Origin of the sequence: Paraburkholderia sp. SECH4, from assembly GCF_030511745.1 — a bacterium.
Lineage (GTDB): Bacteria > Pseudomonadota > Gammaproteobacteria > Burkholderiales > Burkholderiaceae > Paraburkholderia > Paraburkholderia madseniana.
Genome location: NZ_JALOCP010000018.1, coordinates 1 through 111328, shown reverse-complemented (window position 1 = coordinate 111328; position 111328 = coordinate 1). Strand labels below are relative to the sequence as shown.

Sequence of the window (111328 nt, the reverse complement as noted above, 5' to 3'; positions counted from 1 at the left end):
GCCGCCGCTGCCCGCATACATGCCGCTCGACGACGCCATTGCGCCGCCCGATGCTCGATACGACGTGCCGCCGTTACCACGCGGCACCGCTGCCGAAGTACCCAACCCGTTCCGCGACAATTCCGTGGACGACTCCGTCGCTGACTCTGGCGTATCCCGAGCGGCGGCAACCGCTGACATCGGACGCGCCGACGACCTGGCCGGCGACGCAGACGGTTCAGTGCCGCTACGGAGGCAATCCGCGGCGTCGGCGTACAACGACGCCACTGGAACCTCGGCGCTCGAGGGGCCGCCTGTGCCGCTGCCTCCGCTTGCGCGCCTGAGCGACGCACCGAAAACGCCGGCAGACGCCAAACTCGCCGCCGACGACAAACCGATTTCGCTTAACTTCCAGCGCGCGGAACTCGGCGCGGTGCTTAACGCGTTCGCCCAGTTCACCGGCCTGAACATCGTCGCGAGCGAGAGAGTGCGTGGCGCCGTATCCCTGCGACTCGACAAGGTGCCGTGGCGCACCGCGTTCGATACCTTGCTCGACGTCAACGGGCTCGCCATGGAGCGCCACGGCAACGTGATCTGGGTCGCGCCGATCGCGGATCTGGCTGCGCGCGAACGGCAGCGTTTCGAAGCGCACGCGAGAGCCGCTGACCTTGAGCCGCTCGCAAGCCGCACGTTCGAGCTGCACTACGCTCGGGCCGAAGACGTGCGGCGCTTGCTGACCGGTGCCGGAAACCAGCGCGTGCTGTCCAAACGCGGTGCCGCGACTGCCGATCCGCGCACCAACCTGTTGTTCGTCACCGATCTCGAAGGACGCCTCGCGCAAATCACGGCGTTGCTTGCGTCCGTCGACCGGCCAACCCGTCAGGTATTGATCGAGGCGCGTATCGTCGAGGGTGAGCATGGTTTTTCGCGCAATCTCGGTGTGCGGCTCTCCATGGCGGCCGCCAACGCCGACGGCACCGCCAGAGGCTTGACGGGCGGCACGGACGGCACCGTGTACGATCTGTCGGCGCGGCCGATTTCCGGGTTCGACGCCGCCACCGCCGGGCTGACCTTGTTCGCAGCCCGGGCGACGCGACTCCTGAACATCGAGCTGAGCGCGCTGGAGGCCGAAGGGCGCGGCGAAATCGTCTCGAGCCCCCGGGTCGTGACGGCGGACCGGATGAAAGCGGTCGTCGAGCAAGGCACCGAATTGCCCTATCAGGCGAAAGTGGGGCAGGGCGTGTCGGGCGTGCAGTTTCGCCGCGCTACGCTCAAACTGGAGGTCGAGCCGCAAATCATGCCGGACGGCAGAGTGGTGCTGGACCTCGACGTCGCCAAGGACAGCGTCGGCGAGCAGACCGACGCCGGGCCCGCGATCAACACCAAACACGTGCAAACGCGCGTCGAAGTCGAAGATGGTGGTACGGTGTCGATCGGCGGAATTTACGCGACCGACAACCGGGACGATGTGACGCGGGTGCCGGTCCTGGGCAAAATACCGGTTTTAGGCGCGCTTTTCCGCCATCGGGCCCATCGGGACCAGCGCAGTGAACTGGCAGTTTTCATCACGCCGCGCGTCGTTCAGACAAATTAGGGGCACGCTGCCGCCGCTTTCCAGCGGCGGCCTGCAGGCTCGACAAGGCAGCCGCTTTGCCAGTAAGCTGCGGCACGAACCATACCGGATTAGCCAGAGGGACACCGTTGCAAGCGCGGGACGCACACGCCAATGTATTTTTTGTAGGGCTCATGGGGGCAGGCAAAACCACCGTGGGCCGGGCCATTGCGCGCCGTCTCGATCGCCCGTTCTTCGATTCCGACCATGAAATCGAGGCGCGTACGGGCGCGCGCATCCCGGTGATCTTCGAACTGGAAGGCGAAGCGGGCTTTCGCGATCGCGAAGCGCACGTGATTTCCGACCTGACCGGGCGCGAAAATATCGTGCTGGCCACAGGCGGCGGCGCGGTGCTGCGGCCGGAAAACCGCGAAGCGCTGCAAAATCGGGGCGTGGTGATCTATTTGCGCGCCAATCCGCACGATCTGTGGCTGCGCACCCGGCGCGACAAGAATCGCCCGCTTTTGCAGACTGAAGACCCCAAAGCGCGCCTCGAGGCGCTCTACGAAGTGCGCGATCCGCTATACCGGGAATGTGCGCACTTCGTGATCGAAACTGGCCGGCCTTCGGTCAACGGACTCGTCAACATGGTTCTGATGCAGCTCGAGATGGCCGGCGTCGCCAAACATCCTGCGTCATAATGGACCGTATGATTACCGTCAATGTCGAACTGGGCGAGCGCGCCTACCCCATCCATATCGGTGCCGATCTCATCGGCCAGACCGCGTTGTTCGCGCCGCATATCGCCGGCAGTTCGGTCACGATCGTCACGAATACCACGGTCGACCCGCTTTACGGCGACAAGCTGCGCGCCGCGCTGGCGCCGCTCGGCAAGCAGGTCTCCACGGTCGTTTTGCCCGACGGCGAAGCGTACAAGAACCTCGAAACCCTGAACCTGATTTTCGACGCGCTGCTGGGCTCGCGCGCCGATCGCAAGACCACGCTGATTGCCTTGGGCGGCGGCGTGATCGGCGACATGACGGGGTTTGCCGCGGCCTGCTACATGCGCGGCGTGCCGTTCATCCAGGTGCCGACTACGTTGTTATCGCAGGTGGATTCGTCGGTGGGCGGCAAGACGGGCATCAACCACCCGCTCGGCAAGAATATGATCGGCGCGTTCTATCAGCCGCAGGCCGTGATCGCCGACATCGGCGCGCTGCGCACGCTGCCGGCGCGCGAACTGGCCGCGGGCGTCGCCGAAGTGATCAAGACCGGCGCGATTGCCGACGCCGGTTTCTTCGGCTGGATCGAAGCGAACATCGAGGCGCTCAATCGCTGCGAGCCCGAAGTGCTGGCCGGGGCGGTCAAGCGCTCGTGTGAGATCAAGGCTTCGGTCGTGGCGCAGGACGAGCGCGAAGGCGGGCTGCGCGCGATTCTCAATTTCGGCCACACGTTCGGCCATGCGATCGAAGCCGGACTCGGCTACGGCGAATGGCTGCACGGCGAGGCGGTCGGCTGCGGGATGGTGATGGCGGCGGACCTGTCCGTGCGCATGGGTTATCTCGACGAAGCGGCGCGCAAGCGTCTGGTCGATGTGATCGTTGCCGCGCATCTACCCACCCGGGCGCCTGCGCTCGGCGAGTCGCGTTATGTCGACCTCATGCGGGTCGACAAGAAGGCGGAAGCCGGCGCGATCAAATTCATTCTGCTGAAGCGTTTCGGTGAGACGCTGATCACCCAGGCGCCCGACGCCGAGGTGCATGCCACGCTGGTCGCCGCCGTCTAAACCGACTCGGCAGAGGCTTAGCAGCAAGGCAACACGCACCAGCGTCACGAGGCGCCGCCCATGTTTCGGAGAATCCGGTGACTGACAGGCGCAGCGACGATGTAAAGCATGACCCCGCAGGCACGCCGGTGAGCGGCGTGCCTTCGCAGGAGGCACTCGAAGCGCATCTCGCGCCGTATGCAGCGCATTCCGCGCAGTCGCGCGGCCGCCACTATCCCGAAGCCGCGCCAAGCGCGCGCACCGAATTCCAGCGCGATCGCGACCGCATTGTCCATTCGACGGCGTTCCGCCGGCTTGAATACAAAACTCAGGTATTCGTGAATCACGAAGGCGATCTGTTTCGCACGCGACTCACGCATAGCCTGGAAGTCGCGCAGATTGCCCGTTCGGTGGCTCGCAACCTGCGCGTCAATGAAGACCTCGTCGAAGCCATTTCGCTTGCGCACGATCTCGGTCATACGCCGTTCGGCCATGCGGGCCAGGATGCGCTGAACGAATGTATGCGCGAGCATGGCGGCTTCGAGCACAACCTGCAAAGCCTCGCGGTGGTCGACGATCTGGAGGAGCACTACGGCGCGTTCAACGGCCTGAATCTCTGCTTCGAAACGCGGGAGGGTATTCTCAAGCACTGCTCGCGTGAGAACGCGCGGCGGCTCGGCGCGCTCGGCGAGCGCTTTCTGGAGGGGCGGCAGCCTTCCATCGAAGCGCAGATCGCCAATGTCGCCGATGAGATTGCGTACAACAACCACGATGTCGACGACGGCTTGCGCTCAGGCTTGCTCACGGTGGAGCAGCTTGCCGAAGTCGAGTTATGGCAGACGCACTACGTGGCGGCGCGTGGCGACTTTCCGCAGATCGAAGGGCGCCGGCTGATTCACGAGACGGTGCGCCGCATCATCAATACGTTAATCGTCGACCTGATCGATACGACCTCGCTCAATCTTGCAAGGCACGCGCCAGTCTCGCTGGACGCAGTGCGCGCCGCACCGCCGCTGGTCGCGCATAGTGAAGCGATCGCCGCGCAGGCGGCGGCGCTCAAGCGGTTTCTGTTCAAAAACCTGTACCGCCACTATCGCGTGATGCGCATGGCCAACAAGGCGCGTCGCGTGGTGGCCGGTCTGTTCGATGCGTTCACCGAAGATTCGCGGCTATTGCCACCCGGTTATCAATCGACGGACGCGTCGCAGCAACCGCGCCTGATCGCCCATTACATCGCGGGCATGACGGATCGATACGCGGTGAAGGAGTATCAGCGGCTGTTCGTGATCGACGACAACTGAACGGGCCCCGCCGACGGGTGTCGGTGCAAGAAGTCCGCCGGCAGGTAAGGCTACCAGTGGGAGTCGGCCCGTCTCGCTGCTCGTTGCAACATCCCGCCTACCGCAGCCGCGACGCGAACAGCGCGCCGGCAATCAGCGCAACGCCGCCGACGATTGCAATTGTCTGCCAAGGGTTTTCATGCACGTAGTCGTCGGCATCGGCAATCGCCACTTCAGCGCGTTCGCGCATGGCTTCACGGGTGTCGTTCAGGCGCTCGCGTGCTGCGCCGAGCTGCTTGTGCAGTTTGCTGCGCAGCGCCACCGCGTCGGCCTGGGTGCCGTCCGCCAAGGTGGATTCGAGTTCCGACATCAGCGTGCGCAGTTCACCTGCGATATCTGCGGCCGCATGGCGGCTACGGCGAGCAATACGCCGCGCACGGCGGCTCGTGGTGGTCCAGGATTCGCCGAGGGCGTCTCGCGTGTTCGGAAGTGTTGTCATGGTCGCTCCGTCGATGAGGATGATAAAAGTCTCCGCATACTCATGCGAAACATGGCGTCACGCAACTTCGATGCCAAAGGCTGCGCGGTGTTCCAGCGAGGTCATCACACACGTGCCGACGGTTGCTGGCGGCAGAAATTGCACTGGAAAGGTCGATCGGTGGTCAAAATTACAACGCATCCGGCATTTACCAAAATAGGTGACAGAGGCATAGAATCAAAAACGCCGTCACGTGTGTGACGGCGTTTGGCCGAGGTGCGGACTGTTCGCGACGGTTCGATCCATGCAGGCACAGCCTGCCTCCCTAGAAGACGTAACCTATCTTCGCGAAAGTAACGATCGGGTTGAGTCTGATTTTTGCCTCGGACGTCACGGTCAGGTTGCCAACCGGAGTCGCAGCGTTCGAGGTCAGTTTCGCGGTTACGCTGAGCGGTATGTATGAGACGGAGAGGCCTGCGAACCAGTGTTTGGTGAACGCATAGTTGAAACCGAGATTAAACACCGGTGCCCAGGAACGATCCGTCGATACCGAGGTCGGACCATGCAGTACGCCTTGTTCAAACGCAGTGTTGGTGATCTTCGCGTCCGTGAACCAGACGTACGTGACGCCGAGCCCGGCATACGGTCGGAACGCCGCGGTGGCGTCGTTGAAGTAGTATTTGAACAGGAGAGCAGGACTCCATTGCTTCGCGGAGCCGAGCGTACCGAATTGCCCGAAGGTGCCTGTGCCTAGCAGGTTGAATTTCGGCGGAATGCCAATTTCGGCTTCCGCGGAGATGTGATCGGTGACAAAGTAGCCTAGGCTTAAGCCGAGGGTGTCGGAGCTGTCGATGCCAGCGCCTGTGCCGGGTACTGAGATGTTGACGGGTGTCCCGCCGACGCTTGTTTCTTTCAAAGGATCGCTACTGTCTTGAGGGGCGAAATGGAACCACCCCGTCGTAGCGTAAAAACTGCCGGCCGATTGCGCGTGAGCTGCCGTCATGCAGGCGAGCGCCGCGATCCCCGTTATGGCCTGTTTTAATTTCATATGTGCTCCTCCAAAAAAGGCCCGCTCATTATGACCACAACGTTTGAAACAAACCATACGCGGCAGTTAGAGCTTTCTCCCTAAGCGCCGGGCGGTTTCTGGCTAAGCCGCGCCGCGCCGAACCCAGCGCCCACGCGGCTTTTCGGACCTTCGGGTATATACCAACGCGACTATTGGATACTCCAGCATGGCACGGCTTGCACGTCTCTATGTCCCTGACCAGCCGCAGCACGTCATCCTCCGTGGACTCGATCAGCAGCCCGCATTTGTCGACGACCAGGACTACGAGCTTTTCATCGACTGCTTAAAAGCGGCTTCACGCGACCATCACTTGTCCATCCACGCGTATGCGTTGATGCCGGGCTCAGTCCAACTGCTCGTCACGCCCACTGAGGAGTCGAGCCTGCCGAAGGCAATGCAGGCGGTGGGGCGCCGCTACGTTGCGCACTTCAACCGGCGTTATGCGCGTCGCGGCACACTGTGGGAGGGCCGCTACCGTGCCACGGTAATCGAAGGGGAGCGGTATTTCCTGCTGGCGAGCCGCGTTGTCGAGATGTCGCCGGTGCGCGCCGGGCTTGTAAGCGCGCCCGAGGACTACCGCTGGTCGAGCTACCGCCATCACATCGGCCTCACGCTCGACAGCCTGATTACCGACCATCCGTTGTACTGGTCGCTCGGCAATACGCCGTTCGAACGACAGCGCGCCTACCGGGAGTTGTGCGAGCAACCGCTCGACGAACGCGAAGCCAGTCAGCTTCAGCAGGCCACCCTGAAAGGCTGGGTTTTGGGCAGCGACACCTACCGCGAATGGGCGGCGCGGGCGGCCAACCGGCGCGTTTCGCCGCTGCCGCGCGGGCGGCCGCGCAAGGTCCGCGAAACGCCGCAGACGCAATAAAGCGTTCCATATCAAAGGGCTGCACCCGAAACGGCATCTTCGCATGCCGTTTTCTTCTGCACCTTTTTGATATGGCACCAATAAAAAATAGCCGCAATGCACCAACTTGATAATTGGTGCTCTAACATCACGTTTTATTTGCTATTCCGTTGATTCGTCGCGTATATTCCGAATTCCGGCACTTTTTGGCACGCGTAGCATTCAAGCGTACTGAGTCGCCGACGCGGTTGCGGTGCGCACTGCGGCAATAGAAAACGGTTTTAACGGCCTGTCCGGCCCCTCACAGACGGTGTCCCCATGAACGACCACCAGCAACCGACTCACCCGGTTCCCGCCGCGCAAGGTCTGTACGACCCGCAAAACGAACATGACGCCTGCGGCGTCGGCTTCGTCGCCCATATCAAGGGCAAGAAAAGCCACGAGATCATCGAGCAGGGCCTGAAGATTCTCGAGAACCTCGACCACCGGGGCGCCGTCGGCGCCGATCCGCTGATGGGCGACGGCGCGGGCATCCTGATCCAGATTCCGGACGGTTTCTATCGTGAGGAAATGGCCAAGCAGGGCGTCGTGCTGCCGCCGAACGGCGAGTACGGCGTGGGCATGGTCTTCCTGCCGAAGGAACATGCATCGCGTCTCGCCTGCGAACAGGAGCTGGAACGCACGGTGAAGGCCGAAGGCCAGGTCGTGCTGGGCTGGCGCGACGTGCCGGTCGACCACACCATGCCGATTTCGCCCACCGTCAAGGCGAGCGAGCCGCTGATCCGCCAGATCTTCATCGGCCGCGGCAAGGACATCATGGTGACCGACGCGCTCGAGCGGAAGCTGTACGTGATCCGCAAGACCGCGAGCCACCGCATCCAGGCGCTCAAGCTCAAGCACGGCAAGGAATACTTCGTGCCGTCGTGCTCGGCGCGCACGGTCGTCTACAAGGGGCTGCTGCTGGCTGGCCAGGTCGGCGTGTATTACCGCGACCTGCAGGACGAGCGCACGGTGTCGGCGCTGGCGCTGGTGCACCAGCGCTTCTCGACCAACACGTTCCCGGCGTGGGAACTGGCTCACCCGTACCGCATGATCGCCCACAACGGCGAAATCAACACGGTGAAGGGCAACGTCAACTGGCTGAACGCCCGTACCGGCGCGATCGCGTCGCACGTGCTCGGCGACGATCTGCCCAAGCTGTGGCCGCTGATCTACCCGGGCCAATCCGACACGGCATCGTTCGACAACTGTCTCGAACTGCTGGTGATGGCCGGCTACCCGCTCGTCCACGCCGTGATGATGATGATCCCGGAAGCGTGGGAACAGCACACGCTGATGGACGACAACCGCCGCGCGTTCTACGAATACCACGCCGCGATGATGGAGCCGTGGGACGGCCCCGCCGCGATCGCCTTCACCGACGGCCGTCAGATCGGCGCCACGCTCGACCGTAACGGCCTGCGTCCGGCGCGCTACATCGTCACCGACGACGACCTGGTCATCATGGCGTCGGAAGCGGGCACGCTGCCTATCCCCGAGTCGAAGATCGTCAAGAAGTGGCGTCTGCAGCCGGGCAAGATGTTCCTGATCGACATGGAACACGGCCGCATCATCGACGACAAGGAACTGAAGGACAACCTCGCCAACGCCAAGCCGTACAAGAGCTGGATCGACGCCGTGCGCATCAAGCTCGACGAAATCGAGCCGAAGGCCGAAGACGTCGTCACGGAACGCCGCGAAGCCGCTGCTTTGCTGGATCGCCAGCAGGCGTTCGGCTACACGCAGGAAGACCTCAAGTTCCTGATGGCGCCGATGGCGCAAGCCGGTGAAGAAGCCGTCGGCTCGATGGGCAACGACTCGCCGCTGGCGGTCATGTCCAACAAGAACAAGACGCTCTATCACTACTTCAAGCAGTTGTTCGCGCAAGTCACGAACCCGCCGATCGACCCGATCCGTGAAAACATGGTGATGTCGCTGGTGTCGTTCGTCGGTCCGAAGCCGAACCTGCTGGACACGAACAACATCAACCCGCCGATGCGTCTCGAAGTGTCGCAGCCGGTGCTCGACTTCAAGGACATCGCCAAGATCCGTGCGATCGATCAGTACACGGGCGGCAAGTTCAGCTCGTACGAACTGAACATCTGCTATCCGGTGGCCTGGGGCAAGGAAGGCATCGAAGCGCGTCTGGCTTCGCTGTGCGCGGAAGCCGTCGATGCGGTCAAGTCCGGCTACAACATGCTGATCGTGTCGGACCGCAAGACCGACCGCGACAATGTGGCGATCCCGGCGCTGCTGGCCACCGCCGCGATCCATACGCACCTCGTCCAGCACGGTCTGCGCACGAGCGCGGGTCTCGTCGTGGAAACCGGCTCGGCGCGTGAAACGCACCACTTCGCGTTGCTCGCGGGCTACGGCGCGGAAGCCGTGCACCCGTACCTCGCGATGGAAACGCTCGGCCAGCTCGCAGCGGGCCTGAAGGGTGACCTGTCGGCGGAAAAGGCGGTCTACAACTTCACGAAGGCGGTCGGCAAGGGCCTGCAGAAGGTCATGTCGAAGATGGGCATTTCGACCTACATGTCGTACACCGGCGCGCAGATTTTCGAAGCTGTGGGTCTGGCTGAAGGCCTTGTGTCGAAGTACTTCAACGGCACCTCGTCGAAGGTCGGCGGGATCGGCCTGTTCGACGTCGCGGAAGAAGCGATCCGTCTGCATCGCGACGCGTTCGGCGACAACCCGGTGCTCGCGAACATGCTCGACGCGGGTGGCGAGTACGCCTATCGCGTGCGCGGCGAAGAACACATGTGGACGCCGGATGCGATCGCCAAGCTCCAACACTCGGCGCGCAGCAATTCGTACCAGACGTACAAGGAATACGCGCATCTGATCAACGATCAGACCAAGCGCCACATGACGTTCCGCGGCCTGTTCGAATTTAAGTTCGATCCGGCCAAGGCGATCCCGCTCGACGAAGTGGAATCGGCGAAGGACATCGTCAAGCGTTTCGCCACCGGCGCCATGTCGCTGGGCTCGATCTCGACCGAAGCCCACGCCACGCTGGCTGTCGCGATGAACCGCATCGGCGGCAAGTCGAACACCGGCGAAGGCGGCGAGGACGTGAACCGTTATCGCAACGAACTGCGCGGCATTCCGATCAAGAACGGCGACACCATGAAGTCGGTGATCGGCGACGAAGTGATCGTCGACATTCCGCTGAAGGACGGCGATTCGCTGCGCTCGAAGATCAAGCAGGTGGCGTCAGGCCGTTTCGGCGTGACGGCGGAATACCTCGCGTCGGCCGATCAGATCCAGATCAAGATGGCGCAAGGCGCGAAGCCGGGCGAAGGCGGTCAGTTGCCGGGCCACAAGGTGTCGGAATACATCGGCAAGCTGCGTTACTCGGTGCCGGGCGTCGGCCTGATTTCGCCGCCGCCGCACCACGACATCTACTCGATCGAAGATCTGGCGCAACTGATTCACGACCTGAAGAACGCCAACTCGGCCGCCAGCGTGTCGGTAAAGCTGGTGTCGGAGTCGGGCGTCGGTACGGTGGCAGCGGGTGTCGCCAAGGCGAAGGCCGATCACGTTGTGATCGCCGGTCATGACGGCGGTACGGGTGCATCGCCGCTGTCGTCGGTGAAGCATGCCGGTACACCGTGGGAACTGGGTCTGGCGGAAACGCAGCAGACGCTGGTGCTGAACCAGCTTCGCGGCCGTATCCGCGTGCAGGCCGACGGTCAGATGAAGACCGGCCGCGACGTCGTGATCGGCGCGCTGCTCGGCGCGGACGAATTCGGCTTCGCGACGGCGCCGCTGGTCGTCGAAGGCTGCATCATGATGCGCAAGTGCCACCTGAACACCTGCCCGGTCGGCGTCGCGACGCAAGATCCGGTGCTGCGTGCGAAGTTCCAGGGCCAGCCGGAACATGTCGTCAACTTCTTCTTCTTCGTTGCGGAAGAGGCGCGCGAAATCATGGCGCAACTGGGCATCCGCAAGTTCGAGGACCTGATCGGTCACGCCGAGTTGCTCGATATGAAGAAGGGCGTCGAACACTGGAAGGCGAAGGGTCTCGACTTCTCGCGCGTGTTCTATCAGCCGCAGGTGTCGGCAGACGTGGCACGCAAGCACGTCGACGTGCAGGACCACGGTCTCGACCGCGCACTGGATCACGTGCTGATCGAGAAGGCCAAGGCCGCCATCGAGAAGGGCGAGCACGTCTCGTTCATCCAGCCGGTGCGCAACGTGAACCGTACGGTCGGCGCGATGCTGTCCGGCACGATCGCGAAGAAGTACGGCCACGACGGCTTGCCTGACGACACGATTCACATCCAGTTGAAGGGCACCGCAGGCCAGAGTTTCGGCGCGTTCCTCGCGAGAGGCGTGACGCTGGATCTGGTTGGCGACGGCAACGACTATGTCGGCAAGGGCCTCTCGGGCGGCCGCATCATCATCCGTCCGACTAACGATTTCCGCGGCAAGTCCGAAGAAAACATCATCTGTGGCAACACGGTGATGTACGGCGCGATCGAAGGCGAAGCGTTCTTCCGCGGCGTCGCCGGCGAGCGTTTCTGCGTGCGTAACTCCGGTGCGACTGCGGTCGTCGAAGGCACGGGCGACCACGGTTGCGAATACATGACGGGCGGCACTGTGATCGTGCTCGGCGAAACGGGCCGTAACTTCGCGGCCGGTATGTCGGGCGGTATCGCTTACGTGTACGACCCGGACAGCACGTTCGCGGGCAAGTGCAACAAGTCGATGGTCGCGCTCGATCCGGTTCTGCAACAGGCTGAACAGGAACGCACGGTCGACAAGGGCTTGTGGCACAGCGGCGCAACCGACGAAGCCCTGCTCAAGGGTCTCATCGAACGTCACTTCCAGTTCACGGGTTCGCCGCGCGCGAAAGCGCTGCTGGAAAACTGGGATGCGTCGCGCCGTCAGTTCGTGAAGGTGTTCCCGACCGAATACAAGCGCGCACTGGGCGAAATGGCTGCGAAGAAGGCGAACAAGGAAGTACTCGCCGCTTAACTGACCCGCCCGCGGCTCGACCCGCAGACGTCACACTTAGCCGTACCCGCCGCGCTCGACGATTCGATTGTTCGACGCGGCGGGTGTAGATCACCTCACCTGATACAGATAGAGAAGAGAACCACATGGGCAAGGCAACCGGTTTTCTCGAGTATGAGCGCCGCCACGAGGCGTACGAAGCTCCGCTCACGCGTGTGAAGCACTACAAGGAATTTGTCGCGGCACTGACCGACGACGAAGCCAAGATTCAAGGCGCACGTTGCATGGACTGCGGCATTCCGTTCTGCAACAACGGCTGCCCGGTGAACAACATCATCCCGGACTTCAACGACCTGGTGTTCCATCAGGACTGGAAGAACGCGATCGAAGTGCTGCACTCGACGAACAACTTCCCCGAGTTCACGGGCCGCATCTGCCCGGCGCCGTGCGAAGCGGCATGTACGCTCGGCATCAACGACGACCCGGTGGGCATCAAGTCGATCGAACACGCGATCATCGACAAAGCGTGGGCCGAAGGTTGGGTCGCGCCGCTGCCGCCGAAGCACAAGACCGGCAAGAAGGTCGCCGTGGTCGGATCAGGCCCCGCCGGTTTGGCCGCCGCGCAGCAACTCGCGCGCGCGGGGCACGATGTCACCGTGTTCGAAAAGAACGACCGGATCGGCGGCTTGCTGCGTTACGGCATTCCTGACTTCAAGCTGGAGAAGTGGCTGATCGACCGCCGCATGCGTCAGATGGAAGCCGAAGGCGTGACGTTCCGCGCCAACGTGTTCGTCGGCAAGGCGGATTCGCTGCCGGAACACATCGGCAACACCGCGAAGGAAACCATCACACCGGCCGAGCTGAAAGAACAGTTCGACGCGGTCGTGATCGCCGGCGGTTCGGAAACGCCGCGCGATCTACCAGTGCCGGGCCGTGAACTGGAAGGCATCCACTACGCAATGGAATTCCTGCCGCAGCAGAACAAGGTCAATGCCGGCGACAAAGTCGCGAACCAGTTGCTCGCCAAGGGCAAGCATGTGGTCGTGATCGGCGGCGGCGATACGGGTTCGGACTGCGTCGGTACGTCGAACCGTCATGGCGCGAAGAGCGTCACGCAATTCGAACTGCTGCCGCAACCGCCGGAAGAGGAAAACAAGCCGCTCGTGTGGCCGTACTGGCCGATCAAGCTGCGCACGTCGTCGTCGCATGACGAGGGCTGCTCGCGCGATTGGGCTGTTGCTACCAAGCGCCTCGAAGGCAAGAACGGCAAGGTCGAGAAGCTGATCGCGGCGCGCGTCGAATGGAAGGACGGCAAGATGCAGGAAGTGCCGAACTCGGAATTCGAAATGAAGGCCGATCTGGTGCTGCTGGCCATGGGCTTCACGCAACCGGTGTCGCCGGTGCTCGAAGCGTTCGGCGTCGATAAGGACAACCGTGGCAACGTGCGCGCGTCGACTGAAGGCGACAAGGCGTATTACACGTCAGTGGACAAGGTCTTCACCGCGGGCGATATGCGTCGTGGCCAGTCGCTCGTAGTGTGGGCGATTCGCGAAGGCCGTCAGTGCGCACGCTCGGTCGATGCGTTCCTGATGGGTCATTCGGAACTGCCGCGCTAACGTCTCCAGCTGGTTTTCGCTCTTCAACGCGGAAACCGGCCACTGCTTGCAGGAAGAGGTGGAGACGACAAAGCCGTAAAAACAAAGCCGGGCACCTGAGAGGGTGACCCGGCTTTTTAATTGCTACTTCCGATAGCGCGCCAACGTCAGCCCTTCCAGATCGATCTCCGGCGTGCGCTGCGTAATCAAATCCGCGACCACCCGGCCCGAGCCCATCGACATTGCCCAGCCCGTCGAGCCGTGCCCGAGATTCAGCCACAGATTCTCCACACCGGACGGGCCGAGTAGCGGCGTGCCATCGGGTGTCATCGGCCGGCGGCCCACCCAGAAATGCGCGGAGGTCGGATTGGCCGCGTGCGGAAACCAGTCCCTGAGCACTTTCATCAGCGTCTGCAAGGCCTGTTCGCGCAAGGTCGTCTGGCGATTGCCGAGCTCCGCGGTGCCGGCCACGCGCAGGTTGTTGCCGAAGCGCGTGATCGCCGTTTTCAGCGACTCGTCCATCAGTGCCGCATGCGGGGCCTTTTCATCGTCGGTGACCGGCAGCGTCGCCGAGTAGCCTTTGACCGGGTAGAGCGGCACCTTCACCCCGAGCGGCGCGAGCAGCGCTGCACTGTCGACGCCCAGCGCCACCACTACCGCATCCGCTTGCAACGTCTCGCTGCCGCGTTCGCTGTCGACATGCACCGCGCGAACCGTACCGCCTCGCACATCGAGCGAGCTCGCCCGTGTATCGAAGCAAAAGCGCACGCCGTTGCGCTCACAGATCGCGCGCAATTCGCGGGTGAAGCGGGCGCAATCGCCGGCTTCGTCGTCGGGGAGGTAGAGACCCGAGAGCGGCGTTTGCCGCGCCCAGCGCAAACCCGGTTCGATCTCAACGCACTGCGCCGCGCTGACTTCACGATGCGCAATGCCCGCGTCGCGCAGTACCGCCAGCGCCGGTTGCGCGAGCTCGACGTCGTACTCGCTGCGGAACAATTGCAGATAGCCCTGGCTGCGGCCATAGTCGAACGGATGTCGGCCACGGAATTCGTGCAGGCACTCGCGGCTGTAATAAGCGATGCGTTGCATGCGCTGCTTGTTGACGCGAAAACGTTCGAGGTCGCATTCACGCAGCCAGCGCGCGATCCAACGCCATTGAGCCGGATCCAGGGTGGGGCGGAAAATCAGCGGTGAGGCCGGCTCGAACAGATACTTGAGGATCTTCGCCGGCATGCCGGGCGCGGCCCACGGCGTCACATAGCCTGGCGCGATCACGCCGGCGTTGCCGAAGCTGGTGGAGAGCGCGACGTCCGGCTCGCGCTCGATCACGGCGACGTCGCAGCCTTGCTGGCGCAGATAAAACGCGGTGGCGACGCCAATGACGCCGCCGCCCAGAACAATCGTTTTCATGGTTGTGTACAGCGATTTTCAGGCGATGGGGCTGGTCGCACCAAGCACTTTACCCTTGGTCTCCGGCAGACACACCGCGGCGACGATCACCAGCAGATAGCCCGAACCGGCGACGATACCCATCGCCTTAACCAGCGTCATGGTTTGCGACAGCGTACCCACCAGGATCGGAAAGAACGAGCCGAGACCGCGGCCCAGGTTGTAGCAGAAGCCCTGCCCCGAGCCGCGGATCGCATTCGGATAGAGCTCCGACAAATACGCGCCGACTCCCGCGAAAATCCCCTGCACGACGATGCCGAGCGGGAAGCCGAGCGCGAGCATCATGCCGTCGGTGATCGGCAGCATCGTGTAGACCATGCCGAGCACGAACGAGCCGATTGCGAACAGCACGAACGACGCGCGCCGGCCGATCTTGTCGCACAGAACCGCTCCGACCATATAGCCGGTGAACGAGCCGACGATCAGCACGATCAGATAGCCGCTGGTGTTGAAGACCGACAGATGCCGCACGGTCTTCAGATAGGTCGGCAGCCAGGTGGTGATCGCGTAATAGCCGCCGAGCATGCCGGTGCACAGCACGCTGCCTAGCAGGGTGGTTTTGAGGTGCGGGAAGGAGAAGATCTGCAGGAAATGCGAGGTATCGAAGCCGCTTTCGCGAGCGCGGCGCGTTTCGAGAAAGATTTCTGGATCGCTGACATTGCGGCGAATGTAGAAGATCCACAGCGCGGGCAGCAGGCCGATCCAGAAGCAGGCGCGCCAGGCGACCTGTTCCGGCAGCAGCGCGAAGAACGCCCAATAGATGATGGCCGCCGCGGCCCAACCGAACGACCAACTGCTCTGCACGGTGCCGACGGCTTTCGCGCGATGCTGAGGTGAACGGATGGTTTCGGCCATCATGATCGTCACGACCGACCATTCGCCGCCGAAGCCGATGCCTTGCAGCGTTCGGGTGGTGAGAAGTTGCCAGAACGAATGGGTGAAACCTGACAGGCAGGTGAAAATCGCGAAGGTGGCGATGGTCCACTGGAGGACACGGACGCGTCCGTAACGGTCGGCCAGAATGCCGGCGAGCCAGCCGCCGATCGCCGACGAAATCAGCGAACTGGTCGCGATCATGCCGGCTTCGCTTTTGGTCATGCCCCAGGTCGCGATCAGCGTCGGGATAAGGAATGAGTAGATCATGAAGTCGAACGCGTCGACTGCGTAGCCGCCGAAGCCAGCGTAGAGGGTGCGGCGTTCGCGCTGGGTCAGTTCGGTGAACCATTGGAGAGAGGGCATGTTTTTTTGTGGTCTCCAGGCGGTTTTCGCCTTCCGGCGGCTTGATCGTGAGTTTTTTGTATTCTAAGGGGATGGGGTGTTGTGCGGCCAGTTGTGGTCAAAAATGGCGGCGGCATAAGAAACTCCATTCCGGTTCCTTACGAACTACTACCATGTAACCCAAAAATTATTTTCCGCCGTTAAACTGCGCCGGCAGCACTCGAGCTGCGAAAGTCCTCCTCACGCCCGCGCTCGTCACCCTTAATGCACGCAACCGCAAAAACCTGCTCGCCATCCCGCCACTCCGCGAGCACGCCTTTGCGGGCTTATCAGTCGCGCCGCACATTCCTGAAATCGTCGGCAAGCGTGTTGCTGCTCTCCGGCATGAGCAGTTCACTGCTGTCGGCTTGCGGGGGCGGAAATCTGGACGCCGATCAGCCGGAAACGCCACGCCTCACCTCGGTGAGTAACTTCCGCGATGTGGCAGGCGCGGCCGCCGGCTATCCCACGGTTGACGGCAAGCAGATGCGCCGCGGCGCCTTTTATCGCGCGAACGCGCTGACCCTTAGCGCCGCCGACACGGCCGCGCTCGACAAACTGGGCATCGCTTCCGTCTACGATCTGCGCACGCCCGGCGAAACCGCGCGTACCGCGGATATCCTGCCCGCCGGTGCGACATCGCAAGCGCTCGACGTGCTGGGTGTCAGCGACTTCGTCGCCCCAACGTTCGACACGGCAGGCGCCGCCGTCGCGTTCATGGAAGCCCAGGCGCGCGCCTATGTCACCGGCGCCGCCCAGCGCGTCGGCTACGGCGAGCTCCTCACGCGACTCGCCAATGGCGCGGGCGCGCAACTGTTTCATTCCAATGCGGGTAAAGATCGCGCCGGCTGGGTCGCGGCTCTCCTGCTCAGCATTGCCAACGTGCCGCTCGACGTCATCATGCAGGACTATCTGCTGAGCAACGTCTATCTGGCTCAGTCGATTGCGGCGCAGACCGCGACGGTACGCGCGCAGGACGGCGACGCGGTCGCCACGATCGAGTCGCCCTTGTTCACTGTCCAGGACAATTATCTGCAGGCGGGGTTCGATCAGGTGCAGGCGAGCTACGGCACGATGGCGAGCTATCTGACACAAGGCCTGGGCCTGTCTCAAGCGACGATCGACACGTTGCACGACCGCCTCGTCGTCTGACTCGCGCTCGCTGCGCCTGGTGTTGCGCGGACTACGCCGGCAGGTATAGACGAAAAAAAAGTCCGCCCCAAATAAGCGGGCGGACAGAGAAGGGCGGCATCGAGGTTGCCGGGGGCGACTATAAGGCCGCAACCATCACAAAAGCCCATCCAGTAAGGGCGTGTAAGTGCCCGTGCTCAACGCCGCTTCACCCTTCTCGATCATCCTTACGCATGTGCCGTTCCAACCGGCAATTCGATCCGTACTTCCAGCCCGCCTTGCGCGTGATTGCGCACATGGCAGCGTCCGCCGCGATCGTGCGCGAGCCGCGCGACAATCGCGAGACCCAGGCCGCAATGACCTTCGCCGCCGCGTGCCGCGTCGAGCCGTACGAACGGTTTCATCGCCGCGGCGATGCGGTCGTCGGGAATGCCTGGGCCGTGGTCGCGCACGCTGATTACCCAATGCCGTTCATCGCGCGCCGTGGCGATATCCACCGGCGGTGAGCCGTGCTCGAGCGCGTTGTCGACAAGGTTCGTGACCAGCCGGTCGAGCAAGGTGCGCGGCAGCGTGAACGACGAACCGGCGCGCAGATCGAGCGTGAAGAGCGGCGTCTCGGTGCTGTCGCTGGCGGAAAACTGTTCCTGCAGGAATTCGTCGACTTCGACCGGCGGCCCTGCGTCGGCGGACTGGCCCGCAAACTCCAGAAACTGCTGGACGATGTTGGTCAGCGAGTCGACGTCGCGGATCAGGCCGGCGCGCTCGTTTTCCGCGACCAGTACGCTCGCACGCAACTTGAGCCGCGTGAGCGGCGCTTTCAGATCGTGCGCGACGCCGGCCAGCATCACCGCCTGGTCGTCTCCGGCTTCGTTCAGGCGCCGCATCATGTCGTTGAAGGAGCCGATCAGATCGCGCAGTTCGCGCGGGCCCTGCACGGTCACGGGTTCCGGCCGGCCGCCTGAACCGAACGCGCGGGCGGCATCGGCCACGCGCGACAGCGGCCGTTGCATCTGCCAGACCGCGAACAGCGACAGAATCAGCGCGGCCAGCAGCATCGAGATGGATTCGACCACGAAGCGCGGGCGCGGCGGCACGTCCACCGGCACGACAACCCAGTTCGATTTGCCGGGGAACAGCACCCATAGCTGCGGCGGGCGCAGGTCGTCGACGGCGATTTGCGTGCCGGGCGGCAGGTTCTCGCGCAAGTGCCGGCTCAGTTCGACCAGTGGACGCTGATCCGGCGTGCGCAGATGGACGCTCGACGGCATGTTCCAGGTGGGCACGAGGTGCACGCGCATGGCGGGCGCGAGCGCGGCGCCCTTCATCGGCTCGCCGTTGATGGCCTGCAGCACGAGCAGAATGCCGCGCGCGAAGCCGTCGATTTCGTGGCGCGGCGGCTGCATCACCACCAGCACGAACCACCCGGCCTGAATCGCGAACAACACCGCTGCCGACAGTAACGCCATTCTGCCGAACAGCGTGTTCAGCGGGTTTCTCATGCGCTTGAGGCAGCCTCGTCGGCGAACGGCGTGCCGTCGGCGTCGGGCACGAATACGTAGCCTTTGCCGCGCACCGTCTGCACATAGCAGGGATTGGACGGGTCGTCTTCGATCACGCGGCGCAGGCGCCAGATCGGCACGTCGAGGCTGCGGTCGCGGAAGGCGAGATTGTCGCGATGCACGAGATCGTGGATCAGCACGCGCGACAGCACCTTGTACGGATTGTTGACGAAAATCTTTAGCAGGGCGAACTCGCTGTCGCGCAGCGGCAGCTTCGAGTCGTCGCGTGACAGCGAGCGGGTGGCGAAGTCGAGTTCGAACGGCCCGAAGCGATACGGCTTGCGGGCTTCCGGCGCGCTCGTAGTGGACGGCCCGCGGCGGCGGAGCACCGTATGGATGCGCGCGAGCAGTTCGCGTGGGTCGAACGGCTTGGTCAGGTAGTCGTCCGCGCCGAGCGAAAGCCCAACGATGCGGTCGGCCACCGTACCGCGCGCCGTCACGAAGATCACCGGAATGTCGTCGCCGGCGGCACGCAGCGCAGTGAGCGCGCGTAAGCCGTCGGTGTTCGGCATCATGATGTCGAGCACGACGACCGACGGCCGTTCACGTTCGAGCCGGCGTTGCAAATGGGTGCCGTCGTGCAGCACTGACGCGTCGAAGCCGTTCGTCTGCAGAAACTTGCAAAGCAGATCGCGCACAACCGGGTCGTCGTCGACGATAAGGACCTGTGGATTCATGGCGAAATTCTAGACTGGCACGCGCGGCGTGCGACCGACTGTTTTCTTACCAATGCTTACCCAAACTCGCGCCGTGCCCGCCGGTCCGGGCGTGAGGCCCGCCAACAAAGGCTCACGGCATATTTCACTGCCGCCACATCTGGCAACGCGTCCGTAATGCGTTGGCCCATTTGCCCATGCGCTGCGCGGCGTGGAAGTCATTTTGCACCGCTGGAATTCCTCCGGGGAAAGAATCTGCGCGCAATTGCTACTGACGGCAAGGGGTCGCAACGGGTCGTAAGAACCGCGGAAAAGCGCGCGTTCCTTCGCGCATCGCCACCGCGTGCGCGGCGAGATGATTCGTCGTGCAGTACGTTGCGCCGCATGTCGAAAACAGCCTAACGCCTTGGGCCCACGGCAGGCGGCGTGAAATCGAAACCTAGCGCCACGCGAGGCTCATCATGACCGTTCATAGCAATCTCAGCTCAACCCGCTTTTCTTCGCTCGCGCCCACGCCGCCAGCGGAAAAACCCGCAGCCCCAAACAACTCGCTGGCCACGCCGCAAGCACGGGAGTCCGCCAGCGAGGCGCTCCCGTCGCTGCCGTCGGGGCTGGTCGGGCATCACGTCAACACGACTGCCTGACGCACCGAGGCCCGTGTGTCGACCCCGAGCATTCCTGACTGTTTCATCCGTGTCGCTGCGTGGTTGACGCTCGGCGCGGCGCTGCTGCCACTTGGCGGCTGCGCCGTCGCCGCGCTGCCGTGCCGGCTGACAGCGGCCACGCTGAAAATCGTTCCGGTCGTCGGCCATGCCGCGGCTACCCCGTTCGACATGTGTTCATCTGCCATCGACTGAATCATGAGACTCAAACGGATTGCCTGCGCGCTGGCGCTGCTGGGCGGCGCGCTCTCGATGCTCGCTGAGGCGCAGCCCGTCGCGCGCGAAGCGAATGCGGCCAGCGCCGCGTCGAAGGCTGCTTCCGCTGACGCACGCCGGCGCTCGCAGGACACGCCGTTCGCGTTTCGCGGCATTGCGCTCGGCATCACGCTCGACGAGTTCCGCGCGGGTTCGACCGTGCGTGCTACGCCGATTGGCAGCGTGCCCGTCTGCGAGACGGACGTGCAGGCGGGCGCGCTCGGCATGCGGTTGAAATCGCGCGAGAGTCTGACGGTCGCCTGCCGCTGGGCGCATCGTGCGGACGATGGCTGGGCGGTGTCGCAAGCCGTCGTCGACGGTGCGCCGGCATTGGAGCATGTGCTGCGCTTTGCGCGTGTCGACGGCCAGAGCGCGCTGCGTCTGTACGAGATTTCCTTCGTGATCGACGAGATCACCGCCGAAGACCTGCGCGACGCGCTCGCGGACCGCTATGGCACGCCGCGTCTGGTGACGCAAAGCGTGTCGTCGTCGGGCGCGATGCCGGTCTACGTGTGGGAAAACGCGGTGAGTTCGATCACGTTGTGTTTTCTGCCGGGCACTCGCAACGGCACGCTCACCTATCTGCTGAAAGGCTCGGACGCATGGGTGAAATCGGTCGTGCGGCAATGGCAGGCGAGCGGCGCCGAGGCGGGGTGATGTGCCGCCTCACCTGTCGCGCTGGTTGTGGGCGCATGCGTGGCTCAGATTGCATCGTTGAACAAAGCATCGGCACCACGACTGCAAAGTCCGTTTTTTACCCGGCCGACCCGGCCAAGGAGCATGCATGACTGCGCTACGTCTCACTGTCGCGCTAGGCGTGGCGGCCTGCCTCGCGGCTTGCGGGAGCGGCCAACAGCCGTCAATCGTCGAAACGCCGATGTCGCCGCCGCTCGCGTCGGCGCCGCTGAACGTCAATACGCAGGGCGCGATCTATCAGGCCGGCGCGCCCTTGCTGCTCTACGAAACACCGCGTGCGCAGCATATCGGCGATGTGCTGACGATCCGCTTGTCGGAATCGTACAGCGGCAACAACAGCGCGACCGCTGCCGCGAGCCGTTCGAGCAGCATCACCGCGACTGCAGCCGATCAGTCGACCAACGCAGCCGCGCGGCTCGCGAGGCTGTTCAACATCGGCTCGGCCAGTACTGACTACAAGGGGCAGGGCAGTCTCACCGACGTCAGCGGCATGACCGGCACGTTGGCCGTGACCGTGATCGGGACGATGTCGACCGGTAATCTGGTGGTGTCGGGCGAGAAGGTGATCGCGATGAGCGGCAACCGCGACCGCTTGCGCCTGTCGGGCATCGTCAATCCGAAGGATATCGAAGCAGGCAACTATGTGGCGTCGAGCAAGGTCGCGAATGCGCGCATCGAGCAGGCCGGCGTGGGGATGGTGTCCGACTCCACCACGATGGGCTGGCTGCAGAGAATGTTTCTGAGCGTGCTGACGTTCTAGCGTCGACGCGGTGTGCGCGAGATGCGAGACACGCCGCGTAGGTTTACCTAAGTCCGAGGCCTGGCGCCGAGGTCTCGCCAGGCAAACATCACGCAAGCGGTGGCGCGTTACGTTCCGCTGCGCCGATTTCACCGTCCGGCACGAACACGTAGCCGCGTCCCCAGACGGTCTGCACATAGCGAGGCTCGGACGGATCCACTTCGATCAGCCGCCGCAAACGCCAGATCGAGACGTCAAGGCTGCGGTTGCGATGCACCTCGCTATTGCCGTGCAGTTTCTCCAGCAACTGCGCGCGCGTGAGTACGCTCATCGCGTGCGTGACGAACACCTTGAGCATCGCGAATTCGCTCGAACGCAGCGCAATCCGCTCACCGTCGCGGCGCAATTCGCGCGCCGGAAAATTCACCTCGAAACGACCGAAACGATAGGGCGCGCGTTGCTCCGGCGCGCTCGGTGCAATCGTGCCGCGGCGGCGCAGGACCGTGCGAATCCGCGCGACCAGCTCGCTCGGTTCGAATGGCTTGCCGAGATAATCGTCGGCGCCGAGTTCGAGGCCGATCACGCGGTCGATCGGATCGGCGCGCGCGGTCAGCAGGATCACAGGAATATCGTCGCCGGCGACGCGCAATGCGCGCAACGCGCTAATGCCGTCGAGCTCCGGCATCATGATGTCGAGCACGACCAGCGCGGGACGCTCGTCCTGCAAGCTGCGCTGCAGCGCCATGCCGTGTTCGAGCGTGGACACCTTGAAGCCACGCCCCAGCAGATATTCGCTGACGAGCTCGCGTACGACGGGGTCGTCGTCGACGACCAGAATGGATTGGTTCATCCAGGTCATCTTAGTGATCCACGCGCGCGGCGCAAAGCGCGAAACGCTTTCGAATCCTTTCTCGCGTAAGAGAAAGCAAGCAGGCCGTGCGCCTAGTTTGCCAGCGACGTCTGGATGGTCTGCATCGGCTGCCGGGCCAGATCGGTCTGATCGACCACCATCTTGTCGATCAGACCATTGAGCTTGGTCGAGGCGGTAGAGAAGCGGTCGGTGTTGAGGCCGCCGGTCTGGTAACGCGCGGTGACGAGAATGCGCCCGTGCTGGATCAGCGTCAGATCGATGATCGACAGATACTGGATCGTTTCGTCGCTGAACGAACGGCGGCCGTAGTCGATCGCGGCGTTGTAGACGAGGCGCGCTTCGCATCCGGCGGGTGAGGTGCCCGGATTGTAGACGTCCGAACGAATACCGCGCCGGTCGAGCGCAAGCTGCAGCGCCGGCACGAAATCGCCGACCGTCACAGTCTGATTCACTTCGATGCAGACGTTATGCACGTTCGCCGGCCGGCCGTTGACGAAGGTCGGCGACGAGTAGTTCGCCGCGATCGCGTAGCCGGCCTGAATCACGGAGCCGGTGGCGTCGGCCGCCGAGATCAGCGTCCACGCGCAGCCGTTCAGACCGAATGCGAGGGTCGCCGAGGCGGCGAGCCACGCACAAGGCCGCCGCAACATGACCCACGCGGCCATTGGGGCCCGCGTGAAAGCGTAAGCGCGCAAGCTCGGCATAGAGGTCATGATGCGGTGCCTGATGGCGGTGAGGAAGTGCGGCGAATGACAACGGGTCTCAGCGGAAAAGCAGCGGAACGTGGCAAAAACGGCCGACGCTCAGCGCGTGACGCGCAGGCGCAGTTCGTTTTGCCCTTGCACGCTGGCCGTCACGTTCACGCGCCGATCTTCGGTGGTCACGATGAAATGCTGACGCGTCGGCGTGTTGACGTCGTGCACGACGTTGGGAAAGCAGGCAGCGATATCGGCGCCGAATTCTTCGAGCGGATCGTTGACGACACCGTCGGCTTGCCAGTGTGCGCGCCAGTGGCAATCGTAGGCGTGCGTGTTGGCGCGGCAGTCGTCCACGGCCGATACGCCCGGCAGTTGCGCGGCAGGTTGCGCGTGCAACTGCTTGAAATCGGGTGCGTCGACGATGTGTTTGAGCGCGGGGCAAACATCCGCCGGCTCATTGGGCTGGGTGGCTTGCGCAGCGTACGCGGCGCTCGTGAGCAGCAGGGCTGCGCCAAGCGCAAGCGCTGCGCGCTGGGTCAAAGGATGGAAGCGGTGATCGAATGACATGTGCGGAGAGTCCAGTAGCAGTGAGGGGCGTGGCGGGCGGCGCATGGTACAGCCCGCACGACTATCGTCGCTGCTGCAGGGGATTTTCAAAGCGCGGAACAGCTTGCCCGCTTCGCAAATGCTTTCGAACTGTTCTCGCGTGTTTCCGGATGTTGCGGCGTGCTGCCTAGCCGAGCGTCAGGCCGCCGTCGATATGGATCACCTGGCCGGTGATGTGACGCGCTTCGTCGGAGAGCAGGAAGGCGATCAGCGCGGCGATATCCGCGGGCTCGGCGACGTGACCGAGCGGTGTCGCTTCGGCGGCGCGAGTCCACACCGATGCATTATCGGCACTTGGGCCGCGATCTTTACGGGTATAGCCGGGCGCCACGCAATTGACCGTCACGCCATGCGGCGCAAGTTCGGCGGCTGCGGTTTTGGCCAGTGACTCGATCGCCGCTTTCGCCGCAGCCGTTGCGGCGAACGGCGCATCCACGCGATAGCGATGCGCGACGAACGAACTGAGCGCGACCACGCGTCCTCGCTTCGAGGTTTCCAGGGCGGGCGTCGCACGCTTGACGAGCGCGGCGAACGCGGCCGGCATGGCGGCGAAGGCGGCGCTGAACACGTCAGCGTCGAGTGCGTTGAGCGTTTGCCGTTGCGCGTGGCCGGCGTTCGCTACCAACTGATCAAGCGCGCCGAAGTTCGCGAGCGTTTGATGAATTACGTGTTCCGCGGCGCCGCGTTCGGCCAGATCGCCGAACACCGTCGCGCAGCGCGCGCCGTTCGCGCTGCAATCGGCGGCGACTTGTGTAAGACGCTGGCGCGCTTCGTCGTCGGCGCCGCGGGCGTGCAGCATCAACGCGGTGCGCGGCGCGGCGATGCGCCGGGCCAGTGCGGCGCCGATGCCGGAGCCCGCGCCGGTGATCAGGACGACCCGATCGAGTTCGGCACCGCTCATGCCGGTCGTGCTGCTCGCGTCACCGGTGCCGCTCATGTCGCTCGCGTTGTTCACGCTGTTCACGCGGCGATCGGTTCGCCCGAGCGCTCGACGTCGAGCGTTTCGCCATGGAACGCCGCCAGCGATTCGCGATGCGCGACACTGACGATCGCCGCCTGCGGCAGTCGCTCGGTGAACAGGTGATAGAGGCGTGCTTCGTTTTCCGAATCGAGCGCGCTGGTTGCTTCGTCGAGGAACAGATAGTCCGGCTTATGCAGCAGCACACGGGCGCCGGCGAGACGTTGTTGTTCGCCCGGCGAGAGAACGCGTGTCCAGTGTCCCGATTCCTGCAGGCGGTCGGCGTATTCCGACAGGTGGCAGGTGACGAGCGCTTCGCGGCATTCTTCGTCGGTGTAGGTGTCAGCAGAGGATGGATAGGTGAGCGCGGCTTTCAGTGTGCCGATCGGCATGTAGCTGACCTGCGGGATGAACATCATGCGCGCGTTGACTGGTGCGTCGATCGAGCCGTCGCCGAACGGCCACAATCCTGCGAGCGCGCGCATCAGCGTGCTCTTGCCCGAGCCGGACGGACCACGAACCAGCCAGCGCGAGCCCGGCGTGATTGCGATATCGCGGATGCGCGACAGCGGGTTGCCGTTCGGCAGCGCAAGCTGAAGGCCGTCTGTGGAGAGCTTGTCTTCGTCGACAAAATGCAGGTTGATGCCGCCATGCGCGGTGGCGGGCGACACTGATTCCTTCAAACGCGGCGCATGCACGACGCGGCTGAATTCACGCAACCGGTTCACGGTAGCGCGCCATTCGACCAGGGTGCCGTAACTGTTGATGAACCACGAAAACGAATCGCTGACGGTACCGAATGCGCTCGAAATCTGCATCAGCACGCCGAACGTGAAAGCGCCCGCGAAGTAACGGGGTGCTGCCACCACCAGCGGAAAGATGATCGCGATCTGGCCGTAGAAGCTCAGCACGAAGGTGAGCCGCTTGGTGTACTTCATCACCTGCCACCAGTTGTCGCGGATGCGGCCAAACAGCGATTGGGTGTTCTTCTTCTCGGTCTCCATACCATCGTAGAAGGCGATCTGCTCGGCGTTTTCACGCAGACGGATCAGGCCGAAACGGAAATCCGCCTCGACTTTCTGCGCCTGGTAATTGATCGACACGAGCGGATGGCCGACCTTCTGGATGATCAGCGAGCCGACCACCGCGTACAGCGCCGCGGCCCACACCATGTAGCCCGGAATCTGTATCGGCATGCCGCCGAGCGAGACGGTCAGCGCACCGGCCAGCGACCACAGGATCGTGATGAACGACACCAGCGTGACGACCGTGGACAGCAGGTCGAGCGTCAGCGAGAGCGTGGTGGTGGCGAACGATTGCAGGTCGTCGCTGATCCGCTGGTCGGGGTTGTCAGCGAGCCGGTCGCGTTCGATACGGTAGAAGGCGCTGTCGTGCAGCCACTCGTTGAGATAGCGCGTGGTCAGCCACTGGCGCCAGCGGAAGCCGAGCATCTGGCGCAGATAGCGGCCGTACACGGCCAGAATGATGAAGCCGAACGCAAGCCCCGAGAACACCATCAGCAGATGCGGGAAGTCGTGGACGTTCTTGGTCTGCAGCGCGTTGTAGAAGTCGGCGCTCCAGCGGTTCAGGCGCACGTTGATCCACACGACGAGCAGATTCATAACGATGATCGCGATGAGCAGCCCCCACGCCGTTTTTCGTTCTTCGGAAACCCAGTAAGGTTTGATCAGGCTCCATGCGGAGACTTTATCGTCCGGCGGCAGCGCGGGGCTGGAAGCGGTATTCGGTGTCATGAGCATCCTGGTGAAGTGCTGGCCCGTGCCGGGCGGGCCCCAGTCGGGCCGGCCCCACGGCGGGTTTGCGGTGCGTGCCCCGGGCGTCGTGCTCGACGAACGCACGTCCGGGTAAGCGCCCGATTCTGGCGCGAAGCCCTTAAGTGAAAATTAATTTCCGCTCAGAGGTCCCGCCTCGATGCCGCTGGCGCTCGGGCGGCGAAGCATGTCACCCGCGCGCCAGCGGCATCCGGTCCTGGCATTGTGCCAGAGCGTTGCAGTCGGCCGTATTGATGAATCGAAAGATAGTGACGGATCAACGGCGTGTGCCCGCAGAGGCCGTTGGTTTGCGGGCGCTGCGCCTTTTATGGTCTAATGACCTTCGACGAAACAGGGGTGCTTTGCCCACAGGCTGCGTGATTTTCATGCAGCGGCGGCGAGGCTGAGAGAGACCCTTTGCACCCGATCCGGGTAATACCGGCGCGGGAAGTTTCCGGAAGCAGCCAGTCTTCCATTCCCCGCCGGGCGGCGTCCGTCATTGGACGTGCTTATTGCCCGGCCGGCCTCACCCGCCGGTTTCGTCCTGGGTACGTGCGTTTCTTTGCCGTACGGAAAGGACTCGATGACCGCCTATTCTTCAGACATGTGTTTTGCTCTTCGCCACGCTTTCGTCGGTTGTGTTCGCGCGCCGTGCTGCTTTAGCGTTGCTTGCCGCTGTGACTCGGAGTGCGCGCGATGAATCGTTCTGCTCAACCCGATTTCGCCGTGCTCGGCGGTGGGCTGTGCGGGCGCCTCGTCGCGTGGCGTCTCGCCGGTGAAGGGCATCGCGTGGCGCTCTATGAGCGCGGCGATGCTGCAGGTACGCAAGCGGCGGCCTGGGTCGCCGCCGCCATGCTGGCGCCGCTGGCCGAAGCCGCCAGTGCTGAACTGCTGATCACCCGTCTCGGCGCGAGTTCGCTCGATTCCTGGCCGCGAGTGCTGGCCGAATTGCCCGAACCAGTGTTCTTCCAGCGCAATGGCACGCTCGTCGTATGGCATCACGCCGACCGCACCGAAGCGCCACTGTTCGAACGCCGGGTGCGCTCGAACGCGCCTGCTGAATTGCTCGACGGTGGCTTCGTGACGCTGGCGGGCGCTCAGGTCGGCGCCGCCGAGCCCGCATTGGCGGGCCGCTTCAACCAGGGCTGGTTGCTGCCGCGCGAAGGCCAACTGGATAACCGTCAGGTGCTGACCGCGCTCGCCGCGGGCCTCGCCCAGCGCGGTGTCGAAACGCACTGGAACACGCCGGTCGACGATCATGCGCTGCCGTCCGCACGCATTACGATCGACTGCCGTGGGTTGGGCGCGAAGTCTGTGCTGCCCACGCTGCGCGGCATTCGCGGCGAAGTTGTACGCGTGCATGCGCCCGGTATCAAGCTGACGCGGCCGGTGCGCCTGCTGCATCCGCGCTACCCGCTGTATATCGCGCCGAAGCAGGACGATCTCTACGTGATTGGCGCCACCGAAGTGGAAGGCGAGGACATGTCGCCGGTCAGCGTGCGCTCGGCGCTCGAGTTGCTGAGCGCTGCGTTTTCCGTGCATCCCGGCTTCGGCGAGGCACGCATCCTCGAACTGAATTCGCAGTGCCGCCCGACTTTGCCGGACCACCGTCCGGCGTTGCTGTGGGATGGCGCGCAGACATTGCGCGTGAACGGCCTGTACCGGCACGGCTACATGATCGTGCCCGAAGTCGCCGACGAAGCCGTGCGCTTCGCCGCGGCGCTGCTCGACGGCCGCATTGGCGACGCCGATGCTTTCGCCGACTGGCAAAGTGCCGCGCGCTGGAGCGAGCTGTTTCAACTGGACTCCACGCGGGAGCCGGCATGAGCGTTGCGCGCCTGCTGGCGAAATAGCCGCGGGATAAACAAGCGCGCGCCGCTGCCCCACTCGATTGAACCGTATTCGAACACCATGGACATTCATATCAATCAAAAGCCGTTGTCGTTGCCCGAAGGCGCGACTGTCGCCGATGCGCTTGCCGCGTTCGGCGCGCGTCCACCATTCGCGGTCGCGCTGAACGGCGATTTCGTCGCACGTACCCAGCATGCGGCGCGCGCGCTGCAGCCGGGCGACAAGCTCGATGTCGTGCAACCCGTGGCCGGCGGTTAAGCCCCGCGCCACGCCTTGCCGGAGACCAGGATTATGCAAATGACTGCCCCCCAAACCGCCGACGCGCTCACGCTCTACGGCCAGACTTTCGCGAGCCGTGTGCTGCTCGGCACCTCGCGCTATCCATCGCTGCAATCGCTGTCCGATTCGATCGACGCGGCGCAGCCCGGCATGGTGACCGTCGCGCTGCGCCGGCAGATGAACGAAGGCGGCGCCGAAGCCGGTTTCTTCGACCTGCTCAAACGCCATGGCGTCCCGCTGCTGCCCAATACCGCCGGCTGCCTGACCGTCGGCGAGGCGGTGACGACCGCGCATATGGCGCGTGAAATCTTCGAAACCGAGTGGATCAAGCTCGAACTGATCGGCGACGACTACACGCTGCAGCCCGACCCGGTCGGCCTGATCGAAGCGGCCACGCAGCTGATCAAGGACGGCTTCAAGGTGCTGCCGTATTGCACCGAAGATCTCGTGATCGGCCGCCGCCTGCTCGATGCGGGCTGCGAGGCGCTGATGCCGTGGGGCGCGCCGATCGGCACCGGCAAGGGCGTGATCAATCCGTACGGCCTGCGCGTCTTGCGCGAGCGCTTGCCCGACGTGCCGCTGATCGTCGATGCCGGCCTCGGCGTGCCGTCGCACGCGGCGCAAGTGATGGAGTGGGGCTTCGACGGCGTGCTGCTGAACACCGCCGTTTCCCAGGCGACGCACCCCGACGCAATGGCGCGCGCCTTCGCGCTGGGCGTCGAAGCGGGCCGCCAGGCTTTTCTGGCGGGGCCGATGGCCGAACGCGAAAGCGCGCACGCGAGCACGCCGGTGGTCGGCATGCCGTTCTGGCATCAAGACGGGAGCGCCGCATGACGCAAACTTTGCCTTTGACTGGCCGCGACCTCTTCTGGCCGCCCGCTGACGAACTCACCGAAGCTGCCGAGCGGATCCGCGCCCGCTTGGGCGAGTGGCCGCCGACCCATGCGCCGTGGCGCATCTGCCTGACCGCGCCGGACGAGCCGAACGGCGGAGACCTGATCATCGTCGCCGACGCGCAGCAGCATGGCGAGCAGGTGGCGCGCTGGCAGGTGCAGGGCGCAGGCGTGATCGTCGCCGCCGAGAACGCGGCGACGTTGCATCTGGGCGGCGAGAAATACAGTCTGGAAGGCCATCTGGCGGAAGACTGGATTCCCGCGCTGGCGGCGTTTCTGGATTGCGGCTTTGATCCGCACGACGCGCTGGTTTTGGCGCTGGCGTGGCGCGACGGCGACGAAACCAAAGCGGAGGACGCATTTCCGGCCGATATCGCGCACTTCCCACGCCTCGCCGGTCTGCCGGCCGCGCCGGCGCAAGCGTTCGCGCGTTGCCCCGACAGGCTCGGGCTGTACCCGGTGCTGCCGACCGCGGAGTGGGTCGAACGGGTGGTGGGTTTTGGCGTGAAAACGGTCCAGTTGCGCCGCAAATCGGCCGAACCTGCCGACGAACTGAAGCGCGAAATCGCCCGCTGTGTCGCCGCGGGCCGTGAGCACGATGCCCAGGTTTTCATCAACGATCACTGGCAAGCCGCGCTGGAAGCGGGCGCCTACGGCGTCCACCTCGGCCAGGAAGACGTGCATACGGCCGATCTGTCGGCACTTGCCACCGCTGGCATCCGCCTCGGTCTGTCGACGCACGGTTTCTACGAGATTCTGAAAGCACTGCATTTCCGGCCAAGCTACATTGCATTGGGCGCGGTGTTTCCGACCACCACCAAGGTCATGCCGACCGCGCCGCAGGGCCTCAAGCGTCTGGTGCGGTATGTACGCCTGCTCGACGGCGTCGTGCCTCTGGTGGCGATCGGCGGAATCGATCTGCAGGTGCTGCCGGACGTGCTGGCGACGGGCGTGGGTTGCGCGGCCGTGGTGCGCGCCGTGACCGAGGCCGCCGACCCGGCTGTCGCTGTTTCTGCGCTGCAACATGCGTTTACGCAATAATCGTCAAGTTCAGTAAAGGGACAGGGCACCTCACGGCAGCATTTCCATGATGGCCCTATAATTCGGCCTTCCGTGTAAAAGGACTGTCAGTTTCGTGTCTTCCTCCCCTGAGACCTTACTCGAGCTGCGCGACGTCGACTTCGGTTATGGCGACCGGCTCGTCCTGTCGAACCTGAATCTGCGCTTCAAGCGCGGCCAGGTCGTTGCGGTTATGGGCGGCTCGGGTTGCGGCAAAACAACGGTGCTGCGTCTGATCGGCGGTCTGGTGCGCGCGCAGCGCGGCCAGATCCTGTTTCATGGCCAGGACATCGGCCAGCAGACGCGCGACGGCCTCTACGCGCTGCGCCGCAAGATGGGCATGCTGTTCCAGTTTGGCGCGTTGTTCACCGATATGTCGGTGTTCGAAAACGTCGCCTTCGCCTTGCGCGAGCACACCGACCTCCCCGAAGAACTGATCCGCGACCTCGTGTTGATGAAGCTCAACGCGGTCGGGTTGCGCGGCGCGCGCGACCTGGCGCCTTCGGAGATTTCGGGCGGTATGGCGCGGCGTGTGGCGCTCGCCCGGGCGATTGCGCTCGACCCCGAGCTGATGATGTACGACGAGCCGTTCGCCGGCCTCGATCCGATCTCGCTCGGCATCACCGCGAACCTGATTCGCGCGTTGAATCAGGCACTTGGCGCGACGTCGATCCTCGTCACGCACGACGTGCCGGAATCGTTCGCGATCGCCGATTACGTCTATTTCCTTGCCAACGGCGGGGTGCATGCCGAAGGCACGCCGGCTGAGCTGCGCGCGTCGACCGATCCTACGGTGCGCCAGTTCATCGACGGCGCGCCGGACGGCCCGTTCAAATTCCACTATCCCAGCAAGACGCCACTCGCGGCGGACTTCGGCATTGGCGGAGGTCAGTCATGATCAGCGCGCTTGGTCGCTCGGTACTCGACGGGCTGGGCACGGCCGGCTACGCCACGCGGTTCTTCTTCCGGCTGCTGCTCGAGTTTTTCCCATTGCTGCGCCGGCCGCGCCTTGTCACGAAGCAGATCCACTTCGTGGGTAATTATTCGCTGGTGATCATCGCCGTGTCGGGGCTGTTCGTCGGCTTCGTGCTCGGCTTGCAGGGTTATTACACGCTGAACCGCTACGGTTCCGAACAGGCGTTGGGCCTGCTGGTCGCGCTTTCGCTGGTGCGCGAACTCGGGCCGGTGGTCACGGCGCTGCTGTTCGCGGGCCGCGCCGGCACGTCGCTCACGGCCGAAATCGGCTTGATGAAGGCGGGCGAGCAATTGACCGCGATGGAAATGATGGCGGTGGACCCGGTCAAGGTCGTCGTCGCGCCGCGCTTGTGGGCGGGCATTATTTCCATGCCGATTCTGGCCGCGATTTTCAGCGCGGTCGGCGTGTTCGGCGGTTATGTGGTGGGTGTGCTGCTGATCGGCGTCGATGCCGGCGCGTTCTGGTCGCAGATGCAAGGCGGCGTCGATGTCTGGCGCGACGTGGGCGCCGGGGTCATCAAGAGCGTGGTGTTCGGCCTCGCGGTGACCTTTGTGGCGCTGTTTCAGGGCTACGAAGCCAAGCCGACGCCGGAAGGCGTGTCGCGCGCCACGACCAAGACGGTCGTGTACGCGTCGCTTGCGGTGCTCGGCCTCGATTTTCTGTTGACCGCACTGATGTTCAGCTAAAACTGCGCTGCACGTTTCCGTTCGGCGGGCGCGCCTCGGTTTGCGCGTCACGGGAGCGGGAGCAGCGTGGCGGATTCACTTTGGGATGACGATGAAAAAGACTGCTCTCGACTTCTGGGTCGGCCTGTTCGTGGTGTTGGGTTTCGTGGCGTTGCTGTTTCTCGCGCTGAAGGCCGGCAACATGAGCTCGTTGTCGTTTCAGGCAACGTACCCGGTCAAGCTCAAGTTCGACAATATCGGCGGACTGAAGGCGCGCGCACCGGTGAAGAGCGCGGGCGTGACGGTCGGCCGGGTTGCCTCGATCGGCTTTGACAGCAATGCGTATCAGGCGGTTGTCACGATCGATATCGACAAGCAATACCCGTTTCCGAAAGACACGTCGGCGAAGATCCTGACCTCGGGTCTGCTCGGCGAGCAATACATCGGGCTCGAACCCGGTGGCGATAGTGAGATGCTTAAAGCGGGTGACACGATCTCGATGACACAATCGGCAATCGTGCTGGAAAACTTGATCGGACAATTCCTGTATAGCAAGGCCGCGGACTCGGGCGCATCCAAGCCGGGCGCGGGTTCGGCCACACCTGCGGCCGCCCCTGCCACGGCACCCGCGTCGGCGGCGCCGACTCTGCCCGCCTCTGGCGCGGCCGGTCAATAAGGAGAATAAAAATGCAGACCCTACGCAAACGAGGCGTGCGCACCGTCCAGATAGCGACCTTCGCGCTCGCGGCCGCTACGCTCGCCGGCTGCTCGACCGTGCAGACGCCGACCAAGGGCGATCCGCTCGAGGGCTTGAACCGCACCATCTTCACCGTCAACGACAAGCTCGATCAGTACGCGCTGAAGCCGGTCGCGAAGGGCTACGTCTTCATCACGCCGCAGCCGGTGCGCGACAGCGTCACCAACTTCTTCTCGAATATCGGCGACGTCTACATCGCGGCGAACAATCTGCTGCAGTTGAAGATCACCGATGGCGTCGAAGACATCATGCGGATCGTGATCAACACGGTGTTCGGCGTTGGCGGTCTGTTCGACGTGGCGACGCTCGCTAAACTGCCCAAGCATGACAACGACCTCGGCCTGACGCTCGGGCACTACGGCGTGCCGCCGGGTCCTTACCTCGTTCTGCCGCTGTTCGGTCCGAGCACGGTGCGCGACGCGGTCGGCTCGATCGGCAACTACTATGTGAATCCGCTCAGCTACATCAATCCGCCAGGCCTGACGTGGGCGCTGTACGGCGTGAACGTGATCAATACGCGTGCGAACCTGCTGAACGCGAGCGATGTACTGGAAGGCGCCGCGCTGGATAAGTACTCGTTCGTGCGTAACGCGTATCTGCAGCGCCGCCAGTATTTGTTGTCGGACGGCAAGCAGTCGCAGTCGCTGCCGAACTACGGCGACGAAGCGCCGCTGCCGAAGTACGACGACGTCGATAGCGGTGCGGCTGCGGCGCCAGCAGGCACGCAGGGTGCTGCCGCGAAAGCATCGGCTGCGTCCGGTGCGGCCGCCGCAACGCCGCCGCAAGCTGCTTCGGCGGCTGGCGCAACCACGGGCGCAACCGGCACGGCGGCTGCGCCTGAAGCCGCCTCCGGCGGCTCCGAAACACCGCCGCTCGACCTGAACGGCGGTCCGGAAACGACGCAGATTCCGGCCGGCCAACTGGTTCCGCCGACGCGTTTCAACTTCCCGTCATTCAAATTGCGTTGATCGTGCGGCCGTAACACCTCGATACGACTCTCGCAGTTTGCGCATGGATTGCTGCTGAACTCGCGTGTTAATGTCGGCTCCAACGGTTGCACTATTTTTAAGGCAAGCAAGGTTCGATATGAAAAAACTATTCCTGATTCCGTTGTTCGCAGCGCTGTTTTCGTTCGCCAGTGCCGGTGCCTCGGCGCAAACGGTGGACTCCAATTCGCCGGACGGCCTGGTCAAGACCGTCACCCAGCAGGTGATCGATGCGATCCACGCCGACAAGTCGATCCAGCAAGGCGACATCACCCACATCACTCAGCTCGTCAACGAAAAGATCCTGCCGTACACCGATTTCCGCCGCACCACGCAACTGGCGATGGGCCGCAACTGGCGCACCGCGACGCCGGAGCAGCAAAACGCCGTCGTCGAGCAGTTCAAGATGCTGCTGATCCGCACGTATTCGGGCGCGTTGGCACAAGTGCGCGACCAGCAGATTCAGTACAAGCCGTTCCGCATGAACCCGGACGACACCGACACGGTGGTGCGCTCGGTGGTGATGAACAACGGCTCGCCGATCGAACTCGACTATCGTCTGTACAAGACGCCGAACGGCTGGCGTGTGTATGACATCAACGTGCTCGGCGCGTGGCTGATCCAGGCGTATCAGCAACAGTTCAGCGAACAGATCCAGCAGAAGGGCGTGGACGGACTGATCCAGTTCCTCACGCAGCGCAATCAGCAACTGGCCGCGGGCAAGCAGTCGTGAGCGAAGTGCTGAACGCCGTCGTCGCAAGCCGCTTCGAAAGCGGCGCGACGCTGACCCACGAGAGCGCGAAAGCCGCGCTCGAGGCGGGTTTGCAGCGCATCGCAGCGGGCGCGACCGGCGTGGATTGCGCGCCGCTCGCGCAATTCGACTCGTCCGCGCTTGCCGTCCTGCTCGCGTGGGAGCGTGCCGCCCAGGCGCGCGGCATCGCGTTCGAGATCGTCAATCTGCCGGCTGGTCTCGCCAGCCTCGCACAAGCCTACGGCGTCGATACCCTGTTATGTCGACCGGAGTTAGCGCTTTAGCGGTTACTCCGGTCCCATGCTGCTTGCAGCGCGCGCGACATTGACGCTCCCCTAGCGTCACTTCCAATCGCCCCGGCCGAGCCGGGGCTGCCGATTTTTGCCCTATAATCAAACGTTTTTCGGGGCATATAACCGGCCCCAATTTCGTCCCTTCCAGCACTTTTGCGCCCCCTCGGGGCTCCTTTAGGCGCCGCGACGCACGCGGCCCACAGTCATGTCAGCCATAGAAATTCGTAACGTCAAGAAGCGCTACAAGGATTTGCAGGCGCTCAAGGGCGTCAGCCTCACGGTGGAAGAAGGCGAGTTCTTCGGACTGCTCGGTCCGAACGGCGCGGGCAAGACAACGCTCATCAGCATACTCGCGGGTCTCGCGCGCGCCGATGAAGGCAGCATTGCGGTGCGCGGCCATGACGTAGTCAGCGATTTTCGCGACGCGCGCCGCGCGCTCGGCGTGGTGCCGCAGGAGCTCGTGTTCGATCCCTTCTTCACGGTGCGCGAAACCTTGCGCATCCAGTCCGGCTACTACGGGCTGCGCAACAACGACGCGTGGATCGACGAGATCATGGCCAATCTCGACCTCACCGAGAAAGCTGACGCCAATATGCGCGCGCTGTCGGGCGGCATGAAGCGCCGCGTACTCGTGGCGCAGGCGCTGGTGCACCGGCCGCCGGTGATCGTGCTGGATGAGCCGACCGCGGGCGTCGACGTCGAGTTGCGTCAAACCTTGTGGAAATTCATCTCGCGCCTGAATCGCGAAGGTCACACGATCGTGCTGACCACGCACTATCTGGAAGAAGCCGAATCGCTGTGCGACCGCATCGCGATGTTGCGGCGCGGCGAGGTCGTCGCGCTCGAGCGCACCAGCACGCTGCTGCAGCGCTTTGCGGGCATGCAGCTGTTCCTGCGTTTTACGCAAGGTGTGTTGCCGGCCGAGTTGCGTCCGCTCGAAGTGGAAAGCGGCGCGGGTAACGGCAATGGCCGGCAGCATCTGCTGCGGCTCGCGAGCTATGACGACGTCGAGCGGATTCTCGCGCAGTGTCGCGCAGCGGGCTGCGCATTCGAAGAAATCGAGGTCCGCAAAGCCGACCTCGAAGATGTGTTCGTTCAGGTGATGAACGGTCCGGAAGTGATCGAGGGGCTGGCATGAGCGGCTTTCGCACGCTGTTTTACAAGGAAATCCTGCGTTTCTGGAAGGTGTCGTTCCAGACCGTGCTGGCGCCGGTCATCACCGCGCTGCTGTATCTGACGATTTTCGGCCACGCGTTGCGCGGTCACGTTCAGGTCTATCCGGGCGTCGAGTACACGAGCTTTCTGATTCCCGGTCTCGTGATGATGAGCGTGCTGCAGAACGCATTTGCGAATAGCTCGTCCTCGCTGATCCAGTCGAAAATCACGGGCAACCTGGTGTTCGTATTGCTGCCGCCGTTGTCGCACTACGAGATGTTCGGCGCGTATGTGCTCGCCGCCGTGGCGCGCGGATTGGCGGTCGGCTTCGGCGTGTTCATCGTGACGATCTGGTTCGTGCCGGTCAGCTTTAGCGCGCCGCTTTACATCATCGCGTTCGCGATTTTCGGCGCGGCGATTCTGGGCACACTCGGTTTGATCGCCGGCATCTGGGCTGAAAAGTTCGATCAGCTTGCTGCATTTCAAAACTTTCTGATTATGCCGCTCACGTTCCTCTCGGGCGTGTTCTACTCGACGCATACGCTGCCACCGGTGTGGCGCGAAGTGTCGCGGCTCAATCCCTTTTTCTACATGATCGACGGCTTTCGCTACGGTTTCTTCGGGATGTCGGATATCAATCCGCTCGTGAGCCTTGCGATCGTTGCCGGTTTCTTTGTGGTGCTGGCCGTGGTGGCGATGCGCATGCTCGCCTCCGGCTACAAACTGCGCCACTGATCAGGAGCATCTCTCATGTTGCCGACTCCCGAACAGGTCAAGCAATACATCGCGGCTGGGCTCGCTTGCCAGCATCTCGAAGTCGAAGGCGACGGTCAGCATTTCTTTGCGACCATCGTTGCCGAGAGCTTCGAAGGCAAGCGTCTGATCCAGCGCCATCAACTCGTGTATGCGGCGCTCGGCGACCGCATGCGCGAAGAAATCCACGCGCTCAGCATGAAGACGCTGACGCCCGCCGAATGGCAGAACGCGTAATCTGGAAATTTAGTGCGAATTACACAAGAAGGGCGCGACGCCGGTAGCGGCGCGTCGAACACAGTCAAAGCGGGCCCGGCTGAAGTCCGGGTCAATCAGGAACTGACAGGCATGGATAAACTCGTCATTGAAGGTGGCTACCCGCTGTCGGGTGAAGTCGTCGTCTCAGGTGCCAAGAACGCGGCGTTGCCGATTCTGTGCGCGAGTCTGCTGAGCGCGGAGCCGGTGCATCTGGAGAACGTGCCCGACTTGCAGGACGTGCGCACGATGCTCAAGCTGCTCGGCCAGATGGGCGTGCAGATCGAGAGCGGCGAGGGCTGCGTGTCGCTGGATGCGTCGAAGGTCGATAACCTCGTCGCGCCGTACGAAATGGTGAAGACCATGCGTGCGTCGATCCTCGTGCTCGGCCCGCTGGTCGCGCGCTTCGGTCACGCTCGCGTGTCGCTGCCGGGCGGCTGCGCAATCGGCGCGCGTCCGGTGGATCAGCACATCAAGGGTCTGCAGGCCATGGGCGCCGAGATCACGATCGAGCACGGCTTCATCGAAGCGCGTGCGAAGCGTCTGAAGGGCGCGCGCATCGTGACCGACATGATCACCGTGACGGGCACCGAAAACCTGCTGATGGCAGCGGTGCTGGCCGAGGGCGAAACGGTCATCGAGAACGCCGCGCGTGAGCCGGAAGTGGGTGACCTCGCGCATCTGCTGGTCGAGATGGGCGCAAAGATCGAAGGTATCGGCACCGACCGTCTGGTGATCCAGGGCGTCGACAAGCTGCATGGCGCAAAGCACACGGTGATTCCGGATCGTATCGAAGCCGGCACGTTCCTGTGCGCGGTCGCGGCTGCCGGTGGCGATGTCACATTGCGTAAGGTGCGTCCGCTGATTCTGGAAGCGGTCACCGAGAAGCTGCGCGAAGCCGGCGTCGCGATCGAAGAGGGCGACGACTGGATGCGTGTGCGCATGGACAAGCGTCCGAGCGCGGTGAGCTTCCGCACGTCCGAATATCCGGCGTTCCCGACCGACATGCAGGCGCAGTTCATGGCGCTCAACACGCTCGCGGACGGCACCTCGCAAGTCGTCGAGACGATCTTCGAGAACCGCTACATGCACGTGCAGGAGTTGAACCGCCTCGGCGCGAACATCACGATCGACGGCAACACCGCGCTCGTGACCGGCGTCGAGAAGCTGTCCGGCGCGAAGGTGATGGCGACCGACCTGCGTGCGTCGGCGAGCCTCGTGATCGCCGCGCTGCGTGCCGAAGGCGAAACGCTGATCGACCGTATCTATCACCTGGATCGCGGTTACGACCGGATGGAAACCAAGCTCAACGCCATCGGCGCCAAGGTGCGCCGTATCTCGGGGAGCCAGGCATGAGTTCGATGCCGCAAACGTCGTCGTCGCCGGCTGTGAGCGCACCGCTCACGCTGGCTTTGTCGAAAGGGCGTATCTTCGAAGAGACGCTGCCGCTGCTCGCCGCAGCCGGCATTGAAGTCGCCGAAGATCCGGAAACCTCACGCAAGCTGATTCTGCCCACTACGGATGCGAATGTGCGCGTGATCATCGTGCGCGCCACGGACGTGCCGACCTACGTCGAATACGGCGCAGCCGACTTCGGCGTGGCCGGCAAGGACGTGCTGCTCGAGCACGGCGGCAGCGGACTGTATCAGCCGGTCGATCTGGATATCGCGCGTTGCCGGATGTCGGTCGCAGTGGCGGCCGGTTTCGACTACGCGAACGCGGTGCGCCAGGGCGCACGTCTGCGCGTGGCGACCAAATATGTGGAAACCGCACGTGAGCATTTTGCCGCCAAGGGCGTGCACGTCGATCTGATCAAGCTGTACGGTTCGATGGAGCTGGCGCCGCTGGTCGGCCTCGCCGATGCGATCGTCGACCTGGTGAGTTCCGGCAATACCTTGCGCGCCAACAATCTTGTCGAGGTGGAAGAGATCATGCAGATTTCGTCGCGCCTCGTTGTGAACCAGGCAGCGCTGAAGCTCAAGCGCGCGGCGCTGCGGCCGATCCTCGACGCGTTCGAACGCGCGTCGAAGGCCGGCGCTGCGGCCTGAAAAGTTTGACTACGCTCGTTTGACCACGCTTTAGCGCGCCTTACCGAAACGGATACCCGTATGTCTATCAAGATTCGCAAACTCGATTCCAGCGCTCCCGACTTCCAGAAGTCGCTGCATGCGGTACTCGCGTTCGAGGCGAGCGAAGACGAAGCAATCGAGCGCTCGGTCGCGCAGATTCTGAACGACGTGAAGGCACGCGGCGACGCCGCGGTGCTCGAGTACACGAGCCGCTTCGACCGCGTCGAGGCGAAGAGCGTCGCGGCGCTCGAGTTGCCGATGTCCGAACTGGAGGCGGCGCTCGAAGGCCTCGAGCCGAAGCGTCGCGCAGCGCTCGAAGCGGCGGCGGCGCGCGTGCGCGGTTACCACGAGAAGCAGAAGATCGAGTGCGGCAGCCATAGCTGGCAGTACACGGAAGCCGACGGCACCGTGCTCGGGCAGAAGGTCACGCCGCTGGATCGCGCGGGTATTTACGTGCCGGGCGGCAAGGCGGCGTATCCGTCGTCGGTGCTGATGAACGCGATTCCGGCGCGCGTGGCCGGTGTGCGCGAAATCGTCATGGTTGTGCCCACGCCGGACGGCGTGAAGAATCCGCTGGTGCTGGCGGCCGCCTTGCTGGGCGGCGTGGATCGTGTGTTCACGATCGGCGGCGCGCAGGCGGTGGGCGCACTGGCATACGGCACGGAAACGGTGCCCGCGGTCGACAAGATCTGCGGCCCCGGCAACGCGTATGTCGCGTCGGCCAAGCGCCGGGTGTTCGGCACGGTCGGCATTGACATGATCGCCGGGCCGTCGGAAATTCTCGTGCTGTGCGACGGCACGACGGACCCGCGCTGGATCGCGATGGACCTGTTCTCGCAAGCCGAGCACGACGAACTCGCGCAATCCATCCTGCTGTGTCCGGACGATGCATTCATCGCCCGCGTACGCGATGCGATCAACGAACTGCTGCCGAGCATGCCGCGCCAGGACGTGATCCGCGCTTCGCTCGAAGGCCGCGGTGCGTTGATCAAGGTGCGCGATATGGCCGAAGCCTGCGCGATCGCCAATGACATCGCGCCGGAACACCTCGAAATCTCCGCGCTGGAACCGCATCAATGGGGCCAACTGATCCGCCATGCCGGCGCGATCTTCCTCGGCCGCTACACCAGTGAAAGCCTCGGCGACTACTGCGCGGGGCCGAATCACGTGCTGCCTACGTCGCGTACCGCACGGTTCTCGTCACCGCTGGGCGTCTACGATTTCTTCAAGCGTTCGAGCGTGATCGAGGTCAGTGCGGAAGGCGCGCAGACGCTTGGCGAGATCGCCGCCGAACTCGCTTACGGCGAAGGCCTGCAGGCGCATGCCCGCAGCGCCGAATACCGGATGCGGCAGAACGGCTAAGCGCGGCTGACCGCGACGAGCCGGAGTACGGAGCAGGCGGGCATCGAACCGATGTCCGCGAACCCTGCCGACGGATTTCGCGCGGTTTCCCGTTAAATAACGACAATACAGACCAACCTGGGGCAGTCCGCAAGCCGCCGATACCCGCCGGCGTCTCCCGCGCGGCCCGGTCCACTGACTTATGACGACACCTCAAGACATCATCCGCCGCGACGTGCTCGCGATGACGAGCTATCCGGTTCCGGACGCCACGGGCTATATCAAGCTCGATGCGATGGAAAATCCGTTTTCGCTGCCTCCGGTGCTCGCCGCCCATCTCGGCGAGCATCTGGCCGGCGTTGCGCTGAACCGTTACCCGGCGCCGCGCCCGGAAGCGCTGATCGAAAAGATCAAGCGCGTGATGGGTGTGCCCGCGGGTTGCGACGTGCTGCTCGGCAACGGCTCGGATGAAATCATCAGCATGGTGTCGGTGGCGTGCGCGAAGCCGGGCGCCAAGGTGCTCGCGCCGATGCCGGGTTTCGTCATGTATCAGATGTCCGCGAAGCTGGCGAATCTGGAATTCATCGGCGTGCCGCTGAAGCCCGATTTCACGCTCGACACCGAAGCGATGCTGGCGGCGATCGCCGAGCATGAACCGGCGGTCATCTATCTGGCCTACCCGAACAACCCGACCGGCACGCTGTACGACGGCGCGGATATGGAGCGCATCATCGCCGCGGCGAACAAAAGCCTGGTGGTGATCGACGAGGCTTATCAGCCGTTCGCGCAGCAAAGCTGGCTGCCGCGCGCCGATGCCTTCGACAACGTCGTCGTGATGCGTACGGTGTCCAAGCTCGGTCTGGCCGGCATCCGCCTGGGTTATCTGGTCGGCAAGCCCGCCTGGCTCACCGAATTCGACAAGGTGCGGCCGCCCTACAACACCAACGTGCTGACGCAGGCCGCCGCCGATTTCCTGCTCGACCACGTCGACGTGCTCGACGCCCAAGCCGAGCAACTGCGTGAAGAACGGACGAAACTCGCGCAAGCCGTCGCCCAATTACCGGGCGCCGAAGTGTTTCCGAGCGCCGGCAACTTCCTGCTGGTGCGGGTGCCTGACGCATCCGTTATGTTCGAAACGCTGCTGGCAGCACGGGTTTTGATCAAAAACGTGAGTAAAATGCATCCATTGCTGGTCAATTGCGTGCGTTTGACCGTGGGTTCACCGGAAGAAAACGCCCAATTGATCGCTGGACTGAAACTCGTGCTGCATTGAACGGCGAGCTGAATGGCCGCGTGAGCGCTTTCCCCTACTGCGAAAAGTGCGCGCGGTCCGCCGTGTTCCCATCCCACACTACTATCGCTTTCTAGCTAGATTCGAGGAATTACCATGCGCCTTGCGGAAGTCGTTCGCAACACAAGCGAAACGCAGATCCGTGTGAAGATCAATCTGGACGGCACCGGTCAGCAGAAGCTGGCCACCGGTGTGCCGTTTCTTGATCACATGCTCGACCAGATCGCACGCCACGGGTTGTTCGATCTCGACATCGAAGCGCATGGCGACCTCGAAATCGACGACCACCACACGGTTGAAGACGTCGGCATCACGCTCGGCCAGGCCGTCGCGAAGGCAATTGGCGACCGCAAGGGCATCCGTCGCTACGGTCATTCTTACGTGCCGCTCGACGAAGCGCTGTCGCGCGTCGTGATCGATTTTTCCGGACGCCCGGGTCTCGAATTCCATGTGCCGTTTACGCGCGCGCGCATCGGCACCTTCGACGTCGATCTCTCCATCGAATTTTTCCGCGGCTTCGTCAATCACGCCGGCGTCACGCTGCACATCGACAACCTGCGTGGCCTGAACGCCCATCATCAGATGGAAACGGTGTTCAAGGCCTTCGGGCGTGCATTGCGTATGGCCGTCGAGATGGACGAACGCGCGGCGGGACAGATTCCGTCGACCAAGGGCAGCCTTTAAGCGCTCATTTACCAGCCTCGTGACCAGGACCGGCTGCGCTTGCCCGCACCCGGTGTGCGATGGATATTCTGAAGTCGTTTATTTCGCTGCTGGCGTTGATCAACCCGGTCGGCGCCATCCCGTTCTTTATGAGCCTGACGGCGCTTCAGAGCGACGTCGAGCGGCGCAGAACCATCCGCATCGCGGCAATTTCGGTGTTCTGCGTGATTGCGGTGACCACGCTGCTCGGGCAGCAGATCATCAGCTTCTTCGGCATTTCGGTCGGGTCGCTCGAAGTGGGCGGCGGGATCATCATGCTGCTGATGGCCATCAACATGCTGAACGCGCAGATCGGCAACAGCCGTTCGACGGAGGAAGAGCGCGATGAGGCCGAGCAGAAGAACAACATCGCGGTTGTACCGCTGGCGATCCCGCTGTTGACCGGTCCGGGCGCGATCAGCACCACGATCATTTATGCGGCCGGCTCGGCGCACTGGTACGACCGGCTGAGCCTGGTCGCGATCGGTGCGGTGCTGGCGGCGATCTGCTTTTTTTCGTTGCGCCTCGCCGAACCGATTGCCCGTTGGGTCGGTCGCACGGGTATCAACATCGGTACGCGGCTCATGGGTTTGATGTTATCGGCGCTGGCGGTGGAATTCATCGTCGATGGATTGAAGGCATTGCTGCCTAACTTGAAATGAAAACTTCGATAGCGATTGTGGATTACGGAATGGGCAACCTGCGCTCGGTTGCCCAGGCGCTACGCAAAGCCGCGCCGGAGGCGGACGTGGCGATCGTCGATCAGCCGGAAGCGATCCGCTCGGCCGACCGCGTGGTGCTGCCCGGCCAGGGCGCCATGCCTGACTGCATGCGCAGTCTGGCCGAATCCGGCCTGCAGGAGGCGGTCATCGAGGCCTCGCGCAGCAAGCCGCTGATGGGCGTGTGCGTCGGCGAGCAGATGCTGTTCGACTGGAGCGCCGAGGGCAATACGCCCGGTCTGGGTCTGTTGCCCGGCAAGGTGCTGCGCTTCGACCTGGAAGGTCAGGTGCAGGACGACGGCTCGCGCTTCAAGGTCCCGCAAATGGGCTGGAACCGCGTGCGCCAGGCGCAGCCGCATCCGTTGTGGGACGGCGTCGCCGATAACGCGTTCTTCTACTTCGTGCACAGCTACTACGTCGTGCCGGACAACGCCGCCCATACCTCGGGCGAAACGGTGTACGGTGTGCCCTTTACCTCGGCGGTGGCGCGGGATAACATCTTCGCGACCCAATTCCACCCGGAAAAGAGCGCCGAAGCGGGGCTGCGCGTGTATCGCAACTTCGTGCACTGGAACCCGTGAGCGCCTTTCTTCATCCTGTTGCCCAACGCCGTTCCGCCATAAGCGGGGTGTTGGCGGTGCGCCACAACCGCAGCAAGACGATTCCGCTCCGTGCGTTCCAATACGGCGCTCCGCAAGGGCGTCGAAAGAGTTGTACTAAACTAGCGAAACGGCGTTATGGCGGGCTGGCTTGTCAGCCGCTGCCGCCGACCTTCAACCACCTCCCAGACAACACCCGATTGCTATGCTGCTGATTCCCGCCATCGACCTGAAAGATGGTCACTGTGTACGCCTCAAACAGGGCGATATGGACCAGGCGACGATATTTTCCGAGGAACCGGCGGCGATGGCCCGGCATTGGGTCGATCGCGGCGCCCGCCGTCTGCACCTCGTCGACCTGAATGGCGCGTTCGCCGGCAAGCCGAAAAACGAAGACGCGATTCGCGCGATCATCGAGGAAGTGGGTGGCGAGATTCCCGTCCAGCTGGGCGGCGGCATCCGCGATCTGAACACGATCGAGCGCTATCTGGACGACGGTTTGTCGTACGTCATCATCGGCACGGCTGCGGTGAAGAATCCCGGCTTCCTGCAGGATGCGTGCACGGCTTTCGGCGGCCACATCATCGTCGGTCTGGATGCGAAAGACGGCAAGGTCGCGACAGACGGCTGGAGCAAGCTGACCGGCCATGAAGTGGCCGATCTGGCGCGCAAGTTCGAGGATTACGGCTGCGAGTCGATCATCTACACCGACATCGGCCGCGACGGCATGCTCCAGGGCATCAACATCGAAGCCACGGTGCGTCTCGCCCGCGCGGTGAAGATTCCGGTGATCGCGAGCGGCGGTTTGTCGAACCTCGCGGACATCGAGTCGCTGTGCGAAGTCGAGGACGAAGGCATCGAAGGCGTGATCTGCGGCCGGGCGATTTACTCGGGCGATCTGGACTTCGCGGCTGCGCAAACCCTCGCGGACCGGCTGCGCGAATCGGACGACGCTTAAGGCTCTGGGTTCGAAGCGTCGCGGTCAGCCCAGAATCGACGCAGCAGCGGACTTTCGGACTTTAAAAGCGGACGCAACGGCGCGTCCCGAAAGCGCGTCAAGCCGCTTGCCGGTGTCTTCGGCACATTTCCGGCTTGCGGCCCGACGCGGCGAGCAGCGCCGGCACAGTGCCGCTCGTGAGGATTCAGGCGAGCGGCCTCATCAGCGGTATTGGCAGAATTGCACGATTATGGCTCTAGCTAAACGCATCATCCCCTGTCTCGACGTCACGGCTGGCCGCGTGGTCAAGGGCGTCAACTTCGTCGAACTGCGCGATGCGGGCGACCCGGTCGAAATCGCGCGCCGTTACGACGAACAGGGCGCCGACGAACTGACCTTCCTCGACATCACCGCCACCTCCGACCAGCGCGATCTGATTCTGCCGATCATCGAAGCGGTCGCCTCCCAGGTGTTCATTCCGCTGACGGTTGGCGGCGGCGTGCGCGCTGTCGAAGACGTGCGGCGGCTGTTGAACGCGGGCGCGGACAAGATCAGCATGAACTCGTCGGCGGTCGCGAATCCGCAACTCGTGCGCGACGCGACGGACAAATACGGCTCGCAATGCATCGTCGTCGCCATCGACGCGAAGCGCGTCTCCGCGGACGGCGAGCCGCCGCGCTGGGAAGTCTTCACGCACGGTGGGCGCAAGGCCACCGGCCTCGAAGCCGTTGAATGGGCGCGCAAGATGGCCGAACTGGGCGCGGGCGAAATCCTGCTGACCAGCATGGACCGCGATGGCACCAAGAGCGGCTTCGATCTCGCGCTCACGCGGGCGGTGTCCGACGCGGTGTCGATTCCGGTGATCGCCTCGGGCGGCGTCGGCTCGCTGCAGCATCTGGCCGACGGCATCAAGAGCGGCCACGCGGACGCAGTGCTGGCCGCCAGCATCTTCCACTACGGCGAACACACCGTGGGCGAGGCCAAGCGCTTCATGGCCGATCAAGGCATTTCGGTGAGGTTGTGACGTGGTGAATCCCTCAGCAGTAGAGTGGCTCGACAAGGTCAGGTGGGACGCGAACGGCCTCGTGCCGGTGATCGCGCAGGAAGCATCGACCAACGACGTGCTGATGTTCGCGTGGATGAACCGCGAAGCTTTGGCGAAAACCGTCGAAACCGGCCGCGCGGTGTATTTTTCGCGCTCGCGCCAGCGCTTGTGGTTCAAGGGTGAAGAGTCCGGCCACGTGCAGCATGTGCATGAAGTGCGGCTCGATTGCGACGAAGACGTCGTGCTGCTGAAGGTCGAGCAGGTGTCGGGCATTGCGTGCCACACCGGCCGCCACTCGTGCTTTTTCCAGAAATTCGAAGGCACGGTTGAAGATGGCGACTGGGTCGCCGTCGATCCCGTGTTGAAAGATCCCGAACACATCTACAAATGACGCAATCCACGCAATCCACCGAATCGGCTTCGTCTACCAAGGACACGCTGCTGCGCCTCGCGGCCATCATCGACAGCCGCAAGGGCGGCGATCCGGACGTCTCGTACGTGTCGCGCCTCTTCCACAAAGGCGATGACGCGATTCTCAAGAAGATCGGCGAAGAGGCCACCGAAGTCGTGCTGGCCGCCAAAGACACCCGTCACGGCGGCGCGCCGAAAGCGCTGGTCGGCGAAGTGGCGGACCTCTGGTTTCACTGCCTCGTGATGCTGTCGCATTTCGACCTGAGCCCGGCTGACGTACTTGCCGAACTTGAGCGCCGCGAAGGCCTGTCGGGCATCGAGGAAAAGGCGCTGCGCAAGAGCCGCGAACGTGAGGAAAACGGCGACTGATTGTCGTCGCCTTGTCGTTACCTTGTCCGCCGCGTCTTGAAGTGGCGAACGTCGGCACCCACATTGCACTGAACGCATCGGATCGCATCCTCGGGAGGACGCAAGCATGGAACAGTCGCAAGGAAATTATCCGCCGCCGGCCTACCGCAACGCGATCGAGCCCGAGCGCGAACGCAGTCTGCGCACGCTCACGCATGTGCTGTACGCGCTGTATGCGGTTCACTGGCTGACGGGTGGTCTGACGATTCTGATCGCGATCATCATCAACTACGTGAAGCGGCCTGATGTAGTGGGCACGCCCTACGAAGCGCATTTCGAGTGGCAGATCCGCTCGTTCTGGATGGCCTTGCTGGGTTATGCGATCGGCGGTGTGCTGCTGTTCGTGGTGATCGGCATTCCGGTTCTGTGGGCCGTCAGCATCTGGATGTTGTACCGTATTATCAAGGGCTGGCTGTATCTGTACGATAACAAGCCGCTCGCGAACCCGCGTGGCTGGTTCTGAGTTGGGTCCGGCTGCGGCCGGGCCGGATATGAGCCGTGCCGCACGACGCTTCGCGCTCTAGCCATACTGTGTCAGGAATACGATGAGCCACGACCCGAACTGCCTTTTCTGCAAGATCGCCGCCGGCGAGATTCCGTCGACCAAAGTCCACGAGGACGAAGAGTTTGTTGCCTTCCGCGACATCCGCCCGGCCGCTGAAACCCATGTACTGGTGATTCCCCGCAAACACGTCGCCACGCTGTCGAATTGCACCGAAAGCGAGGCACCGCTGCTTGGTAGAATGCTAGTTCTGGTGGCGCGTCTGGCCGATCAGTTGGGCGTGGCGTACACCGGTGGCGAAAGCGGTTTTCGCACGGTAATCAATACGGGACCGGGAGGCGGGCAAGAGGTGTATCACCTACATGCGCACATTCTCGCCGGGCCGCGTCCGTGGCAGCGCATGGGCTGACAGGTTGGGCTCGTAAATAACCGCCGGCTGCGAGGCGCGCAGCGAGTTTTGGCCGCTGACAATAGCAGAGCCGTTGTTTTTGCTGCACTGTAACGACGCCGACGCGATCGTCAGGTCAAATGGCACACCGTGTCGCGGGTTGAATCGAAACAGCTCGCGGCAACGTATAGATGGAGCGTACGCGCTTCGATTCACGCCGCAAGGCGCACGAGTTTTGCCGCATCACGTGCGGTGTCGGGGTTAAGGAGAGTAGTCATGGGTTCGTTGAGCATTTGGCATTGGCTGATAGTGTTGTTGATCGTGGCGCTCGTGTTCGGCACGAAGAAGCTGCGCAATATCGGCACCGATCTGGGTGGCGCTGTGAAGGGCTTCAAGGAAGGCATGAAGGAAGCCGAAACGCCCGCAGGCGAAGCGCAGCAGCGCGAACTGCCGCGCAATGGCACGGTAGATGTGGATGCGAAGGAAAAGACGCCGCGTTCCGGCGATTACCGCTAAGCCGCGGCCCAACCGCGTTACTGACGGACACTCCACTTCATGCTGGACCTCGGTCTAACCAAGATGGCGCTGATTGGCGTCGTCGCGCTGGTCGTACTCGGGCCTGAGCGCCTGCCTCGCGTCGCCCGCACGGCCGGCGCGTTGTTCGGCCGCGCGCAGCGGTATATCAACGACGTGAAGGCCGAAGTCACCCGTGAAATCGAACTCGACGAATTGCGTCGCATGAAAACCGAGTTCGAAGCGGCGGCGAGCAACGTCGAAACCAGCGTTCAGGACAATCTGCGCAAGCATGAGACCGAACTGAACGACGCGTGGAATAGCGGCACGTCGGTGTCGCCAAGCATTGCCGGCGGTGCGCTTGAAGATGCCGGCAATTCGCCGTGGCAGACCACCACGCCACCGGCAGGCGCTAAACGCAAGAACTGGCGCGTCAAGCAGACCGCCATGCCCACCTGGTACAAGCGCGCCACCACGCGCCGCACGCGTGTGCAGTCGGGCGCTGCGCGCGTGGCGCGGCATACGCCGGCCAGCATGCGTCGTCCGACGCGGTTCTTCTGATGATCAGAACGACAATCTCTAACCGAGGGCCGGTGTGAGCGACCCCCAGCAAACCCAGGACGAAGGCACTGAAGAGACCTTCATTTCCCACCTCGTTGAATTGCGCGACCGTATCATCCGCGCCGGCCTTGCCGTCATCGTGGTGTTTGTCGGGCTCGTGTATTGGGCACCGGACATTTTCCGGCTGCTGGCGCGGCCCTTGATGCAGAATCTGCCGAAGGACGGCAAGATGATCGTCACCGACGTCACCGGCTCGTTCTTCGTGCCGATGAAGGTGACCATGATGGTCGCCTTTGTGATTGCGCTGCCGGTCGTGCTGTACCAGATCTGGGCATTCGTCGCGCCGGGTTTGTACCAGCATGAGAAGAAGCTGGTCGGGCCGCTGGTGGGCAGCAGCTACACGCTGTTCCTGTGCGGCATGGCGTTCGCGTACTTCGTGGTGTTTCCGACCATCTTCCGCGTGATGGCGCACTACAACGCGCCGCTCGGCGCGGAGATGAACACCGATATCGACAACTACCTGAGCTTCGTGCTGACCATGTTCCTCGCGTTCGGGGTGACGTTCGAAGTGCCGATTGTCGTGGTGCTGTTGGTCCGCATGAACGTGCTGACCATCAAGAAGCTCAAGGAAATCCGTCCGTATGTGGTCGTGGGCGCGTTCGTGATTTCAGCGGTGGTGACGCCGCCGGACGTGTTCTCGCAGCTCATTCTGGCGATTCCGCTGATCGTGCTGTATGAGGCGGGGATCATTGCGGCGCGGTTGATTGTCGGCAAGCAGAAACCCGTGATTGCGGAAGACAGTCCGCCGGGTTGAACGGCAGCACAGAGAGACAAACAAAAAGGGCAGTCCATCACGGACTGCCCTTTTTGTTTTGCGGTGCCCACACCACTGGCCGCTATCTATCGCTTCTCAACCGCCGTCGTCGTCCTGCTGATCGCCGCCGCCGTTATCTTCTGCCGGTTGCTTCGGCGGAGGCGGGCGCTTGCCGATGGTCACGTCCAGATCCATCGCGTGGCTCTTGCGCACCAGGTGAACCTTCGCAGCCGTGCCCGGCTTGATCTGCGCGATGACGTTCAGCAGACGTGTGGTGTCGGTGATCTCCTGGCCGTTCACGCTTACCAGAATGTCACCCGGCTTGATGCCAGCACGGTCGGCCGGCCCGTTCTTCAGCACGCCCGCGACAATCGCGCCCGACTTCTGCTCGAGCCCGAACGATTCGGCGATTTCCGGCGTCACGTCCTGCGGCTCCACGCCGATCCAGCCGCGCGTGACGGAGCCCGTCGTGATGATGCTCTCCAGCACGCTGCGCGCGGTCGAGACAGGAATCGCAAAGCCGATGCCGAGCGAGCCGCCCGAGCGCGAATAGATGGCGGTATTGATGCCGAGCAGATTGCCGTTCACGTCGACCAGCGCACCGCCCGAGTTGCCCGGGTTGATGGCCGCGTCGGTCTGAATGAAGTTTTCGAACGTGTTGATGCCGAGGTGATTGCGCCCGAGCGCGCTGACAATGCCCATGGTCACCGTCTGACCGACGCCGAACGGATTGCCGATCGCCAGCACCACGTCGCCCACACGCGTCTGGTCCATGCGGCCGAGCGTGATGGTGGGCAGGTTGGTCATGTTGACCTTCAGCACGGCCAGATCGGTCTCAGGATCGACGCCGATCACCTTGGCGTTGGTGGTGCGGCCGTCGGCAAGCGCGATTTCGATCTGATCGGCGCCGTCCACGACGTGCTGGTTCGTTAGAATGTAACCTTCCGAACTCACTATCACTCCCGAGCCCAGATTCGACGCGGGTTGTTCCTGCTGCTTGCCTTTGTTCTTGTCACCGAAGAAATAGCGGAACAACGGATCTTTCGCGCGCGGGTCGGGCGGCAGTGAGCCATCCTTGCTGGAGAACACATTGACGACCGCGGGCATGGCTTTTTGCGCGGCGTCTGCATAGGACGCCTGTGCAGGACCCGTGCCGATGCCTGGCGCCACTTCCCGAAGGGCGACGATCGGTTCGGCGAGTTGCTTGCCGAATTGCCCTTGACGCTGGAGCCACTGCGGTTTGAGGGTCGCAATGATGAACATCAGCGCCAACAGCACAGTCACCGCTTGGGCAAAGAACAGCCAAAAGCGTCTAAGCATCTGAAGACTAGAGGTTTATATGGATCGGATCGAACTTGAATTGTACTTGAACAATCTCCTTGAAACCGCGCGCTTCAAGGACTATTGCCCCAATGGATTGCAGGTGGAAGGGCGCCGCAGGATCAATAAGCTCGCGACCGGCGTGACGGCTTCAGTGGCCTTCCTCGAGGCCGCGCTCGACTGGGGTGCGGACGCGGTGCTGGTCCATCACGGCTACTTCTGGCGCAACGAGGCGCCGCAGATCACCGGGCGCAAACACGCGCGCCTGAAGCTGCTGATTGCCAACGACCTGAACCTGTTCGCCTATCACCTGCCGCTGGACGACCATCCCGAGTTCGGCAACAACGCGCAAATCGGCGCGAAGATGGGCTGGATCAGCGACGCGCGCTTCGGCGAGAACGATCTCGGCTGGCTCGCCACGTTGCCGATGCCGATCACGCTCGCGCACTTCACCGCGCAAGTCGAGCAGACGCTCGGCCGCACGCCGCTCGTGTTCGGCGACCCGGATCGCGAATTGCGCCGCGTGGGCTGGTGCACGGGCGCCGCGCAAGGCATGTTCGACGCCGCGATCAATGCCGGCGCTGATGTCTACCTGACCGGCGAAGTGTCGGAGTCGGTGATGCACACCTCGGCGGAAAGCGGCGTGGCGTTCCTCGCGGCCGGCCACCACGCCACCGAACGTTTCGGCGTGCAAGCGGTGGGCAAGCATCTGTCCGAGCAGTTCGATATCGAACACGTGTTTATCGATATCCCGAATCCCGTCTGAATTGAAAATCGGCATTAGAGAAGAAAAAGGCACGAATAACGCAGAGGGCACTTAAAAGGAGGTGCGAAAAAGTTTGCGATCCGTACGGAGAAACCCTGACTTATCAAGGGCTTCGCACGGTTTTTGGCAATGGGGCCTTGTAAATGCCGACTCCATTCGCGCAAACTAGCGGCGGTAGAAGCGACGTGAAGGAAAAATCCAACTCAGAAGTGGGGCGTGTAATGCGAGACAAGGAAGATGAACGCGTCGACGGCGGCCGCCGTACCTGGCTGATAGCGACGACCGTAGCAGGTGGCATTGGAGGCGTTGCCACTGTCGTACCCTTTGTTAGTTCGTTTGCACCATCTGAAAAGGCCAAGGCGGCAGGCGCCCCGGTCGAAGTCGATATCAGTGATCTCAAGCCCGGCGACATGAAGACCGTCGCCTGGCGCGGTAAGCCGGTGTGGATCATCAATCGCACTGACAGGATGCTCGCCGATGTCCAGAAAGCCGATAAGGAAGTAGCGGATCCTCTCACCAAGAATCCTTTTTCGATGCCATTGCCGGAGTACTGCAACAACGAATTCCGTTCACGCACCGACCACAAGAACCTTTTCGTCGCCGTCGCCGTGTGCACCCATCTGGGCTGCACGCCGACGCCGCGCTTCCAGGAGGGCGCGCAGCCCAATCTTCCCGACGACTGGCCAGGCGGCTTCCTGTGCCCTTGCCACGGCTCGACCTATGACATGGCCGGCCGCGTCTTCAAGAACAAACCTGCGCCGCAGAACCTCGACATCCCGCCTTACATGTTCACCTCGGCCACGGGCCTCGTGATCGGCAAGGACGAGAAAGGAGAAGCGTAATGGCGATCGAACACGAAGTAGAGACGACCGGGCTGGTCGGCTGGATCGACCGCCGGTTTCCCATGACGTCCACTTGGAAAAAGCATGTTTCCGAGTACTACGCGCCGAAGAACTTCAACTTCTGGTACTTCTTCGGTTCGCTCGCGCTGCTGGTGCTGGTCAATCAGATCGTCACCGGCATCTTCCTCACGATGAACTACAAGCCCGACGCGACGCTCGCGTTCTCGTCGGTCGAGTACATCATGCGCGAGGTGCCGTGGGGCTGGCTGATCCGCTATATGCACTCCACGGGTGCGTCGATGTTCTTCGTCGTCGTGTATCTGCATATGTTCCGCGGACTGATGTACGGCTCGTACCGCAAGCCGCGCGAACTGGTGTGGATCTTCGGCTGCGCGATCTTCCTGAGCCTGATGGCCGAGGCGTTCTTCGGCTACCTGCTGCCGTGGGGCCAGATGTCGTTCTGGGGCGCGCAGGTGATCGTGAACCTGTTCTCGGCGATTCCGTTCATCGGGCCGGATCTGTCGCTGTGGATTCGTGGCGATTACGTCGTCTCGGACGTCACGCTGAACCGCTTCTTCGCTTTCCACGTGATCGCGATTCCGCTGGTGCTGATCGGGCTGGTGGTCGCGCACCTGGTGGCGCTGCATGAAGTGGGGTCGAACAACCCGGACGGCATCGAGATCAAGGCAAAGAAGGACCCGGACGGCATTCCGCTCGACGGCATCCCGTTCCACCCGTACTACTCGGTGCACGACTTCATGGGCGTGTCGGTGTTCCTGATCATCTTCGCCGCGATCATCTTCTTCGCACCGGAGATGGGTGGGTACTTCCTTGAAGCGAACAACTTCATTCCCGCCAATCCGCTGCAAACGCCGCAGGAAATTGCGCCAGTGTGGTACTTCACGGCGTTCTATGCGATGTTGCGCGCCACCACCGATCCATTCAAGATCGTGCTGATGATCATCGTCGCGCTGCTCGGCCTGTTCGCGCTGGTGCGCGCACGCGGCAAATGGAAGCTCGGCTTGCCGGTGCTCGCGGTTCTGGTGGTTCTGGCCATGGCGTTCACCGAATCGAAATTCTGGGGCGTGGTGGTGATGGGCAGCGCGGTGATCTCGCTGTTCTTCCTGCCGTGGCTCGACCGCTCGCCGGTGAAGTCGATCCGTTACCGGCCGTTTTTTCACAAGGTGTTCTACGGGATCTTCGTGCTCGCTTTCCTGACGTTGGGCTTCCTCGGCACCAAACCGCCGTCGCCCGCCTCGACGTTGATTGCTCAGGTGTGTGCACTGATCTACTTCGCGTTTTTCCTCGGTATGCCGGTCTGGACGCGGCTTGGCACGTTCAAGCAGCCGCCCGAGCGGGTGCGGTTCAAGCCCCACTAATCGCGAGCCCGGAGAACACGAAATGAAAAAACTGCTTTCGACGTGCGCGCTGATCGGCGCGACACTGCTCGCGGTGCTGGCCGGACCGGTGCACGCGGACGAGAATTTCCCTCTCGACCGCGCGCCCGATAACGCGGAGAATTTTGCTTCGTTGCAGCACGGCGCCCAATTGTTTGTAAACTACTGCCTGAATTGCCATAGTGCGAATCTGATGCGCTACAGCCGGCTGACCGATCTCGGCATTACGCCGAGCGCGATCCAGTCGAACCTGCTGTTCACCACGGATAAAATCGGCAACACCATGACCGTGGCGATGCGCCCGGACGACGCGAAAGCGTGGTTCGGCGCGAGTCCGCCGGATTTGTCGGTGGAAGCGCGGGCGCGCGGCAAGGACTGGCTGTACACGTATCTGCGCAGCTTCTATCGCGACAATACGCGGCCGACCGGCTGGAACAATCTGGTGTATGAAAACGTGAGCATGCCTCATGTGCTGTGGCAGCTTCAGGGGCAACGTACCGCGAAGTTCGGTGACGAAACCGACGAAAAAACAGGCGAAACGGTGCACAAATTTGTCGGCTACCAACAGGTCACGCCGGGGACGATGTCGCCGGTAGATTATGATTCTGCTGTGGCCGACCTCGTGTCGTACCTGTCATGGATGTCCGAACCGACGCAGAAAACCCGCAGACAGCTTGGCGTGTGGGTGCTGCTGTTCCTCGGCATTCTGAGCTTTTTCGCCTGGCGACTGAACGCTGCGTACTGGAAACATATCAAATAATCACGCCGTTACCCGGCGTGGGGCCGGCGCCAGGAAAAACCTGTTGAACGGTTTTTCCGCGCGCTGGCCTTTCAGCTTTTTGAGGAAACGTAAACATGATGGTTCTGTATTCCGGCACAACTTGCCCGTTCTCCCAGCGCTGCCGGCTGGTGTTGTTCGAAAAGGGCATGGACTTCGAGATCCGCGACGTCGACCTGTTTAACAAGCCGGAAGACATCGCTGTGATGAATCCGTATGGTCAGGTGCCGATTCTCGTCGAACGGGACCTGATTCTGTACGAATCGAACATCATCAACGAGTACATCGACGAGCGCTTCCCGCACCCGCAACTGATGCCGGCCGATCCGGTTCAGCGCGCCCGCGCCCGTCTGTTCCTGCTGAACTTCGAGAAGGAACTGTTCGTTCACGTCGGCACGCTCGAAAACGAAAAGGGCAAGGCCGCTGAGAAGAATCACGAGAAGGCACGTCTCGCGATTCGCGATCGCCTGACGCAGCTCGCACCGATCTTCCTGAAGAACAAGTACATGCTCGGCGAAGAGTTCTCGATGCTGGACGTCGCGATCGCGCCGTTGCTGTGGCGTCTGGACCACTACGGCATCGAGCTGTCGAAGAACGCTGCACCGCTGATGAAGTACGCGGAGCGCATTTTCAGCCGCCCGGCTTATATCGAAGCGCTGACGCCTTCGGAAAAGGTGATGCGTCGTTGAGTTTGGCTTTGGGGTGAGGGCGCCGCGTCTCGATTGTTTTCCGCGCGCGCCCCAACCCGGTAAGAGGACTGTTGATGCAAGAGATTTCCACCAAGCCTTATCTGCTGCGCGCGCTGTACGAGTGGTGCACGGATAACGGCTACACGCCGCATATTGCGGTCCGGGTCGACAATCAGACGCGCGTGCCGCGGCAGTTCGTGCGCGACAACGAGATCGTGTTGAACATCAGCTTCGAGGCGACCAGCCAGTTGCAGATGGGCAATGAATGGATCGAGTTCAGCGCGCGCTTCTCCGGCAAGTCGCACAAGATCGAAGTGCCGATCGCCAATATTCTCGCGATCTACGCGCGGGAAAACGGGCAGGGCATGGCGTTCCCGGTCGAGTCGGCAGGCGGCGAGGCGCAGGATTCAGGCGCCGATGCGGAACTGGCGGACGAGACCGAAGCACCGGCCGCGCCCGTCAGCGTGGCGCCGCGTGCGGTCGAACCGTCGTCTGCCGCGGATGCCGCCAAAGCGGAAACCGCGACGGACGGCCCGCAGCCTGACGATGATGGATCGAAAGGTGGCGGAAGGGCTCGCCTCAAGATCGTGAAATGAAGTAGAATCACGGCCTCATGCCGGCTTAGCTCATCAGGTAGAGCGCTTGACTTGTAATCATGAGGTGGCGGGTTCGAGTCCTGCAGCCGGCACCAGTAGTGCGAAAGCGGGTTTCTGAATAATTTCAGAAACCCGCTTTTTTATTTGGGGCGGGGATTTCGCAGGCTGGATGAGAGGCGGAAACGGCTCATTTTTGCCAGATCTCATTCACCTTGTCGATTGTGGACATTTTAGTCTACGAATTGCCCGCAGACCGCCGCAAAGGGCGGTGGCATCGGCCTTGTTCAGGCATCCGCCCACAGATACCGCCCCGCGAACCCGACTGGGAGAGGTACTATTCGGGCGTCAGTCGGCATCACGATCAGTCACTCCGGCGGGCAACGCCCCCGAGACGCGAGTTTTCACCGCGTCACTCCCGCAACACAGACCCCACCTTCATCATGACCAGCCCCGCAACCATCACCTGGCCCGAAGCCGACGGCCCCCGCACTGCGCGTTGGCGCTCCGAAGCCGCGGTGCCGCCGCCCAAGCGCGTTGTCGTCGCCGATGACCGCACCACTGCCGACTCTGCCTATCGTCTCGCGTGCGAAGGCACCGCGCTGCTCTGGAACGGCGACTTTCAGAACGCCCGCCAATTGCTGCAGGCGGTCACGCGCCGGCTGGAGCGCAAACCGCGCAAGCACGGCGAAACGCCGATCGACGCGTTCAACCTGCATCGTCAGGCTCAATCGCAACGCGCCCGCACGCTCGGCATGATCCTGATTCCGCTCGACGCTGCGTACGCAATTCCGCTGCGCCGCGCGCCTGAAGTGCAGCAGGCCTGTATCGAAACCTATGGGCCGTCTACCGACGAACCCTCGGTCGTGTCGCTGCGCGAATTGCTCGGTCTGATCGGTGCGCACGAGTGGCGCAAGAAGGGTGTGGAAATTCCCGTGCTGGGTGAGCGCATCCATCCGCACTACGGCGTGTTTTCGCCGGTGCGCGGTGAATATGCGGATCTGGTGGCGCGCACGCCGCTGCCGTCATTGAACAAGGCGTTCGATATCGGCACCGGTACGGGCGTGCTGGCTGCGCTGCTCGCCAAACGCGGTGTGAAGAAAATCGTCGCGACCGACCAGGACCCGCGAGCGCTGGCCTGCGCGCGCGAAAATCTCAAGCGTCTCGGCTACGATCAGCAAGTCGAGGTCGTGCAAGCCGATCTGTTTCCGGAAGGCCGTGCGCCGCTGGTGGTCTGCAATCCGCCGTGGGTGCCGGCGCGGCCCGCCTCACCGATTGAATACGCGATCTACGATTCGGAAAGCCGCATGCTGCTCGGTTTTCTGGACGGGTTGGCGGAGCATTTGTCGCCGGGCGGGGAAGGCTGGCTGATCATGTCGGACTTCGCCGAGCATCTCGGCTTGCGTACGCGCGAGTGGTTGCTTGCCGCCATTGAAAAGGCGGGGCTGACCGTGGTGGGTCGCGAGGATATTCGTCCACGGCACCCGAAGTCGACTGATGAAACCGACGCGCTGCATACGGCGCGCAAGGCTGAAGTGACGTCGCTCTGGCGTCTGAAGGCGCGCTAAACGGTGGCGCTCGAAGGGAGCGCGATGCCGCGTAATGAGGCGCGGCTGAAGAACGGCGTGTCAGACCGGCACGCCGCGCGCCTTGAGATACGCTAATGCGCCGCGTCCGGCCGCGAGGCCACTGGCGAAGCAGGCGGTCAGCAGATAACCGCCGGTTGGCGCTTCCCAGTCGAGCATTTCACCCGCGCAGAACGCGCCGGGCAGATGCTCGATCATCAAATGTTGATCAAGCGCTTCGAAGGGGACGCCGCCTGCGGTGCTGATCGCTTCCGCGATAGGCCGGGCGCGCGTGAGTCGCACCGGCAACGCCTTGATCGCGTGCGCGAGGCCATTCGCATCGGCGAAGCCTTCCTTCGACAGAACCTCATGCAACAAGGCCAGTTTTACGCCTCCGATGCCGACTCTGCCATGCAGGTGAGTCGACATGGAGCGCGACCCACGTGGTCGCGTGACCTCCGCCACGACACGCTCCAACGTCAAGCCTGGCGCCAGGTCCAGCGCGATCGTGACGTCGCCGTCGGCGAGAATCCGCTCCCGGATGGCTGCCGACAGCGCGTAAATCAGACTCCCTTCGAGGCCGGTTTCGGTCAGAAGTATTTCACCTTGTCGATTGTGGACTTTATTGTCTACGTCGGTGAGCGTGATGGCCACGGATTTCACTGGTTGACCGGCGAAACGCTCGCGCAGATAGGGACTCCAGTCCGCATCGAAGCCGCAGTTCGCGGGCCGCAACGGCGTCACCGGCACCTCGCGTGCGCTCAGGAGCGGCACCCAGGCGGCGTCCGATCCGAGCCTCGGCCAGCTTGCGCCACCGAGTGCGAACACCACGGCATCGCAGGTCACGCGTTGCTCGCCGTCGGGTGTTTCGAAGCGCAACGTGTGCGTCGCGGTGTCGCCGTGGCCGTTGTCCCAACCGGTCCACTTGTGGCGCATGTGAAAGCGCACGCCAGCTTCTCTCAACCGATGCAACCACGCTCGCAGCATCGGCGCCGCCTTCATATCGGTCGGAAAAACCCGCCCCGAACTGCCGATGAAAGTTTCGACGCCAAGCTCATGCAGCCAGGCCCGCAAGGCGTCGGGACCGAACAGGCCGAGTAGCGGCGCGATTTGTTCGCGGCGCGCGCCATAGCGGCCAAGAAACGGCTCGAGCGGTTCCGAATGCGTGATGTTCATGCCGCCTTTGCCCGCCATCAGGAATTTGCGGCCGACCGATGGCATCGCGTCGTAGACGTCGACTTGCACGCCGTGCTGGGCGAGCGCCTCGGCGGCCATCAAGCCGGCGGGGCCGCCGCCGATCACGGCGACGCGGGCGGAATCGAAGGAGGATGACATGCGGTCCTGCGGATGAGCGGGGGGCGGCGCGTTGGCCTGATCTGACAATCGGGCGGCGCGAAGGGCGCTATTTTCACACCGCCGGCAACTCAGGGCAAACGGCGCGCGGCGAACGGGTAACGAGCTAACGTGCCAGCGCGAGCCAGCGGCCGAAAAGAGCTGGGTTCGGGCGTGTCGCAATCCCCTGCGCTCACGTTTGCTCCTTCGCTATTCACTCGCGCGAACTATACTTTTCAAACAGCTTCCACTGGACGCAGTCCGCTTCTTTCCCGCGTCACACTACCCCACCGCTCTCATTTCGCCGGGCACGGCCAATGCAGCCGCGTTGCGGCTGGCAACGTGGTCTGCGCGCCCGCTGTTTGTCTGGATGTTTCGACGTTTGATCAGGAGATTGCCATGACTCGCAAATACATCGACTGCCGCGAGTTTCCGAGCGAAATGAATTGCACCGTTGCCCTGTCCGCCGACAGCGAGAGCGAATTGCTCGACGCGGCCGTGCAGCATGCGGTCTCGGTGCACAAACATACGGACTCGCCGGAACTGCGCTCGCAGCTCAAGACGCTCTTTCATGAAGGCACTCCGCCGATCGAGGCGCCGCGAGGGTGATTCGTTGTCCTTTTCCTTTAGGATGAAGGCCTGCTGACCAGCACGAACGGCGGCGCGCCGCTCGTGCTGGTCGCGGCGTTGTCTGGGCGTCCTAACCGGGATATGCCTCATCCACCTTCAGTCCGGCGAGCTTGAAAATCACCCGCAGCGTTTGCGGTTTGATGTCGCGACGCGAGGCGAGCGTCGTCATCACGAAGTCGAGCACTTTCGCGTACTTCAGCATCGTCAGGCACGTCTCCATGTCGACGCTGCCGTCGCGCATGACTTCGGCCAGCCGCAGCATTTCGGTGGAAATGTCGCGTGCCATTTCCAGTTCGAGCTGCTGCTTTTCCGACCACGCAGGGGTGGCGGTGAGCTTCGCCAGCATTTCCTGAAACTTCTGCTCGACGTTTCCGTTGGGTACCGTGTCCATTGCTGCCTCTTCTATTTTCCAGGCGCGCGTCCGTTTGAGATCGCGGCGCGCTGCTGGTTACGTAACGTTCGGTCCGTGTTCCGGGACCGTCCTCCCCACATGCATTCGGTTCGCGTGATCGAAGCCACGGCCGGCAGCTTGTTGTTATGCGCGGCACGGCTTACGCCATCGGGTGAGCCGGCCCGCAAGATGCTTTCAAGCCACATCGGAATACGTCCCGCATATTGCGTTTTGAGCAGGAAGTGTTCCAGGTTTGTGGCATTTCTCGCAGGGTCGACGCGACTCCTCAGGTGAGCGGGCTGCGCTTTGGGTAAACTGGCAGCAACTTTTCCTTTTTTCCGTCATCTGTCGCACGTTCGCGTTGCAATCGATGGCGGTCTCCCACGATGTCCAGCAAAACCCACGAAATCCGTCCGAACCAGTCCGTCGAGTTGTTGAAGGAGCTTCACATCCTCACGCGCGACGGCAAGATGAACCAGGACAGCCGCCGCAAGCTGAAGCAGGTCTACCACCTGTTCCAGTTCATCGAGCCGCTGCTGAAAGACCTCAAGGACCAGCAGGGCGCGGTGACGCTCGTCGACCATGGTGCCGGCAAGTCATACCTAGGTTTTATCCTGTATGACCTTTTCTTCAAGGAGTTTCAGGACTCCGCTGGTGGGGCGTCGCACATTTACGGCATCGAAACACGCGAGGATCTCGTGACGAAATCCGAGGAGCTGGCCGAGCGGCTCGGCTTCAAGGGGATGTCGTTCCTGAATTTGTCGGTGGCGGAGTCTATTACGTCAGACCGATTGCCAGCACAGATCGATATCGTGACGGCGCTGCATGCGTGCAATACCGCGACTGACGACGCGCTCCGGTTTGCGCTGGAAAAGCGTGCGAAGTACATCGTGGTGGTGCCGTGTTGCCAGGCCGAGGTGGCGGGGGTTTTAAGGCAGAACAAGAGTAAATCGCTGGGGAATGCGTTGACCGAGATCTGGCGGCATCCGTTGCATACCCGGGAATTTGGCAGCCAGATTACTAATGTGTTGCGCTGCCTGCAGCTTGAAGCGCATGGCTATCAGGTGAGTGTGACCGAGCTGGTCGGGTGGGAGCATTCCATGAAAAATGAGCTGATTATTGCCCAGTTCAAGGACCTGCCGAGACGGCGGCCAACCGAGAGGCTGAATGAAGTGATGGAGACGCTCGGGATCGAGGAGCTGAAAGAACGGTTCTTTGTCTCGGCCTGATCCGTCCTGCGGCGGTGGCTTTTTCGTAGCCACCGCGCGAATTACTTTTTCATCAATTCATTCCAGCCTTTAAGACCAATTCGCCGAAGCGTCTCCTGATTCCGTTCATAAATAGCTTCTGCATCGGGAAAAGCCTGAACCGCCCGTTCGATACTATCTTCGCGAAGCAGATGCAAAATCGGATAGGGCGCGCGATTCGTATAGTTCTCGATATCGTCGGGCTCGCTGTCTTCAAACTGATAATGCGGGTGAAAACTGGCAATCTGAATAATGCCTTCCAGCCGAAGTTGCTTGATCATTCTTTCGGAAAAAAACAGGCAATCGTTATAGTCGAGAAAATCGCTGAGCGCGCCCGGTATCACCAGAAGCGTGGTATCCACCGCGTCAGGATTCGCCGCGACGAGTGTCTGAATCTCGGTTTCGAGATCGGCTAACACTCCTTCCATATCCACGGCATCGCTCACGGCATAGCGAATCTGCCCCTTCACATGCACGGCTTTGGCGAAGGGGCACAAATTGAGCCCGATCACGGCCTCCGTCAGCCAATGACGAGTGGCGGCGATAACAGCATCATGAGATTCGGCGGGCGACGACATGGCAAGCAGCGAAAGAGGAAAGTGCCATTCTAACGGCGCGCAACGGCACCGATCCGCACGCGGCCACAACAGGACGGCCCAATCCTCACCTCGCTTGCGTCCCGCGGCACGCCGCGGCGATCAACTGCGCCGCCACCTTCGGTGCGGCAAGAATCGGCCCGCAGCCCGGGCCGTAGGTCTGGCTGGCCGCGTACACGCCTTCGATCATCAAACCCAGCCCGTTGGCCAAGGCCACCGGATCGTCGGCGCCTGCCGCGGTTGTCAGTTCCAGAAGCCGCGCCATCAGCCGTTCCTTGTTGCGAAACACGAATTGCCGCGCCGGATGTGTCGTGTCGGAAAACTCCACGGCCACATTCACGAAAGGACAGCCGCGGTAATCGTCAACCGATGCGCGCACCGCCAGGTCGTCGAAATATTGCTGAAGCTGCCTGGCCGGTTCGCCTGGATGCTTGGCAAAGCTTTTCTCCACATAGCCGAAAAACTGCTCGTCCTTGCGCTCCAAATACGCTATCACCAATTCGTCCTTCGACGAAAACTGGCGGTACAAGCTCATCTTGTTCACACCCGCGCGCTCGACCACCGCGTCGACGCCAACCGTTCGCACACCCTCGCGATAGAACAGTTCGTCCGCGGCGCGCAGCAGATGCTGCTGCGCCTCCGGGCCGGCCGTCTGCGTGCCGCGTGCTCGCCGTGCGCCGGTTGGCTTGAGGGTTTCACTATCGGACATGGATGCCACCTGAATTGAATTGATGCCTTGACATGTTACCGACCAGTAACTAACATCGCAACACCATTGTGACAGATCTGTCACAAGTCCTTTACCGAAGCCGTAACAATGCGAGCGGCGCGGCCTGCGGGGCAGGCGTCGATTGGAGAACTGATGAACTGGGCAGCGAGACTGATTGGCGGACGTTTCCACTACGGCTGGTTGACCGTGGCGGTGGTATTTCTGGTGCTGCTGGCGGCGGCGGGCACGCGCGCCACGCCGAGCGTGATGATGGTGCCGCTGGAGCACCAATTCGGCTGGAGCCGTGCGACGATTTCGCTCGCCATCTCCGTGAACATCGCGCTGTACGGCCTGATGGGGCCGTTCGCGGCCGCGGCGATGCAGCGCTTCGGCGTGCGTCCTACTCTGCTGATCGCTCTCGGCACGATGGCGGCGGGTGTGGCGTTGTCGTCGCTGATGACGCATCCGTGGCAGATGGTTCTGATCTGGGGCGTGATGGTCGGCGGCTCGACGGGGGTGGCGGCGCTGTCGCTGTCGGCGACGGTGGTGACGCGCTGGTTCACCACACATCGCGGCCTTGTGATGGGGATTCTCACGGCCAGTTCGGCGACCGGCCAACTGGTGTTCCTGCCGATGCTCGCGGCCATCGCCGAGCACTACGGCTGGCGCCAGGTGGTTTGGGTCGTCGCGGGCGCGGCGGCGGTTGTATTGCCGCTGGTCGCGTTCCTGTTGCCGGAGCGGCCCGCGGACATGAAGTTGCGCCCGTTCGGCGAACCGGCCGACTCGCCGATTTCCAATTCCGTGACCAAGCAGAATCCGTTGGCCATCGCCTTCGGCACGCTCGCCATGGCGAGCAAGACGCGTGATTTCTGGCTGCTGTTCTTCAGCTTCTTTATCTGCGGCGCGAGCACCAACGGTTACGTCGGCACGCACCTGATCGCAATGTGCGGCGACTACGGCATGAGCGAAGTGCAGGGCGCCTCCTTGCTTGCCGCCATGGGCATCTTCGATCTGTTCGGCACGACGCTGTCGGGCTGGCTGTCGGACCGTTTCAATAGCCGCGTGTTGCTGTTCTGGTATTACGGTCTGCGCGGTTTGTCGTTGATGTATCTGCCGCACGCCTTCGGCATCGATTTCTTCGGGCTGCCGTTGTTCGCGGTGTTCTACGGACTCGACTGGATCGCCACTGTGCCGCCCACCGTGCGTCTCGCAACCGATGTCTACGGCAAGGAAGCGGCGCCGGTCGTGTTCGGCTGGGTGGTCGCCGGCCACCAGCTCGGTGCGGCCTTCGCGGCGCTCGGCGCGGGCATGCTGCGCGCGAGCCTCGGCACGTACACGGTGGCGTCGATGATTTCCGGCGGGCTGTGCCTGGTTGCCGCAGTGATCGTGCTGCGGATCAACCGGCCAGCCAAGGTGCCGGAGCCGCAAGCGGCCTAAAGCTGCGGCCCTGTGCACTGCGAACAAAGCGCCCTAGAGCAAACGGCCTCATACGAGGCCGTTTGCCATTGCAGCAGAAGTGAAAACTAAGTGTGCACTTGTTGGAGCGCTAGCGGCTCAGCCCGGTTATGCTATGAAGCCCCGGGCAGCCGCCCGTCGATCATGAATTTCGACCGAGAGAAGCGCATGACCAACAAACCCGCCCCTACCGCAGTTGCTATTCACGAGCTGATTGCAGGTCGCTGGAGCCCGCGCGCCTATTCGAGCGAGCCGGTGAGCCGCGAGGATCTGCATTCGGTGCTCGAAGCGGCACGCTGGGCGCCGTCTTCGTATAACGCGCAACCGTGGCGTTTCCTCGTATTCGACCGTAGCGTCGATGAAGTCTCGTTCAAGCAGGCTTTCGCCACGCTGGTGCCGTTCAACCAGGGTTGGAATGCGTCGGCGCCGGTGCTGATCGCGGTGACCACGCACACGCTCACCAACAAGGGCGAAGTGAACCGTTGCGCGCCGTACGACGCGGGTGCTGCCGCGATGGCGCTGGTGCTGCAGGCACATGCGCTTGGTCTTGCTGCGCATCAGATGAGCGGCTTCGATCCGAACGCGTTCCGCACGGCGTTCAAGCTGCCGCACGACGTCGATGTGATCGCGATCATTTCGCTCGGCCATTACGGCGACGTCGATAAACTCGATCCGGTGCTGCGCGAGCGCGAGAAGTCGGTGCGTCAGCGTTTGCCGCTTGCTGACATCGCTTATGGCGGTGGCTGGAAGAAGGCGTTCTGAGCATCTTGCAGCCTTGGTGGTGAAAAAAACGCGCGGCGCTGACCGCGCGTTTTTTATTCCGGATTGTCAGCGGCGCTCTTAGACAAGTCGTTCGTTTCCCGCCGTCCGAGTCGTTCGAGGCGCGTGCTTCATTCCTCGCCGTCCGCGACGCTCGAAAGCGGCGTGGCGACATTCTCAAGCGACTTGCGCTCCGCATCCACACCCCAGATCGCGACGATCACCGCGGCGGCGAGCATCAGCCCCGAGCCGACCAGATAGCCGAAAAACACTTCGCTACGCTGATGCGTATCGATCAGACGGCCGAAAAACGCCGGGCCGATGATGCCGCCCAGAGCAGTGCCGAACGCGTAGAACACCGCGATCGCCAACGCGCGGATTTCCAGCGGAAATGATTCGCTGACAGTCAGGTACGCCGAACTCGCGGCTGCCGAGGCGAAGAAGAAAACGACCATCCACGCGATCGTCTGCGTCACGACGGTAAGCATGTGCTGCTCGAACAGATAGCCGCTCAGCGTCAGCAGGATGCCGGACAGCGCGTAAGTCGTGGCGATCATCTTGCGTCGCCCGATGACGTCGAAGAGCCGACCGAGTACCAGCGGTCCAAGAAAGTTGCCGAGCGCGAACGGCAACAGATACCAGCCGATATGGTCGCCCGGCACCTGATAGAACTCGGTCAGCACCAGCGCATAGGTGAAAAAGATCGCGTTGTAGAAGAATGCCTGCGCGGTCATCAACGACAGGCCGACCAGCGCGCGCCGTCGGTGCACGTTGAACAGCGTGTGAAACACCTCGCGCAGCGGCGTATGTCCGCGTGCCCGCAGTCTTAGCCGCGTGAGGTCGTCGTCGGCGAGTGCATGGCCTTCGCCTCGAAAGCGCGTTTCGATGCCGTCGACGATCGAATGCGCGTGACGTTCGCCGCCATGCGTCAGCAGCCAGCGCGGACTTTCGGGCACCCAGATGCGCATCGGCAGAATCCCCAGCGCCAGTACCGCGCCGATGAAGAAGCAGGCGCGCCAGCCCCAGTCGCCCGGCAGCAGATTCGGGTCGAGCAGGACCAGCGAACCCGCCGCGCCGAGCCCCGCGCCGACCCAGAAGGTGCCGTTGATGCCGAGATCGGTCCAGCCGCGCACCCGCGCTGGCGTGAATTCCTGGATCGTCGAATTGATCGCCGTATATTCGCCACCGATGCCTGCGCCGGTGAGAAAGCGAAACAGCAGAAAACTGGCGAGATTCCACGAAAAAGCGGTCGCCGCGGTAGCGGCCAGATACAGCGCGAGCGTGATGAAAAACAGCTTGCGACGGCCGAGCCGGTCGGTCAGCCAGCCGAAGCCGAGCGCGCCGAGCACGGCGCCGGCAATGTAGGAGCTGCCGGCGAGGCCCACGTCGGCGTTGGTAAAGCGCAACGATGGGCTAGACTTCAACGCACTTGCGACAGCGCCTGCGAGCGTCACTTCGAGACCGTCGAGCAACCACGTCACGCCCAGCGCGACGACGATCTGCGAGTGAAAGCGTCCCCACGGCAAGCGGTCGAGCCGCGAGGGCAGGTCGGTTTCAATAACGACGGCGTTTTTCTCGTGGACAGCGGCGGTAGGCGGCGCGCTCATTGCTGCAAGTCTCCTGATTATCGAAAATTGGCGGCGTATCCTGTCGAATTCAGCAATTTTTGTTCCGTCGAGCGGACCTTGGTCAGTATTGCGGGCATCCCGGAAAGCGTCAGTTGATGCTGATTGGGCTTTCGTGATACAAAGCCGCTCCCCTTTCTGTCCGCGCCAGCCGTGAGCGGCGATTCCTGCCATGAACTATTGCGCGATTGACTTCGGTACTTCCAATTCGGCCGTGGCCGTCCCTGATGGCGCTGCGCTTAGGCTTGCGCCGGTCGAGGGCGCCTATACGACGCTGCCGACCTCCGTCTTTTTCAACACCGACGAGAACACCCGCGAATTCGGGCGCGCGGCGTTGGCGGCGTACATCGACGGTTTCGACGGCCGTCTGATGCGCTCGATGAAAAGTATTCTCGGCTCGCCGCTCGCCGAGAATTCGACCGATCTCGGCGATGGTTCGGCGATCAAGTACACGGACATCATCGCGATTTTCGTCGACCATCTGAAGCGCTCGGCCGAGAAAAGCACTGGCGGCCCGATCAGCCGCGCCGTGCTGGGCCGTCCCGTGTTCTTCGTCGACGACGATCCGCGCGCGGACCAGATGGCGCAGAAGCAGCTCGAAGCGGCGGCGCGGTCAGTCGGTTTGCGGGAGATTCACTTTCAGTATGAGCCGATCGCGGCTGCGTTCGACTACGAATCGCATCTGACGGAAGAGGGGCTCGTGCTGGTGGCCGACATCGGCGGCGGTACGTCGGACTTTTCGCTGGTGCGGGTGGGGCCGGAGCGGGTGAAGCGCGTCGAACGCAAAGACGACGTGCTGGCCCACCACGGTGTGCATGTTGCGGGCACGGATTTCGACCGCCGTGTCGAACTGGTGACGATCCTGCGCGAACTCGGCTATCAGACGCTCGACCCCGAAGGCCGTGAGATTCCGAGCCGCATTTATTTCGATCTGGCCACCTGGCACCTGATCAACACGGTCTACGCCCCGAAGCGCGTCAGCGAACTCGCGCTCATGCGGCATCTGTTCCTCCAGACCAAACATCACGACCGCCTGATGCGCGTTGTGGAACGCCGCTTGGGCCATGCATTGGCTGCTCACGCGGAAGAAGCGAAGATCGGCGTGGCGGCGGGTGGCGAGACCGTGATCGACCTCGACGAGGTGGAAGACGACCTCCGCCTGGCATTCGACGAAGCACAGCTCATCAAGGCCGGTCAGGACGAGACGCAGCGCATCGTGCAGGCGGCGCGCGATACGGTGCAGGCGGCCGGAGTGGCCCCGCGCGACGTCAACGCGATTTACTTCACGGGTGGCTCGACCGGATTAGCGTTTCTATCGGGCGCATTGGCCGCGGCATTTCCGGATGCCAAAGCGGTATTCGGTGACCGTCTCGCCAGCGTCGCGACAGGTCTCGGTATTCACGCGCGGCGTCTGTTCGGATAACCAAATTGATCAAACGCATACTGCGGAGATAATCGCCGCATACTGTTACGACGAATATAAAAAAAACCCCGCCGAGGCGGGGTTTTTTGCGTCCAGAAGGAAGCGTGCTTGCTTACACCGGCTTGATGTTAGCAGCTTGCTTGCCCTTCGGGCCCGTCTTCACTTCAAACGTAACCTTTTGGTTTTCTTGCAGCGTCTTGAAGCCTTCCGTGCGGATTTCCGAGAAATGCGCGAACAGATCTTCGCCGCCGCCGTCCGGCGTGATGAAGCCAAAGCCCTTTGCGTCATTGAACCACTTGACGGTACCGGTTTCCATATTACTTGTTCCTAAAGATGGTAAATAAGGCCGAAGCCCAATGGGTGCGCATGAAAATCAAGGAAGGGGTAATGGGACCAACCGGAGTACCGTTGATGGGCGAACTACGAAAGACCAATTCACTCGCCGCTTGAAATCCTGCCCGAACATTATACGGCGATTTCGGGCGAAGGTCAACACTCTTGTCCCAACTTTACAAGATTTTGATGGATTGGCGTAGAAGTTGCTTACAAAGCTTGCTATTCGTCCGAGAATTTTGCTAGGGAGAACCCTTAGTTTCGCTGCAACGTGCGGGTGCAACCGTTAAACTACGCGCCGCGCGTCGGTTGCACCTTATTTTGGGCCGTCGCGCACGCATGCGCGTCACCCCGTCCCCAACGCCACAAGCGATGTCACGCGGTGTCGGCATGGTTCAGATGCAATCTGCATGGGACCGGAGTAAGTGCTTAACCACCGGTTCCGGCCGACATAGGAGAAGATGTGAAAAGTTCTATACAACGGAACATCGGACCGGTCGCGCTGTTGCTGACCGGCTTGGGTTCCATCATCGGATCGGGCTGGTTGTTCGGCGCGTGGAAGGCTGCAAAAATTGCCGGGCCGGCTGCCATCTGTGCATGGGTCATCGGCGCGGTGGTGATTCTCGCGATTGCCTTGACCTACGCAGAACTCGGCGCGATGTTCCCGGAGTCCGGCGGCATGGTGCGTTACGCGCGTTATTCGCACGGCGCGCTGGTTGGGTTCATCAGTGCATGGGCCAACTGGATCGCCATTGTCTCGGTGATTCCAATCGAGGCAGAAGCATCCATTCAATATATGAGCACCTGGCCGTATCCATGGGCGCATGCGCTATTCGTGGATGGGTCATTAACGACCAATGGGCTATTGCTGTCCGCGGCCCTCGTGATCATTTACTTCTTGCTGAATTACTGGGGCGTGAAGCTGTTCGCGCGCGCCAATTCGGCGATCACGGTCTTCAAGTTCCTGATTCCGGGTGCGACGATCGCTGGTCTGATGCTGTCGGGTTTCCACAAAGAAAACTTCGGCGAAGTGAGTACCTTTGCGCCGTACGGCTGGTCGGCTGTGCTGACAGCCGTGTCGACGAGCGGCATCGTGTTCGCCTTCAACGGCTTCCAGAGCCCGATCAACCTCGCCGGTGAAGCGCGCAATCCGGCCAGAAGCGTGCCGTTCGCGGTGATCGGCTCGATCCTGCTGGCGCTGGTGATCTACGTGCTGCTGCAGATCGCGTACATCGGCGCGGTGAACCCGGGCGATGTGATGAAGGGCTGGAGCCACTTCAACTTCGCTTCGCCGTTTGCCGAACTGGCCATCGCGCTGAACCTGAACTGGCTGGCTATCCTGCTGTACGTCGACGCGTTCGTCAGCCCGAGCGGTACCGGCACGACTTACATGGCGACCACCACCCGCATGATCTACGCGATGGAGCGCAACAACACGATGCCGAAGATGTTCGGCAACGTGCACCCGTTCTACGGCGTGCCGCGTCAGGCGATGTGGTTCAACCTGCTGGTGTCGTTCATTTTCCTGTTCTTCTTCCGTGGCTGGAGCTCGTTGGCGGCGGTGATCTCGGTCGCGACCGTGATCTCGTACCTGACTGGCCCGATCAGCCTGATGGCGCTGCGCCGCGCGGCGACGGATCTGGAGCGCCCGCTGCACATTCCGGGCATGAAATTCATTGCGCCGTTCGCTTTCGTGTGCGCGTCGCTGATCCTGTATTGGGCGAAGTGGCCGCTGACCGGCGAAATCATTCTGTTGATGGTCGTCGCGCTGCCGGTCTACTTCTATTTCCAGGCGAAGTCGGGTTTTGGCGGTTGGGGGCGTGACCTGAAGGCTGCATGGTGGCTCGTGGCCTACCTGCCGATCATGGCGATTCTGTCGCTGATCGGCAGCAAGGAGTTTGGCGGCCACGGCCTCCTGCCGTACGGCTGGGACATGCTGGTGGTGGCCGTGTTCTCGCTGGTGTTCTACTACTGGGGCGTGAATAGCGGCTACCGTTCGGAATACCTCGAAGAACGTCAGACGCACGACGAAGTGCTTGAAGGCATAGGCGCACACTAAGGTGCTGCGCTGAGCCCTTCGCCGGATCGCCGGACCGCCGGATCGTCATGATTCGGCCCGGTATGAAAAAAGCCCGCCTGAGTTGCTCAGGCGGGCTTTTTTGTTGGCGGCGCTTTGGCCTTGGTTAGACCTTGCTTCGGCGTTACTTAGGCGTTGAATCAGGCGGTGCCGAACACGTAATTCGTCATGGCGAGCGAGCGCTGATAGGTTCCGAGCGACTGAATCGCCAGCGAATAATCGTCGTCCGCCGCACCCAGTGCCGCGAACACGGGCAGCAGATGCTCGTCGGTCGGATGCATCAGCACCGCGTGCGGCGCCTGGCGGCGGTAGTCGAGCAACGCGTCGATGTCGTGCGCGGCGAGCCTGGCCTCGAACCAGTCGGTGAATTCGGCCACGCGCGGATCGGCATCTCCCGGGCGCGCGGAAAAATCCGCAGCGCGCAGGTTGTGCGTGATCTGGCCCGAGCCGATCACCATCACGCCGTCATCTTTCAGCGAGCGCAGCGCGCGACCCACCCGGAAGTGATGGGCGGCGTCCATGTGCGGCTGGATCGACAGTTGCGCGACCGGTATGTCGGCTTCCGGGAACATCAACAGCATCGGCACCCAGGCGCCATGGTCGAGCCCGTGCGGCTGGGCGTCGGCAAGGATGCCGTGTTCGCCGAGCAGCACCGCGGCCCGGCGCGCCATATCGGGCGCGCCGGGAGCCGGGTACTGAATCTCATACAACTGACGCGGGAAGCCGTAGAAATCGTGGATGGTCTCAGGCGCCGTGGACGTGCTCACCACCGGTTGCGCCGTGCCCCAATGGGCCGACAGCATCAGCACGCTCTCAGGGCGCGGCAATTGCGCCGACAGTGCGCCGAATTCGGCGGACGGCAGGGAAGGGTCGATCGGCAGCGTAGGTGCGCCGTGGGAGAGGTAGAGCGACGGTAAGCGATTCATGGCAGCAACGCCGCCGCGGGAATGCGGCGCGGAAGTAGGGTTGCTATCAATATAGGTCTGTACCGGCGTTTGATAAACGGGTAAAAACGGAATTGATTGTGTCGTCGGTGTTGTTAATGGCCATGGAGCGATTGTGGCGCGCCGCTCGTTAGGCCGTGGCAATGCATGGCGCCTGCCTTCGCGCCACGCGCGGCGGCAGTATGTCGCCCTGCGAATTATTCCTGCGTGCCGCGCAAACCTTGCCACGCCGGCGACATGGCCGGCCCCAACGCGAATAGATCCAGCACGCGCGCCACCGTGTGATCGACCATTTCGTCGATCGTCGTGGGTTGGTTATAGAAAGCAGGCAAGGGCGGAAAGATCACGCCACCCATTTCGGTGACAGCCGTCATATTGCGCAGATGCGCGAGGTTTAACGGCGTTTCGCGCACGAGAAGCACGAGCCTGCGGCGCTCTTTGAGCGTGACATCGGCGGCTCGGGTGATCAGGTTGTCGGAAAAACCGTGTGCGACGCTTGCCAGCGTCTTCATCGAGCACGGCGCGATCACCATGCCATCGGTCGCAAACGAGCCGGACGCGATACTTGCGCCGACGTCGCGCACCGAATGGACGACATCCGCGAGCGGATGCACGTCTTCTTTGCTCAACTGGAGTTCGTGCTGGATATTGAGCCACCCAGCGCTCGAAATCAGCAGATGGCTCTCGACGCCGCCCAGCCTGCGCAACGTCTCAAGCAACCGGATGCCGTAGATGGCGCCGGTCGCGCCGGTAATCGCAACGATCAGCCGGCGTGGCGCCGCAGCACGTGTTTCCATGGCTCGCGGCGCCTTATCGGAGGACAACAAAGGTTCGGACAGCGGCTGCTTAGGCCGCGGCGAACAGTTGCTGCAGTTCGCCCGATTCGTACATTTCCATCATGATGTCCGAGCCGCCGACGAATTCGCCCTTCACGTAGAGCTGCGGAATGGTCGGCCAGTTCGAGAACTGCTTGATACCCTGGCGGACTTCGTCGTCTTCGAGCACGTTGACGGTCTTGATTTCGCCGACGCCGCACGCCTTCAGGATCTGGATGGCGCGGCCGGAAAAGCCGCACATCGGGAACTGGGCGGTGCCCTTCATGAAGAGCACGACGTTGTTTTCGTCGACGATTTGCTTGATGCGTTGTTGCGTATCCATGACTGACCTTGCGGTTCCGTTATGTGTAGGGAATAGGCTGAAATGATAGCGGATTTCGGTAAGACCGGCCGAGGGCCGCTTCGCCACCTCGGCGATTAGGGCCATTTATCGAGGTCAGCCGGGCCATCGTCCGCCGCTGATTCGCTCGATGCCGGCGAGATCCTGCTCCGAGCGGACTTGCGTAAAACCCTGCACCGTCAGTAGACCGCGCACGGCTTCCGCCTGATCGTACCCGTGTTCGATCCACAATACGCCGTTGGCGGCCAAACGTGTGGGCGCGCCCGCGACGATCTTGCGGATCGCGCTGAGGCCGTCGGCTTCGTCGGTGAGCGCGCCGCGCGGTTCGAAGCGCAGATCGCCTTCCGACAAATGCGGATCGCCGCTCGCGATATACGGCGGATTGCTGACGATCACGTTAAAGCGCAATGCTGCGTCGAGCGAGCTGTACCAGTCGCTTTGCTGCAAGTCCACGGCGCTACCGGAGCGTTTGGCATCAAGCAGGCGCGCGGCATTACGTCTGGCCACCACCAGTGCTTCGGCGGAACGGTCCAGCGCCCAGACCTGCGCGTCGGGCCGCATCGACGCAATGGCCACGGCAATGGCGCCGGTGCCGGTACCCAGATCGAGCACGCGCGGCCGCGAGACGTTTTCCATCGCCGCCAACGCTGTTTCGACCAGCAATTCGGTTTCGGGACGTGGAATCAGCACGTCCGGCGTCACTTCGAAATCAAGCCCGAAAAATTCGCGCGCGCCGACCAGTTGCGCCACCGGCTCACCGGCGACACGCCGTGCCTCCAGAGCCCGGTATCGTTCGATTACCGGGCCGTCGAGAGCCTCATCGCTGCGCGTAATCAATTGCGTATGCCGCCAGCCGAGCACGTGCGTGAGCAGAATCCGCGCTTCGAGTGACGGCAGTGGCGAGGCGCGCAACAGCGCGGCAGGTGTGACCAGGTCCATTTGCGCTTAGTCCGCGTCGCCCAGCGATGCCAGCAACTCGGCCTGATGCTCGCTGACCAAGGCCGCGATCAATTCGTCGAGATCGCCGTCCATGATTGCGTCGAGGCGATACAGCGTCAGATTGATCCGGTGATCCGTCAGACGCCCTTGCGGAAAGTTGTAGGTGCGGATCCGCTCTGAGCGATCACCCGAGCCAATCAGGCTCTTACGCGTTGCGGCTTCCTTCGCCTGCTGCTCGTGCGACTGCTTGTCCTTGATGCGCGCGGCCAAAACCTTCAGCGCACGGTCCTTGTTCTTGTGCTGCGACCGGTCGTCCTGACATTCGACGACGATGCCCGTCGGCAAATGCGTGACGCGCACGGCCGAGTCCGTCTTGTTGATGTGCTGCCCGCCCGCGCCGGACGCGCGGAACGTGTCGATGCGCAGATCAGCCGGATTGATCTCGACTTCGCCGATTTCGTCCGCTTCCGGCATCACCGCGACCGTGCACGCCGAAGTGTGAATGCGGCCCTGCGTTTCGGTGGCCGGCACGCGTTGCACGCGATGGCCGCCCGACTCGAACTTGAGCTTGGAATAGGCTGCTTCGCCGGCGATCCGCACGATCACTTCCTTGTAGCCGCCGAGGTCCGATTCGCTCGCCGACATCATCTCCACTTGCCAGCGATTGCGCTCGGCAAAGCGCAGGTACATGCGCAGCAAATCGCCCGCGAACAGCGCGGATTCGTCGCCGCCGGTACCGGCGCGGATTTCGAGGAAGATGTTGCGGTCGTCGTTCGGGTCTTTCGGCAGCAGCATTTTCTGCAATTCGGCGCCGAGTTTTTCCATCCGCTCGCGCGCCGCGCGAATTTCTTCTTCCGCGAAGTCGCGCATCGACGCGTCCGCCAGCAGTTCCTGCGCGGTCGCCGCGTCGTTCATCGCCAGGCGCCACAGCGCGTAATGCTCCACAACCGGCCCGAGCTCGGCGTGTTCACGCGTGAGCTTGCGGTATTGGTCGAGATTCGAGGTGATGTCCTCGCGGCTCAACAGGTCGTTCAGTTCGGCCAGCCGGGTAGTGAGCTGGTCGAGCTTGCGTTGCATGCTCGTTTTCATCGGACGGGTATCGGAGCGGACTCCGGCAAAGACGACGACTAGGGGAGTGGGCAGATGCCCTGGTCAGAAGCATGTCGCGGGCCACTCAGTGTGGCGCGGACGGTGCGGCGGTGGCTGTGCCGCTAACGCTCCGTAGAACCGGAGTGTTTGTAGAAACCGCTCATCAATTCGATGAGCGTGTCACGGTTCTCGCTGCTCGCGCGATTGAGCGCGTGCGTGGGGCCGTGGATCAGTTTGTTGGTGAGCGATTGCGACAACGCTTCGAGCACCGCTGCGGGGTCCTCGCCGCGTGCGAGCATTTTCTGCGCGCGCTCGACTTCGGCGCGACGCAGCACGTCGGCCTGTGTATGCATGTGGCGGATCACCGGCACGATGCTGCGTGCGTCGAGCCATTGCATGAAGTTCTGCACACGTGTTTCGATGATCGCCTCGGCCTGCGCGACCGCGGCTTGCCGCGACGCATTGCCTTCGCGCACGATCGCGCCGAGATCGTCGACGGTGTACAGGAACACGTCTTCGAGCTTGCCGACTTCGGGTTCGATATCGCGCGGCACGGCCAGATCGACCATGAAAATCGGCCGGTGACGGCGCGCTTTCACGGCCCGCTCGACGGCGCCCAGCCCGATGATTGGCAAGGTGGACGCGGTGCACGACACGATGATGTCGAACTCATGCATGCGGGCAGGCAGTTCCGAAAGCGGAATGGCCCGGCCGTTGAAGCGTTCAGCGAGGCGGGTGCCGCGCTCAGCCGTGCGATTGGCGACGACGAGTTCGCGTGGCTGCTGTGCCGCGAAGTGCGTAGCGCACAACTCGATCATTTCGCCCGCGCCGATGAACAGCACGCGCTGGTTTGAAATCTTGTCGAAAATCCGCTGTGCGAGCCGCACGGCGGCTGCCGCCATGGAAACCGACTGCGCGCCGATTTCCGTCGTGCTGCGCACTTCTTTCGCAACGGCGAAGGTGCGCTGGAACAACTGGTTCAGATAGGTGCCGAGCGCACCGGCTTCAGACGCCGTGCGTACCGCGTCCTTCATTTGTCCGACGATTTGGGTCTCGCCCAGCACCATCGAATCGAGTCCCGAGGCAACGCGGAACGCGTGACGCACGGCTTCCGACTGCGGCAGCGCGTAGACATGCGGCGCGAGTTCGTCGACGGGGAGGTTGTGGTACTTCGAGAACCACTGGATCGCGGCTTCACGCACGGCCTGGTCGTCGGTCGCGCAGTAGAGTTCGGTGCGGTTACAGGTGGACAGAATCGCAGCTTCCGGCGCCGTGCGGGCGGTGCGGCCAAGCCAGACGCTCTTGAAGGTGTCCAGTGCAGGCTTGATCTGTTCGAGCGGAAACGCTACGCGTTCGCGCAAGGCGACAGGCGCAGTGTGGTGATTGATTCCGATCGTTAGAAGCTGCATATGGGGAGCTATGGTTTAGCTCAATATTATAGCGTTTCCACAATTCTTACATTGTGGATGCGTCACCCGGCCTCCACAATGGCGTCCGGCGGGATGGCGTCGAGTTGGTAGCCATAGCCGTAGAGCGGTGTCAGGCAGTACCCGTGCTCGGGTCGCAACTGCAACTTGGTCCGCACGCGCGATGCATGGGTGTCGACGGTGCGCGACTGTACGTCGCGGCGGCGAGTCCAGACCGTTTCGAGAATATGCGCGCGCGACACCGGCCGTGACAGATTGGAAAACAGCAGCAGCGCAAAGCGGAACTCCTTCGGCGTCAGGGCGACCGTCTGATTACGGAAGCTGACGGCGAACTGCGCCGCGTCGAACGCATAGCCACCGATCGTGTCGCGCCGCCGGTTGGACGGTCGCCGCAGGCCCGCGCGCCGTAGCAGCGCGTCCACTCGGGCCAGCATTTCCGGGCCGCGGACCGGTTTGGTCAGACAGTCGTCGGCACCGGCGTGCAGCACGGCGACAATCTGGCTCTCGCGTGGCTCCGACAGCAGCACGATCACCGGCAAGTTCGGCAGGATCGAGCGGGCGCGCGGAATCAGGTCTTCGGCGCAATGGTCGCCGGCCCAGTTTTCAGTGATGAGAAGATCGAAGAATTCGTCGGCGGCGCGATGAAGAAACGGCGTGCTCGCTGTGAAGTGCTGGCACGCATGGCCGCCGGCAAAGATCAGCCGGCCGACCAGGGTGGCGTGCCGTAGATCCGGCTCGATAAGGGCGATTCGCATGGCACGCTTTCAGCTTGGCAATTACCCGGACTAGGTTTCTCCGTAAGGCTTACAGCTTGCCTAACATCACCCCGACCCCTAAACTCAACCGCTATGCGGAAAGCGCCGTGCTGAACCTCTATAGTTAATGAGACAAAAATGCTATCTGTGTTGGCCTCTTGCGCCCATGAGACGAATCTGAAATTGCGCGAGACCTGGCGCTAATGGGGTGGCCCGGAATCCTGGTGCTGGGCGCGGTGATTGGCCTGGCGGGTTGGTGGCTGCATCCGCTGCGCCGCTCGAGCCGCGCCTTATGGTGGGTGGCGCTCCTGACCGGCGTGCTGGGCGCGGGTGTTGCGCGCATGGCCGGCAACGTGGTTGGTCTCTTTCATGATGGCGATACGCTCGAATGGCCGGTATGTACCGCCGTCGCGCTGATCGCCGTTGCCGTGACGGTCGGCTTGCTTTCCCGTCGATGAATACTTGCAGGTGACTCCGATGAATGCCCGACTCCCCGAAACTTCCTCCATCCCCGAACGGCTCGCGACATTGCGCAATGCGATGGCACGCGAAGGTGTAGCCGCCTATCTGGTGCCGTCCTCAGATCCACATCTTTCCGAATACCTACCTGGGCGCTGGCAAGGCCGGCAGTGGTTGTCGGGCTTCACCGGCTCGGCCGGCACGCTCGTCGTGACCGCCGATTTCGCTGGCGTGTGGACCGACAGCCGCTATTGGGAACAAGCCAACGCACAACTGGCCGGCACCGGCGTTCAGTTGATGAAGATGACCGGCGGCCAGCAGACCGCGCCGCATTTCGAATGGCTTGCGCAGAACGTCGCGACCGGCGATACGGTCGGCGTGGACGGTGCCGTGCTGGGTGTGTCGGCGGCGCGCGCTTTGAGCCAGGCGCTTTCCGCGCACGGCGTGAAGCTGCGCACGGACGTCGATCTGTTCGACGCGATCTGGCCGCAGCGCCCGTCGCTGCCCGTCGCAGCCGTGTTCGAGCATGCCGCGCCGCACGCGAGCGTCGCCCGTTCGGAAAAGCTCGCGCAGATTCGCCGTGCGATGGCGGAAAAGGGCGCGCAGTGGCACTTCATTTCCACGCTCGACGACCTCGCATGGCTTTTGAATCTGCGCGGCGCCGACGTCAGCTATAACCCGGTGTTCGTGGCGCACGCGCTGATTGGTCCGGAAAGCGCGTCGCTCTTCGTCGCCGACGGCAAGGTGCCGCAAGCGCTGGCCGATGCGCTCGCACGCGACGGCATCAGCGTCGAGCCCTACGCGAAGGCGGCAGAAGCGCTGGTCGCGCTGCCGGCCGGCAGCACGCTGCTGATCGACCCGCGCCGCATTACCTATGGCTCGCTGCAGTCGGTGCCGGCCACGGTGAACGTCGTCGAGGCGGTCAATCCGTCCACGTTCTTCAAGTCGCGCAAGACCCAGGCAGAAGCGGAGCATGTGCGCGAGACGATGGAACAGGACGGCGCGGCGCTCGCCGAATTCTTCGCGTGGTTCGAAGGCGCGCTGGGTCGCGAAACGATCACCGAACTGACGATCGACGAGCGCCTGACGGCAGCCCGCGCACGCCGTCCGGGCTTCGTGTCGCTGAGCTTTGCGACGATCGCCGGCTTCAACGCGAACGGTGCGATGCCGCACTACCGCGCGACCAATGAGTCGCATTCGGTGATCGAGGGCAACGGCCTGTTGCTGATCGATTCTGGCGCGCAGTATCTGAGCGGTACGACCGACATCACCCGCGTTGTGCCGGTCGGCACCATCAGCGAGGCACAGCGGCGCGATTTCACGATCGTGCTGAAAGGCACCATGGCGCTGTCGCGCGCGAAATTCCCGCGCGGCGTCCGTTCGCCGATGCTCGACGCGATCGCCCGCGCGCCGATCTGGGAAGCCGGCGCCGATTACGGTCATGGCACCGGTCACGGCGTGGGCTATTTCCTGAACGTGCACGAAGGCCCCCAGGTGATTTCGCACTACGCGCCGGCCGAACCGTGCACCGCGATGGAAGAAGGCATGATCACCTCGGTCGAGCCGGGTATCTACCGGCCGGGCCAGTGGGGCGTGCGGATCGAAAACCTGGTGCTGAACGTGAAGGCGGAGAAAACCGAGTTCGGCGATTTCCTCAAGTTCGAGACGCTGACGCTGTGCCCGATCGATACACGCTGCCTCGACCTGTCGCTGTTGCGTGACGACGAGCGTGCATGGCTCAACGCCTATCACGAGATGGTGCGCACGCGCCTGTTGCCGCATGTGTCGGGCGAGGCCAAGGCGTGGCTCGAGTTGCGTACGCAAGCTATCTGATCTCATCGCCACGACCTTACTGACGGAGCGTGCATGGCCATCAAGGCAGTCGTGTTCGATTTCGGCGGCGTGCTGATCGACTGGAGCCCCGAGTACCTGTATCGCCAGTTGATCCCTGACGAAACGCAGCGCCGCTGGTTTCTGACGCACGTTTGTTCGATGGATTGGGTGATCCGTCAGGACGGTGGTCAGCCGATCGTCGAGGGGACAAACGAGCTGATCGCGAAGTTTCCCGATCACGCGTCACTGATCCGCGCGTTCTACGAACGCTGGCACGAGATGGTGCCCGGTGTGCTGGAAGCGGGCGTGGCGATCATGGAAAAGCTCGAAGCGGTCGATGTGCCGCTCTTCGGGCTGACGAACTGGTCGGCGGAGACGTTTCCGTATGCGTGGGAGCATTTCCCCGTGCTGCGGCGCTTCCGCGACATCGTCGTGTCGGGCCGGGTGAAGCTGGTGAAGCCCGATCCGGCGATCTTCGCGGAAATGCGTCAGCGGATCGAGGCGCAACTGCCGGGCATCCAGCCGGGCGAACTCGTCTTCATTGACGACAATCTGAAAAACGCCGAGGCCGCGACGACACTCGGCTGGCACGGTGTGCATCACACGAGCGCCGCAAAAACGGAAGCAGGACTGCGCGAATTGGGCGTGCCGGTCTAAGCGCGAGATGCCGCGTTCCGGGGATGCCGGTTAAAGCGGCGACGCATGGCGCGTCTTCGCTTTAATGGCACCGCCTGCGTCGGCCCAAGTCTGCCTACTGACCGAGCAGATTTTTCAACGCGTTACCCAATCCTTTCACTGTCTCCCCGGCGCCCTTCGCCAAGCCTTCGACGCTCACGCCCATCGCTTTCGCAAAACCGGCGCCAAGGCGCGTCATCAGACTTTCCTGCACCGAAAACTTCGGGTCGCGCAAATTCCCATCCAGTACGAAATGTAGCGTGATGTCGCCGTTGTGCATCTTGAGTGCGGCGATGGCGGCTTGGGTCGGAATCGACATGAAGGTGTCGAGCGGGTTGTCGCTGTCGGCGAGTTGCAGATGGTGGATCGTCACCGTGCCGGGTGCATGCAGTTGAAAGTTGCGCACCGTCGAGTCGACTGTCAGGTCGACCGTGCCGCCCGTCACTTGCGCCTTCGCGCCGGTTTTTTTCAACAGGTACGGATCCAGCATGACAACATCGACGCCGCGTAATGTGCTGGTGGTCTGCGAATCCTTGCTGGCAATCTTGATCCACCCGCCGAACGAAACGGTGCCAGTATGCGTTGGGCCCTTGATCGAGCCGGTGACGTTGACATTGGTCGGTTCGGTGAGCGCGGGCAGATGCAGGTGATCGACAGTTGCGTTGGCGTTGCTGACCGTCACTTTGAATGCCGGTGGGCCGACCGTCATGTCGTAGAAATGAAAGTTGCCTTGCTCGAAGCTAACGTGATCGACCAGTTTTTCGCGGGAGCCGGGGGGTGCCGCGCCGCCGGCTTCCTCGTCGTTCGAGCCGTTGATCGGGCCGTTGATCGATTGCCGCAGATTCGGCATCAGGCGGATCGCACCGTCCTTGGTTCGCAGCACGGCAATGTCGAAGCCGCGCACCATCACGCTGCGAATATGCATGCGCCGCGCGAGCAGATCGCGGATGTCGGGCGTGATGGTGATTTCGTCGGCACGTAGCGGATCGCCGGCGGGCCAGCCGGGCGGCGCCTTGAGCAGAACGTTGGTGAGATGGACGGAAGTGAGGCCGACCCGGATGCTTTCGGCGCTGCCTAATGGTCCGAGCGCCACAATGATGCGTTCTTTGACTTCGCGCTGCGCGAACTGCAGCGCACCGACCGCGACGACGATCAGCACCAGCAGCAGGCCACCTGCGGCAATCGCCCAGCGCTTGGCCTTCGACATCGCCATGCTTGCCTCCTCGTCGCCGCGCTGGGCGCGGTGTGGGTGTGATCGGCCGGTTTGTGCGCCCGTTGGACGCACAGTTATTTGATAGGGCGGAGTTCCTGCATCCCGCCGGGACGACGTGTATCACCGCCGTGGCACGCAAGGCGTGTGCCCTACCACCTATCCGGCAAACGCACGGTAATTGCGGCGTACAACGATGAGCAAAATGACCGGGCAAATGGCCGGCAAAACGCGCCGACCGGGCGGTCAGCAAAGCGGTCTACAAAACTTCAGCAATAAAAAGACCCGCAAAACAGCCCGCTCATCAACCAACGAGCGGGCCGCCAGCCTAGCGATTTATCGCGCGATCGGCTTGTAACGCAGACGCTTCGGACGTGCAGCTTCTTCACCGAGGCGGGCACGCTTGTCAGCTTCGTATTCCTGGTAGTTGCCGTCGAAGAACGTGATTTGCGAATCGCCTTCGAACGCCAGGATGTGCGTCGCGATCCGGTCGAGGAACCAGCGATCGTGCGAGATCACCATGACGGAGCCGGCGAATTCGAGCAACGCGTCTTCAAGCGCGCGCAGCGTTTCGACGTCCAGGTCGTTCGACGGTTCGTCCAGCAGCAGCACGTTGCCGCCCGCGATCAGCGTTTTCGCCAGATGCAGCCGGCCGCGCTCACCGCCCGACAGATTGCCAACGGTCTTTTGCTGATCGCCGCCCTTGAAGTTGAAGCGGCCGATGTACGCGCGCGAAGGCGTTTCGTACTTGCCGACAGTCAGCACGTCCGCACCACCGGAGATTTCTTCGAACACGGTCTTCGAGCCGTCGAGTGCGTCGCGGCTTTGATCCACGTACGCGAGCTTGACCGTCGGGCCTTGCACGATCTCGCCCGAATCCGGTTGTTCGCGGCCGGTCAGCATGCGGAACAGCGTCGACTTACCGGCGCCGTTCGGCCCGATGATGCCGACGATCGCGCCCGCCGGAATCTTGAAGCTGACGTCGTCGAGCAGCAGACGGTCGCCGTACGATTTTCTGACGTTCTTGAACTCGATCACCTCATTACCCAGGCGGTCGCCGACCGGGATGAAGATTTCCGAGGTCTCGTTGCGCTTCTGGTAGTCCTGGCTGTTCAGTTCCTCGAAGCGGGCGATACGCGCCTTCGACTTTGCCTGACGGCCCTTCGGATTCTGGCGCACCCACTCCAGTTCCTTCTTGATCGCCTTCTGACGCGCCGATTCCGACGACTCTTCCTGCTTCAGGCGCTCTTCCTTCTGGTCGAGCCAACTGCTGTAGTTGCCCTTCCAGGGAATGCCGTGACCGCGGTCGAGTTCGAGAATCCACTCGGCTGCGTTATCGAGGAAGTAGCGATCATGGGTGACGGCGACGACGGTGCCCGGGAAGCGTGTGAGGAACTGTTCGAGCCAGTCGACCGATTCCGCGTCCAGGTGGTTGGTCGGCTCGTCGAGCAGCAGCATGTCCGGCTTTTCGAGCAGCAGCTTGCACAGCGCGACGCGACGCTTTTCGCCGCCCGACAGATGTTCGATCTTCGCGTCCCATGCAGGCAGACGCAGCGCGTCGGCGGCGATTTCGATCTGTTGTTCGGCGCTGCCGTCGGTGGTGGCGAGAATGGCCTCGTACTTCGCCTGCTCGGCGGCGAGCGCGTCGAAGTCGGCGTCCGGCTCAGCGTAGGCTGCGTAGATTTCGTCCAGTTTCTTTTGTGCGCCGAAGACGTCGCCGAGACCTTCCTCGACCGCTTCACGCACCGTCTTGGTCGGATCGAGCTTCGGTTCCTGCGGCAGATAGCCGATGTTCAGGTTCGGCATCGGAGTGGCTTCGCCCTCGATGTCCTTGTCCACACCGGCCATGATGCGGATCAGCGTCGATTTGCCCGAGCCGTTCAGGCCGAGCAAGCCGATCTTCGCGCCGGGGAAGAACGACAGCGAGATGTCTTTCAGGATTTGACGCTTGGGCGGCACGATTTTGCCGACCCGGTTCATGGTGAAGACGTATTGGGCCATTTGCTTGCAATAGACGTTGACGACGCCGGCCGCGTGGGGGCGGGCGGTCGTGGGTGGATGGGTAATGGGTGTTGTAGCCGGGCGGTGCGCCCGGCGCCAGCCGGCGCGGCGTCGAACTCGGCGTCGAACTTCGCGACGCCCCGCGCGCGGGCGGGTTGTGCAGATGGCATTGTACTTCGGGGCGGGGGTGGGGCGGCAGAGGGCACCCCTCGCGACGTCAGTTCGCGCGCCGTCCACTCGCCGGATCGAAGAAATGCAGATGCTGCGCGGGCAGCGAGACTTGCAGCGCTTCGCCAGCCGGGGGGCGGTGCGTGTGCGGCAGCCGCACGGTCACGTCGTGCTTGCCCCAGCGGCCGTGCGCGAGGTTGTCCGCGCCGAGCAGTTCGCAGGAATCGACGGTCAACGTGGCGTTGGATGCGTCCGCTTGACCCGGCGTCATGTGCTCGGGGCGAATGCCGAGCGTCCATTCGCGGCCCTTCGCAACTTCCCGGCCGATCGATGCCACGCCTGTAAGCGGCAGTTTCGGACCGTTGCCAGCCACTTCAAACGTCAAGCCGTCATCCGACACGCGGCCTTCCAGCAGATTCATCCCCGGTGAGCCGATGAAGCTCGCGACGAACACCGTCGCCGGCCGCTCGTAGACCTCGGTCGGCGCGCCGATCTGCTCCGCGTGACCCTTGTTCATCACGATTACGCGTTGCGCCAGCGTCATCGCTTCGATCTGATCGTGGGTGACGTACAGGCTGGTCGTGGCAAGCCGTGCATGCAGGCGCTGGATTTCGAGGCGCATTTGCACGCGCAGGCGTGCATCGAGATTGGACAGCGGCTCATCGAACAGAAACACCGCCGGCTCGCGCACGATCGCGCGGCCCATGGCGACACGTTGTCGTTGCCCGCCGGACAACTCGCGCGGCTTGCGTGCGAGCAGCGGACCAAGCTCGAGAATCTGCGCCGCAGCGTCCACGCGCTTCGCAATCTGCGCGCGATCGACGCCCGCAATCTTCAGCGCGTAGCCCATGTTTTCGGCGACGCTCATATGCGGATACAGCGCGTAGTTCTGGAACACCATCGCGATGTTGCGATCTTTCGGCTCCAGGCGATTGACCACTTTGCCGGAGATCGAGACGGTGCCGTCGGAGATGCCTTCGAGCCCGGCCACCATCCGCAGCAAGGTCGATTTGCCGCAACCCGACGGACCGACCATCACGACGAACTCGCCGTCCGAGACGTCCACATCGATGCCGTGCAACACGAACTGTTTGCCGTCGTAGGTCTTTTTAACGCCTTGCAGAGTCAGTGCAGCCATGCTGTTTTAGCCTTTTCGTTGCTTGCCGCGCGTGCCACGCTTTGCGCGGCGTTCTTTATTTGTCCAACGCCGAAGCTCGCCCAAGCTGCGCGAGTTACTTCTCCGAGTCCACCAGTCCGCGCACGAACCAGCGTTGCATCGTCAGCACGACGGCGAGCGGCGGCAGCATCGCGAGCAGCGTCGCGGTCATCACGAGATGCCATTCGGTTGCGGTATCGCCGGAGGCGATCATGCTTTTGATGCCGACCACGGCCGTGGTCAGCGATTGCTGGCTTGTAATCAGGATCGGCCATAGATACTGATTCCAGCCGTAAATGAACGTGATGACAAAGAGCGCCGCCATGTTCGTTTTTGACAGAGGCAGCACCACGTCCCAGAAGAATCGCATTGCGCCCGCGCCGTCGATACGCGCCGCTTCCATCAGTTCATCGGGCAGCGTCATGAAGAATTGCCTGAACAGGAACGTGGCGGTGGCCGATGCGATCAGCGGCAACGTCAACCCGCTATACGTATTGCTCATATGCATCGACGACACGACTTGCACGGTCGGAAAGATGCGCACTTCGACCGGCAGCATCAGCGTGACGAAGATCAGCCAGAACGACAAATTGCGAAACGGAAAGCGGAAAAACACGATCGCATACGCGGAGATCATCGAGATGGCGATCTTGCCGATCGAAATCACCAGCGCCATGACGAGGCTGTTGAACAGCATGCGGCCGAACGGCGCCGCCGCATTGCCGCTGCCATGCGACCAGACCGTCGAGATGTTCTCGAACAGATGCGTACTCGGCACTAGTGACAGCGGCACGCTGAACACCTCGTACTCGCTCATCGTCGCCGCGCAAAACGCGACGTACACCGGAAACACCACCAGCACGACGCCGAGAATCAGCACCGCATGGCAGAAGAGGTCGAAACCGCGGCGGTTCTCGATCATGAGTATTGAACCCTGCGTTCGATGAAGCGGAATTGCACGACCGTCAACGCGACGACGATCACCATCAGGATGACGGACTGCGCACCCGAGCTGCCGATGTCCAGCCCCTGAAAGCCTTCGGCGAAAATCTTGTAGATCAGCGTGCGGGTGGACTGGGCCGGGCCGCCGCCGGTGGCGGCGTCGATCACCGGGAAGGTGTCGAAGAACGCGTAGGTGATATTGATCACCAGCAGGAAGAAGCTGGTCGGCGAAAGCAGCGGCAGGGCGATGCCGAAGAAGCGCCGCACCGGACCGGCGCCGTCGATGGCCGCCGCTTCGATCAGTGAGCGCGGAATCGCCTGCAAGCCGGCGTAGAAGAACAAAAAGTTATAACTGACCTGCTTCCACACCGAAGCCAGCACCACCAGAAACATCGCCTGGCCCGCATTCAATGCGTGATTCCAAACGATGCCGTACTTGGCGAGCGCATAGGTGACGAGGCCGATGCTCGGATTGAACAGGAACGACCACAACACGGCGGCGATCGCGGGCGCGACCGCATACGGCCAGATCAGCAGGGTCTGATAAGCCTTGGCGCCGCGTGTCACGCGATCCGCGCAGACCGCCAGCAGAAGCGAAATCACCAATCCGAACACGGTGACGAGCGCACAGAAAATCAGCGTCGTATTGAACGACGACAGGTAAAGCGGATCGGCGAACAACTGCTTGAAATTGGCAAGCCCGACAAACTCGCTCGACGTGCCGAACGCGTCCTGACTCTGCGTGGATTGCCACAGCGCTTCGCCTGCCGGCCACAGAAAGAACAGCAGCGTGATCAGGAGTTGCGGCGCGACGAGCAGGTAGGGCAGCACGCTGGTGCCGAAGCTGGAGCGCTTTTCCATCGAAGTTTCCTAGGTTCTGCTGCAACAACAGGTTTCGGTGCGAGCGCACCGAAACCTTGCCGGTTCGTGCTTGGTTAGTTACCGGCTTTCTCGAAGCGGCGCAGCAACTCGTCGCCACGCGACACCGACGAATCGAGCGCTTGTTGCGGCGTCTTCTTGTCCGCCCACACCTGTTCGAGTTCTTCGTCGATCACGGTGCGGATCTGCGGCATGTTGCCCAGACGCAAGCCTTTCGTGTACGGCAGCGGCGGTTTGTTGAGCATCTGCTTGATCGCGGTATCGCTGCCCGGATTCTTCTCGTAGAAGCCTTGCTGCTGGGTCAGCTGATACGCGGCGGTTGTGACCGGCAGATAGCCGGTGTCCTGGTGCCACTTCGCGGCAACCGGCGCCGACGACAGATAAGACATGAATTTCGCCACGCCCTTGTACACCGCCGGATCTTTACCCGACAGCACCCACAGGCTCGCCCCGCCGATGATCGCGTTCTGCGGCGCGCCCTTCACGCTGGCGTCGTACGGCATCATGCCGGTGCCAAAATTAAACTTCGCGTACTTCTTGATTGTGGCAAGCGAGCCCGACGAGTTCGTAATGATCCCGCAGTCACCGCTATAGAACTTCGACACCGGTTCGTCCTTGCGGCCGACGTACGTGAAGGTGCCTTCCTTCTGCATGTTCTGCAGGAACTGGATGTGCGCGACCTGCAGCGGCTTGTTGAATTCGAGCTGCGCGTCGGCGCCGTCGAACCCATTGTTCTTCGACGCGAACGGGGCGCCATGCCAGGCGCTATAGTTTTCGAGCTGAATCCAGCTCTGCCAGCCCGACGAATAACCGCACGCCATGCCCGACGCCTTCAGCTTCTGTGCGTCCACCTGCAATTCGGCCCAGGTTTTCGGCGGCTGATTCGGATCGAGCCCGGCTTTCTTGAACGCGTCCTTGTTGTAGTACAACACTGGCGTCGAGCTGTTGAATGGCATCGAGATCAGTTCGCCGGTCTTGGAGTCGCTGTAATAGCTGGCGATGGTCGGCACGAAGGCCTTTTCGTCGAGCGGTACGCCGGCTTGCTTGAATACTTCCGAGACCGGGATCACGGCTTTCTTCGCCTGCATCATTGTCGCGGTGCCGACTTCGTAGACCTGCAGAATGGCCGGCGCGTTGCCGCTGCGATAAGCCGCGATGCCGGCGGCGAGGGTCTGGTCGTAGCTGCCCTTGAACACCGGTACGATCTTGTAGTCGCTTTGCGACGCGTTGAACGCGTTGGCGATGTCGTTCAGACGCTCACCGAGGGCGGCTTCCATGGCGTGCCAGAACTGGATTTCAGTGGCGGCATGGGCTGCCTGGCTAATGCCGAGGCTCAGCACGGCGGCAACGGAAAGTGAACGGAATAACGGCTTGCAACGCATCGATTTGATCTCCTTTGTCGACCGGAGTTAGCGCTTTAGCGCTTACTCCGGTCCCATGCAATTGATTGCTGACGGAACGGGCGCAGATGGGAATCGCGCGATTCTATTTGTGTTCGATGACAGTCCGGCGTCAGGTGCCTGGCGGAGGCCCGCTTTTTGACAGGCGCCGACTGCCGCAATTTAACATCGGCTGTCACGAAACGGAAACAATGCACGCTTGATCAGCGTGCTTATTAATCAGGATTCCAGATGCAGAGTTCAGTACGATTGGCGGTTTTCGGCTCGATAGCGAGTCTCATCCTGCTCGCGGGATGTGGACTGACGCCCACCACGACGAATAACGGGCCGTCGACGGTGACCTCGTTGCCGAAGATCATCGCGCATCGCGGCGGCACTGGCGACGCGCCCGAAAACACGCTCGAAGCGATTCGGCAGTCGATCGCCCATCGTGCCGACGCTATGTGGCTTACGGTTCAGTTGAGCAAGGACGGCGTGCCGGTGTTGTACCGCCCGGCCGATCTGTCGGCATTGACCGACACGAAAGGGCCGGTGTCCGCATTCACGGCGGCAGAACTCGCGCGTATGAACGCCGGCTGGAATTTCCGCCGTGGCGACGCGTATCGCTACCGTGATCACCCGATTGGTATTCCGACGCTGCGGCAAGCGTTGCAAGCAATTCCGCCCGCCATGCCGATCATCCTCGATATGAAAGCGCTGCCCGCCGCGCCGCAGGCGCTGGCGGTGGCACGTGTGCTGGACGAAGAAAACGCGTGGCCGCGCGTATCGATCTATTCGACGGAAGCGGACTATCAGCAGAGTTTCGCCGTGTATCCACATGCCAGGCTGTTCGAGTCGCGGGACACGACACGGGCGCGGCTCGTGCGCGTGCTGCTCAACCAGGGCTGTGTGGACGCGCCGGCTGAACACACCGCCACGGCGTTCGAATTGCACCGGCAGATGACGGTGGTGGAAAAATTCACGCTTGGCGAGGGACGCTCGGATGTGCAGGCAAGCTTGTGGACGCCCGCGACGGTCGCGTGCTTCCGGCGGAAGCCCGATGTGCGGATCGTCGCGATCGCGGTGAACGACCCGGACGATTATCGGGCGGCGGCGTGTCTGGGGATCGACGCGGTGCTGGTCGATTCGCCGCTGCAGATGGCGGCAGTCAAGGCAAGTATGGCTATGCCGCTGCGATGTGAGGCCCGGCAGGGGGCGCAGAGCAGGCAATAAAAAAGCCCGCATTTCGCGGGCCTTCTTCTTCCATTACGGCGGCGTTCAGCCTTTCGCTGGCCACCGCCTGACGCCGAGGCGAAGCCTCAAACGTTGAACAGGAAGTTCATCACGTCGCCGTCGTGGACGACGTATTCCTTACCTTCCGCACGCATCTTGCCGGCTTCCTTCGCACCTTGTTCACCTTTGTAGGTGATGAAATCGGTGAAGCCGATCGTCTGCGCGCGAATGAAGCCGCGCTCGAAGTCGGTGTGAATCGCGCCTGCTGCCTGCGGTGCCGTGTCGCCGACATGGATCGTCCATGCGCGCACTTCCTTCACGCCGGCCGTGAAGTAGGTTTGCAGGCCCAGCAACTTGAAACCCGCGCGGATCACGCGGTTCAGGCCCGGCTCGTGCATGCCCATATCGGCGAGGAACACTTCCATATCCGCTTCTTCGAGGTCGGCGATTTCCGCTTCGATCGCGGCGCACACCGCAACGACCGGCGCGTTTTCCGCTGCCGCGAACTTCGACACCGCGTCCAGATGCGGGTTGTTCTCGAAACCGCCTTCCTTCACGTTGGCGACGTACATGGTCGGCTTGGCGGTGATCAGGCAGAACGGCTTGAGCGTGGCCTTTTCTTCATCCGACAGGTCGAGCGCGCGGACCGGCTTGGCCTGGTCGAGTTGCGCGCGCACCTTTTCCAGCACGGCGGCGTTCTTGATGGCTTCTTTGTCGTTACCCGACTTGGCGGCCTTCGAATAGCGCGACAGCGCTTTTTCGACGGTCGCGAGGTCGGCCAGCGCCAACTCGGTGTTGATCACTTCGATATCCGACAGCGGATCGACCTTGTTCGCGACGTGGATCACGTTGTCGTCTTCGAAGCAGCGCACCACGTGCGTGATCGCATCGGTTTCGCGGATGTTCGCGAGGAACTGGTTGCCCAGACCTTCACCCTTGCTCGCACCGGCCACGAGACCGGCGATGTCGACGAATTCCACCACGGCCGGCAGGATGCGCTCCGGTTTGACGATTTCGGCGAGGGCCTTCAAACGTGCGTCCGGCACTTCGACAATGCCGACGTTCGGCTCGATCGTGCAGAACGGGTAGTTTTCGGCGGCAATACCCGCCTTGGTCAGCGCGTTGAACAGGGTGGACTTGCCGACGTTAGGCAAGCCGACGATGCCGCATTTGAGGCTCATGGAAATCCTTCAGTGAATCAGTAAGTTGCGTGATGCGCTCAACGCTGTGTGCAGGATTCGGAAAGCCTTCGCGTTTGGCGGGGCGAAGCGAGTGCAGCGGAGCGGGACAAGACACCAGATCGGGGCGTTGCCTCGACGATTCTGGGCGAGTTTTGTCACGGAAAGCGCAATTGTAACCCGTTCGGATGGGGTTCTTGATCTGCCTGCGGTAAAGCGGGGCGCTCGATCCGTCCCCGGCAACCCCCGCGGCTATAATGCGCGGATGAATGCACACCACCAGACCTTTGATGCCGCCGTGATAGGCGGCGGGCTCGTCGGCAAGACCGCGGCGCTGGCGCTGACGCAAGGCGGACTGCGCGTGGCGCTGCTCGCGCAACCCTGTGCGGCGCTGGCCGCCGGCGCCGCCTTCGACTCGCGGGTCTACGCGCTGTCGTCGAGTTCACAGGCTCTGCTGGAGCGATTGCGGGTCTGGCAGGCGCTCGATCTGTCCAGGCTCGGACCCGTCTACGACATGCGCGTCTATGGCGATGCGCATGCTGAACTCCACTTTTCCGCGTTTCAGGCGTCCGTGCCGCAACTGGCGTGGATCGTCGAGTCGTCGGTGATCGAGCGCGCACTGGATGCCGCGCTGCGTTTCCAGCCGAATCTCACCTGGATCGACACGCGTGCGCAGGCGCTCGACTTTACCGCGGATGGCGCGAGCGTCGGTCTCGCCAACGGCAACGTGCTCGAGGCCGATCTGGTGGTCGGCGCCGACGGGGCGCATTCGTGGGTGCGCGCGCAGATTGGCTCGAAAATGGACCGGCGCGACTACAAGCAAACCGGCGTGGTCGCGAATTTCAAGGCCGAAAAGCCGCACAGCGAAACCGCTTACCAATGGTTCAGGGACGGCGAAATCATCGCGCTGCTGCCGATGCCGGACGGCCACGTGTCGCTGGTCTGGTCGGCGCGCACCGAGCATGCCGAGCAACTGCTCGCGCTCGATCCGGCGCAACTCGCGGCTGAAGTCGAGCGCGTGACGGGCGAGCAGTTCGGCGCTTTGGAATGCGTGACGCCCGCGCAAGGCTTCCCGCTCGCGCTGCAAACCGTCGATAAGCTCGTGGCGCCGCACGTCGCGCTGGTTGGCGATGCCGCGCATCTGATTCACCCGTTGGCGGGCCAGGGCATGAACCTCGGTTTGCGCGATGTCGCGGCGCTTGCCGAGACGGTCGCCGGCAAGGAAGCGTTCCGTGATCTCGGCGACATGGTGCTGCTGCGCCGCTACGAGCGTGCCCGCCGCGAAGACATCCGCGCGCTGATGATCGCCACCGACGGCCTGCAAAAGCTCTTCTCGGCGCCCGGTCCGTTTGCCAAGGTATTGCGCAATACCGGCATGGCATTTGTCGGCGCGCAGCCGTTCATCAAGCGCTGGCTGGTGTCGGCCGCGCTGGGGTAAAGCGGTCTACCCGGCATACCCAGCCGGCGAGACGGGTATCATGAACGGATGGACGCCATTCTGGTCAGACCAGAAACGTCCCAAAAAACGCGCCTCACGCGCGATCGAACTCCAGGAATTAAGCATGAAAAAATCCTTCCGCATCGCGGCCGTCGCGCTCGCGATCGCTGCCGTGGCAATCGGCTGCTCCGCGCAGGCCGACCAAGCCACCGACAAGCTCAAAGCCACCCTGCAAACGCGTCTGACCGACGTGACGATCAAGAGCGTGACGAAGTCGCCGGTTGCCGGTCTCTACGAAGTGAATCTCGGCACGCAGATCATCTATAGCGATGCGAATGGCGATTACCTCATGCTCGGCGACATTGTCGACGCGAAGACCCGCAAGAATCTGACCGAAGCGCGTCTGGCGGAGACCAACCGGATCGACTTCGCGAGCCTGCCGTTCGCGAACGCGGTGAAGGTCGTGAAGGGCAACGGCGCGCGCAAGATCGCCGTGTTCTCCGATCCGAACTGCCCGTACTGCAAGCAGCTCGAAACCACGCTCAAGTCGATCGATAACGTCACGGTCTACACCTTCCTGTACCCGGTGCTGTCGCCGGATTCGACCGCCAAGTCGAAGTCGATCTGGTGCTCGACCGACCGCGCGAAGGCGTGGGAATCGTGGATGCAGGATCGTCAGGCGCCCACGGCAGCCGGCACCTGCGACACCGCCGCGATCGACAAGAACCTGGCGCTCGGCCGCGCGATGAACGTCGACGGCACGCCCACGGTGTTCCTCGCCGACGGTCGCCGCCTGCCCGGCGCCGTGCCGGCCGACCGGCTGGACAAGGAAATGTCCGCCGTGCGCTGAGCACGCAGCACCAGTCGAAGAAAGGAGGCGCGCAGTGCGCCTCCTTTCACATCAAGTCCGCACATCCCCGCCTGAAGTCACCTAATCGCCGCCGATGAAGCCGATCCGCTACACCATCGTTCCGAAGCAACCCGCCGCCCACCTGTTCGAAGTCACCGTGACCGTTGCCGATCCCGATCCGGCCGGCCAGCGTTTCATGCTGCCGGTTTGGATTCCGGGCAGCTACATGGTGCGCGAATTCGCGCGCAACATCGTCACGTTGCGGGCTACCAATGACGCCGGCCGCAAGGTGCGTGTCGAAAAGACCGACAAGCACACGTGGCAGGCGGCGCCGGTCAAAGGCGCGCTGACGCTGCGCTACGAGGTGTATGCATGGGATCTGTCGGTGCGCGCTGCGCATCTTGATGACACGACGGGCTTCTTCAACGGCACCAGTGTATTTCTGTCGCCGCTCGGTCACGAGGAGGCGCAGTGCGTGGTCGATATCCAGAAGCCGGAAGGCGCGGCGTATCGCGACTGGCGCGTCGCCACGGCGTTGCCGGAAGCGCGCGGCACGAAGCGCTATGGCTTCGGCGAGTATCGCGCGCAGAACTACGACGAGTTGATCGATCATCCGGTAACGTTGGGCGAATTCGCGCTTGCAACCTTCAAGGCGCACGGTGTGCCGCACGACATCGTGATCGCAGGTCGCGTGATCGGGCTCGATATGGCCCGTCTGTCCGCCGATCTGAAGCGTATCTGCGAAACGCAGATCGCGCTGTTCGAGCCGAAGTCGAAGAAAGCGCCCATGGATCGCTACGTGTTCATGACGCAGGCCGTCACCGATGGCTATGGCGGACTGGAGCATCGCGCCTCGACGGCGTTGATCTGCAACCGGGGCGATCTGCCGGTGGAAGGCCGCGACGCGCCCGCCGAGGGCTACCGAACCTACCTCGGTCTGTGCAGTCACGAATACTTCCACACCTGGAACGTGAAGCGCATCAAGCCGGCCGTGTTCGCGCCGTACGACCTGAGCGTCGAAAACTACACGTCGCTGCTGTGGCTGTTCGAAGGCTTCACTTCTTACTACGACGATCTGATCCTCGTGCGCAGCGGCCTGATCTCGCAAGACGACTATTTCGGCCTGCTCGGCAAGGTAGTCGGTGGCGTGCAGCGTGGCAGCGGCCGTCTGAAGCAGACGGTGGCCGAAAGCTCGTTCGACGCCTGGGTCAAATACTATCGGCAGGATGAAAACGCGCCGAATGCGATCGTCAGCTATTATACCAAGGGCTCGCTCGTCGCGCTTGCGTTCGATCTGACGATTCGTGCGCAGACTAACAACCGCAAATCGCTCGACGACGTGATGCGCCTGCTGTGGCAGCGCTTCGGGCGCGACTTCTACCGCGGCAAGCCCGTCGGTGTCGAAGAAAGCGAGATCGAGGCGATTTTTGCCGAAGCGACCGGTGTGCAACTGGCCGAGTTGTTCGCTGAAGCCGTACACGGCACGCGCGATCTGCCCCTCGATACGCTGCTCGCGCCTTTTGGCGTCACGCTCGCACCCGAGCTCGAGAAGAATGGCAAGCCGTCGCTCGGCGCGCGCATGCGCGGCGGCGCGGATTGCACGCTGGCGGCCGTTCACGACGGCAGCGCGGCGCAAAAGGCCGGCCTCTCGGCAGGCGACGTGCTGATCGCGCTCGACGGTCTGCGCGTAACCGGCTCGAATCTTGATTCGCTACTGTCGCGCTATCTGCCGGGTGCGAAGGTCGAGGTTCACGCCTTCCGCCGCGACGAGCTGCGCACCGCGCAAGTCAAGCTGGACGGGCCTGACGTGGCGCGCTACAAGCTGACCGTCAGCGATAAGCGGCCAGCCGCGCGCAAGGCGCTGGAGCGTTGGCTGGCAAGCTGATCGTAATCCACGCTGTCGCTAATCGAAAGTTCGGGGCGGGGGATTGTTCTACCAGTGCAACAATCCTTCGCTGCCGGATGGCTTTTTCCCGGGTCGGTTAAAAATCACAATGGCTCCACTCGCGCAAAACTGCGCGCCCCTACTGGAGTCAACCATGACCACGATCCTGCAAATTAACTCGGCAGCTCGCTCGCAAGGCGCGAACTCGACGCTTCTCGTCAACGAACTGACCGCAAAGCTGCAACAATCGAATTCGGGCGCGCAAGTCGTCGTCCGTAACCTGCAAGCTGAACCGCTGCCGCACCTGGACGACGCCGTCCTCGGCGCGTTCTTCACGCCGGCTGACCAGCGCACGCCGGAACAAGTCGCGATCGCTGCACGCAGCGAAGCGCTGATCGCCGAACTGCAAGCCGCCGACATCATCGTGATCGGCGCACCGATGTACAACTTCGGCATCTCGTCGCAACTGAAGACGTACTTCGACTTCATCGCACGCGCCGGCATCACGTTCCAGTACACGGCGAACGGTCCGGAAGGTCTCGTGAAGGGTAAGAAGGTTCACGTGGTTTCGGCACGCGGCGGCAAGTATGTCGGCACGCCGAACGACAGCCAAACGCCGTACCTGAAGAGCTTCCTCGGCTTCCTCGGCATGACCGATGTGAACTTCATCTACGCTGAAGGCCTGAACATGGGCCCGGACGCTGCGAGCGCCGCGTTGGCTGGCGCGCGTGAAGCGATCGCTGCTGCGTAAGGTGTGAGGTTTGTCTCGCGCTGCGTGTTCGCGGCGCGGTGGAATGAAAAAACGCCACGGGGTGTGAATGCCGTGGCGTTTTTGTTTTTGTGGCGGTGGTCTTTGGTAGCCGGTGTCGGTGCGCTTCGCGCGACGAGTGTTATGCCAGCATCTGCGCTTCGTCGGGCAAGCGCCAGTCGATCGGTTCGCGGCCGTGCTTCACGAGATATTCGTTGGCCGACGCAAAGTGCCCGCAGCCGAGAAAGCCGCGATGCGCCGACAGCGGCGACGGATGCGGCGCTTCCAGCACGTAATGCGACTTGCCGCCAAGCAGCGCGCGTTTGGCTTGCGCATGCGCACCCCACAGCATGAACACCAGGCCGTCATGACGCATGGCCAGTTCGTGGATCAGCGTGTCGGTGCATTTCTCCCAGCCGCGTTTTGCGTGACTCGCAGCCGAATCGCGCTCGACGGTCAGCACTGTGTTCAACAGCAGCACGCCCTGTTTGGCCCATGTGTCGAGGCAGCCATGACGCGGCGGTTCGTGGCCGAGGCTCGCGGTGATTTCCTTGAAGATGTTGCGTAGCGACGGCGGCGTGCGCACGTTCGGCGCGACTGAAAACGCCAGTCCGTGTGCTTGCGGCGTGCCGCGGTCTTCGCCGTGATACGGGTCCTGCCCGAGGATCACGACTTTGACTTCGTCGGGACTGGTGAGGCGCAGGGCGCGGAAGACGTCGGCGGGATAGACGGTTTTGCCGGCCGCGCGCTCACCGTCGACGAAACGGCACAAGGGCGCGTAGGCGTCGCTTTCGATGAACGGATTGAGGTGTGTGCGCCAAGCCGGGGGCAGGGCGGCGAATTGGGCTTCGAGCGTCGGCGGCGGCGAGCCGGCGGCTGTGCGTGTCGGCTCCGGCTGCGCGGTTGCGCCGGCCGGCGTGGCAGAGGCGTCGCCGAACAACGAGGCTTGCGACGAATTGGAGCGGGTGCGGGAAGCTGAGGTCATGGCGGGGAAGTGTCGCAGCAAATGCGGGCTGGCTCAAGGTGTAGGTGCTGCTCGGGCGCTGTGTACCTCTTGATCACACACGCCGAGGGCTTAAGCCGCCCGCAACTGATACCCGCGTTGTGCCTTGCTAATGTTGTCCGGTGCAAGGCCGGTGACCTGTTTGCCGAGTTCGCTCGCGAGCGTGTTGAGTGCGGCTTCGTCGCCGGATTTCAGTTCGAGTTCGACTTCGGAGATCGGCGCGCGGCGGGTTTCACCGTTCACTTCGGCGAGCACGTCGCCCTGGTCGATCGCGGCTTCGACTTGCGAGCCGTCCAGCGAGACATTCCACAACGTGCGCGTGAAATTCGTGCGGAACAGTTCGATCAACTCCGGCGCCGCCTGACGCAAGGCCTCAGCGGCAGCGGGTTCGTCGCATGCGTGCAGCAAGGCGTCGATTTCGAGTTTCTCGCCCGCCACCGGCATTTCCCACTCGTGCCGGCTATGCAGCCCGTCCTTCGCGTTACCCACGGTCTTGAACGTTTGCAGCCAGCCGTCTGGCGTATGCCGCAGCCGCAGCGCGCTTTTCGACGTAGCCAGCGCAAGCCTGGGCGTATCGAAGTAGATATTCGCCAGCTCGATCGGGCGACCCTCGGCGCCGGTGCGTGCGACGAACCACTGCGTCGCCGCTTTCACCTGGCTCGCCGGTAGTGCCAGCTTGATTTCACGTTCCATGCCCATGACCTGCTCCGCTACGTAGTCTGCGTGTTGAACCTGTGCTTAGAAAAACATCCGCGCAAGTTCCACACCCGGCTCTTCCGCGCGCATGAACGCCTCGCCGACGAGGAACGTATGCACGTCCATCGCCCGCAGACGTTCGACATCCTGACGCGACAGAATGCCCGACTCCGTGACGACGATACGGTCGTCCGGAATCGATTCGAGCATGCCGATGGTCGTCTCGATCGATGTTTCGAAGGTGCGCAGATTGCGGTTGTTGATGCCGATCAGCGGCGTCTTCAACTTCAGCGATTCCATCAGTTCATTGTGGTCATGCACTTCGACCAGCACCGCGAGGCCCAGCGAATGCGCGAGCGCTTCGAGGTCCTGCATCTGCGAGGTTTCCAGCGCGGCAGCGATCAGCAGGATCGCGTCGGCACCCATCGCGCGGGCTTCGACGATCTGGTACGGATCGACGATGAAGTCTTTGCGCAGCACCGGCAAACTGCAGGCGGCGCGCGCCTCTTCGAGATACGCAACGCTACCCTGGAAGAACTGGACGTCGGTGAGCACGGACAAGCAGGCCGCACCGTGTTTTTCATACGAACGCGCGATCTCGGCGGGGACGAAGTTTTCGCGCAGCACGCCTTTCGACGGGCTCGCTTTCTTCACTTCGGAGATCACCGCGGCCAGACCGGCCGCGTGTTTCGCGCGCAATGCACCGACGAAATCGCGGATGTCGCGCGACGATGCTTCGAGGCGCAGCGCTTCGAGCGGCGCGCTCTGTTCAGCCGCGCGGACTTCTTCGCGTTTGACCGCGATGATGCGGTCGAGGATGTCGCTCATGAGGGTCTCGCTACGTAATTACTGCTTGAATTGCTGGGTGAAGCGGATCAGGTCGTCGACTTTCGCCCGTGCCTTGCCGCTCGCGATCGCTTCGCGCGCCAACTGGATGCCGTCCGCAATCGACGCCGCCACGTTCGCCGAATAGAGCGCCGTGCCCGCGTTCAGCGTAACGATTTCACGCGCGACGCCGGGCTTGTTGTCGAGCGCTTCGAGCAACATCACTTTGGATTCGGCCGCGTCGGCCACTTTCAGCGTGCGGTTCGACACCATCTGCATGCCGAAGTCTTCCGGGTGAATTTCGTACTCGTGGATCTGGCCGTCGCGCAGCTCGCCGACTTGCGTCGCCGCGCCGAGCGAGACCTCGTCCATGCCGTCCATACCGTACACCACCAGCACGTGCTTCGCGCCGAGGCGCTGCATCACGCGCACCTGAATACCGACGAGGTCCCCGTGGAACACGCCCATCAGTTGATTAGGCGCGCCGGCCGGATTGGTCAGCGGCCCAAGAATATTGAAGATGGTCCGCACGCCGAGTTCGCGGCGCACCGGCGCGATGTTCTTCATGGCCGGATGATGGTTCGGCGCGAACATGAAGCCCATGCCAGTTTCCGCAATCGACGCCGCCACCTGTTCCGGTTGCAGATCGATGTTCACGCCGAGCGCTTCGAGCACGTCTGCGCTGCCCGACTTGCTCGACACGCCGCGGCCACCGTGCTTCGCGACTTTGGCGCCCGCCGCGGCTGAGACGAACATCGTCGCCGTGGAAATATTGAAGGTGTGCGATCCGTCGCCGCCGGTGCCGACGATATCGACGAAGTTCGAGTTGTCCTGCACCTCTACGTGCCGGGCAAATTCACGCATCACCGTGGCGGCGGCGGTGATTTCGCCGATGGTCTCTTTTTTGACGCGCAAGCCGGTGATGATCGCCGCCGACATCACGGGCGACAGTTCGCCGCGCATGATGAGCCGCATCAGGTGCAGCATTTCGTCGTGGAAAATTTCGCGGTGCTCGATGGTCCGTTGCAGCGCTTCCTGGGGCGTAATCGACATGATTTCGTCTCTCTTTATCAAGCAGTGCGGTGGGCTGTCTTCGACTGCTTCACGAAGTTTTCGAGCAAGGCGTGGCCGTGTTCGGACAGGATCGATTCCGGATGGAACTGCACGCCTTCAACGGCCAGTTCCTTGTGACGCACGCCCATGATTTCGCCGTCCTCAGTCCATGCGGACACTTCGAGGCAATCCGGCAGCGATTCGCGTTCGATCGCGAGCGAGTGATAACGCGTCACGACGAAGTGCTTCGGCAGATCGGCGAATACGCCTTTGCAGTCGGTTTCGATCGTGCTTACCTTGCCGTGCATGATGGTTTGCGCGCGCACCACGCGGCCGCCGAATGCTTCGCCGATCGCCTGATGGCCGAGGCATACGCCGAGAATCGGCGTCTTGCCGGCGAATTCGCGCAGCACGTCGAGGGTGATGCCGGCGTGTTGCGGGTTGCTCGGGCCGGGCGACAGGCAAATGCGCTCCGGGTTGAGCTTGGCAATTTCGTCCAGCGTGATTTCGTCGTTCCGATAGGTGCGCACGTCTTCGCCGAGTTCGCCGAAGTACTGCACCAGGTTGTAGGTGAACGAGTCGTAGTTGTCGATCATAAGCAGCATGGTGTGTCTCCGGTCAGAAGTCGCTATCGAGGCCGTCTTGAACCTGCTCGGCGGCGCGCAAGACAGCGCGCGCCTTGTTCTCGGTCTCTTGCCATTCGGATTCCGGCACCGAATCCGCGACTACACCCGCTGCCGCCTGCACGTACAGATTGCCGTTTGCGATCACGCCGGTGCGGATCGTGATCGCCAGATCCATTTCGCCGGTGAACGACAGATAACCGACAGCGCCGCCGTAGAGGCCACGCTTGACCGGTTCCAGTTCGTCGATCAATTCCATCGCGCGAACCTTCGGCGCGCCGGACAACGTGCCGGCCGGGAAGGTGGCGCGCAGCACGTCGAAATTAGTGGTGCCGGGCTTTAGCTTGCCTTCGACCGAACTCACGATGTGCTGCACGTGCGAGTACTTTTCGATCACCATCTGATCGGTGACGACCACCGAACCGATCTGCGAAATACGGCCCACGTCGTTACGCGCGAGGTCGATCAGCATCACGTGTTCGGCGATTTCCTTCGGATCGTTCAGCAGTTCGGTGGCGAGCTCGGCATCGCGTTCCGGCGTGTTGCCGCGCGGACGGGTGCCGGCGAGCGGCCGGATCGTCACGATGCGATCTTCGCCGCGCTTTTCCTGGCGTACCAGAATTTCCGGCGATGCGCCGACCACGTAGAAGTCGCCGAAGTTGTAGTAGTACATGTACGGCGACGGATTCAGCGAGCGCAGCGCGCGATACAGCGACAGCGGATTGTCGCGGTACGGCTTGATCAGACGCTGGCCGACCTGCACTTGCATCAACTCGCCGGCGGCGATGTATTCCTTCGCCTGGCGCACGGCGGCGAGATAATCGTCTTTGGCGAACTCGCGGTAGGTCTCGGTGCGCACGCTGGCCGACGTGACTGGCGGCTGCACGGTCGTGCGCAAACGCTGACGCAATTCACGCAGACGCTGCTTGGCTTTGGTGTACGCCTCGGGTTGCGTCGGATCGGAGTAAACCACCAGGTAGAGCTTGCCGGCGAGGTTGTCGATCACCGCGACTTCTTCGGTGAGCAGCAACTGAATATCAGGCAGGTTCAGATCGTCTTTCGGTGCGGTGTGCGCGAGCTTTTTCTCGATGTAACGCACTGCGTCATAGCCGAAGTAGCCCGCCAGACCGCCCGCGAAACGCGGCAGACCGGGGCGCTGCGCCACTTTGAAGCGGCCCTGGAATTGCTGGATGAACTCGAGTGGATCGCCCTCGTGCGTTTCGACGACTTTGCCGTCCCGCACCACTTCCGATACGCCGTTGCGGGTGCGCAGCAGCGTGCGCGCCGGCAGTCCGATGAACGAATAGCGGCCGAAGCGTTCGCCGCCCACTACCGATTCCAGCAGGAATGAGTTGGCGCCGTTGCGCTCGCTCTGCGCAAGCTTCAGGTACAGCGAGAGCGGCGTTTCGAGGTCTGCGAGCGCTTCGGCGATTAGCGGAATGCGGTTGAAACCCTCGTTGGCGAGGGACTGGAATTCGAGTTCGGTCATGTTCCGATCCTGTACGTACGTCAGACGGCACTATGCGTCGGACAAAGCGGGGCGTTACGCAGCCGGTCAGGCGTTCGTTCGACGTTTCGACACGATGATACCGACCGGCGCGAGTTTCCCATCGACGCATGCAAGGGGTTTCAGCGCACAGATGTACTTTGCGGGTACACGAACGCCAAATCAACCGATGCAGCGAAACAAGGTGATGGAAAAAACGCGTTAGCGCAGCGAAGTAAAAAACGGTTGCCGAAGACGAGCTTCAGCGTACCTCAGGCGAGGTTAGCGCGACCAGCGACGCCAGGGCCAGGCTCCCCGGTCGATGCTAATCAGACTCCGTTTTTTATTCAGAAACATGAGGATGAGGGACTTTTCAGGTCGTGGAATGGTGCGCTGCGATAGCCTTGGCGGCATCGAGCAGCGAGGCAACTATACCATCGGATTTTATTTCTTGTATAGCTCGGCCGTGGTTGTAGCCGTACGGCAGCGTCAGCGTTGCCATGCCCGCCGCGCGGCCTGCTAGCGCATCGTTTTCCGAATCGCCGATGGCGACCGTGGTTTCCGGTGTGACGCCTAGCTGCGCCGCGGCGGTGATCATCGGCAGCGGATCCGGCTTCTTTTTCGGCAGGCTGTCGCCGCCGAGCACGACGCTGAAATACTGGCTGAGCCCGTATTGCTCCAGCAATTCGACTGCGAAGCGGTGCGGCTTGTTGGTGACGCAGGCGAGTTTGAGGCCGGCGTCGCGCATGGCGCTGAGGCCGGCTTCGACCTCGGGATACAGCCGCGTGTGCACGCCGTTGATCCTGGCGTACTCCTCCTGATAGATCGCGAGCGCCTCGTCGAAACGGTCTTGTGCGTGGTCCGTTTCGAAGCGCTCGGCCAGCACACGGCGAATCAGATTCTCCGAACCCTTGCCGATGTAGCCGACCACTTCCTCGCGCGAGGTTTCCGCCGCATCGAGTTGCGCAAGCATGCCGTTCAGGCCGGCGGTGAAATCGTCTGCGGTATCGATCATCGTGCCGTCGAGGTCGATGATCGCGGCTTGCAGGCGCGGGCCGGTGAAGGTCGGGGCAGGGAACGGAGTTGTCATCTTTAGTACGGGATATCAGTGCTCGATCAGTGCTCGATGTTTGCGAGTGCGGCGCGCATCTTGTCGATCACCGCCTTGTGATCCGGCGCACCGAAGATCGCCGAGCCTGCCACGAACGTGTCCGCGCCAGCCGCCGCGATTTCGGCGATGTTGTCGACCTTCACGCCGCCGTCCACTTCGAGATGAATCTCGCGGCCGGTCTTTTCCTTGTAGGCATCGATCCGCTTGCGCGCTTCGCGCAGTTTGACGAGCGCCTCAGGAATGAACGATTGACCGCCGAAGCCCGGATTCACCGACATGATCAGCACCAGATCGACCTTGTCCATCACGTAGTCCAGATGGTTCAGCGACGTGGCCGGGTTGAACACGAGGCCGGCCTTGCAACCGTGGTCGCGAATCAGCGACAGCGTGCGGTCGATGTGGTCCGAGCCTTCCGGGTGGAAGCTGATCAGGTTCGCGCCGGCCTTGGCGAAGTCCGGCACGATGCGGTCGACCGGGCGCACCATCAGGTGTACGTCAATCGGCACGTCCACGTGCGGGCGGATTGCTTCGCAGACGAGCGGGCCGATTGTCAGGTTCGGCACGTAATGGTTGTCCATTACGTCGAAGTGAATCCAGTCGGCGCCAGCGGCGACAACGTTGCGGACTTCTTCGCCGAGGCGGGCGAAATCGGCGGACAGAATGCTGGGGGCGATGCGGAATTGCGTCATGGCGGGGGCGGATGCAAGCGGGAAAACGCCATTTTACCGGTTTGTACGCTTCGGAACCGGCTTGCGGGCGAGTTGAGGCCGACACCGAAAACGCACGGCAAAAGTGACAAAACGCCTTAACGGCCCTTGGCCAGAGGGATTTGTCCGGTTGCGGGCATGCCCCGCATCAAGCAGAATGCCAAACCATAGGCGCCGCTTCGCCAATGTGCCCGCAAACCATTGGCGTTCGGGGCTTCCCGCGATTTTTCACACTCCGTTTCACCAGACCGGAATCAGGATGAGCCAGTACGAATTCAGCGTCTCGGCGCAGGTGCAGTTTCTGCCCGAAGAGTCGGACCCGGAGCGCCGCCAGTATGCGTTTGCATACACGCTGACCATCCGTAACAGCGGTCAGGTGCCCGCGCAGTTGATTGCGCGTCACTGGGTGATCACCGACAGCGAAAACAATGTGCAGGAAGTGAAAGGCCTGGGCGTGGTCGGGCATCAGCCGCTGCTCAAACCGGGCGAGCACTTCGAATATACGAGTTGGGCCGTGATCGCCACGCCCGTCGGCACTATGCGTGGCGACTATTTCTGCGTGGCGGAGGACGGCGAGCGCTTCGACGCACCCGTACCCGAGTTCATTCTGCGGATGCCGCGTACTTTGCATTGAACCGAGGGCGCGGCTCGCGGTCTTTAAAAAGCTTTACGGCGCAGCTTTACAGGGATTTTTGCTGCTTTTGCTGTTCATCGCTGGCGGCGCGGGCGGCCTTCTTCTTGCCGGACGACGTCCAGACAACGATAAAGACGAGCAGGAAGAGCGCGAGGAGCGATTCCAGCGCGAAGATGAGCATCGGGTATTCGTCGAACAGATCAGACATGGCGGTTTCCATCAAGAACGAACATTGTATGCGTTTTGTCCGCACGGCCGGAGCATGGCTCGGCGCGCTTTCGGTGGCGGTAATGCTGGCTTCCTGCGGCGGCGGCGGCGCAGTCCGGCCTTCGGTTTCGCCGCCCACGGGTGCCGCGATCATACCCGGGCAGATCGCCGCGACGCGGCTGACAGCCGTGGCCTGGCAGCAGGTGCCGGGGTGGCAGGACGATTCGCTGATCGGCGCGACGGCCGCATTGCGGCAAAACTGCCTGAGGCTTGCGCGTCAACCGAACTGGGCCCGTGCATGCGCGGCAGCCTCGCAGATCGACGATCTGGACGTCACCAGTGCGCGGGCATTTTTCGAGGCGTATTTCACGCCGTTCCAGCTAGCCAATAACGACGGCACGCTCGATGGTCTCGTCACCGGCTACTACGAGCCGTTGCTGCGCGGTTCGCGCACGCGGCATGGTGTGTATCAGACGGCGCTGTACCGCTGGCCATCCAGTTATCGCGCGGGTGCACCGCTGCCGGCGCGCGCGCAACTCGAGCGTGCGGGCGTGCTTAACGGCAATGAACTCGTGTGGGTCGACGATCCGATCGAAGCGTTCTTCCTGCAGGTGCAAGGCTCCGGGCGCGTCGTGATGGAAGACGGCAGCGTGATGCGGGTCGGATTTGGCGGCACGAACAATCAACCGTACAAGTCGATTGGGCGGTGGCTGCTTGATCGCGGTGAACTGACGCCGGCGCAGGCGACCATGCAAGGCATCAAGGCATGGGCGCGCGCGAATCCGACGCGGGTTGACGCGCTGCTCGATACCAATCCGCGTTTCGTGTTCTTCCGCGAGATGCCGTCCGGCGAGAGTGCGCCGAGCGGCGGTGCGGATGGGCCGATCGGTGCGTTGGGTGTGCCGTTGACGCCGGAGCGGTCGATCGCGGTGGATCCCACTTCGATTCCGCTCGGGACGCCGGTGTTCTTGCAGACCACGCGTCCGTTGACAAACTCGCCGATGAATCGCCTCGTCTTTGCTCAGGACACGGGTTCCGCGATCAAAGGCGGCGTGCGCGCGGATTACTTCTGGGGCCTCGGCGACGATGCCGGCGATCTGGCCGGCAAGATGAAGCAGGGCGGCCGGATGTGGTTGTTGTTGCCGAATTCGTGAAGGTTTGGCGAAGGGGCGGCGGCGGGTTTCCAGGTTCTTAGTTGAATAGCTGAAAACCGCCGCTTGGCTAATTCGCTTGGCATGTTGCGGTATCTGTTCGCGACAAAGCTTCCAGATACGGACTCTGCCGTTGGCGTTGGTTATCCCAGCGTTCGCTCGTTAGCCACGTGCTGTGCTTTGCTCACCGCACGGTTAATCCCGGTTCACGACCAGCACATTTGATAACGGCGCTGACGCCGATCAGCCCCGCTATCAAGCATCAACCTTCGGCGTTTCGGCGCATTGCTTAAAGCCCCGACTTCCGCTTGTCCACCACCCTCCGTGCTTTGCCCACCGAACGCTCGATCCCATTTACAGCCAGCACGTTTACAACTGCGCTCACACCGATCAACGCCTTGATGTCATAGGTCAACGCCTGCTTCGCCGTGGTCAGTGCAGCAGTATCCGGCGCTGATTCCGGGCACGGCTCGACGTTCAACGTCAATACATCGAGCGGGCCTTCCTTCGTCAGCACGATTTGATAGTGCGGCGCGAGGGCGTGTTGCTTGAGTAGCAATTCTTCGATCTGCGTCGGGAACACGTTGACTCCGCGCACGATCATCATGTCATCCGAGCGGCCCGTGATCTTTTCCATCCGGCGCATGGTGCGTGCGCTGCCCGGCAGGAGGCGGGTCAGATCGCGCGTTCGGTAACGGACGATCGGCAGCGCTTCCTTGGTCAACGAGGTGAATACCAGCTCGCCGAGTTCGCCGTCCGGCAGCACTTCGCCGGTTTCGGGATCGATGATTTCGGGGTAGAAATGGTCTTCCCAGATGGTCGGGCCATCTTTGGTCTCGACGCATTCCGAGGCGACACCAGGTCCCATCACTTCAGACAGACCGTAGATATCCACAGCATCGATGCCCATGCGCTTTTCGATCGCCTGGCGCATGTCATTGGTCCACGGTTCCGCACCGAAGATGCCGAGGCGCAGCGAGCAATTCGCCGGATCGACGCCTTGCCGTTCGAGTTCGTCGGCGATCGACAACATATAGCTCGGCGTCACCATGATGATGTCGGGCCGGAAGTCCTGAATCAGTTGCACCTGCTTTTCAGTCTGACCGCCGCCGAACGGGATCACCGTCAGCCCGGCGCGCTCGGCGCCGTAGTGCGCGCCCAGGCCGCCTGTGAACAGACCGTAGCCGTAACTCACGTGAACCTTGTCGCCGCGCTTCGCGCCCGCGGCACGGATCGAACGTGCGACGAGATTCGCCCACGTATCGATATCGCGCGCCGTGTAGCCAACGACCGTCGGCTTGCCCGTTGTCCCGGACGATGCGTGGATCCGCGAAATCTGTTCCTGCGGCACCGCGAACATGCCGAACGGGTAGCTGTCGCGCAGATCCTTCTTGGTGGTGAACGGGAAGCGCGCCAGGTCCGCGAGAGTCTTCACTTCGCTCGGGTGAACGCCGGCTTCATCGAATTTTTGCCGATACACAGGCGAATTCTCATAAGCGTGGTTCAGCGACCATTTGAGCCGTTCGAGTTGGAGCGCGGCGAGTTCGTCGCGGCTAGCTGTCTCGATGGGATCGAGCGGAAGGGCGGTGGTCATCGAATGTCTCCTTGCTGCCTCAATGCTTGGGTCTGGGGTGCGGTGCGCTTGCGCGCAAAAACCGGGGACTCGCTGCTATCTACTATCTATATGGGTGCTGGCAATCGGTCGCGAACATATCGCGGCTCTGCCGTTCAATCTGCTGTTCAATCGCCGGTAGGAATCAGGTTGCCTTTGATCTGTGCCGATTTGCCGCGAAACATCGCCACGGTCTCCTCTGCGCGATTCGTGACGCGAATATCGTAAATGCCAGTGCGGCCGCTCAGGGTTTGCTCGACCGCTTCGGCAGTCAACACGTCGCCGCCTTTTACCGGCCGCAGGAACTCGATCGAGCAGCCCGCTGCGACGGTGTTGATGTTGTACGTGTTGCACGCGAAAGCGAACGTCGAATCGGCGAGCGTGAAAATCAGGCCACCGTGGCAAATCTGATGGCCGTTGAGGAAGTCGTCGCGCACGGCCATGCGCAGGCGCGCGTATCCTGGGCGCACTTCTACGATTTCGAGGCCGAGCGCCCGGCTGCACGCGTCGTTTTCGTACATGGCGGCCGCGGTTGCGCGAGCGAGTTCGTCGGGTGTCATTTGGGCGGGGTGGTTCGGTTGCGCGGACATATCAGCGACCCTCGAAGCGCGGCGCGCGTTTTTCCACAAACGCCTGCACGCCTTCCGCGTAATCGTGCGAAGCACCGAGTTCGCATTGCAGATCGCGTTCGAGATCGAGCTGCTGATCCAGCGTTTGCGTCGCGCCAGCGCGCATTGCCTGCTTGATCGCAGCGATAGCGCGCGTGGGCTGCTGCGCCAGTTGGGCCGCGAGCTTGCTTGCCGTGGCGGCTAGCTCGGTGTCGTCAACTGCTTGCCAGATCAGCCCCCAGCTTTCGGCTTTCTCCGCGCTCAGTTTGTCGCCAGTGATGGCGAGACCCAAGGCGCGGGCCATGCCGACGCGTTGCGGCAGGAACCACGTGCCGCCCGAGTCCGGCACGAGACCGATCTTCACGAACGCCTGAATGAAGTTGGCCGAACGAGCGGCAAGCACGAGATCGCAAGCCAGTGCGAGATTGGCGCCGGCACCGGCGGCCGTGCCGTTGACCGCGGCAATCACGGGTAACGGCAGTGCTTGCAGGCGGCGAATCAGCGGATTGAAATGCGCATTGATCAGTTCGCCCAGATCGGTCATTGCGCCTGGGGTGAAGTCGAGATCCGCGAGATCCTGCCCCGCGCAGAAGCCGCGGCCCGCGCCGGTCAGCACGAGCGCGCGCGCGCCGGACGCTTCGACCTGGCCGAGTGCGTCGCTCAATTCCTGGTGCATCGCGCGGGTAAAGCTGTTGAGCTTGTCCGGGCGGTTCAGTGTGATGGTCGCTACGCGGCTCGATGTATCGATGTCGAGGCGAATCGCTTCATATGACATTGGGTGTCTCCTCAAAGTCTCTTTGATCGGCGGCGCAATGGGCGAAGCGGCGTTAGTGTTAGAGCCGCTCGATTACCAATGCAATGCCTTGGCCTACACCGATACACATCGTGCAAAGCGCAAAGCGGCCGTTGATTCGTTCCAACTGATAAAGCGCGGTAGTGATCAAACGCGCGCCGGAAGCGCCGAGCGGGTGGCCGAGCGCAATCGCTCCGCCGTTCGGATTGACACGCGGGTCGTCGTCGCGCAGGCCGAGCGTGCGCAAGACCGCCAGTCCCTGCGACGCGAAGGCTTCGTTCAACTCGATCACGTCGAATTGCTCGAGTGTCATGTTCAACTGCTTCAACAGCTTTTGTGTGGCCGGCGCCGGGCCGATGCCCATAATGCGCGGCTCCACGCCCGCCGTTGCCATGCCCACCACGCGTGCGCGGCGACGCAATCCGTATTGATCGGCAGCTTCCTGATTCGCGAGCAGCAGCGCACACGCGCCGTCGTTCACACCCGATGCATTGCCGGCGGTCACGCTGCCGTCGGGACGGACCACGCCCTTGAGCTTGCCCAGACTTTCGAGCGACGTTTCACGCGGATGCTCGTCGAGCGTCACGCGTACGGGGTCGCCTTTCTTCTGCGCAATTTCAACGCCGACGATTTCCTGAGCGAGCGTGCCGTCGCGCTGCGCGCGCGCCGCTTTTTGCTGACTCGCCAGAGCGAAGGCGTCCTGATCCGCACGGCTTATGCCGAACTCGACGGCCACGTTTTCCGCGGTCTCCGGCATCGAATCGACGCCGTATTGACGCTTCATCAGCGGATTGATGAAACGCCAGCCGATAGTCGTGTCGTAAATATCGGCCTGCCGTGAAAATGCACTGGTGGCCTTACCCATCACGAATGGCGCGCGCGTCATGCTTTCGACGCCGCCTGCAATCATCAGCCGCGCTTCGCCGGCCTTGATGGCGCGCGCCGCAGTGCCGACCGCGTCCATACCCGAGCCGCACAGACGGTTGATGGTTGTGCCTGACGCAGCCGTGGGCAAGCCGGCCAGCAAAGCCGCCATGCGAGCCACGTTGCGGTTGTCGTCACCAGCCTGATTGGCACAGCCATAGATCACGTCGTCGAGGGCTTGCCAGTCGACACTGGCATTGCGTTCGATCAACGCCCTGATCGGTACCGCGCCGAGGTCGTCGGCGCGGACATCCTTCAGGGCGCCGCCGTAGCGGCCGATTGGGGTGCGAATCGCGTCGCAAATGAAGGCATCGTTCATGTGGGTTCCTGCTGGAACGGATCGGCGGGACTTGCCAACCCGATGTCTCATGTTAGTTAGGGTGCACGGCTCGGTCCATTCGGCCAAACGGCATAGGACGAAAGCCGTGCTTTTGTCTTATGCCATTCAGCCAGCTACCGCCGGCGCCGCTTTCGGTTCAACATGAACGCGACTTTGTACGACGCGGAAGCGGTTTGCGACGAAGGCTGCGTCGGCCAGCGCGGCATTTGCGGCCGGGTTTGCGCCCGTGCCGTGGAAGTCGGAGAAGGCCGCCGACTGATTGACGAATACGCCGCCCGTCAAATTGATCGAGAGTGCTACGCCGCCGCGGATCGATGCTTCGTGCGCTTCGTCGAGCACGGCTTCGTCCGTACTGTAGACCGACAGCGTCAGTGCGCCATGCTCAGCAGCGATTGCGCCGGCAAGGTCGAGCGACTGCGCGGTCGACTCCGTCGCGATCACGAATGAGATCGGGCCGAACCATTCTTTGGTGAACTGCGCGTGGTCGGTGGCGGCGTCCAGTTGGAGCACGAGCGGTGTGCGCACACGGGCGTCGGCAAAAGCCGGATGTTCCAGCGATTGGCTCTCTACTAGAACTCGGCCGAGCTTGCTGGCTTCCTCGATGCGCTGGGTGACACCTTCGTTCTGGATCGCACCGAGCAGCTCAACGGCGCGAGCCGGGTCGGCGACCAGTTTCTGCACGGCGCCGGCGATAGCCTGAGCGACTTCGTCGAAGCCGAGTGTGCCTTCAGCCGTGCGGATGCCGTTGCGCGGCACGTAGATGTTCTGCGGCGCGGTGCACATTTGTCCCGAGTACAGCGCGAGCGAGAAGGCGATATTGCGAGCGGCGGCTTTGATGTCGTCGACCGAGTCGATCACGATCTGATTGACGCCGGCTTTTTCGGTGTAGACCTGAGCCTGGTGTGCATTGCGCTCGAGCCAGGTGCCGTTTTGCGTGCTGCCCGTGAAATCGATCAATTTGATTTCAGGGCGCAGAGCCAGGTCCTGAACCAGCGCACCATCGTTCGGTTCGGTGGCCAGCAGCGTAACAACGTTCGGATCGAATCCGGCTTCGCGCAGTACATCGCGCGCGATGCGCACGGTCAGCGCGAGCGGCAGAATCGCGCCCGGGTGCGGCTTGACGATGACAGTGTTGCCGGTGGCCAGATCAGCGAAGAGGCCCGGATAGCCGTTCCATGTCGGGAAGGTGCAGCAGCCGAGCACGAGGCCGGTGCCGCGCGGCACGACTGTGTAGCGCTTGTGCATCGCAAGCGGCGGATTTTTGCCTTGCGGTTTTTCCCAGTGGGCGTCTGCGGGAATACGGCGCAATTGGTCCCACGCGTACACGACCGCTTCGAGCGCGCGGTCTTGCGCATGCGGGCCGCCGGCCTGAAAGGCCATCATGAAAGCCTGGCCGGTCGTGTGCATCACGCTGTAGCCGATTTCGAAGCTGGCGCGATTCACGCGCGCGAGGATTTCGAGGCACACGCCGCTCCACGCCTGCGGGCCGGCCGCGCGCCAATCGCGCTGTGCGGCGGCGGCTGCGGAGATCAACGTGTCAGGATCGGCCTTTGGATAGCGCACGCCGAGCGGGAAGCCGAACGGCGAGACTTCAGCGCCGACGGTTTCTCCGGTCGACGGCTGGTCCAGTTCGAACGTCTTGTTCAGAAGCGCTTTGAATGCGGCTTCGCCGTCTGCGCTAGCTGTTTCCCCGTACACTTTCGGACTGGGCATCTCGACGAACGGACTCCAGTAGCCGCGCGTTTCGACCGCGGTGAGTGCCTTTTGCAGCGTGTCTTCGTGCTTGGTGAATAGCGGATGTGTCATGGCAGTGGGGCTTGGCTGTACGTTGGGAAAAGCCTGTCGAATAATTGACCGACCGGTTGGTTGGTGAATGGTAGCATTACTGAGACAGCCGCGCGAAGCGTTTTTTGCGCGCCATTAACTATTAGGAGGCGGCATGGCTTACGAAAACATTCTTGTTGAGACGCGTGGACGGGTCGGTTTGGTCACATTGAATCGCCCGAAGGCGTTGAACGCACTGAACGACGCGTTGATGGACGAACTGGGCGCAGCGCTGCGAGAGTTCGATGCCGACGACGCGATTGGTGCGATCGTGGTGACGGGCAGCGAAAAAGCGTTCGCCGCTGGAGCCGACATCGGCATGATGGCGACCTATACCTATATGGACGTCTACAAAGGCGACTACATCACCCGCAACTGGGAAACGGTGCGCTCCATCCGCAAGCCGATTATTGCTGCAGTGGCGGGCTTTGCGCTTGGCGGCGGTTGCGAGCTGGCGATGATGTGCGACATCATTCTCGCCGCCGACACTGCGAAGTTCGGCCAGCCGGAAATCAAGCTGGGCATCATGCCGGGTGCTGGCGGCACGCAACGGCTCCCGCGTGCGGTCTCCAAGGCGAAGGCAATGGATCTCTGCCTGACCGCCCGCTTCATGGACGCTGCTGAGGCCGAGCGTGCCGGATTGGTCTCGCGGGTGATTCCCGCGGCTTCGCTGCTTGACGAGGCGGTGGCTGCGGCCGCGACCATCGCTGAATTCCCGTTGCCGGCGGTGATGATGATCAAGGAATCGGTTAACCGCGCATACGAAACGACGCTCGCAGAGGGCGTGCATTTCGAGCGTCGCCTCTTCCATTCGCTCTTCGCCACGGAAGATCAGAAGGAGGGGATGGCCGCGTTCGTTGAGAAGCGCAAACCGGTTTTCAAGCATCGTTAATACGCTTGTCAAAATAACGCTTGCAAGGGGCCGTCCGGGTCGCTAGAATCTCGCTCTTTCGTGCTTCGGACACCGGGGCACGGGGAGCGGGAGA

General features: G+C 62.6%; 112 protein-coding genes, 1 tRNA gene and 1 riboswitch (1 of these 114 cut by a window edge). Of the genes, 67 read left to right on the top strand and 46 right to left on the bottom strand.

The genetic code is table 11. The annotated features are described in order from the left end of the window. The 4 genes from pilQ to M0D67_RS23415 form a co-directional block, all read left to right on the top strand. Positions 1-1573, top strand: partial view of a type IV pilus secretin PilQ gene (gene pilQ, locus M0D67_RS23430; RefSeq protein ID WP_266239768.1) — the 3' portion only. Its footprint begins 44 nt before the window's first position; only the last 1573 of its 1617 coding nucleotides appear in the window; its start codon lies beyond the left edge, outside the window; it ends in the stop codon at positions 1571-1573. 107 nt (positions 1574-1680) lie between these two features. Next, positions 1681-2232, top strand: coding sequence for a shikimate kinase (locus tag M0D67_RS23425; protein WP_154560936.1), 552 nt, complete (start codon positions 1681-1683; stop codon positions 2230-2232). Next, on the top strand, positions 2232-3317 hold the full coding sequence (gene aroB / locus M0D67_RS23420; RefSeq protein ID WP_266239766.1) for a 3-dehydroquinate synthase: 1086 nt from the start codon (positions 2232-2234) through the stop codon (positions 3315-3317). The genes M0D67_RS23425 and aroB overlap by 1 nt, the downstream gene beginning before the upstream one ends. A gap of 77 nt (positions 3318-3394) precedes the next feature. After that, positions 3395-4597 (top strand): deoxyguanosinetriphosphate triphosphohydrolase, encoded by a 1203-nt coding sequence (locus M0D67_RS23415; protein ID WP_171926357.1) that lies wholly within the window; start codon positions 3395-3397, stop codon positions 4595-4597. Positions 4598-4694: 97 nt separating this feature from the next. Here M0D67_RS23415 and M0D67_RS23410 read toward each other — a convergent pair whose 3' ends face one another. Together M0D67_RS23410 and M0D67_RS23405 are read right to left on the bottom strand one after the other, a co-directional pair. Then, complete coding sequence (locus tag M0D67_RS23410; RefSeq protein WP_154560940.1) at positions 4695-5075, bottom strand: YqjD family protein; 381 nt, start codon at positions 5073-5075, stop codon at positions 4695-4697. 304 nt (positions 5076-5379) lie between these two features. After that, on the bottom strand, positions 5380-6102 hold the full coding sequence (locus M0D67_RS23405; protein ID WP_154560942.1) for an OmpW family protein: 723 nt from the start codon (positions 6100-6102) through the stop codon (positions 5380-5382). Between the two features lie 187 nt (positions 6103-6289). On the opposite strand from M0D67_RS23405, the gene M0D67_RS23400 reads away from it, so the two are divergent. The 3 genes from M0D67_RS23400 (at position 6290) to M0D67_RS23390 (ending at position 13593) form a co-directional block, all read left to right on the top strand. Further along, positions 6290-6997, top strand: coding sequence for a transposase (locus M0D67_RS23400; protein WP_054036587.1), 708 nt, complete (start codon positions 6290-6292; stop codon positions 6995-6997). A gap of 297 nt (positions 6998-7294) precedes the next feature. Beyond that, positions 7295-11998: a glutamate synthase-related protein gene (locus M0D67_RS23395; RefSeq protein WP_266239764.1), complete on the top strand. Its 4704-nt coding sequence runs from the start codon at positions 7295-7297 to the stop codon at positions 11996-11998. Between the two features lie 125 nt (positions 11999-12123). Further along, positions 12124-13593 carry a glutamate synthase subunit beta gene (locus M0D67_RS23390; RefSeq protein ID WP_154560946.1) on the top strand — a complete coding sequence of 490 codons (1470 nt, stop codon included), beginning with the start codon at positions 12124-12126 and terminating at the stop codon, positions 13591-13593. A 123-nt stretch (positions 13594-13716) separates the two neighbouring features. Here the strand turns inward: M0D67_RS23390 and M0D67_RS23385 are convergent, their stop codons facing one another. Both M0D67_RS23385 and M0D67_RS23380 read right to left on the bottom strand, forming a co-directional pair. After that, a complete protein-coding gene (locus tag M0D67_RS23385) occupies positions 13717-14982 on the bottom strand; it encodes a D-amino acid dehydrogenase (protein WP_266239763.1) in 1266 nt (421 codons plus the stop codon). Between the two features lie 18 nt (positions 14983-15000). Next, positions 15001-16260, bottom strand: a complete 1260-nt coding sequence (locus tag M0D67_RS23380; RefSeq protein WP_266239761.1) for an MFS transporter — start codon at positions 16258-16260, stop codon at positions 15001-15003. Between the two features lie 243 nt (positions 16261-16503). Between M0D67_RS23380 and M0D67_RS23375 the strand changes: the two genes are divergently transcribed. Further along, on the top strand, positions 16504-17430 hold the full coding sequence (locus M0D67_RS23375) for a tyrosine-protein phosphatase (protein ID WP_154560952.1): 927 nt from the start codon (positions 16504-16506) through the stop codon (positions 17428-17430). Between the two features lie 206 nt (positions 17431-17636). On the opposite strand, the gene M0D67_RS23370 is transcribed toward M0D67_RS23375, so the two are convergent. Beyond that, the gene (locus M0D67_RS23370; protein WP_154560954.1) at positions 17637-18908 is read right to left on the bottom strand and encodes an ATP-binding protein; all 1272 of its coding nucleotides are present in this window, start codon (positions 18906-18908) and stop codon (positions 17637-17639) included. Next, positions 18905-19645, bottom strand: a complete 741-nt coding sequence (locus M0D67_RS23365) for a response regulator (RefSeq protein ID WP_115781190.1) — start codon at positions 19643-19645, stop codon at positions 18905-18907. The genes M0D67_RS23370 and M0D67_RS23365 overlap by 4 nt, the downstream gene beginning before the upstream one ends. A gap of 440 nt (positions 19646-20085) precedes the next feature. On the opposite strand from M0D67_RS23365, the gene M0D67_RS23360 reads away from it, so the two are divergent. The 4 genes from M0D67_RS23360 to M0D67_RS23345 all read left to right on the top strand — a co-directional run bounded on the left by M0D67_RS23360 (position 20086) and on the right by M0D67_RS23345 (position 21997). Next, on the top strand, positions 20086-20268 hold the full coding sequence (locus M0D67_RS23360; RefSeq protein WP_154560956.1) for a hypothetical protein: 183 nt from the start codon (positions 20086-20088) through the stop codon (positions 20266-20268). A 45-nt stretch (positions 20269-20313) separates the two neighbouring features. Continuing rightward, on the top strand, positions 20314-20481 hold the full coding sequence (locus tag M0D67_RS23355) for a DUF6726 family protein (RefSeq protein ID WP_323135781.1): 168 nt from the start codon (positions 20314-20316) through the stop codon (positions 20479-20481). A 3-nt stretch (positions 20482-20484) separates the two neighbouring features. Continuing rightward, positions 20485-21198 carry a hypothetical protein gene (locus tag M0D67_RS23350; protein ID WP_154560960.1) on the top strand — a complete coding sequence of 238 codons (714 nt, stop codon included), beginning with the start codon at positions 20485-20487 and terminating at the stop codon, positions 21196-21198. 127 nt (positions 21199-21325) lie between these two features. Beyond that, positions 21326-21997: a flagellar basal body L-ring protein FlgH gene (locus M0D67_RS23345; RefSeq protein ID WP_154560962.1), complete on the top strand. Its 672-nt coding sequence runs from the start codon at positions 21326-21328 to the stop codon at positions 21995-21997. An 88-nt stretch (positions 21998-22085) separates the two neighbouring features. On the opposite strand, the gene M0D67_RS23340 is transcribed toward M0D67_RS23345, so the two are convergent. The 5 genes from M0D67_RS23340 to M0D67_RS23320 all read right to left on the bottom strand — a co-directional run bounded on the left by M0D67_RS23340 (position 22086) and on the right by M0D67_RS23320 (position 26863). Then, positions 22086-22826, bottom strand: a complete 741-nt coding sequence (locus M0D67_RS23340; protein ID WP_154560964.1) for a response regulator — start codon at positions 22824-22826, stop codon at positions 22086-22088. 92 nt (positions 22827-22918) lie between these two features. Beyond that, positions 22919-23560 (bottom strand): hypothetical protein, encoded by a 642-nt coding sequence (locus M0D67_RS23335; protein WP_154560966.1) that lies wholly within the window; start codon positions 23558-23560, stop codon positions 22919-22921. A 90-nt stretch (positions 23561-23650) separates the two neighbouring features. Further along, entirely contained in the window at positions 23651-24112 is a 462-nt protein-coding gene (locus M0D67_RS23330; RefSeq protein WP_154560968.1) for a hypothetical protein, read from the bottom strand. A gap of 166 nt (positions 24113-24278) precedes the next feature. Beyond that, complete coding sequence (locus M0D67_RS23325; protein WP_266239788.1) at positions 24279-25052, bottom strand: SDR family NAD(P)-dependent oxidoreductase; 774 nt, start codon at positions 25050-25052, stop codon at positions 24279-24281. Positions 25053-25111: 59 nt separating this feature from the next. Then, positions 25112-26863 (bottom strand): ABC transporter ATP-binding protein/permease, encoded by a 1752-nt coding sequence (locus M0D67_RS23320; RefSeq protein ID WP_154560970.1) that lies wholly within the window; start codon positions 26861-26863, stop codon positions 25112-25114. Between the two features lie 361 nt (positions 26864-27224). After that, positions 27225-27348, top strand: a riboswitch (TPP riboswitch). Between the two features lie 229 nt (positions 27349-27577). Between M0D67_RS23320 and M0D67_RS23315 the strand changes: the two genes are divergently transcribed. From M0D67_RS23315 to tatC, 29 genes are all read left to right on the top strand, one after another. Continuing rightward, positions 27578-28708 carry an FAD-dependent oxidoreductase gene (locus tag M0D67_RS23315; protein WP_154560972.1) on the top strand — a complete coding sequence of 377 codons (1131 nt, stop codon included), beginning with the start codon at positions 27578-27580 and terminating at the stop codon, positions 28706-28708. 84 nt (positions 28709-28792) lie between these two features. After that, a complete protein-coding gene (gene thiS / locus M0D67_RS23310; protein WP_028199627.1) occupies positions 28793-28990 on the top strand; it encodes a sulfur carrier protein ThiS in 198 nt (65 codons plus the stop codon). Between the two features lie 39 nt (positions 28991-29029). Then, the gene (locus tag M0D67_RS23305) at positions 29030-29845 is read left to right on the top strand and encodes a thiazole synthase (RefSeq protein ID WP_054036603.1); all 816 of its coding nucleotides are present in this window, start codon (positions 29030-29032) and stop codon (positions 29843-29845) included. Then, entirely contained in the window at positions 29842-30945 is a 1104-nt protein-coding gene (gene thiE / locus M0D67_RS23300) for a thiamine phosphate synthase (RefSeq protein ID WP_154560974.1), read from the top strand. The genes M0D67_RS23305 and thiE overlap by 4 nt, the downstream gene beginning before the upstream one ends. 94 nt (positions 30946-31039) lie before the next feature. Beyond that, positions 31040-31861: an ABC transporter ATP-binding protein gene (locus M0D67_RS23295; RefSeq protein WP_168435726.1), complete on the top strand. Its 822-nt coding sequence runs from the start codon at positions 31040-31042 to the stop codon at positions 31859-31861. Then, positions 31858-32625, top strand: coding sequence for a lipid asymmetry maintenance ABC transporter permease subunit MlaE (gene mlaE / locus M0D67_RS23290; protein ID WP_054036607.1), 768 nt, complete (start codon positions 31858-31860; stop codon positions 32623-32625). The genes M0D67_RS23295 and mlaE overlap by 4 nt, the downstream gene beginning before the upstream one ends. A 91-nt stretch (positions 32626-32716) precedes the next feature. Then, positions 32717-33280, top strand: a complete 564-nt coding sequence (mlaD, locus tag M0D67_RS23285) for an outer membrane lipid asymmetry maintenance protein MlaD (protein ID WP_154560976.1) — start codon at positions 32717-32719, stop codon at positions 33278-33280. An 11-nt stretch (positions 33281-33291) separates the two neighbouring features. Beyond that, positions 33292-34329 (top strand): VacJ family lipoprotein, encoded by a 1038-nt coding sequence (locus M0D67_RS23280; RefSeq protein ID WP_154560978.1) that lies wholly within the window; start codon positions 33292-33294, stop codon positions 34327-34329. 118 nt (positions 34330-34447) lie between these two features. After that, positions 34448-35080: a phospholipid-binding protein MlaC gene (locus M0D67_RS23275; RefSeq protein WP_154560980.1), complete on the top strand. Its 633-nt coding sequence runs from the start codon at positions 34448-34450 to the stop codon at positions 35078-35080. Beyond that, positions 35077-35382, top strand: coding sequence for a lipid asymmetry maintenance protein MlaB (locus M0D67_RS23270; protein ID WP_097390546.1), 306 nt, complete (start codon positions 35077-35079; stop codon positions 35380-35382). The genes M0D67_RS23275 and M0D67_RS23270 overlap by 4 nt, the downstream gene beginning before the upstream one ends. 214 nt (positions 35383-35596) lie before the next feature. Next, positions 35597-36529 (top strand): ABC transporter ATP-binding protein, encoded by a 933-nt coding sequence (locus M0D67_RS23265; RefSeq protein ID WP_154560982.1) that lies wholly within the window; start codon positions 35597-35599, stop codon positions 36527-36529. Then, complete coding sequence (locus M0D67_RS23260; protein WP_093643443.1) at positions 36526-37281, top strand: ABC transporter permease; 756 nt, start codon at positions 36526-36528, stop codon at positions 37279-37281. Before M0D67_RS23265 ends, M0D67_RS23260 begins: the two co-directional genes overlap by 4 nt. A 15-nt stretch (positions 37282-37296) precedes the next feature. Then, positions 37297-37536 (top strand): BolA family protein, encoded by a 240-nt coding sequence (locus M0D67_RS23255; RefSeq protein WP_054036615.1) that lies wholly within the window; start codon positions 37297-37299, stop codon positions 37534-37536. Between the two features lie 12 nt (positions 37537-37548). Then, positions 37549-38910: a UDP-N-acetylglucosamine 1-carboxyvinyltransferase gene (gene murA / locus M0D67_RS23250; RefSeq protein WP_233464886.1), complete on the top strand. Its 1362-nt coding sequence runs from the start codon at positions 37549-37551 to the stop codon at positions 38908-38910. Next, positions 38907-39602 (top strand): ATP phosphoribosyltransferase, encoded by a 696-nt coding sequence (hisG, locus tag M0D67_RS23245; RefSeq protein ID WP_093643445.1) that lies wholly within the window; start codon positions 38907-38909, stop codon positions 39600-39602. Before murA ends, hisG begins: the two co-directional genes overlap by 4 nt. A gap of 60 nt (positions 39603-39662) precedes the next feature. Continuing rightward, positions 39663-40985, top strand: coding sequence for a histidinol dehydrogenase (gene hisD, locus M0D67_RS23240; RefSeq protein WP_154560984.1), 1323 nt, complete (start codon positions 39663-39665; stop codon positions 40983-40985). 181 nt (positions 40986-41166) lie between these two features. Continuing rightward, entirely contained in the window at positions 41167-42237 is a 1071-nt protein-coding gene (hisC, locus tag M0D67_RS23235; RefSeq protein ID WP_171926363.1) for a histidinol-phosphate transaminase, read from the top strand. Between the two features lie 114 nt (positions 42238-42351). Beyond that, positions 42352-42939 (top strand): imidazoleglycerol-phosphate dehydratase HisB, encoded by a 588-nt coding sequence (gene hisB / locus M0D67_RS23230; protein WP_054036619.1) that lies wholly within the window; start codon positions 42352-42354, stop codon positions 42937-42939. A gap of 59 nt (positions 42940-42998) precedes the next feature. Further along, positions 42999-43619 (top strand): MarC family protein, encoded by a 621-nt coding sequence (locus tag M0D67_RS23225; RefSeq protein WP_154560988.1) that lies wholly within the window; start codon positions 42999-43001, stop codon positions 43617-43619. Further along, positions 43616-44257 (top strand): imidazole glycerol phosphate synthase subunit HisH, encoded by a 642-nt coding sequence (gene hisH / locus M0D67_RS23220; RefSeq protein ID WP_154560990.1) that lies wholly within the window; start codon positions 43616-43618, stop codon positions 44255-44257. The genes M0D67_RS23225 and hisH overlap by 4 nt, the downstream gene beginning before the upstream one ends. Before the next feature lie 223 nt (positions 44258-44480). Next, entirely contained in the window at positions 44481-45233 is a 753-nt protein-coding gene (gene hisA / locus M0D67_RS23215; RefSeq protein WP_054036624.1) for a 1-(5-phosphoribosyl)-5-[(5-phosphoribosylamino)methylideneamino]imidazole-4-carboxamide isomerase, read from the top strand. Between the two features lie 229 nt (positions 45234-45462). Beyond that, entirely contained in the window at positions 45463-46236 is a 774-nt protein-coding gene (gene hisF / locus M0D67_RS23210; RefSeq protein WP_154560992.1) for an imidazole glycerol phosphate synthase subunit HisF, read from the top strand. 1 nt (position 46237) lies between these two features. Continuing rightward, on the top strand, positions 46238-46648 hold the full coding sequence (gene hisI / locus M0D67_RS23205) for a phosphoribosyl-AMP cyclohydrolase (protein ID WP_171926364.1): 411 nt from the start codon (positions 46238-46240) through the stop codon (positions 46646-46648). Continuing rightward, on the top strand, positions 46645-47037 hold the full coding sequence (locus M0D67_RS23200; protein WP_054036629.1) for a phosphoribosyl-ATP diphosphatase: 393 nt from the start codon (positions 46645-46647) through the stop codon (positions 47035-47037). Before hisI ends, M0D67_RS23200 begins: the two co-directional genes overlap by 4 nt. Positions 47038-47143: 106 nt before the next feature. Then, complete coding sequence (locus M0D67_RS23195) at positions 47144-47539, top strand: hypothetical protein (protein ID WP_154560994.1); 396 nt, start codon at positions 47144-47146, stop codon at positions 47537-47539. Positions 47540-47621: 82 nt separating this feature from the next. Continuing rightward, complete coding sequence (locus M0D67_RS23190; RefSeq protein ID WP_154560996.1) at positions 47622-47987, top strand: histidine triad nucleotide-binding protein; 366 nt, start codon at positions 47622-47624, stop codon at positions 47985-47987. A 255-nt stretch (positions 47988-48242) separates the two neighbouring features. Further along, positions 48243-48482 (top strand): Sec-independent protein translocase subunit TatA, encoded by a 240-nt coding sequence (gene tatA, locus M0D67_RS23185; protein ID WP_028199650.1) that lies wholly within the window; start codon positions 48243-48245, stop codon positions 48480-48482. Positions 48483-48521: 39 nt separating this feature from the next. Then, the gene (tatB, locus tag M0D67_RS23180; protein ID WP_154560998.1) at positions 48522-49040 is read left to right on the top strand and encodes a Sec-independent protein translocase protein TatB; all 519 of its coding nucleotides are present in this window, start codon (positions 48522-48524) and stop codon (positions 49038-49040) included. Between the two features lie 34 nt (positions 49041-49074). Next, complete coding sequence (tatC, locus tag M0D67_RS23175; RefSeq protein WP_168435727.1) at positions 49075-49854, top strand: twin-arginine translocase subunit TatC; 780 nt, start codon at positions 49075-49077, stop codon at positions 49852-49854. Positions 49855-49950: 96 nt separating this feature from the next. On the opposite strand, the gene M0D67_RS23170 is transcribed toward tatC, so the two are convergent. After that, positions 49951-51174 carry a Do family serine endopeptidase gene (locus M0D67_RS23170; protein ID WP_154561000.1) on the bottom strand — a complete coding sequence of 408 codons (1224 nt, stop codon included), beginning with the start codon at positions 51172-51174 and terminating at the stop codon, positions 49951-49953. 19 nt (positions 51175-51193) lie between these two features. Between M0D67_RS23170 and M0D67_RS23165 the strand changes: the two genes are divergently transcribed. The 8 genes from M0D67_RS23165 to M0D67_RS23130 all read left to right on the top strand — a co-directional run bounded on the left by M0D67_RS23165 (position 51194) and on the right by M0D67_RS23130 (position 57807). Continuing rightward, on the top strand, positions 51194-51940 hold the full coding sequence (locus tag M0D67_RS23165; protein WP_154561002.1) for a Nif3-like dinuclear metal center hexameric protein: 747 nt from the start codon (positions 51194-51196) through the stop codon (positions 51938-51940). Between the two features lie 221 nt (positions 51941-52161). Further along, positions 52162-52782, top strand: coding sequence for a ubiquinol-cytochrome c reductase iron-sulfur subunit (gene petA, locus M0D67_RS23160; protein WP_154561004.1), 621 nt, complete (start codon positions 52162-52164; stop codon positions 52780-52782). Next, complete coding sequence (locus M0D67_RS23155; protein WP_154561006.1) at positions 52782-54161, top strand: cytochrome bc complex cytochrome b subunit; 1380 nt, start codon at positions 52782-52784, stop codon at positions 54159-54161. The genes petA and M0D67_RS23155 overlap by 1 nt, the downstream gene beginning before the upstream one ends. Positions 54162-54183: 22 nt before the next feature. Beyond that, the gene (locus M0D67_RS23150; RefSeq protein ID WP_154561008.1) at positions 54184-54939 is read left to right on the top strand and encodes a cytochrome c1; all 756 of its coding nucleotides are present in this window, start codon (positions 54184-54186) and stop codon (positions 54937-54939) included. Between the two features lie 95 nt (positions 54940-55034). Further along, complete coding sequence (locus M0D67_RS23145) at positions 55035-55646, top strand: glutathione S-transferase N-terminal domain-containing protein (protein ID WP_006052302.1); 612 nt, start codon at positions 55035-55037, stop codon at positions 55644-55646. 74 nt (positions 55647-55720) lie between these two features. Beyond that, positions 55721-56242, top strand: coding sequence for a ClpXP protease specificity-enhancing factor (locus M0D67_RS23140; RefSeq protein WP_154561010.1), 522 nt, complete (start codon positions 55721-55723; stop codon positions 56240-56242). A gap of 19 nt (positions 56243-56261) precedes the next feature. Further along, a tRNA-Thr gene (locus tag M0D67_RS23135) sits at positions 56262-56337 on the top strand. A gap of 345 nt (positions 56338-56682) precedes the next feature. After that, a complete protein-coding gene (locus tag M0D67_RS23130; protein ID WP_154561012.1) occupies positions 56683-57807 on the top strand; it encodes a class I SAM-dependent methyltransferase in 1125 nt (374 codons plus the stop codon). Positions 57808-57867: 60 nt separating this feature from the next. On the opposite strand, the gene M0D67_RS23125 is transcribed toward M0D67_RS23130, so the two are convergent. Beyond that, positions 57868-59139, bottom strand: coding sequence for a TIGR03862 family flavoprotein (locus M0D67_RS23125; RefSeq protein ID WP_154561014.1), 1272 nt, complete (start codon positions 59137-59139; stop codon positions 57868-57870). Positions 59140-59535: 396 nt separating this feature from the next. Here M0D67_RS23125 and M0D67_RS23120 point away from each other — a divergent pair, with 396 nt between their 5' ends. Beyond that, positions 59536-59745, top strand: a complete 210-nt coding sequence (locus tag M0D67_RS23120; protein WP_154561016.1) for a DUF1059 domain-containing protein — start codon at positions 59536-59538, stop codon at positions 59743-59745. 91 nt (positions 59746-59836) lie between these two features. Here the strand turns inward: M0D67_RS23120 and M0D67_RS23115 are convergent, their stop codons facing one another. Beyond that, positions 59837-60157 (bottom strand): hypothetical protein, encoded by a 321-nt coding sequence (locus tag M0D67_RS23115; protein ID WP_042329129.1) that lies wholly within the window; start codon positions 60155-60157, stop codon positions 59837-59839. A gap of 386 nt (positions 60158-60543) precedes the next feature. On the opposite strand from M0D67_RS23115, the gene M0D67_RS23110 reads away from it, so the two are divergent. Continuing rightward, on the top strand, positions 60544-61386 hold the full coding sequence (locus M0D67_RS23110) for an SAM-dependent methyltransferase (protein ID WP_154561018.1): 843 nt from the start codon (positions 60544-60546) through the stop codon (positions 61384-61386). A 41-nt stretch (positions 61387-61427) separates the two neighbouring features. Here the strand turns inward: M0D67_RS23110 and M0D67_RS23105 are convergent, their stop codons facing one another. Further along, on the bottom strand, positions 61428-61982 hold the full coding sequence (locus M0D67_RS23105; RefSeq protein WP_154561020.1) for a DUF1415 domain-containing protein: 555 nt from the start codon (positions 61980-61982) through the stop codon (positions 61428-61430). An 85-nt stretch (positions 61983-62067) separates the two neighbouring features. Then, positions 62068-62709, bottom strand: a complete 642-nt coding sequence (locus M0D67_RS23100) for a TetR/AcrR family transcriptional regulator (protein WP_154561022.1) — start codon at positions 62707-62709, stop codon at positions 62068-62070. Positions 62710-62862: 153 nt separating this feature from the next. On the opposite strand from M0D67_RS23100, the gene M0D67_RS23095 reads away from it, so the two are divergent. Next, positions 62863-64146 (top strand): MFS transporter, encoded by a 1284-nt coding sequence (locus tag M0D67_RS23095; RefSeq protein WP_154561024.1) that lies wholly within the window; start codon positions 62863-62865, stop codon positions 64144-64146. 186 nt (positions 64147-64332) lie between these two features. Continuing rightward, positions 64333-64926: a nitroreductase family protein gene (locus M0D67_RS23090; protein ID WP_171926369.1), complete on the top strand. Its 594-nt coding sequence runs from the start codon at positions 64333-64335 to the stop codon at positions 64924-64926. A gap of 128 nt (positions 64927-65054) precedes the next feature. Here M0D67_RS23090 and M0D67_RS23085 read toward each other — a convergent pair whose 3' ends face one another. Beyond that, positions 65055-66530, bottom strand: coding sequence for an MFS transporter (locus M0D67_RS23085; protein ID WP_154561028.1), 1476 nt, complete (start codon positions 66528-66530; stop codon positions 65055-65057). A 190-nt stretch (positions 66531-66720) separates the two neighbouring features. Between M0D67_RS23085 and M0D67_RS23080 the strand changes: the two genes are divergently transcribed. Then, the gene (locus tag M0D67_RS23080) at positions 66721-67971 is read left to right on the top strand and encodes an Hsp70 family protein (protein WP_154561030.1); all 1251 of its coding nucleotides are present in this window, start codon (positions 66721-66723) and stop codon (positions 67969-67971) included. 112 nt (positions 67972-68083) lie between these two features. Here M0D67_RS23080 and M0D67_RS23075 read toward each other — a convergent pair whose 3' ends face one another. Further along, the gene (locus M0D67_RS23075; protein WP_007180251.1) at positions 68084-68287 is read right to left on the bottom strand and encodes a cold-shock protein; all 204 of its coding nucleotides are present in this window, start codon (positions 68285-68287) and stop codon (positions 68084-68086) included. 480 nt (positions 68288-68767) lie between these two features. On the opposite strand from M0D67_RS23075, the gene M0D67_RS23070 reads away from it, so the two are divergent. Further along, positions 68768-70363 carry an APC family permease gene (locus tag M0D67_RS23070; protein ID WP_168435728.1) on the top strand — a complete coding sequence of 532 codons (1596 nt, stop codon included), beginning with the start codon at positions 68768-68770 and terminating at the stop codon, positions 70361-70363. A 158-nt stretch (positions 70364-70521) separates the two neighbouring features. Here the strand turns inward: M0D67_RS23070 and M0D67_RS23065 are convergent, their stop codons facing one another. From M0D67_RS23065 to M0D67_RS23035, 7 genes are all read right to left on the bottom strand, one after another. After that, positions 70522-71307, bottom strand: a complete 786-nt coding sequence (locus tag M0D67_RS23065) for a class III extradiol ring-cleavage dioxygenase (RefSeq protein ID WP_154561032.1) — start codon at positions 71305-71307, stop codon at positions 70522-70524. A 215-nt stretch (positions 71308-71522) separates the two neighbouring features. After that, the gene (locus tag M0D67_RS23060; RefSeq protein WP_154561034.1) at positions 71523-72122 is read right to left on the bottom strand and encodes a UbiX family flavin prenyltransferase; all 600 of its coding nucleotides are present in this window, start codon (positions 72120-72122) and stop codon (positions 71523-71525) included. A gap of 49 nt (positions 72123-72171) precedes the next feature. Further along, positions 72172-72483 (bottom strand): Grx4 family monothiol glutaredoxin, encoded by a 312-nt coding sequence (gene grxD / locus M0D67_RS23055; protein WP_012434475.1) that lies wholly within the window; start codon positions 72481-72483, stop codon positions 72172-72174. Between the two features lie 114 nt (positions 72484-72597). Next, positions 72598-73440, bottom strand: a complete 843-nt coding sequence (gene prmC, locus M0D67_RS23050; RefSeq protein WP_154561036.1) for a peptide chain release factor N(5)-glutamine methyltransferase — start codon at positions 73438-73440, stop codon at positions 72598-72600. A gap of 6 nt (positions 73441-73446) precedes the next feature. Further along, positions 73447-74529: a peptide chain release factor 1 gene (gene prfA / locus M0D67_RS23045; RefSeq protein ID WP_097390515.1), complete on the bottom strand. Its 1083-nt coding sequence runs from the start codon at positions 74527-74529 to the stop codon at positions 73447-73449. 122 nt (positions 74530-74651) lie between these two features. Further along, the gene (hemA, locus tag M0D67_RS23040; RefSeq protein WP_154561038.1) at positions 74652-75938 is read right to left on the bottom strand and encodes a glutamyl-tRNA reductase; all 1287 of its coding nucleotides are present in this window, start codon (positions 75936-75938) and stop codon (positions 74652-74654) included. Between the two features lie 62 nt (positions 75939-76000). After that, entirely contained in the window at positions 76001-76711 is a 711-nt protein-coding gene (locus M0D67_RS23035; RefSeq protein WP_154561040.1) for a response regulator transcription factor, read from the bottom strand. A 203-nt stretch (positions 76712-76914) separates the two neighbouring features. Between M0D67_RS23035 and M0D67_RS23030 the strand changes: the two genes are divergently transcribed. The 3 genes from M0D67_RS23030 to M0D67_RS23020 are packed head-to-tail and all read left to right on the top strand — an operon-like array spanning position 76915 to position 79660. After that, positions 76915-77169, top strand: coding sequence for a hypothetical protein (locus tag M0D67_RS23030; RefSeq protein ID WP_154561042.1), 255 nt, complete (start codon positions 76915-76917; stop codon positions 77167-77169). 19 nt (positions 77170-77188) lie between these two features. Next, positions 77189-79003 carry an aminopeptidase P family protein gene (locus M0D67_RS23025; RefSeq protein ID WP_154561044.1) on the top strand — a complete coding sequence of 605 codons (1815 nt, stop codon included), beginning with the start codon at positions 77189-77191 and terminating at the stop codon, positions 79001-79003. A 33-nt stretch (positions 79004-79036) separates the two neighbouring features. Further along, a complete protein-coding gene (locus tag M0D67_RS23020) occupies positions 79037-79660 on the top strand; it encodes an HAD family hydrolase (RefSeq protein WP_266239756.1) in 624 nt (207 codons plus the stop codon). A 94-nt stretch (positions 79661-79754) separates the two neighbouring features. Here M0D67_RS23020 and M0D67_RS23015 read toward each other — a convergent pair whose 3' ends face one another. Next, positions 79755-80891: a DUF748 domain-containing protein gene (locus tag M0D67_RS23015; RefSeq protein WP_154561048.1), complete on the bottom strand. Its 1137-nt coding sequence runs from the start codon at positions 80889-80891 to the stop codon at positions 79755-79757. Positions 80892-81084: 193 nt separating this feature from the next. On the opposite strand from M0D67_RS23015, the gene M0D67_RS23010 reads away from it, so the two are divergent. Further along, complete coding sequence (locus M0D67_RS23010) at positions 81085-81246, top strand: hypothetical protein (RefSeq protein WP_154561050.1); 162 nt, start codon at positions 81085-81087, stop codon at positions 81244-81246. On the opposite strand, the gene ettA is transcribed toward M0D67_RS23010, so the two are convergent. The 5 genes from ettA to ugpB form a co-directional block, all read right to left on the bottom strand. Beyond that, entirely contained in the window at positions 81225-82889 is a 1665-nt protein-coding gene (gene ettA, locus M0D67_RS23005; protein WP_154561052.1) for an energy-dependent translational throttle protein EttA, read from the bottom strand. The two genes, M0D67_RS23010 and ettA, sit on opposite strands and share 22 nt — an antisense overlap. Before the next feature lie 217 nt (positions 82890-83106). Then, positions 83107-84195, bottom strand: coding sequence for a sn-glycerol-3-phosphate import ATP-binding protein UgpC (locus M0D67_RS23000; protein ID WP_154566641.1), 1089 nt, complete (start codon positions 84193-84195; stop codon positions 83107-83109). Positions 84196-84289: 94 nt separating this feature from the next. Continuing rightward, positions 84290-85135, bottom strand: a complete 846-nt coding sequence (gene ugpE, locus M0D67_RS22995; protein WP_154566640.1) for a sn-glycerol-3-phosphate ABC transporter permease UgpE — start codon at positions 85133-85135, stop codon at positions 84290-84292. Beyond that, entirely contained in the window at positions 85132-86016 is an 885-nt protein-coding gene (gene ugpA, locus M0D67_RS22990) for a sn-glycerol-3-phosphate ABC transporter permease UgpA (protein WP_054036671.1), read from the bottom strand. Before ugpA ends, ugpE begins: the two co-directional genes overlap by 4 nt. A 74-nt stretch (positions 86017-86090) precedes the next feature. Then, positions 86091-87416: a sn-glycerol-3-phosphate ABC transporter substrate-binding protein UgpB gene (gene ugpB, locus M0D67_RS22985; RefSeq protein ID WP_154566639.1), complete on the bottom strand. Its 1326-nt coding sequence runs from the start codon at positions 87414-87416 to the stop codon at positions 86091-86093. 249 nt (positions 87417-87665) lie between these two features. On the opposite strand from ugpB, the gene M0D67_RS22980 reads away from it, so the two are divergent. Next, positions 87666-88646, top strand: a complete 981-nt coding sequence (locus M0D67_RS22980; RefSeq protein ID WP_154566638.1) for a glycerophosphodiester phosphodiesterase family protein — start codon at positions 87666-87668, stop codon at positions 88644-88646. Positions 88647-88732: 86 nt separating this feature from the next. Here the strand turns inward: M0D67_RS22980 and ychF are convergent, their stop codons facing one another. Beyond that, positions 88733-89827, bottom strand: a complete 1095-nt coding sequence (gene ychF, locus M0D67_RS22975) for a redox-regulated ATPase YchF (RefSeq protein WP_154566637.1) — start codon at positions 89825-89827, stop codon at positions 88733-88735. A 262-nt stretch (positions 89828-90089) separates the two neighbouring features. Here ychF and M0D67_RS22970 point away from each other — a divergent pair, with 262 nt between their 5' ends. From M0D67_RS22970 to M0D67_RS22955, 4 genes are all read left to right on the top strand, one after another. Further along, the gene (locus M0D67_RS22970; protein ID WP_154566636.1) at positions 90090-91262 is read left to right on the top strand and encodes a UbiH/UbiF family hydroxylase; all 1173 of its coding nucleotides are present in this window, start codon (positions 90090-90092) and stop codon (positions 91260-91262) included. Positions 91263-91386: 124 nt separating this feature from the next. Next, on the top strand, positions 91387-92112 hold the full coding sequence (locus tag M0D67_RS22965; RefSeq protein ID WP_154566635.1) for a DsbC family protein: 726 nt from the start codon (positions 91387-91389) through the stop codon (positions 92110-92112). A gap of 94 nt (positions 92113-92206) precedes the next feature. Continuing rightward, positions 92207-93997, top strand: coding sequence for a M61 family metallopeptidase (locus M0D67_RS22960; RefSeq protein ID WP_154566634.1), 1791 nt, complete (start codon positions 92207-92209; stop codon positions 93995-93997). 154 nt (positions 93998-94151) lie between these two features. Beyond that, the gene (locus tag M0D67_RS22955) at positions 94152-94748 is read left to right on the top strand and encodes an FMN-dependent NADH-azoreductase (protein ID WP_154566633.1); all 597 of its coding nucleotides are present in this window, start codon (positions 94152-94154) and stop codon (positions 94746-94748) included. A 139-nt stretch (positions 94749-94887) separates the two neighbouring features. Here M0D67_RS22955 and M0D67_RS22950 read toward each other — a convergent pair whose 3' ends face one another. The 8 genes from M0D67_RS22950 to rpe form a co-directional block, all read right to left on the bottom strand. Further along, positions 94888-95730 (bottom strand): uracil-DNA glycosylase, encoded by an 843-nt coding sequence (locus M0D67_RS22950; RefSeq protein ID WP_266239755.1) that lies wholly within the window; start codon positions 95728-95730, stop codon positions 94888-94890. A 90-nt stretch (positions 95731-95820) separates the two neighbouring features. Continuing rightward, a complete protein-coding gene (locus M0D67_RS22945) occupies positions 95821-96447 on the bottom strand; it encodes a CYTH domain-containing protein (RefSeq protein WP_154566631.1) in 627 nt (208 codons plus the stop codon). Positions 96448-96486: 39 nt separating this feature from the next. After that, complete coding sequence (trpC, locus tag M0D67_RS22940) at positions 96487-97272, bottom strand: indole-3-glycerol phosphate synthase TrpC (RefSeq protein WP_154566630.1); 786 nt, start codon at positions 97270-97272, stop codon at positions 96487-96489. Positions 97273-97290: 18 nt separating this feature from the next. Next, the gene (trpD, locus tag M0D67_RS22935; protein ID WP_154566629.1) at positions 97291-98322 is read right to left on the bottom strand and encodes an anthranilate phosphoribosyltransferase; all 1032 of its coding nucleotides are present in this window, start codon (positions 98320-98322) and stop codon (positions 97291-97293) included. A 17-nt stretch (positions 98323-98339) separates the two neighbouring features. Then, a complete protein-coding gene (locus M0D67_RS22930; protein ID WP_054036698.1) occupies positions 98340-98927 on the bottom strand; it encodes an aminodeoxychorismate/anthranilate synthase component II in 588 nt (195 codons plus the stop codon). A 13-nt stretch (positions 98928-98940) separates the two neighbouring features. Then, positions 98941-100434: an anthranilate synthase component I gene (gene trpE / locus M0D67_RS22925; RefSeq protein WP_154566628.1), complete on the bottom strand. Its 1494-nt coding sequence runs from the start codon at positions 100432-100434 to the stop codon at positions 98941-98943. Positions 100435-100804: 370 nt separating this feature from the next. Further along, positions 100805-101521 carry a phosphoglycolate phosphatase gene (locus M0D67_RS22920; protein WP_154566627.1) on the bottom strand — a complete coding sequence of 239 codons (717 nt, stop codon included), beginning with the start codon at positions 101519-101521 and terminating at the stop codon, positions 100805-100807. Positions 101522-101547: 26 nt separating this feature from the next. Next, positions 101548-102231 (bottom strand): ribulose-phosphate 3-epimerase, encoded by a 684-nt coding sequence (gene rpe, locus M0D67_RS22915; protein WP_028199698.1) that lies wholly within the window; start codon positions 102229-102231, stop codon positions 101548-101550. A gap of 277 nt (positions 102232-102508) precedes the next feature. Between rpe and apaG the strand changes: the two genes are divergently transcribed. Then, entirely contained in the window at positions 102509-102883 is a 375-nt protein-coding gene (gene apaG / locus M0D67_RS22910) for a Co2+/Mg2+ efflux protein ApaG (protein ID WP_054036748.1), read from the top strand. A 46-nt stretch (positions 102884-102929) separates the two neighbouring features. Here apaG and M0D67_RS22905 read toward each other — a convergent pair whose 3' ends face one another. Beyond that, positions 102930-103091 (bottom strand): hypothetical protein, encoded by a 162-nt coding sequence (locus M0D67_RS22905; protein WP_166618334.1) that lies wholly within the window; start codon positions 103089-103091, stop codon positions 102930-102932. A 28-nt stretch (positions 103092-103119) separates the two neighbouring features. Here M0D67_RS22905 and M0D67_RS22900 point away from each other — a divergent pair, with 28 nt between their 5' ends. After that, positions 103120-104244 carry a murein transglycosylase A gene (locus M0D67_RS22900; RefSeq protein ID WP_154566626.1) on the top strand — a complete coding sequence of 375 codons (1125 nt, stop codon included), beginning with the start codon at positions 103120-103122 and terminating at the stop codon, positions 104242-104244. A 286-nt stretch (positions 104245-104530) separates the two neighbouring features. On the opposite strand, the gene paaK is transcribed toward M0D67_RS22900, so the two are convergent. The 5 genes from paaK to paaN form a co-directional block, all read right to left on the bottom strand. Then, positions 104531-105835 carry a phenylacetate--CoA ligase PaaK gene (gene paaK / locus M0D67_RS22895; protein ID WP_154566625.1) on the bottom strand — a complete coding sequence of 435 codons (1305 nt, stop codon included), beginning with the start codon at positions 105833-105835 and terminating at the stop codon, positions 104531-104533. 146 nt (positions 105836-105981) lie between these two features. After that, positions 105982-106443, bottom strand: a complete 462-nt coding sequence (paaI, locus tag M0D67_RS22890; RefSeq protein WP_054036751.1) for a hydroxyphenylacetyl-CoA thioesterase PaaI — start codon at positions 106441-106443, stop codon at positions 105982-105984. Position 106444: 1 nt separating this feature from the next. After that, positions 106445-107236: a 2-(1,2-epoxy-1,2-dihydrophenyl)acetyl-CoA isomerase PaaG gene (gene paaG / locus M0D67_RS22885; protein WP_154566624.1), complete on the bottom strand. Its 792-nt coding sequence runs from the start codon at positions 107234-107236 to the stop codon at positions 106445-106447. Positions 107237-107294: 58 nt separating this feature from the next. Continuing rightward, positions 107295-108497: a 3-oxoadipyl-CoA thiolase gene (gene pcaF / locus M0D67_RS22880; RefSeq protein ID WP_154566623.1), complete on the bottom strand. Its 1203-nt coding sequence runs from the start codon at positions 108495-108497 to the stop codon at positions 107295-107297. Between the two features lie 126 nt (positions 108498-108623). Continuing rightward, positions 108624-110324 carry a phenylacetic acid degradation protein PaaN gene (gene paaN, locus M0D67_RS22875; protein ID WP_154566622.1) on the bottom strand — a complete coding sequence of 567 codons (1701 nt, stop codon included), beginning with the start codon at positions 110322-110324 and terminating at the stop codon, positions 108624-108626. A gap of 133 nt (positions 110325-110457) precedes the next feature. Here paaN and M0D67_RS22870 point away from each other — a divergent pair, with 133 nt between their 5' ends. Then, positions 110458-111234 (top strand): enoyl-CoA hydratase, encoded by a 777-nt coding sequence (locus tag M0D67_RS22870; RefSeq protein ID WP_093643561.1) that lies wholly within the window; start codon positions 110458-110460, stop codon positions 111232-111234. The last annotated feature ends 94 nt before the right edge of the window (positions 111235-111328 follow it).

Excerpts from the sequence above, each read along its gene's own strand:
- prfA (WP_097390515.1), bottom strand. The coding sequence starts at position 74,529 with ATGAAAACGAGCATGCAACGCAAGCTCGACCAGCTCACTACCCGGCTG.
- M0D67_RS23330 (WP_154560968.1), bottom strand. The coding sequence starts at position 24,112 with ATGTCATTCGATCACCGCTTCCATCCTTTGACCCAGCGCGCAGCGCTT.
- M0D67_RS23110 (WP_154561018.1), top strand. The coding sequence starts at position 60,544 with ATGTCCAGCAAAACCCACGAAATCCGTCCGAACCAGTCCGTCGAGTTG.
- M0D67_RS23400 (WP_054036587.1), top strand. The coding sequence starts at position 6,290 with ATGGCACGGCTTGCACGTCTCTATGTCCCTGACCAGCCGCAGCACGTC.
- M0D67_RS23105 (WP_154561020.1), bottom strand. The coding sequence starts at position 61,982 with ATGTCGTCGCCCGCCGAATCTCATGATGCTGTTATCGCCGCCACTCGT.
- M0D67_RS23345 (WP_154560962.1), top strand. The coding sequence starts at position 21,326 with ATGACTGCGCTACGTCTCACTGTCGCGCTAGGCGTGGCGGCCTGCCTC.
- trpE (WP_154566628.1), bottom strand. The coding sequence starts at position 100,434 with ATGACCGAACTCGAATTCCAGTCCCTCGCCAACGAGGGTTTCAACCGC.
- M0D67_RS23370 (WP_154560954.1), bottom strand. The coding sequence starts at position 18,908 with ATGAGAAACCCGCTGAACACGCTGTTCGGCAGAATGGCGTTACTGTCG.
- M0D67_RS23410 (WP_154560940.1), bottom strand. The coding sequence starts at position 5,075 with ATGACAACACTTCCGAACACGCGAGACGCCCTCGGCGAATCCTGGACC.
- ugpA (WP_054036671.1), bottom strand. The coding sequence starts at position 86,016 with ATGGAAAAGCGCTCCAGCTTCGGCACCAGCGTGCTGCCCTACCTGCTC.
- M0D67_RS23145 (WP_006052302.1), top strand. The coding sequence starts at position 55,035 with ATGATGGTTCTGTATTCCGGCACAACTTGCCCGTTCTCCCAGCGCTGC.
- M0D67_RS23075 (WP_007180251.1), bottom strand. The coding sequence starts at position 68,287 with ATGGAAACCGGTACCGTCAAGTGGTTCAATGACGCAAAGGGCTTTGGC.
- M0D67_RS22905 (WP_166618334.1), bottom strand. The coding sequence starts at position 103,091 with ATGTCTGATCTGTTCGACGAATACCCGATGCTCATCTTCGCGCTGGAA.
- M0D67_RS23320 (WP_154560970.1), bottom strand. The coding sequence starts at position 26,863 with ATGACACCGAATACCGCTTCCAGCCCCGCGCTGCCGCCGGACGATAAA.
- M0D67_RS22950 (WP_266239755.1), bottom strand. The coding sequence starts at position 95,730 with ATGACCTCAGCTTCCCGCACCCGCTCCAATTCGTCGCAAGCCTCGTTG.
- hisB (WP_054036619.1), top strand. The coding sequence starts at position 42,352 with ATGCGCCTTGCGGAAGTCGTTCGCAACACAAGCGAAACGCAGATCCGT.
- M0D67_RS22955 (WP_154566633.1), top strand. The coding sequence starts at position 94,152 with ATGACCACGATCCTGCAAATTAACTCGGCAGCTCGCTCGCAAGGCGCG.
- M0D67_RS23265 (WP_154560982.1), top strand. The coding sequence starts at position 35,597 with ATGTCAGCCATAGAAATTCGTAACGTCAAGAAGCGCTACAAGGATTTG.
- M0D67_RS23260 (WP_093643443.1), top strand. The coding sequence starts at position 36,526 with ATGAGCGGCTTTCGCACGCTGTTTTACAAGGAAATCCTGCGTTTCTGG.
- trpC (WP_154566630.1), bottom strand. The coding sequence starts at position 97,272 with ATGAGCGACATCCTCGACCGCATCATCGCGGTCAAACGCGAAGAAGTC.
- thiS (WP_028199627.1), top strand. The coding sequence starts at position 28,793 with ATGGACATTCATATCAATCAAAAGCCGTTGTCGTTGCCCGAAGGCGCG.
- M0D67_RS23090 (WP_171926369.1), top strand. The coding sequence starts at position 64,333 with ATGACCAACAAACCCGCCCCTACCGCAGTTGCTATTCACGAGCTGATT.
- apaG (WP_054036748.1), top strand. The coding sequence starts at position 102,509 with ATGAGCCAGTACGAATTCAGCGTCTCGGCGCAGGTGCAGTTTCTGCCC.
- M0D67_RS23275 (WP_154560980.1), top strand. The coding sequence starts at position 34,448 with ATGAAAAAACTATTCCTGATTCCGTTGTTCGCAGCGCTGTTTTCGTTC.
- M0D67_RS23315 (WP_154560972.1), top strand. The coding sequence starts at position 27,578 with ATGAATCGTTCTGCTCAACCCGATTTCGCCGTGCTCGGCGGTGGGCTG.
- M0D67_RS23395 (WP_266239764.1), top strand. The coding sequence starts at position 7,295 with ATGAACGACCACCAGCAACCGACTCACCCGGTTCCCGCCGCGCAAGGT.
- paaG (WP_154566624.1), bottom strand. The coding sequence starts at position 107,236 with ATGTCATATGAAGCGATTCGCCTCGACATCGATACATCGAGCCGCGTA.
- M0D67_RS23080 (WP_154561030.1), top strand. The coding sequence starts at position 66,721 with ATGAACTATTGCGCGATTGACTTCGGTACTTCCAATTCGGCCGTGGCC.
- M0D67_RS23000 (WP_154566641.1), bottom strand. The coding sequence starts at position 84,195 with ATGGCTGCACTGACTCTGCAAGGCGTTAAAAAGACCTACGACGGCAAA.
- M0D67_RS23280 (WP_154560978.1), top strand. The coding sequence starts at position 33,292 with ATGCAGACCCTACGCAAACGAGGCGTGCGCACCGTCCAGATAGCGACC.
- mlaD (WP_154560976.1), top strand. The coding sequence starts at position 32,717 with ATGAAAAAGACTGCTCTCGACTTCTGGGTCGGCCTGTTCGTGGTGTTG.
- M0D67_RS23325 (WP_266239788.1), bottom strand. The coding sequence starts at position 25,052 with ATGAGCGGTGCCGAACTCGATCGGGTCGTCCTGATCACCGGCGCGGGC.
- M0D67_RS23060 (WP_154561034.1), bottom strand. The coding sequence starts at position 72,122 with ATGGAAACACGTGCTGCGGCGCCACGCCGGCTGATCGTTGCGATTACC.
- M0D67_RS23375 (WP_154560952.1), top strand. The coding sequence starts at position 16,504 with ATGCACGCAACCGCAAAAACCTGCTCGCCATCCCGCCACTCCGCGAGC.
- M0D67_RS23335 (WP_154560966.1), bottom strand. The coding sequence starts at position 23,560 with ATGACCTCTATGCCGAGCTTGCGCGCTTACGCTTTCACGCGGGCCCCA.
- petA (WP_154561004.1), top strand. The coding sequence starts at position 52,162 with ATGCGAGACAAGGAAGATGAACGCGTCGACGGCGGCCGCCGTACCTGG.
- hemA (WP_154561038.1), bottom strand. The coding sequence starts at position 75,938 with ATGCAGCTTCTAACGATCGGAATCAATCACCACACTGCGCCTGTCGCC.
- M0D67_RS23200 (WP_054036629.1), top strand. The coding sequence starts at position 46,645 with ATGACGCAATCCACGCAATCCACCGAATCGGCTTCGTCTACCAAGGAC.
- paaI (WP_054036751.1), bottom strand. The coding sequence starts at position 106,443 with ATGTCCGCGCAACCGAACCACCCCGCCCAAATGACACCCGACGAACTC.
- M0D67_RS23165 (WP_154561002.1), top strand. The coding sequence starts at position 51,194 with ATGGATCGGATCGAACTTGAATTGTACTTGAACAATCTCCTTGAAACC.
- M0D67_RS23140 (WP_154561010.1), top strand. The coding sequence starts at position 55,721 with ATGCAAGAGATTTCCACCAAGCCTTATCTGCTGCGCGCGCTGTACGAG.
- M0D67_RS23350 (WP_154560960.1), top strand. The coding sequence starts at position 20,485 with ATGAGACTCAAACGGATTGCCTGCGCGCTGGCGCTGCTGGGCGGCGCG.
- tatB (WP_154560998.1), top strand. The coding sequence starts at position 48,522 with ATGCTGGACCTCGGTCTAACCAAGATGGCGCTGATTGGCGTCGTCGCG.
- M0D67_RS23120 (WP_154561016.1), top strand. The coding sequence starts at position 59,536 with ATGACTCGCAAATACATCGACTGCCGCGAGTTTCCGAGCGAAATGAAT.
- tatA (WP_028199650.1), top strand. The coding sequence starts at position 48,243 with ATGGGTTCGTTGAGCATTTGGCATTGGCTGATAGTGTTGTTGATCGTG.
- hisG (WP_093643445.1), top strand. The coding sequence starts at position 38,907 with ATGAGTTCGATGCCGCAAACGTCGTCGTCGCCGGCTGTGAGCGCACCG.
- M0D67_RS22945 (WP_154566631.1), bottom strand. The coding sequence starts at position 96,447 with ATGGGCATGGAACGTGAAATCAAGCTGGCACTACCGGCGAGCCAGGTG.
- M0D67_RS23015 (WP_154561048.1), bottom strand. The coding sequence starts at position 80,891 with ATGGCGATGTCGAAGGCCAAGCGCTGGGCGATTGCCGCAGGTGGCCTG.
- M0D67_RS22970 (WP_154566636.1), top strand. The coding sequence starts at position 90,090 with ATGAATGCACACCACCAGACCTTTGATGCCGCCGTGATAGGCGGCGGG.
- ugpE (WP_154566640.1), bottom strand. The coding sequence starts at position 85,135 with ATGATCGAGAACCGCCGCGGTTTCGACCTCTTCTGCCATGCGGTGCTG.
- M0D67_RS22870 (WP_093643561.1), top strand. The coding sequence starts at position 110,458 with ATGGCTTACGAAAACATTCTTGTTGAGACGCGTGGACGGGTCGGTTTG.
- M0D67_RS23365 (WP_115781190.1), bottom strand. The coding sequence starts at position 19,645 with ATGAATCCACAGGTCCTTATCGTCGACGACGACCCGGTTGTGCGCGAT.
- M0D67_RS23225 (WP_154560988.1), top strand. The coding sequence starts at position 42,999 with ATGGATATTCTGAAGTCGTTTATTTCGCTGCTGGCGTTGATCAACCCG.
- hisF (WP_154560992.1), top strand. The coding sequence starts at position 45,463 with ATGGCTCTAGCTAAACGCATCATCCCCTGTCTCGACGTCACGGCTGGC.
- M0D67_RS22960 (WP_154566634.1), top strand. The coding sequence starts at position 92,207 with ATGAAGCCGATCCGCTACACCATCGTTCCGAAGCAACCCGCCGCCCAC.
- prmC (WP_154561036.1), bottom strand. The coding sequence starts at position 73,440 with ATGGACCTGGTCACACCTGCCGCGCTGTTGCGCGCCTCGCCACTGCCG.
- hisA (WP_054036624.1), top strand. The coding sequence starts at position 44,481 with ATGCTGCTGATTCCCGCCATCGACCTGAAAGATGGTCACTGTGTACGC.
- thiE (WP_154560974.1), top strand. The coding sequence starts at position 29,842 with ATGACGCAAACTTTGCCTTTGACTGGCCGCGACCTCTTCTGGCCGCCC.
- M0D67_RS23030 (WP_154561042.1), top strand. The coding sequence starts at position 76,915 with ATGGGGTGGCCCGGAATCCTGGTGCTGGGCGCGGTGATTGGCCTGGCG.
- aroB (WP_266239766.1), top strand. The coding sequence starts at position 2,232 with ATGGACCGTATGATTACCGTCAATGTCGAACTGGGCGAGCGCGCCTAC.
- M0D67_RS23360 (WP_154560956.1), top strand. The coding sequence starts at position 20,086 with ATGACCGTTCATAGCAATCTCAGCTCAACCCGCTTTTCTTCGCTCGCG.
- M0D67_RS22980 (WP_154566638.1), top strand. The coding sequence starts at position 87,666 with ATGCAGAGTTCAGTACGATTGGCGGTTTTCGGCTCGATAGCGAGTCTC.
- trpD (WP_154566629.1), bottom strand. The coding sequence starts at position 98,322 with ATGTCGATTACGCCCCAGGAAGCGCTGCAACGGACCATCGAGCACCGC.
- M0D67_RS23115 (WP_042329129.1), bottom strand. The coding sequence starts at position 60,157 with ATGGACACGGTACCCAACGGAAACGTCGAGCAGAAGTTTCAGGAAATG.
- M0D67_RS23025 (WP_154561044.1), top strand. The coding sequence starts at position 77,189 with ATGAATGCCCGACTCCCCGAAACTTCCTCCATCCCCGAACGGCTCGCG.
- paaK (WP_154566625.1), bottom strand. The coding sequence starts at position 105,835 with ATGACCACCGCCCTTCCGCTCGATCCCATCGAGACAGCTAGCCGCGAC.
- M0D67_RS23405 (WP_154560942.1), bottom strand. The coding sequence starts at position 6,102 with ATGAAATTAAAACAGGCCATAACGGGGATCGCGGCGCTCGCCTGCATG.
- M0D67_RS23065 (WP_154561032.1), bottom strand. The coding sequence starts at position 71,307 with ATGAATCGCTTACCGTCGCTCTACCTCTCCCACGGCGCACCTACGCTG.
- rpe (WP_028199698.1), bottom strand. The coding sequence starts at position 102,231 with ATGACGCAATTCCGCATCGCCCCCAGCATTCTGTCCGCCGATTTCGCC.
- mlaE (WP_054036607.1), top strand. The coding sequence starts at position 31,858 with ATGATCAGCGCGCTTGGTCGCTCGGTACTCGACGGGCTGGGCACGGCC.
- ugpB (WP_154566639.1), bottom strand. The coding sequence starts at position 87,416 with ATGCGTTGCAAGCCGTTATTCCGTTCACTTTCCGTTGCCGCCGTGCTG.
- M0D67_RS23100 (WP_154561022.1), bottom strand. The coding sequence starts at position 62,709 with ATGTCCGATAGTGAAACCCTCAAGCCAACCGGCGCACGGCGAGCACGC.
- hisD (WP_154560984.1), top strand. The coding sequence starts at position 39,663 with ATGTCTATCAAGATTCGCAAACTCGATTCCAGCGCTCCCGACTTCCAG.
- M0D67_RS22965 (WP_154566635.1), top strand. The coding sequence starts at position 91,387 with ATGAAAAAATCCTTCCGCATCGCGGCCGTCGCGCTCGCGATCGCTGCC.
- M0D67_RS23150 (WP_154561008.1), top strand. The coding sequence starts at position 54,184 with ATGAAAAAACTGCTTTCGACGTGCGCGCTGATCGGCGCGACACTGCTC.
- grxD (WP_012434475.1), bottom strand. The coding sequence starts at position 72,483 with ATGGATACGCAACAACGCATCAAGCAAATCGTCGACGAAAACAACGTC.
- M0D67_RS23010 (WP_154561050.1), top strand. The coding sequence starts at position 81,085 with ATGAGCAAAATGACCGGGCAAATGGCCGGCAAAACGCGCCGACCGGGC.
- hisC (WP_171926363.1), top strand. The coding sequence starts at position 41,167 with ATGACGACACCTCAAGACATCATCCGCCGCGACGTGCTCGCGATGACG.
- M0D67_RS23020 (WP_266239756.1), top strand. The coding sequence starts at position 79,037 with ATGGCCATCAAGGCAGTCGTGTTCGATTTCGGCGGCGTGCTGATCGAC.
- M0D67_RS23085 (WP_154561028.1), bottom strand. The coding sequence starts at position 66,530 with ATGAGCGCGCCGCCTACCGCCGCTGTCCACGAGAAAAACGCCGTCGTT.
- M0D67_RS23125 (WP_154561014.1), bottom strand. The coding sequence starts at position 59,139 with ATGTCATCCTCCTTCGATTCCGCCCGCGTCGCCGTGATCGGCGGCGGC.
- M0D67_RS22930 (WP_054036698.1), bottom strand. The coding sequence starts at position 98,927 with ATGCTGCTTATGATCGACAACTACGACTCGTTCACCTACAACCTGGTG.
- ettA (WP_154561052.1), bottom strand. The coding sequence starts at position 82,889 with ATGGCCCAATACGTCTTCACCATGAACCGGGTCGGCAAAATCGTGCCG.
- M0D67_RS22900 (WP_154566626.1), top strand. The coding sequence starts at position 103,120 with ATGCGTTTTGTCCGCACGGCCGGAGCATGGCTCGGCGCGCTTTCGGTG.
- ychF (WP_154566637.1), bottom strand. The coding sequence starts at position 89,827 with ATGAGCCTCAAATGCGGCATCGTCGGCTTGCCTAACGTCGGCAAGTCC.
- M0D67_RS23255 (WP_054036615.1), top strand. The coding sequence starts at position 37,297 with ATGTTGCCGACTCCCGAACAGGTCAAGCAATACATCGCGGCTGGGCTC.
- M0D67_RS23035 (WP_154561040.1), bottom strand. The coding sequence starts at position 76,711 with ATGCGAATCGCCCTTATCGAGCCGGATCTACGGCACGCCACCCTGGTC.
- M0D67_RS23130 (WP_154561012.1), top strand. The coding sequence starts at position 56,683 with ATGACCAGCCCCGCAACCATCACCTGGCCCGAAGCCGACGGCCCCCGC.
- M0D67_RS23190 (WP_154560996.1), top strand. The coding sequence starts at position 47,622 with ATGAGCCACGACCCGAACTGCCTTTTCTGCAAGATCGCCGCCGGCGAG.
- M0D67_RS23385 (WP_266239763.1), bottom strand. The coding sequence starts at position 14,982 with ATGAAAACGATTGTTCTGGGCGGCGGCGTCATTGGCGTCGCCACCGCG.
- M0D67_RS23095 (WP_154561024.1), top strand. The coding sequence starts at position 62,863 with ATGAACTGGGCAGCGAGACTGATTGGCGGACGTTTCCACTACGGCTGG.
- M0D67_RS22920 (WP_154566627.1), bottom strand. The coding sequence starts at position 101,521 with ATGACAACTCCGTTCCCTGCCCCGACCTTCACCGGCCCGCGCCTGCAA.
- M0D67_RS23305 (WP_054036603.1), top strand. The coding sequence starts at position 29,030 with ATGACTGCCCCCCAAACCGCCGACGCGCTCACGCTCTACGGCCAGACT.
- M0D67_RS23340 (WP_154560964.1), bottom strand. The coding sequence starts at position 22,826 with ATGAACCAATCCATTCTGGTCGTCGACGACGACCCCGTCGTACGCGAG.
- M0D67_RS23155 (WP_154561006.1), top strand. The coding sequence starts at position 52,782 with ATGGCGATCGAACACGAAGTAGAGACGACCGGGCTGGTCGGCTGGATC.
- M0D67_RS23390 (WP_154560946.1), top strand. The coding sequence starts at position 12,124 with ATGGGCAAGGCAACCGGTTTTCTCGAGTATGAGCGCCGCCACGAGGCG.
- hisH (WP_154560990.1), top strand. The coding sequence starts at position 43,616 with ATGAAAACTTCGATAGCGATTGTGGATTACGGAATGGGCAACCTGCGC.
- M0D67_RS23170 (WP_154561000.1), bottom strand. The coding sequence starts at position 51,174 with ATGCTTAGACGCTTTTGGCTGTTCTTTGCCCAAGCGGTGACTGTGCTG.
- M0D67_RS23380 (WP_266239761.1), bottom strand. The coding sequence starts at position 16,260 with ATGCCCTCTCTCCAATGGTTCACCGAACTGACCCAGCGCGAACGCCGC.
- pcaF (WP_154566623.1), bottom strand. The coding sequence starts at position 108,497 with ATGAACGATGCCTTCATTTGCGACGCGATTCGCACCCCAATCGGCCGC.
- paaN (WP_154566622.1), bottom strand. The coding sequence starts at position 110,324 with ATGACACATCCGCTATTCACCAAGCACGAAGACACGCTGCAAAAGGCA.
- M0D67_RS23195 (WP_154560994.1), top strand. The coding sequence starts at position 47,144 with ATGGAACAGTCGCAAGGAAATTATCCGCCGCCGGCCTACCGCAACGCG.